The organism is Cytobacillus dafuensis (assembly GCF_007995155.1).
In the GTDB taxonomy this organism is placed as follows: domain Bacteria; phylum Bacillota; class Bacilli; order Bacillales; family Cytobacillaceae; genus Cytobacillus; species Cytobacillus dafuensis.
The window spans coordinates 4,321,722-4,437,064 of sequence record NZ_CP042593.1 but is presented as its reverse complement, the minus strand read 5'-3'; the positions used below and the strand labels follow the sequence as shown (position 1 = coordinate 4,437,064).

Genomic DNA, 115,343 nt, shown 5'->3' with positions numbered 1-115,343 from the left:
TTCACCAATTTAGCGATGTGGGTTCACTGTGCGAATTTATTGAAAAAATACGTGAACATACCGGCAAGCCTGTAGGAATGAAGATTGTGGTTGGAGGGAATGACAGCGTCGAAGAATTAGCCAAATATATGCGCGATACCGGAAAAGGACCTGATTTTATAACGGTTGACGGCGGTGAAGGAGGTACGGGGGCATCCTATCAGGAATTAATAGACACGGTGGGCTTGCCTATTAAATCAGCCCTGCCCATTTTAGTCGCGACTCTACAAAAATATGGGGTCCGTGACCGGGTCAAAATCATTGCCTCTGGAAAGCTGTTCACCCCTGACCGAATAGCCATCGCATTGGCCATGGGAGCTGACCTGGTCAACATTGCGCGTGGATTTATGATCACGGTTGGATGTATCCAAACCCTAAAATGTAATTCAAACGCCTGTCCAGTCGGTGTTGCGACAACAGACCCTAATCTCCAAAAGGCACTTGTCATTGATGAAAAGAAATTTCGGGTAGTGAATTACCTCGTTACCCTAAGACAGGGATTGTTTCGAATTTCAGCAGCGGCGGGCATCGACTCTCCCATTCATTTCCGACCGCAACATATCAGCTACAAAGACGAAAAAGGCGTCGTGACATCACTTGAAAGAATTTTAATAGAAATCCAGGAACAAGTGGATGCTGGGTAAAACTGTCCGTGCCTGTCCTCCCCGAATTTTGAGATGTTGATTCCTGCATCTGGGGTTAAGAGTATCCGCTCTTATCGGTTGGGGGATCATGTTAAGTACCCGATCAGGTAAATAGTCAAAAATCGCTTAAATAGACGGATAGATTCCGCCTATTGGCTCGAAAAACGTGAAAATGGGGGATTTTCTTTGCATAATCGGAAAATCTCCCTTTATTTTACTTTACTTAATTAAGGAAAAGAATTCTTATTTAAAAGGAAGTGAGATGAACGGGTTTTAGGCGATTTAATTTTAGCATTCTTTTTGAAATCCAAGAGAACCTCATTTTGATGCGTTGCGGTGAACCGTACCACAAATGACGCAAATTCTTTGGGGAGAAGAAAAGAATTGAAATGGTCTCTCAAGTTTGACAGGTGATAGGAAACTTCGGGCATAGCGCGGCTAGGCGACCCGGTTCCGCAGTGATCATCAGGAGGCTTTTATCGGGTCACTTCGTTAGGAATTTCGTTACTCGCTCGGCGAGACCTAAGAGAGTACGTCGAAAAGGGTCTCATCGTTAAGTGCCCTACTGAGAATCAGGCCACCCTGAATCCCGCCAATTGTCTCCTCTGATATTACAGCAGCGGTGTTGATGGAGCAATCGGAAATTCCCGATACGGGCGACGCTTGGCTCGATATTCAGACGCTTTTCGGTCGGATGCTCGATTCGTTAACCAAACAGTTTGCTAACGAACCGACATCAGCCAATCGCTTCATTGCAGCGGTGATCGATATCGAACCCATTCGCGAGAGATACGAAAAGAATTTCATTGAACTAAGGTGACATGCTTATGCTGAGATCATTCGGCGTGGCAAAGCACGAGGACAGATCCAGGATGACGCGGACGAGGACATTCTTATCGATCTCGTCAGCGGCGCGTACTTCTATTATCTCACGTTCACGCCGGAGAAGCTTTCGACTGAAGATTGGTTAAAGAAAACGATGAAGATATTGGCTACAGGCGTCAAAACATAAGCACACAAAGGCGGAGTCAGGGCGTGATCCCTGCTCCGCCTTTGTTAGGATAATAGAACCTTCATCAGCTATTTTTCGACCGTGCCCTTGCCTCGATGGTAGCGTGTTGCGTGACCGATTTCATTCTCCCATGCACCATGACCATAACAGCGGCAATCGCACACGACGTAGCTAACGTGCCAATCGCCAACAGACTGCCATCCTCCTCATTGAACCAGAGAAGCAAGCCGAGGTTCATCAGCGCATGATAAGATGCGGCCAATAGAAGCCTCCCACCCCTGGCATCACTGAGAAGTTCCCCGAGAATGATGGAAAGAAAGACCGCGAAGAGTATGAAAAGCAAAGCATAGCCCCAACCTTCTGCGAAAACACCGACATGCCAGATACCCCACAGAATCCCGACAATGACGGAGGCTGGTAAGACACCGATCCGACTCTGAAGCGCCGGTTGCAGGAAGCAACGCCATCCAATCTCTTCTCCGGCCGCCCCAACGAATTGAGCTATAATGATGAGCCAGAACGGGTGCGATAGGGAAGAGGGCGACGTATACGTCACGGAATGTCCGGTAATAGAATACCATAACCAGGCGGCAGCGAACGTGACGATGAGTACAGTACCCGCGACAATTATCTTGTGCGGCTGAAGCCGCCAGAACCGAATGTCGGGTGTGAGAAAGGGTCTTATCACCCGAGGCCATAAAAGCAAAATCGCCAATACGCCTAGCGCAGGACCGAATTGCGTCACTTGAATAACGACGCCAGGTATGCCCAGTATGGGCTGGATCATCCCCAATATTAGTGATGCTATTGAGGTGATGAGGTAATAGAATAGAATGATAACCACTAGTCCGGGCTTCCATCTTGGGTGTGTATGCAAAGTGATTCATCCTCTCCTGTAAGTTGTTGGTAGTTAAAATATACAATTTGTTAAACTCAGCACGCAACGGTCCGCAGCCTGTAATGAACACCCGCCTGCAATCGGAGAAGACCTAGACCGTGTAAAACCTCTATTTTTTGCCTTGCTCTTGGTTTGTTGATACCTGCATTATATAGTCTATATATTTATAATGAGATGATGAAATAAAATATCCCTAGTTAAGTATATTATTTAAGCAATCGGGGGCAATTCTCTAATATGAATTGTGCCTTTTCTTTTGGTATAGGGCCAGATTCTTGAAGAAGAATATCAAAAAAATGCATGGCTATTCTGACTAATGCAGCGAGACCCAAAAAAACTCCGAGTAAGGGATTTTGGTGTCCTTTACTCGGAGTAAAGTTCAGAATGTAGTGTCTTTACTAGTCATTATTTTGCTCATTATGGTCGCGACGATTTACTTCAGGATATTCCTTACATCAAAGTTAAGCAAAGGATCCTCATTTCCTTAATGCCAATATGATCCAATCCGTTGGAGGGTCACACGCTTTTTCTATTTGCACTTATATCAAAGTCTATAGAGTTAATTTAAACAGCTTAGTCCTTAAAATTCACCGCAATTCTTTACTCATGCTATACCAACTGACTCCACCATGCTCAGAGCTTGATACACAGTTGTTTATGTACCCATTGTTTTCATGAAAAAAATTTGGTCAAAACATGCTTTTAAAATATTAAAAAAGAATCATACTTTTATAGAAAAGTTTAATCATCTTCAAGATGAACATGGTAATCAATTTTCCTACATATTACCTACTTTTATCCATTTTAGATTTCTAACCATAGCATCTTTAGACCAATCCGCGGGCATTTCTTGATCTGTAATAACACAATCAATTGATGAGAATGACCCTATATGAAAAAGAGCCTTCTGATTTATTTTGGAAGAATCCGTTACAACATAAACACTTCTTGATCTTTTCATCATAATAGTAGATGCAGTTGCGTCATCAATACCGAAATCACATATTCCATCTTTGCTTATTCCTCCACATGAAATAAACGCTTTATCAAAATAAAAGTGTTCTAATAAATGATTGGTTAATGGTCCACTGATTGAACGTTGCAGTGGATTAGTTGTTCCTCCAAGTACGATTACTTTGCCATCAAATAGTTGGTTTTCTAATCGATTATTTAAGATTTCGGCTGCTGCTAATGAGTTGGTCACAATCGTGATATTTTTTACATTTTTAATTGAACTCGCAATATGTAAGGTTGTTGATCCAACATCTAGTGCAACTGTTTCTCCATCCATAATGAAAGTTGCGGCAGCTTCCCCTATCATTTTTTTTTGATGATGAGAGATGCCGATTTTTTTATTAAAATGAGGTTCTCTAATCAAACCAAAATATTGAATAGCCCCGCCGTGAATTCTGCGTAATTTCTTTTTCTCCTCAAGCGCGCTCAAATCTTTTCGAATCGTTTCTGGTGTTACGTTTAATTTTATTGCTAAATCTACTACATTAATTTTATTTTTTAGCTCAAGTTCTCTAATTATTACTCTATACCTTTCTGTAATTAAATACTTATCCATATAATCTTCCCATGGCCTCCATCATTTTGATTTGTTTTGTTTTCACAAATTATAAGAAATGAAAATAAAAATATGACTAAGAAAAAATTAAGTTTTGTAAATTATTCAAAAATGGAAAGTAAAACAAAATCAAAAAGTATCTCTTTTATCTATCTTATCTACTATAAAGTGAAGTTTCACTCAGTGGGGGTTTTCTTCATCCTTACTACTGAGTGCTTATACATCGCACGAAGGAAAAGCGGTAGCTTTTACGAGGATGTGGGTTAAACAGACGTTGCCACAGGACGTGGCGGTCTTAGTCTTTGTTCCTTTAATCGTGCCATTACGGGTAGTTAACCCTCACTTATCCTCATCGATCCCTCTAAGTCTTTTCGTTAAGGGTTTTACTTCCCGTTAATCTCGATAAATAATCTAAATGTTTTCTTAGAAAGGATTTTTGTGTCGTTTTCTTTGGTTTATTTGTTTTCTGTTTTTTCTTTGTTTTTTTTACTTACCTATCTAGCATGATTAATAATCTATCAATATTTTTATTCTATGATGTAAAGGTAGATTACGGGGATAATGGCGGCAGTTCTTAAATTATGATTGCTTATACTTGAAACTGTATAATGCTTTTCCCCTATTTTTACTCTTTCGATTGCTGGGCTCTATTAATTCTTAAAAATTTGGAGGTAATTTTTATGAGTAATCAGGATCTAAACAAAGGGTTGGACAGAAGGGATTTTATAAAAATAGGAGGAATGAGTACGCTTGCGTTAACACTTGCTTCTACTGGTTTGCCGGGAGATTTGTTGACTACTAAAGCACATGCTGAACAATCAGAAAATGCTAAGCTTCAATTTAACTCAGATGGCAAGTTTAAAGTTGTACAATTTAACGATACTCAAGATGATGAACGAATTGATCGCAGAACAATTGAACTTATGGAGAAAGTTCTTGACTCAGAGAAGCCGGATTTTGTTGTTCTTAACGGTGACAATATTGAATCAGGCATTGATACGGAATTAGAGATGAAACAAGCCCTAAATAATGTAGCTCAACCAATGGAAAAAAGAGGGATTAAATGGGCAGTTACATTTGGAAATCATGATGAAGATTGTTCAGCAAAGACTGGAATGTATGAGAATGACATGCTGAAGTTCTATAGTAAGTACAAATATAATATGAATGAACCTGGAGAAAAGGGCCTTTCTGGAACAGGAAACATGAACCTCTTAATAAGAAATTCAAAAGGCAATAAAGCCGCATTCAATCTATGGCTTCTTGATAGCGGAAGATATGCACCAGCACAAATAGCCGGGCAAGATTTTAAAGGATACCCAACTTGGGACTGGCTCCGTTTCAATCAGGTGAACTGGTACTATGAGCAATCTAAAAAACTTGAGAAGCAATACGGTTATAAAGTTCCTTCACTCGTATTCATTCATATACCTTTATGGGAGCATCGTTTTATGTGGCATGGAGGCGTAGACGTAAGAACACAAGCAAGCCATGAGCTTGCAATGGCAAGGCATGAAATAGTAGGAGAAAGAAATGAAGATGAATGTCCAGGACCGGTTAACAGCGGCTTGTTTTCAGCCATGTTAGATAGAGGAGACGTTAAAGGAGTTTTCTGCGGACATGATCATATAAACACCTATTGTGGCAACTATTATGGAATTTTGCTTGGGTATGCTGGTAACACAGGTTTTGGAACGTACGGTCTTGGTGGTGCGGATAACAACAGACTACGTGGAGCAAGAGTATTCAATTTAGATGAAAATAAAGAAGGTGTTCTTGTTGAAACCCATATGGTTTTCGCTAAGGACTATGGAATTGATTTAACAAACAACGATCAAAGCATGGACCCTTTACCATTAAATGACAGAGAGTGAAGAAAAAAGCGGTAAAAGGATAAATGTAGTTCATCTTGTTCGTCTCAATCGTTTAAAAATATTTTTAATGGAGGCAACAGCATGTTACAAAACATAGGAGTGCCAGGTCTAATATTAATTTTAATTATTGCACTCATTATATTTGGGCCATCTAAGTTACCTGAAATTGGGCGTGCATTTGGTAATACATTAAGAGAATTTAAAAGCTCAGCAAAGGATTTAATGTCAGAGGAAAAAGATAGTGGTCATTCTAAGTAAGCGTATCGAAGATGTAAGTTCAAAGCTTACATCTTCCTCTTATTTCTAAAAGGAAGAAGGAAAAGCCTTATATGAAAAATCAAGAGTTAACGTTTGTGAATCACCTTGGGGAATTAAGGAAGCGATTAATCATTACATTACTTGCTTTTATCGTTTTTTTATTTGGATCATTCATGTTTGTGCAGGAAATTTATGAGTGGCTTATCCGTGATCTTAATCGTGATTTAGCAGTATTAGGACCATCTGAAATTCTATGGGTTTATTTTATGATTTCAGGAGTGAGTGCGTTCGCACTTACCATCCCAATTGCTGCACATCAAACGTGGTTATTTGTAAAACCAGGACTAACGAAAAAAGAACGAAAAATAACATTAGCCTACATTCCTGGATTGTTTACTTTGTTTGTAACAGGGCTTTCATTCGGTTATTTTGTCGTATATCCAATTGTTCTTAACTTTTTATTATCCTTATCTAAAGGCACGTTTGAAACCATGTTTACAGCCGAAAAGTATTTTAAATTTATGATAAACTTAACACTGCCGTTTGGATTATTATTTGAAATACCGCTCATTGCCATGTTCCTTACCTCAATTGGTGTCATTAATCCAATTCTTCTATCTAAAGCTAGAAAAATGTCTTACTTTTTACTAACCCTTTTAGCTATTTTCATAACTCCACCTGATATTATGTCGGATATATTGGTTATCGTACCACTATTCGTTTTATATGAATTTAGTGTAACATTGTCTAAAATCGTATATCGAAAAAAAATCAAAAAACAACAATCAGATAATAATATTATTCCGCTCAAAAAAACATCATAAACAATCAAAAAGACAGCTGGTATTTCAATAATGTCAGCGGTATTTACAACTCATAGCTGCAAGCGAATGCGGGGGATAATTATAAGTCAGTTTTGCCGAAGGGCAAGGCTGGCTTATTTTAATGATTATCAAAAGTCCGTCCAATTCAATTTATATCATAAACATCGTTTGGTATAATCCATTTGAGAATAGTTAACAAGGAGTATGTAAGAATAACCCCAAATTGAATTTTGCTGAAACTAAGATTGTTGTTGAAGATGTTCGGGAGACTTACAAATTATTAAAGTCTAATCCTGAAGTTTAGTGGATTCGTACTCCATTCCCTAATTCATTAGGTGGTCAAAGAGTTCAACACGTCCGAAACATTGTTGTACGATCGATCTTCCATTAAAGGGCGCGATTATTCAATAAGAATAGTCGCTTTTTCACTCTCTCTTTCTATATGATAAATATTCTAAAAATCTCTTGGCCGCTAGTGTAAGTGATTTTTGCTCTCTCATAGCAATACCAATATTTCGAAAAGCAGGAACTTCAAGTTCTTTCGCAATAATTTGGTAAGGAATGCGTTGCAAAATTAGTTCAGGTAATATACTGATTCCTAGTCCGTTTTCCACCATAGACATAATCGCATAGTCATCCCATGTCGTAAAATGAACTTGTGGTGAGATTTGGTACTGCTCAAAAATTTCTGAGATTTCAGCTTTTGCTCCCTTTTCCAATAGCATAAATGGACTATTCAATAACTCGTTGATTGGAAACTTGTCGCAATTAACAAGCGGATGATCTTCAGGAATTACTACCAACAAACGGTCTTGCTCCACAAAGATTGTTTCAATTTCAGCTTTTGTTGGTAGCCGTAAAAATCCAAAGTCGACACGTCCTTCGATAATCCAGTTTTCAATTTCTAGATAATCGCCTAAAAGCAATTCAAAATCAATATTTGGATAGTCTTTCTTAAAGATTTTAATCATATTAGGCAACCAATGGGTTGCCACGCTTGAAAATGTTCCGATACGAATTATTCCGGATTTCATATCGTGTAAGTCCTCAACCTGCATCATTAACATAGCCTGCTCATTACAGACTCGTTTTAACTGGGGCAATAACTTTAAGCCATCAGATGTTAAAGTGATACCGGCACGTCCTCTTTCAAAAAGTAAAACTCCCCATTCCGATTCTAAATCGTTTATCATACGGCTAATGCCAGACTGTGTATAGTTTAATGCCTCAGCAGCTCTTGTAAAACTTCCATATTCAACTGCTTTGACAAAGGCCATATATTTTTGGATATTCATATTGCTCTCTCCTATACATGTGATATTGTCATATATAACATGAGAAACATTCGAATTTGTAATATATATTAATATGCTATGCTACTACTATTGGAAAATCAAGTTGGAAAGGGGAGGGGTACAGAGATGTTTTATATGAGCAATATTATGGGAAAAGCGCCTGACAGTTATAAGGCCCCTCTGCAAAAAATTGGTCAATGAAATATTACCGAAGCTAGATATTTCATTTGAGTGAGTGGAGACGGATGAAGTCATTACAATGGAGGAATGTAGAAATAAATAAAAAATTGGATATGAAAATGCTCAAAGCAGAACAAATCTTCATATATTTCTATCTTTGACAAACTACACGCAAATTTTTATCCAAATATTAATTTAAAGTAAGTAAGGTGATAAAAAATGAAAAATGCCTATCTTAAATATGTCATCGCATTACTCTTATTTGGCTCTAATGGAATTATTGCAAGCTACATTCTATTAAATAGCTACGAAATCGTTTATTTTAGGACGTTAATTGGTAGCCTTTTTCTGATATTTGTATTTGCGCTGTCGAAGCAAAAACTAGGGTTTTGGAAAAATAAATCGCACTTTCTGTATTTAGTGATTTCTGGTGTGGCGATGGGGGCAAGCTGGATATTTTTATTTGAGGCATATGCACAAATCGGTGTAAGTATTGCCACGCTAGCCTACTATTGTGGCCCAGTGATTGTTATGATTCTCTCACCGTTTATCTTTAAGGAAAAGATGACAAGTGCTAAATTTTTCAGTTTTCTTGCAGTCATCATTGGTATGCTCTGTGTAAATGGGAAAGCTATTTTACAGGGACAAATCACTTTAGGACTAGTTTTCGGTATATTAGCAGCAATCATGTATGCTGTTATGGTGATTTTTAATAAAAAGGCTAAAAGTATTATAGGGCTTGAAAATGCTACGGGTCAGTTAGTGATTAGCTTTTTAACAGTTGCCATTTTTATGGGCTTAAAGCAAGGATTCTTCGTTGATCTTGATGGAAATATAATACCCATCCTGATAATAGGCATTGTCAACACTGGTATTGGGTGCTATTTCTATTTTTCTTCCATTGATAGTCTACCCGTTCAGTCTGTGTCCACTCTGGGATATTTGGAACCTCTCTCGGCATTGATTTTTTCAGTTGCCATTTTAGGGGAAAAGTTAGATCTTGTACAAATAGTTGGGGCTGTGTTGATATTAGGTGGTGCAGCATACGGGGAATTGTTTCGGTCAAAAAATAAACTAAAGGAAGAAAAGGGTTAATATTAAGTGGAGTTGCTGTTGAAAATCAAGTTTTTCAAGTAGAAACATCTAAAAAAATGGTTCAAATCAGAGAGAATATACTATGTACCTTTCGGCTAATGTAAAACTTTTATTATTGAGTTGATGAGGATAAAGGACTTTTTCTTCTTCAACAAAACCAGCTAATAGTTGTCTTTCATTTCAGCCAATAATAGCAAGGCATACAAGCTAAAGGCAGCAATCATAAAAATTATCTTAATCTTCAACAAAACCAGCCAATAGTTGTCAACATTTTTCAATAAAAATATAAAAAATATCATGTTATACTAAATTTGTGCATACCAAATAACCGTCCAAACACTATATTTGGAAGGTTCTGGACTACTTGGTTAAATTGTTAAATCAAGCTAAATCTAGGAAAGATGTTTTGTTTTTTAAAAGTGCATAAATCCAATGTAAGAGTTTGTTTGAACAAGCTATCACAGCTACTCTAAAAGGTTTTCCTTCTTCCCGTTTTTTATCATAAAACGCTCGTAATTTCTTATTACGAGGAAGGATCTCATCCGTTGTTTTCTGTTTGCGACAGTCACGAATAGCACATTTAACAGCCATATACAAAGCTTGACGTAGTCTGCTAGAGCCTCTTTTGGTAATTCGATTGTAAGTACCTTTGAATGTGCCAGATTCAAAGACACTTGGATCAAGACCAGCAAATGCGACTAGTTTCTTAGGGTGATTAAACCTTTCAATTTCCCCAATTTCAGAAATAATCGTGGCTGCGATTTTTTCACCGATACCGGGAATTGATCGGATAATCTTAGATTCTTCAATACTTTTTGCTAAAGCATCTATCTCATTTTCAAGCATGGATAGATGTTTTTTGTATTCAAAGAGCATATTAATATACATATCTAAGCTAAGGGCAAGACTAGAGTATAAAGCCTTCTGAAAAGGGTTTTGAGCTGCGGCAGTCATTAGCTTTTCAGCCTGTTTGTTTGCCCATTGTAGTGAACGAGTATTACAGAATTCTTTTATTTTAGTTGTTAATCTTTCAGTATCACCTTTCAAGACATCTTCTGAAGTAGGAAATGCTTGTAATGTTTTTAAAGAAACATCCGAATATAAGTCTCCAAAAACCTTACTATATTCAGGAAAAACTTGATCCAATACTGCCTGAAATTGTAGTTTGGTTTGTACAAACATGCCTGTAATATTATCGTGCTGTCTCGTAAGATGACGTAAGTTCATAAGTTGGATACCGCGCTTTTTATAAGGTTCTAAATCCTCTTTATAATACAGCTCGCAGAGGTGATTGGCATCAATGATATCTGTTTTTACCTTTCGCAAACTAGAACTTTTTGCTTTATAAGAGATTAGTGGATTTACGATAATGATTAAATAGCCTTTTTCCTCAAAATATTGAACAACCGGTGTGTGATAATGACCCGTTGATTCCATTACAAGAGGGGGACGTTCTCCTGAAATATCTTCTATTTCTTTAATAAAATCTAATAAACTAGCTAACCCATCAAGATCATGTTTTACTTTGAAACTTTTCCTGTAGGGCTTCTTTCTTTCCAAGTATGCTTGAATCTGACTTTCACCTTTTGCCACATCCAGACCAACGACTGGATTCATTAAAATTCCTCCTTCAAAAATATAATAGCCGGTAACCCCTAAATCCTCCTCATAGTGTCATAGCTTCGCTTGTTATACGAGATCATTGTCCCAACCAGCCTCAAACATGTTTCTACAAGTAGGGGGCGAACTGTTTTGCGGACGGGGTCTTAGCCCCACGGGCGCGAACGTTCTACCCTGGCTACCGTTATCATATATCGATATAAAAAATGGTCAACCAGAAATATTTTCTGGCTGACCTTATAATACGAGAGGGCGCGTTTATTTAGAAACGCGCCTTTTTCATGTCTCGGGCTTGATTGTGGAAGAAGGCTAATAACTCCTTATATGGTATTAATTTTGTAATATATATTTGTAAAAAGTAAAGTATATGTTACAATTTAAACATAAGCATAGTAGAGGTGAGTTTAGAATTGAAGGATTTTACAGTGAAAAATAAGGTTAAGGTCGCCCGAATTGAGAAAGGCGGTTTAAATCAAGGTGATCTTGCGAAATTGGTTGGAGTAACACGACAGACAATGAATTTAATTGAAGCACAAAAATATAACCCCACAATTCGAGTATGCTTGCTAATTAGTAAGTATTTAGAGCGACCATTAGATGAATTATTTTGGATAGATGACTAATTTATTTAGGAGATGATAAAACGATGCAAGTAAATTTTATGACGATTATTATAGGCGCAATTGCTAGCTTTGCTATTGTAAGTACTCTAACGGGACAAATTCATTGGGGAATAATTGCAGGACTTCTTATTGGAGTTGGCGGTGCTAAATGGATAAGGCTAGAAAAACAAAAAGCTAGTGATGAAATTGAGTACGATGAAAGAGTCAATAACAATATTAAACAAGTTTCATTTCAGACTTTTTCTATTTCTAACTTGTTACTTTTAATTTATTTGTTAATCTCAGACCAAATTCTGAACGAATCCTTGGTTAAGGCGAGCTACCTGATTATTTATATAAGCATCACTTTCCTTATTGCTTTCTATATCATTCCGATAATTGTTAGGAAGAGATAGAAGGAAATTAATATTTATATAGATTCCGAAATGATGAAGTAAATCTTACTGAGGGAGGCATTACCATGAATCAACATTTCATAATCATATCACTCATTCTCTTTATTTTAGCGTATCTTGTAGGAGTTAAAAAGCAAACTTGGCTTTTATCGGGATTTAATCAAAAACGTGTTAAAGATCAAGATAAACTGGCGAAATTGGTAGGTTCATACAATTTTGTAATGGCGATTGTTATTCTAGGAGGTGCTTTTATAGACCATCCAGATACCCAAGTGTTAATTCCAATTTTGATAATTGGTTATGTCATCTTACTTGGCTATGTAAATACAAAAATGGTTGAATAACTTAAATTTGTTCAAAAGTTGAGTTAATAAATTTATCCCGCATTAACGGGCAGTAAGACCCCCACCTCAAGATTGAGAGAGAAGCGAGGAAGATAGGTGGGGGACAACTGCCCGTAAAAGCCCGTAAAATGAACACAGACTAAAAGCGCCACATCGTGTGGCAACGTCTGCGTGACCCACTTCCTGTGGGCCGCAACTAACCATCAGTGGGGGATGAAAAAAACCCCCACTGATGGAAGTTTCACTTTATATATTGCTAGCTTGGTTTTGGAAGAACACATATTTAAGTTTCTTTAAATATATTATTAAAAAAGACCGAAAAGGGGTGAGTTAAAGTGTTAGAACGTTCAATGGAGAATACAAGGGGATTAGAAGAAGGAAAGGGAGTGATTTAAGGAAGAGCTTCATTTTGCATATAGCTCTTCTTACTAAAAATGAAAAGAGGACTATTAAAATGAATAAATATCAAAGTGTAATTAGTGATGGATTTAAGTTGAATTACTGTATAAAAGGGCATGGAAATCCAATATTAGTGGTGGGAAGCAGTGTATATTATCCTCGTTTGTTCTCGGAAAATTTATACGAAAAGTTCCAGTTCATTTTCTTGGATCATAGAGGATTTGTAAAGCCGGCTCGAGCATTACAACCAGAAGACTATACTTTAGATAAAGTATTAGATGATATAGAAGTGGCAAGGCAATCCCTTAATCTTGAGAACTTTATCATACTCGGGCATTCTGGACATGCCTTTATGGCTTTGGAATATGCTAGAAAATACCCTAGACATGTTCAGAAAGTTGTCTTATTAAATTCAGCACCTACAAATAGCGAAGAAAGACAGCGGCAAAGTTTTTCATTTTTTAATGAGACAGCAAGTTCAGAGAGACAGAGGCATTTTGAAAAAGAGATTGTCTTATTAGAAAATGATATTAAGAAAGATCCTGAAAGACGATTTGTTCACATGTGTATTCGTATGGGAGCCCATAGTTTTTACGATTATACATTTAATGCAGCTTATATGTGGGATGGTGTATATACGAATATGCCAATTATTGATTATCTATGGGGAGAAGCATTCGGAGAACTTAATCTGATACAATCATTGGCTAATTTCAATAAACCAGTATTTATTGGCTTAGGGAGATATGATTATTTGGTCGCACCTGTTTCGCTTTGGGATCCTATTGATAACACATATGAGAACGTGAAGAAAGTGATTTTTGAGCATAGTGGACATAATCCTATGTTTGAAGAACCTAATTCTTTTGATAAAAAATTGGCCGAATGGATCAATGAAAGCAAGTAGAGATTTCAAGCAGATTGGTCAGTTTTGATCATACTAAAATTATAAAACTACAGGCTTAGAGATTAAAGCGACAGGCCAAGGTCTACTATAACCTTGGCCTGCTATTTTTGGTCTATCAGATCTATTTTTCAGTTATAAGTTTTTATAGTTGGTGGTACATATTTATTAAATTGATCAAGCAGTCCATTTGGTTCGGCATCTACTATTGCCATCGTACGATATTTATCATGCATGAACTGTTCACTAGTCATATGATTGAATAAAGCAACAAGAGGATCATAATAATGATTGATATTTAAGAGTCCAATAGGTTTTTGATGAAGCCCTATCTGAGCCCAAGTAAAAATCTCAAAGAACTCTTCTAAAGTTCCTGGTCCACCTGGCAAAGCTATAAATCCATCTGCCAAATCTGCCATTTTCGCTTTCCTCTCGTGCATGGAATCCACAACAATTAGCTCTGTTAAGTTCTTGTGGGATATTTCTCTTTCATCTAGGAAACGGGGCATTACCCCAATGACTTGTCCGCCTTCTTCCAAAACGGAATCTGCAACTGCGCCCATAATTCCTACACTTGCCCCGCCATATACAAGCGCAATGTTCCGTTTAGCAAGCTCTCTACCCATTTTTTTCGCAGCCTCTATATAGACATTAGATGCTCCGTTGCTTGAACCACAAAATACAGCTAGCTTTTTCATTGTTGATCACATCCTATTAAGTTATCTTTCTTTTATATCATACAGAACATTGCAAAATTGTTAAACTAAATGTTTTGTATGTTAAACTTCACTGTTGATTCTGCTCCAATCAACAACAAAATAGTATGATTAACAATAAGCTTTAATACAACCAATATAAAAAGCATTGGATTTAACAATTTCCAATGCTTTTTATCATATAGCGAAACGGGATAATGGAATAGAATGATACTATTCTTTCCCTAAATCACATTCTTCTAATGGAATTAACTTTGTTTTGTACTTTATTTTATAGACAAGCCAAACGATTAAGAACAGAGGTAAACCAATATAGGAAACGAATACGCCATTCCAATCAATGGTACCGCCAATGAAAGCGGGAATGTTTTGGCCTAAAATGATGAAAGTACATAGAATCAATGCTAATAATGGACCGATTGGAAACCATTTTGCTCGGTAAGGAAGTGCGTTTAAATCTCCACCTTGGACAACGTACGCTCTACGGAATCGGTAATGGCTTATAGCGATTCCTAACCATGTGACAAAGCCAGCCATACCAGAAGCATTTAGAAGCCAAATATATACGACGCCATCTCCGAAAAAAGTAGTTAAGAATGCAAGGGAGCCAACTAAAGTTGTAACGAGTAAAGCATTAACTGGCACACCTCTTCGATCTAATTTCCCTAAGAATTTCGGTGCTTTTCCATCGCGAGCTAAATCCCAAAGCATACGAGTAGCTGCGTACATACCAGAGTTGCCGGCAGATAATACGGCTGTTAAGATGATTGCATTCATGACAGATGCTGCAAAAGCAAATCCTGCTCGTTCAAATACAAGTGTAAACGGGCTTACGGAAATATCGCTGCTTAATAAGCGTTCATCTGTATAGGGAAGAATCATTCCGATGACGAAAATCGCTAAAATGTAAAATAGCAGGATTCGCCAAAATACGGAGTTGATCGCTTTTGGGATGGTCTTTTCCGGATTTTCACTTTCTCCGGCAGCTACTCCAAGCAATTCAGTCCCTTGGAATGAAAAGCCTGCAGCCATAAAAACACCAAGGATCGCAAAGAACCCGCCGTTAAATGGTGCATCCCCAATGGTGAAGTTTGAAAATCCAATTGCTTCTCCACCCATAATTCCAAAAATCATCAAGGTACCCGTAATGATGAAGATGATGACTGTCACTACTTTAATAAGTGAAAACCAGTATTCGGCTTCTCCAAATCCTCTGACAGACAAGTAATTCAATCCGAACATAATGACAAGAGCAATTCCGCTCCAGATAAACGAAGGGCTATCAGGAAACCAAAACTTCATAATTAATACAACTGCAGCAAGTTCGGCGGCAATCGTAATCGCCCAGTTATACCAGTAATTCCAGCCGATAGCAAAACCAAATGCCGGATCAACGAATTTTGTTGCATACACTTTGAATGAACCCGCTACAGGCATATAGGCTGCCATCTCAGCAAGACTTGTCATTAAGAAGTAAACCATAATCCCGATTGCAGCATAAGCAAGTAAGGCTCCGCCAGGTCCGGCAGTAGCAATAGCTCCACCGCTTGCCAAGAATATGCCTGTACCAATGGATCCCCCGAGAGAAATCATGGTAAGATGGCGTGCTTTAAGCGATCTTTTTAATTGAGTTGAATCAGTTGATGCTGTTGTGCTTGTCAATGTTGTACACTCCTTTTTAATTGGAGGGTTAAATGGCTATAAGAAAAGCGCAAGCGCCTTGCTCACCCCCGACAAGCATAAGACAGGCCGATGAGAAGGTTGTTCTTTAACCTTCTTGGCGGACTGGCTTATGACCTCGAGGTCGACAAAAACGCGACGTCCTGTCGCATTGTCGACACTAGTACGTCCTGTACGTCAGGGGTAGGCGCTGGAGCTAGACATTTCTCTAACTAGAGAAAATTTATACCTTTTCTTAAAACAAAAAAACAGCAGTCGAAAAAGATCGACGGCTGTTTGAATAAGTCCGTTTAATCCTTCCGAAGATAGTTCTCCACGTAAAAATTACGTGACAGTGATGTTCCTATTCGAAAACATCCCCAGCATGGACATTCAATGAAAAATCCAAACTTCGGCAGCTTATCCTTTTAAACAGAGTCAACGATGTCATTGAATCTCGTCTGTTCTACTTTTATAAGCAGCAGCCTCTATCCCATCGGCGAATGGGAATATTGAATTATATCGGAAGTATAATCAATTATTTGTTATTTGGCAATGGTTAAAGATTTCCAATCTCTTATTACACATTAAGAAAGAATAAATTGCCCGCGGAGAAGATGACCCGACGCAGTTTACAATTTTAGGAATTAAGTACGACGGACAGGACAAGGAGGGCTTCGATAGCATTCACATCGCACGAAGGAAAAGCGATAGCTTTTACGAGGATGTCCAAGTCGGGCGAATGCCACAGGACGTGGCAAGTATGAGCGCGATAAGTGCAACTACGCCTCTGTCTTCGCCTTTCCAAGGCTTGCCAATCGGCGAGTTTTCTTTATTTGTTCTTCATTCGTTCCTGTGCCATGCGGACAAGCTCTTTAACCATACTGCCTCCAATTTTGCCGCCGACTTTTCCAGCCTCCTTGGAGGTTAATCTTCCGTTATAGCCTTTTTGAAGGGGGACGCCGACTTCATTCGCTACCTCAAATTTCACATTGTCTGGGTTTTCTTTGTCTATATGATATCCTTCATTAGCCATGACTTGATTTTTAAATTGATCTAGGGCACCTCTCGAATCAGGAACAAGTGGACGGCGTTTTCTTCTTGCCATATTTTTTTAGCCTCCATGAAAATGATATATAGAATTAGTGTGTGAAGAATTAAAAATTTTATCCCGCATTAACGGGCAGTAAGACCCCCACCTCAAGATTGAGAGAGAAGCGAGGAAGATAGGTGGGGGACAACTGCCCGTAAAAGCCCGTAAAATGAACACAGACTAAAAGCGCCACATCGTGTGGCAACGTCTGCGTGACCCCACTTCCTGTGTGCCGCAACTAACCATCAGTGGGGGATCAAAAAACCCCCACTGATGGAAGTTTCACTTTATCCAAGTGGTAATGTGTTAGAAAATACTTGTGCAAGCCATTGTTTACGGATATTCTAGTGTTATGCATTATGGGAAGCAAAATACATGCTAATTTATGAAAAAAGAAGGTGTAATCATTGTTATTAAAATTCTTATCAGCCTTGCTGCTTCCGGGTTTGTTAGTCGTATTTTTTACGAGAGTAGCATATAATCAGGTGATTGGACTTGTTTTGACGGTAGCATTAATTGCAGCTTCTGTTTATAAAGGCTACACAGATTCAATATGGCTCATAGTTGTAGATGCATTTTCATTAACCGTTGGTTTCTGGTATTCGAATCGGATGAAGCAGAATGCCAGACAAAAATCTTAATAAAACCAGATAATTGACTGTCAAAAGGAAAAGAATAGTCCTCAAACGAGGAGAAATAAAAAAGGCGTTTCTTCATGCTAAAGAAGAAACGCCTTTTCATATTTAATTTGGAGTATCATATTAATTTAATTTTTCATTAACCTGTGAAGCCTGAAAGCTTCCTTTCTTAACCGAGCTAAATACATAGCCAATCAATCCGCCGACAATTGCTGGAACGAGCCAGCCAACTCCCACTGAATATAAAGGAAGGATGTTCGTAAATAATTCATTGATTGCCTGAATTTGAATGCCAGCTGCATTTAATCCGTCGAAAATGCTGACAACTGCAGTGAATAGAATACTTCCTTTATAAACACCTGATTTTCCCTTGAAAAGAGGGTGCAGGAAGGTTAAGACTAATAAACAAATAGCTAATGGGTATAATGCTACTAAAACTGGAACCGAAAATGCAATTAATTTTGATAAACCAGCATTTGCAATGACTGTGCTAAATACAGAGAAGATGACAGCCCACTTAGTATAAGAAATGCTTGGTACTATTTTATTGAAATAAGACGCACATGAAGTGATAAGACCGATACTTGTCGTTAAGCAAGCTGCGATAACGATGACAGAAAGTATGACTTTGCCGAAAGATCCGAAATAATGACTAGATACAGCAGCAAGCACTGCGCCGCCATTTTCCAATTGTCCAATTCCCTCAACACTCGTTGCGCCCATATAAGCAAGTGATGTATAAATAATAGCTAGAAGTCCTGCTGCAATGAAACCTACCTTCATAGTAGAAGTCATGATTTGCTTCTTCGTCGCTGCGCCATTTTCCTTCATCGTATTGATAATAATGATGCCAAACACAAAGGCAGCTAGAACATCCATCGTCAAGTAACCCTCTTTGAAGCCTTTAAAAAATGCATTTGACATATAAGCTTCAGTAGGTGCTTGAATTTCTCCAATTGGGTTAACAAATGCTGTTACAATAAGAATTCCGATAAAAATAAGCAATAATGGCGTTAAAATTTTTCCTACAATATCAACAAGCTTAGAAGATTTTAATGAAAAGAATAATGTTACTCCGAAAAAGATAATGGTAAAGATGATCATTGGCATGATACCAGCGTTCTCACCTAGGAATGGTTTAATTCCGATTTCAAAAGAAACTGTACCTGTTCTAGGAATTGCGAATAGTGGTCCAATGGATAAATAAAGAGCACATGTAAAGAAAATTCCGTAAATTGGATGTACGCGACTTGCTAATGATTGTAAATCACTTTTGCCTGAAAAACCTAAAGCTAGAATAGCAAGTAATGGCAAACCAACACCAGTTACGATAAATCCAGCATTAGCAGCCCAAACATTTTCTCCAGCCATTTGCCCGAGCATAACTGGGAAAATTAAGTTACCCGCTCCGAAAAACAAAGCAAATAGCATAAAGCCAACCGCAATAAGAAATGAAAATGACCCTCTTGATGACATAAAAAATACCTCCAATAATTTTAATAAGTGATTAACTGCGATTCTGATAAGAGAGTTCCTATAATGCAGTTAATATTCTAAGTTATCAAAATATTTAAGTTATTCTACTACTAGAATAATCCGAATAAAAAAATATCTTTGTGCAAAAAAATTCATAGGAATTTATTATTCAATTATTTTTGAACCTCCTAAATATAAACCTTTGATGTGCAAAATATAACACAGTAACTATACTTATGCAATATATTTCTGAAAATAAAATTATATAAAAATATTAATATAATCGAGAGAGTTGAAACCCCTGGATTGTGTTTTTATGTAATATATTGTATTTGTATTATTAGTTCAATATAATAAAATCATTATTTAAGTAGTTTTTGTACAAGGGGGTCTTAGCATGCCGATACCTACTAATTACTCTACTCCAACTCGAATGTCAGCAAAAAAACGTGCCTTTTCACAAATACTAGAATGGATTATTGACGGGACATTGCATCCAAAAGAAAAGCTGAATGATGCGGATCTTGCACAAGCTTTAGGTGTCAGCCGTACACCGATTAGAGAAGCTTTGCAGTTACTTAGCTTTCAAGGGTTTGTCGAAATGTATCCGGGAGTGGGGACTCAAGTTACGGAAGTAAACAAAGAGGATATTTCAAAAATTTTACCCCCATTAGGAGTACTGCAGGCTTTAGCTACTGAACTTGCAGCACCTATTATTAGTCAAGAAACCATTCGTAAGCTGCGTGAAATTAACACGATGTTTGCTCGGGCAGTAGAAACGGGTGATTCTTATACTGCCTTGAAGCTAGATGAGGAGTTTCATCAAAATATTGTGAATGTGACTGAGAATTCTTATATTGCCAGTACTGTGTCAACCCTTCAATCACATGTTCGACGCCTATACTTTCATAACTCGATTTTTCTTACTCCACACTCTATTGATGAGCATGAAGCTATTTTAAGGGCATTTGAAGAGAATAATAAAGAAGAAGCAGCCCGCATTGCCAAATCGAATGTGATTAATGCAATTGATATTTACTATGCAAAACAAGGAAAAAACAACGAAGTAGAATAAAGTGAAACTTCCATCAGTGAGGGTTTTTCGACGCACAGGACGTGCTAGTGCCGACGTTGCCACAGGACGTGGCGTTCTTAGTCGGCTTTCATCCCCCACTGATGGTTAGTTGAACCAATCACGCTCAAAACGCCACGTCCTGTGGCTTTCGCCTGACTAGGACATCGTGTCCGTCGTCGGGCCTTTACGGGCAGTTGATCCCCCACTTAGGTTTCTTTGATTCTCTCACAAACTTGAAGTGGGGGTCTTACTGCCCGTTAATCTGCGATAACAAAGAACCTGTCGAAATTAATGCATCGACAGGTTTTTTGTTACTTATATATGAAATTGGGGAGTTAATCAAACGTTTGATTAACATTTATCCGACTCCTAAATTAATCAATCAATCGTTTGATTAACATCTATCCTATCCTTAAATTAATCAATCGTTTGATTAGTATCTATTCGATTCCTAAATCAATCAATCGTTTGATTAACATCTATCCTATCCTTAAATTAATCAATCGTTTGATTAGTATCTATTCGATTCCTAAATCAATCAATCGTTTGATTAACATCTATCCTATCCATAAATTAATCAATCGTTTGATTAGTATCTATTCGATTCCTATCAATCAATCGTTTGATTAACTTTTTTCATTCAAGAAATAATTTTCACTTACTAACAAAAGGAATTAACCTATTTTTTAGGGGAAGTCTGGGTAATTTTAAAAAAAACGAATATTCGTTCGTATATTAGTGGTTTGTTTTCCTGTCTTTGTGGTAGAATGTTTGTATGAGTTTTAGTTAAAAAATGACAAATCAGTATACATCAGGTCCTGATATTGCAAGTAGAGGCTGATTTGTTTTTATAGAGAACGCTTTGTTAAATAATAGTAATGAACTGAGCCATAGAGAAAATTAATCGGGAGGCTTTTTAATGAAGGACCAATTTAAACTAGTCTCAAAGTATTCACCTCAAGGAGATCAGCCGGAAGCCATTCGAAAAATTGTAGAAGGGTTAAACTCAGGCAAGAAGCATCAGACTTTATTAGGAGCGACAGGAACCGGGAAGACGTTCACAATCTCTAACGTCATCAAAGAGGTCAATCGGCCAACACTTGTCATTGCTCATAATAAAACGCTAGCTGGACAGCTATATAGTGAGTTTAAAGATTTTTTTCCTGACAATGCGGTTGAATATTTCGTCAGCTATTACGATTATTATCAACCGGAGGCATATGTACCGCAGACTGATACATTTATTGAAAAAGATGCAAGTATTAATGATGAGATTGATAAGCTTCGGCACTCGGCGACATCCTCATTGTTTGAACGTAAAGATGTTGTCATTATTGCCAGTGTTTCTTGCATTTATGGTTTAGGATCTCCAGAAGAATATCGGGAACTTGTATTATCTATTAGAACAGGGATGGAGATGGAAAGAAATCAGCTTCTTCACAGACTGGTAGATATTCAATATGAGAGAAATGATATTGCCTTTCAGCGCGGTACGTTCAGAGTACGAGGAGATGTTGTTGAAATTATTCCTGCTTCCAAGGATGAGCACTGTATTCGCGTGGAGTTTTTCGGCGATGAAATTGACCGTATTCGTGAAGTGGATGCTTTAACAGGTGAGATTCTAGGAGATCGCGATCATGTGGCTATTTTTCCAAGATCACACTTCGTAACCCGTGAAGAAAAGCTGCGGGTAGCCATTGAAAACATTGAGAAGGAATTGGAAGAGCGGCTTACGGATCTAAGATCGCAGGACAAATTGCTCGAGGCTCAGCGTCTCGAGCAGAGAACCCGCTATGATCTGGAAATGATGAGAGAAATGGGCTTTTGTTCAGGAATCGAGAACTACTCAAGGCATTTGACTTTAAGACCTGGAGGCTCGACTCCATATACGCTGCTGGACTTTTTTCCTGAAGATCTCCTTATTGTCATTGATGAGTCCCATGTTACATTGCCGCAAATCCGAGGAATGTACAATGGCGACCAGGCACGAAAATCTGTACTCGTCGAGCATGGCTTCCGTCTTCCGTCTGCATTAGATAATCGTCCATTAATGTTCAATGAATTCGAAGAGCATATAAATCAAATTGTCTATGTATCTGCAACCCCTGGGCCATACGAAATTGAGCACACCCCTGAAATGATTCAACAAATCATCCGTCCAACAGGTCTGCTTGATCCAACCATTGATGTTCGTCCAATTGAAGGTCAAATTGATGATCTAATTGATGAAATTCAAGAACGAATCAAACGAAATGAACGTGTCCTTGTAACGACCTTGACGAAAAAAATGTCTGAAGACTTGACGGATTATTTAAAGGAAATCGGCATTAAAGTGAATTATTTGCATTCTGAGGTAAAAACTTTGGAGCGGATTGAAATCATTCGTGAGCTGCGTCTTGGAACATACGATGTTCTAGTAGGGATTAACCTATTAAGGGAAGGGCTTGATATTCCAGAGGTTTCACTTGTGACTATACTAGATGCGGATAAGGAAGGTTTTCTGCGTTCTGAGCGTTCGCTTATTCAGACAATTGGTCGTGCTGCCCGTAATGCAAGCGGGCATGTCATTATGTACGCAGATAAAATCACAAATTCAATGGAGTTAGCGATTAGCGAAACGAAACGCCGCCGCTCTATTCAAGAAGAATATAATCAAAAGCACGGCATTACACCACAAACGATTCAAAAGGAAATCAGAGATGTTATCCGTGCTACACATGCAGCGGAAGATCAGACAGAATACAATGCTTCAGCGAAAATGAGCAAGCTAAATAAGAAAGAGCGCGAGAAGCTTATTACAGATATGGAAAAAGAAATGAAGGAAGCAGCCAAAGCACTCAATTTCGAACGTGCAGCTGAGCTTCGTGATTTAATTCTAGAGTTGAAAGCGGAAGGATGACGTAGACATGGCGATGGATAAATTAATAGTAAAAGGCGCCAGAGCACATAATTTGAAAAATATTGATGTCACCATTCCGCGAGATAAGCTAGTTGTGCTGACGGGGCTTTCCGGTTCAGGAAAGTCCTCGCTCGCTTTTGACACAATCTATGCGGAAGGACAGCGCAGATATGTTGAATCTTTATCTGCGTATGCAAGGCAGTTCCTTGGTCAAATGGATAAGCCGGATGTGGATGCGATCGAAGGATTATCACCAGCTATTTCGATCGACCAAAAAACGACGAGTCGGAATCCGCGCTCGACCGTTGGAACTGTAACAGAAATATATGATTATCTAAGATTATTGTACGCGCGAGTTGGGCGACCAACCTGTCCGAATCACAATATTGAAATCTCTTCACAAACGATAGAACAGATGGTGGACCGTATTCTTGAATACCCGGAACGAACAAAGCTTCAAGTCCTCGCACCACTCGTATCTGGAAGAAAAGGAACACATGTAAAAATTTTAGAGGAAGTCAAGAAGCAAGGCTTTGTCCGCGTCCGCATTGATGGGGACATGCATGACCTTGGCGAAGAAATTGAGCTGGAAAAGAATAAAAAGCATTCCATTGAAGTTGTTATAGACCGGATTGTTGTAAAAGATGGCGTTAGCTCGCGTCTCGCCGATTCGATTGAAACGGCTTTGAAGCTTGGAAATGGCAAGGTTCTCATTGATGTAATCGGAGAAGAAGAGCTATTATTTAGCGAAAATCACGCTTGTCCGCATTGCGGTTTTTCTATCGGCGAGCTTGAGCCGCGGATGTTTTCATTTAACAGCCCATTCGGAGCATGTTCCCACTGTGACGGGCTTGGTTCAAAGCTTGAAGTCGATGTAGATTTAGTGATACCTAATCAAGAATTAACATTAAATCAGTATGCCATTGCTCCATGGGAGTCAACGACTTCACAATACTATCCGCAGCTTCTTGGGGCGATCTGTACCCACTATGGAATTGACATGGATATTCCTGTTAAGGATATTCCAGAGAATCTTTTGGATAAAATTCTATATGGCTCGAATGGAGAAAAAATCTTCTTCCATTACGAGAATGATTTCGGACAAGTAAGAGAGACAATGGTAGAATTCGAGGGCGTCATCCGTAATGTGGAGCGCCGCTATAAGGAGACAAGCTCGGACTATATCCGAGAGCAAATGGAGAAGTATATGGCCCAGCAGCCATGTCCGGGGTGTAAAGGCTATCGCTTAAAAGAGGAAACACTTGCTGTTCTCATTTCTGGCCAGCACATTGGAAAGGTGACTGAGCTATCGATAGAAGAAGCCTTCAAATTTTTTGATCAACTAAATTTATCAGAAAAAGAAATGAAAATCGCGAATCTTATTTTCCGTGAGATCAAAGAGCGTTTAGGGTTTTTAGTGAATGTCGGGCTTGATTATTTAACATTAAGCCGTGCAGCAGGAACTCTCTCAGGCGGAGAGGCGCAGCGGATTCGACTCGCTACTCAGATCGGCTCTCGATTAACAGGTGTGCTATATATATTGGATGAGCCCTCAATTGGTCTTCATCAACGGGACAATGATCGCTTAATCGATACAATGAAGAATATGCGTGATATTGGAAATACGCTTATTGTCGTTGAGCATGACGAGGATACGATGTTTGCAGCAGATTACTTAATCGATATTGGTCCGGGTGCGGGAGTCCACGGCGGAGAAATTGTTTCTGCTGGAACTCCACAAGAGGTAATGGATGATCCTAATTCTTTAACAGGCCAGTATTTATCTGGAAAAAAATTCATCCCACTTCCGGTTGAACGCCGTAAAAATGATGGGCGGTTTATCGAAATTAAAGGGGCAAAGGAAAACAATCTGAAAAATGTCAGCGTTAAATTTCCATTAGGAACCTTCACGGCTGTCACAGGTGTTTCCGGCTCTGGGAAAAGTACATTAATAAATGAAATCCTTCATAAAGCCTTAGCGCAAAGGCTGAATAGAGCGAAAACAAAGCCTGGTGAGCATAAAGAAATTAAAGGAATTGAGCATTTGGATAAAGTCATTGATATTGACCAATCACCAATTGGAAGAACTCCTCGTTCAAATCCAGCTACGTATACAGGCGTGTTTGATGATATTCGTGATGTCTTTGCAACGACGAATGAAGCAAAGGTTAGAGGATATAAAAAGGGCCGTTTCAGTTTTAATGTGAAAGGTGGCCGTTGTGAAGCCTGCCGTGGAGATGGAATTATAAAAATTGAAATGCATTTCTTGCCTGACGTCTATGTTCCATGTGAAGTGTGCCATGGAAAGCGCTATAACCGAGAGACACTTGAGGTTAAGTATAAAGGCAAAAATATATCTGAAATTCTAGATATGACTGTAGAAGATGCGGTGGTATTTTTCGAGAACATTCCAAAAATAAGCCGTAAGCTCCAGACCATTGATGATGTCGGCCTTGGCTATGTGAAGCTAGGTCAGCCTGCTACAACGCTTTCCGGTGGTGAAGCCCAACGCGTTAAGCTCGCTTCAGAATTACATCGCCGCTCAACTGGACGCTCGCTTTATATTCTTGATGAGCCGACAACTGGTTTGCACGTAGACGATATTTCAAGATTGCTCATTGTCCTTCAGCGACTCGTTGAAAACGGGGATACCGTTTTAGTGATTGAGCATAACTTGGATGTCATTAAAGCTGCCGACTATATCATTGATCTCGGACCAGAAGGTGGAGATAAAGGTGGAACAATTGTCGCTACTGGAACACCTGAAAAAGTGGCAGAAACCCCTGAATCCTATACTGGAAAATATTTAAAACCAATTTTAGAGCGAGATCGCTTAAGAATGAAAAAGGAAATTGAAGAAAAAGAAGCTACTGTAACGAATGTATAGATATTTTAGTAAGCAGCCCCGTCATTGTTCGGAGCTGCTTTTTCTGTGTGAAAAAGAGAATCCCGATGATAACGCAATGTAATCTAATAGAAATGTTGGTGTAAATCAATTAAGTTATAATCTCGCTAAGGAGAACTATAGCGATTGGTGGAAAACATTTTGAGGAGGGTTAAATTGGAAGCGTATTTGGAAAAATCTTTAGACGAGTGGAGAGAGGATATTTCAAAGGTTCTTGAACAGATTACTCATGAGTATGAAGATGTAATGAGAGAATTGAAGGTTTATAAATATAAGTATGGTATTACTAAGCAAGTGATTCAATCAACTGTGAACGAAGAAATAATCGAAACGATTCGTGAAAATTACCATAAGCCCTTTGAAGAGAAATTTAACGAGCTGAAAGAGTACATAAAAGATCTGGATGAAAAAAGAAAAGTATTTCAAATGTTTGTCAATAAAATTGATGAAGTAAAAAGAAAGGAAGCGCCAAATATTGATTTGGCAGCTGCCTATAGATAAGCTTACCCATTGAAGCCGTCAAAAAAGACGGTTTTTTGTTTTTTATATGAAACCTTTCTATTCCATTTTTCGTAATGATTGGGTAAGGAGCTGATGAAAGTGGAAACGAATAGGGTACTTTCGAGTTTAAGCTATTTAAGTGTATTGTTTGCAGGGATTCTGTTTCCGTTAGTCGTATTCCTTGTAACAGAAGATAAAAAGACGAAGTACCATGCAAAAAAGGCACTCCTTTCACAACTTATTATGCTAGTACCATTTCCTGTTGTCGTTTATTCAGCCATTACTCAGATCGTGATGAACCAAACAGAGGTGCCGATGCTGTTTATAAGCAGCGTCATCATTACCATACTCTTATGCCTTATTGTTGCGGTTTGGAATATCGTGAAGGGGATCAAGATTTTTACAAATGAATCATATTAAGTATGACGAATTCGTAAATGAAGTATTAGGGAATGCATTATTGTAATTAGTAATCAATATAAATTTTATATGGAGGGATTATCATGCAGGGAGAACGTAAACGAATACTTAAAATGGTTGAAGATGGAAAGTTATCAGTGGATGAAGCTCTCTTTTTGTTGGAGGAGCTCGAAAAAACAAGTAAAACAGCCGAGGTTAAGAAGGAAGAGCTTTTTCAGGAGTTATCAACGACAGTAAAATTTGAAGAAGCGAAAAAAGAAGATCCATTCAATTATAAATTTCAATCGGCAAAGGATAAAATTTTTGACTTTGTTGATACTGCATTCAAAAAAATAAAGGATTTAGATTTGGATTTTAATTTTGGTCAGTCTGTGGAGATCACACATATTTTCCAACAAGGGGATGTTTCCTTTAAAGATATCGACATTGACGTAGCAAATGGAAAGGTTGAAGTGATCCCTTGGGGCCAAAAGGATGTCCGCATTGAATGCAAGGCGAAGGTTTACCGCGTGGAAACTCAGGAAGAGGCAAGAAGAAACTTTTTGAATGATGTCAATTTCACAATTGTTGGTGAAAAGATGCGCTTTGGGACAACTCAAAAATGGATGAAGGTTGACTCCGTCATGTATATTCCACAAACAGAATATGATCAAATTAAAATTCGTCTTTTTAATGGGGCTATTGAGAGCAATCATTTACATGTAGAAAGCTATAAAGCAAAAACAGCGAATGGAAAGATTACTTTTCAAGATATTAAAAGTAAGTATACAGAAGCTGAAACGGCTAATGGTCAAATTTCTATTCAAAAGAGTAGTATTGAACATATTGATGCGGAGACGCTTAATGGTGCCATTCATATCGATGGGGACTATCGAAAAGTAGATCTTCAGTCCTTTAATGGTGATATTTTCTGTACGGTTAACGAGGAGAACTGCGATTTTATCGAGGCAAAAGCAGTAACTGGAAAAATCGAATTACAGGTGCCAAATCATGTTGGAGTTAACGGGGAATTAAAGACAAATATCGGAAGTCTAAATGTGAACCTGGATGGGATTCAGATTATTGAGGATAAAAGTGATGTGATCCAAAAGGTTCTTCGCTTTAAATCAGTGAAGGAGTCTAATCATTCCTTAAGGCTGGTTGCAGACACAAAAACAGGGTCCATTCAGATTAATAAATCAAAATCAGTTGAATTATAATTAGAAGCGAATAGTATATAATAATAGTTAATCTTCAAAGTGGGATTCGAGTTAGAAACAAAGGGAAATAGAATCCCGCGTCTAACTTCCCACCTCCGAAAATAGAGGTGCTCTTATCATGAGATGGATCGTTGGAATATTAATAAATGCTATTCTTTTCATAGCAATAGCTGGGTTTTTAGATGAATCATTTTACGTATCGAGTTTCGGAGCAGCGATTGGAGCAAGCGCCATCCTCTCGATCTTAAACATCCTTGTTCGCCCGATACTGATTATTTTAACATTGCCTATCACGTTCCTAACATTGGGGCTATTCCTGTTTGTCGTCAATGCTTTTACATTGCGCATTACCGATGATATTATGGGGAAATCTTTTGAAATTTCAAGCTTTGGAATCACTATTCTAGTGGCGTTCATCATGTCTGTTGCCAATCTTATTATTCAAAAAGCTATTTTTGAACGATCTAAGGAGAAGTAACTGGAGAAGAGGTCAGCACAATTTACGTGCTGACCTCTTCTTATTGATAAGCTATTTTAGAGAATCTTGTTATTAAAGTGTGTTTATTGCTAGGCGTGAAAGGAGGAGAATTTAGTTCTTCAATATACCCGAAGTTTTTCATTTATCGGATACACGGTAATGATGAGATAATCAATGAACCCATAATCCTTCAATATTGGGAAAAACGGTAACAAAGAAGCAATCAATGAGCCCGAAATCTTTCAAATATCGAATACACGGTAACAAAAAGAGGTAATCAATGTCCCCGGTAATTCTCCTTTTTCTGTTTTAGATAATGATTAAGCATTAATCATTATAAACTAAAGCCTATTCATAATAGACATAGGATGAATATCCAAGCTTTTGCAAGGCTTCTGCCAGCTCATCTGCATTTTTCTTATCTTTATAGGCACCGACTTGGACTTTATATAGACTAGTTTTGGCAGGGATTATTGTTGAAGCGGGTGGCATTTTGGAATTAGTTTTTCTCTTTAGCTTATATTGATCAACAAGAGCTTTTACAATGGCTTCAGCACATGTCTTGCGGTACGTGTCCGAGCGTAATAGTTCCGCTTCATTACGGTTTGTCATAAATCCACATTCAACTAATACGGCTGTCATATTCGTTTCGCGAAGGACATGAAAATCAGCTGTTTTAACACCTCGATTATTTAATCCTGTTGAAATAACAAGATTATGCTGGATTTTCTGAGCGAGCTCATAGGCTTCCTTTGGTTTATTGGGGTGTATATAGGTCTCGATACCGTTTGCGTTATTCCAGGTTGACCCGAAGGAATTTGCATGGATGGCCACATAGGAATCGACCTTAAGCTGATTGGCTTTATTCGTTCGTTCCTTAAGGGGAATGTCTCGTTCGTCTGAATGCGCAAAATAAACTATTACATTTTCATAGTTTTCTAGAGACCTCTTGGCATAATCAGTGACTGCTCTATTAAAATCATATTCGCTCAGACCATCAGGAGATCGTTTTCCAGCTGTATGATAACCATGGCCGGCATCAAGCATAATTTTCATACTACCACTCCTTTCAAATGATTAACTTATTACAATCGATTATTAGTAGCTTACTCACCTTTATCATATAAATCGATTTTAATATAGGACATGGTATTTAAACGAAAAATAATCCTAAGTATCCACTCTCAACCTTGTATGTAAAATGTCGTCGGTTTAATTTCGCTGGGCAGGTGATCACTTCGTACATCAAGGCTTGCTCAACGAATCCGTAGACAATTTCATTTTTACACACAAAAAAGAGACAGCTTTATTAGCCATCTCTTTTGCTTTCTATAAAAGTTTTAATGCTTCTTCATCAGCGATAATCGTAACATTTTCATGGCGCTTTAGTGCGGATGCAGGAAATGATTCATCGATTGCACCATTGATAAGTTTATGGATCGCTTCAGCTTTTGCCTCGCCTGAAGCAAGCAGCAAAATTTCCTTACTAGCCATTATGGAAGCGATGCCCATCGTAATCGCGTGAGTCGGTACTTCTTCAATGGTATCGAAAAATCTCGCATTTGCCTGCCTCGTGTTTTCCTCAAGTTCAATGAGGTGTGTGGTGCTGTCGAAAGGTGTTCCTGGCTCATTAAAGCCAATATGACCATTTTCTCCGATGCCAAGTAATTGCAGGTCAATTCCTCCGACTTTTTTCAATAAAGACTCATAGCGTGAGCATTCCTCAAGTAAATCTTTCGCTGTCCCGTTTGGAAGATGGGTTTGTGTTGAAGGAATGTCAATATGGTCAAATAACTGTTCCTTCATAAAATAATGATAGCTATTCAGATTACTAGAATCGATGCCGATGTATTCATCAAGATTAAGCGTTATGATGTTTTTATATGTCGTATTGTTTTGTTTATGATCTTCGATAAGCTTTTTATAAACGCCCTTTGGTGTGCCTCCAGTTGCTAAACCGAGCTTTAACTCAGGATTCGTCTGGATTCGATCCAGCATGAACTGTGCTGCCTTTGTACTCATTTCTTCGTAGTTGGCTGTTCGTATGATTTTCATTATTTCCTCCTCAAAAATCAGCTGTTATTTCTCTATGGCTATGTTAAACTTCCCTGTTGATTTCCGCTGCAGGCACTTAGCGATCGCGGGCGGTCCGGAAGCCTCCTCGTCGCTATCGCTCCTGCGGGGTCTCCCTTTGACTCGCTTTTCCCGCAGGACATTGAATAAGCTTCCTAGAATAATCACCGCACGAAGAAAATGCGTTAGCATTTTCGAGGAGCTCGCGCCTTCCACTCCAATCAACAACAAAATTGCATTTTCAAAACTGAGCTTTAACACAGCCTTCTCTATTAATGATTAAGCTGGCCTTACATACAATGGAATTTTTGTGTAGTTGATTTCTCTTAAACCCATATTTACCAGCTTTGGTCAATATTCACTTTAATTATAGGGTCTTTTATATGATAATGTCTATTTGATTATGTATTATATTTTTTACAATGAGGAACTTTATAATATTTTTCGAACGATTCGGATTCATTCATTTGGTTCTTCGGAAAAAAGTGCTAAAATAAATGGATAAAGTCATAAAAAGGCAGTCCCTCACCCGAAACAAAACGGATAGAGTGATTTATTAAATGCCGTTCCTATTCAAAAACGGAGGTAATCAAATTGGCTAAAGTATGCACGAAAGACATTATAGATAAATTTGATCTTGAGCTGATTAGTGGTGAAGAGGGGATATACCGATCGATTACCACAAGTGATATTTCCAGGCCAGGAATAGAAGTGGCAGGATATTTCGAATTTTACCCGGCAGAGAGAATACAGCTGATAGGAAAAACGGAGCTCACCTTCACAGGAAAATTAAATGAGATTGATCGGCAGGCTCGATTTGATCGCCTTTGTACGGACATTACACCTGGTATTATTATTTCAAGAAGCTTGGAAATCCCAGAGGAATTAATTGAGGCAGCTGAACGAGAAGCAGTACCACTATTAAGAACAAAGTTAAAAACAACGCGTTTTTCAAGTTTGTTAACGAATTATCTTGAGAGCAAACTTGCTCCGACAACGGCTGTTCACGGGGTTCTTGTTGATGTTTATGGGGTCGGAGTGCTCATTACGGGGAAAAGCGGCGTCGGTAAAAGTGAAACTGCTTTAGAACTAGTAAAACGTGGACATAGGTTAGTAGCAGATGATTGTGTGGAGATCAGACAGGAAGATGAAAATACACTTGTTGGCACATCACCGGAACTAATTGAGCATTTATTAGAGATTCGCGGTCTAGGGATCATAAATGTGATGACGTTGTTCGGTGCAGGAGCTGTTCGCAGCTTTAAACGTATTACGATCGTTATGGATTTAGAGCTTTGGGATCAGAACAAGCAATATGATCGCCTTGGGCTTGAAGAGGAAAAGATGAAAATTATCGATATGGAATTGCCGAAGCTAACGATTCCCGTTCGCCCTGGACGGAACTTGGCGGTTATAATCGAAGTAGCAGCCATGAATTTCCGGCTTAAACGAATGGGCGTCAACGCAGCTGAACAATTTTCCAATCGCCTAGCAGACGTTATTGAAGATGGTGAGAGGGCTTAAGTAATTCGAACTAATATTTAGGAATAAAAGGAGCAGTGATTATGGAATCAACGATACAGCCGCTTAATCCGATTGCTTTTTCTATCGGGCCTATTGAAGTCTATTGGTATGGGATTATTATAGGCTTCGGCATCGCTTTAGGATTAATACTTGCTATACGTGAATCAGAAAGAAGGGGATTGTCAAAAGAGATATTCCCAGATTTAATGCTTTGGGCAATTCCGATTGCGATTATTTCAGCAAGAATTTATTATGTCATTTTCCAATGGGACTATTATAGCCAAAATCCTAGTGATATTATCAAAATATGGGAGGGCGGCATTGCTATTCATGGAGCTTTAATCGGGTCCGTCATTACCGCATATATTTTTGCAAAAAAGAGGAATGTTTCTTTCTGGAAGATTGCTGATATTGCAGCACCTAGTATTATTTTAGGTCAAGCAATCGGCCGCTGGGGAAACTTTATGAACCAGGAAGCGCATGGAGGAGAAGTTAGCCGTGCATTCTTGGAAAACTTGCATCTACCTGATTTCATTATTAATCAAATGTATATTAATGGTGCTTATTATCATCCTACTTTTTTATATGAATCCATCTGGGATATCATCGGATTTGTCATCCTTATCCTCTTAAGAAAAGTAAATATGCGTCAAGGCGAGATGTTCCTAACCTATGTGATGTGGTATTCGGTTGGACGCTATTTCGTTGAAGGCTTGAGAACAGACAGTTTAATGCTGACGGAGTATTTAAGAGCCGCACAAACGATTTCGATCATCCTTGTAATCGTTGCAGTTATTTTGCTTGTGGTCAGAAGGATGAAGGGCTATTCGGATGTACGTTATTTAGATAAGAGTGTATAGAAAAGTAGAAAAAGGGAGAACTGACATGCTGGTTGAATCATTCAAAAGGGGAATCATGGTTGGATTAAAAACGACATGGACATTGGGGAAGATTATTTTTCCTGTTACAGTGATTGTTGCTATCCTGCAGCATACACCCGTGCTTCCATGGGTCATAAAGCTAATTACTCCCCTTATGAATGTTATTGGCCTGTCAGGGGATGCAGCCATTCCAATTGTTTTAGGGAATTTCCTGAACTTATATGCTGGAATTGGGGCTATATTAACACTGGATTTAACGGTGAAGGAAGTCTTTATTATTGCCGTCATGCTTTCGTTCTCACATAATATGCTGATTGAATCAAGTGTTGCCCTTAAAGTTGGAGTCAAGCTTTGGATTGTTGTTGCGGTTAGGCTTGGCTTAGCGCTCCTATCCGCATTTGTGATTAATCTTGTTTGGCATGACGGGTCAGAAATAGCGAAATATGGGATCATTCCTGCCAAAGAGGATGAGCTTACTGGCTGGGCGTCTATTTTGTTAGATGCCTTTCAAAAAGCGGGGCTGGGTATATTACAGCTAGCCATGATTGTGATTCCGCTTATGGTCGTTATTCAATTTTTAAAAGATTTAAATTGGCTCGCCGTTTTTTCAAAATGGATGTCACCGATAACGAGAGCGTTAGGGATGAAGGAAAATGCCTCAACGACTCTTGCAGCTGGATTATTATTCGGCCTTGCTTTTGGTGCGGGAGTGATGATTCAAGCAGTTCAAGATGATGGGGTCAGTAAAAAGGATGTTACGCTCGCGTTTATTTTCCTTGTTGCCTGTCATGCTGTTGTGGAGGATACATTGTTATTTGTCCCACTAGGTATTCCGGTTCTGCCATTACTGCTCATTCGATTGAGTGTTGCTATATTATTAACATTAATTATCGCATTTATTTGGAAACGCACTGAAATGAATAAAAGGAAGGAAACAGCTTATGAGCACACAAGTTAATACCGTATTATTTGACTTAGACGGGACGTTAATTGATACGAATGAATTAATTATTTCTTCATTTTTGCATACGTTAGGTAGCTATTATCCAGATAAATACAAGCGAGAGGATGTTCTGCCTTTTATGGGGCCGACCCTAACGGAAACCTTCACATCGATTAATCCGGAAAAAGTGGACGATATGATCGCTATGTACAGGGAATTCAATTTAAGTAATCATGACTTACTTGTAAAAGAATTTCCGACTGTTTTTGAAACCGTTCGTACATTGAAAGAATCGGGCTATAAAATAGCAATTGTATCAACAAAGATTCATAAAAATATTGAAAAAGGTCTTAAGCTCACAAAGCTTGATCAATTTTTTGATGTCGTTATTGCATTAGACCATGTTCAAAATGCTAAGCCTGATCCTGAACCGATTATAAAAGCATTAGATCTGCTAGGTTCAAAGCCAGAAGAGGCGATAATGGTCGGCGATAATTCTCATGATATTCTTGGCGGAAAGAATGCAGGCACGAAAACTGCTGGCGTTGCCTGGAGTGCAAAAGGAAAAGAGCATTTAATGGGCTTCGAGCCAGATTATATTCTTGATACAATGGCTGATCTGCTTGATATTTTAAAGGTAAATAAGGGATGAGGAGAACGGATCGCTATCCAGTCGAAGGTGCCAATTCACTATGGCATGTGTATAAAACGGTTCCTTTTTGGAAGGTTGTAAAAAACTTCGTCGTGATCCAGCTCGCAAGGTATACCCCTTTTTTAGGCATGAAAAACTGGCTATATCGAACTTTTTTACGAATGAAGGTTGGAGATGAGACATCATTTGCTCTGATGGTGATGCTGGATGTGATGTTTCCTGAAAAGATTAGTGTTGGCCGTAATACAGTGATCGGCTATAATACAACGATCCTTGCTCATGAGTATTTAATTAAGGAATATCGATTAGGGAATGTAGAGATTGGCAGTGAAGTCATGATCGGCGCCAACACGACGATTTTGCCTGGCGTATCAATCGGGGATGGTGCGATTGTATCCGCAGGTACTTTAGTGCATAAGGATGTCCCTCCTGGCTCCTTTGTCGGCGGAAATCCAATGCGGGTGATCTACACGAAGGAAGAGATGGCAAAACGCTGGGCGGATGACCCGATATATGGAGAAGAAAAGGCTTAAAGCTCTGTTTGCAATAGCAAGCAGGGCTTTTTATTTTGGCTTTTTTTGGCTAATAGGAAAGTTTAAGTTTATCCCGCATTAACGAGCAGTAAGACCCCCACCTCAAGATTGAGAGAGAAGCGAGGAAGATAGGTGGGGGACAACTGCCCATAAAAGCCCGTAAAATGAACACAGACTAAAAGCGCCACATCGTGTGGCAACGTCTGCGTGACCCACTTCCTGTGGGCCGCAACTAACCATCAGTGGGGGATGAAAGCCGACTAAGAACGCCACGTCCTGTGGCAACGTCGGCACTAGCACGTCCTGTGCGTCGAAAAACCCCCACTGATGGAAGTTTCACTTTATTAACGTACTAAAGTGAAGTGTGTTTTCAATTAATATCTGCTATTAAGATCGCATAAGTAAAACTAAGGCATTCGCCAAAAAAGACTTGGCGAACGCCAAGTTTTTCTAACATTAATCGTGTACATGTCTAACAATAGCTACTTTAACAAACACTATTTAAAGTGTATTAAGCAAATTTTTAGTTATTGACGGATGTTGTCCGTGGAGTTAAAATACAGATAACTTTATTTTACTACCATATTAGCGAACTAAAGCGTTTTGAGGTGAATGAGATGAGTCGCTTATTTATGTTTGAAAAACCCTTAGGGATGAGAGATACATTACCAGAATTATTTGATCGAAAGCGGGTGGTAAGGGCTTCGATTGAAAAGGAGATGGAGCGTTGGGGCTACCGGTTCATTGAGACTCCGACTCTAGAATACTATGAAACGGTTGGTTCCGCTTCGGCAATACTTGACCAGCAGTTATTTAAGCTGCTTGATCAGCAAGGGCATACACTTGTTTTGCGTCCAGATATGACGACTCCCATTGCGCGGATTGCGGCTTCTAGATTGTTAAAAAAGGATATGCCTATTCGCTTAGCTTATGCAGCTAATGTTTTCCGCGCTCAGCAGAAGGAGGGTGGGAGTCCAGCAGAGTTTGAACAGATTGGAGTGGAATGCATCGGCGATTATACCATTAGCGCGGATGCGGAAGTGATTGCATTAATCATCAGCTCCTTACAAGAAGCTGGTTTAGAAGATTTTAAGCTCTCAGTTGGACATATCGGCTTTGCCCATAAATTTTTCCTGAAAATATTAGGAACGGAAGAAAGAGTGGAAGCTTTAACAAGATTTTTATTTGAGAAAAATTATGTAGGATACAGGGAGCATGTAAAAGGGTTGGCCCTTTCTTCTATTGACAAGCAGCGTCTGTTGGATTTTTTAAAGCTAAGGGGAGGAATAGAAATTATAGAATTGGCCGTTAGCCTGCTTGAAAATGAAGAAGGAAAAGAGGATATTCTTCAGCTCCATCAGCTATTTGAAATGATGGGTGATTATGGACTGGAGGAAAAAGTGAAATTCGATTTAACGCTCGTGAGCCATATGAGCTACTATACAGGCATTTTATTCGAGGTATATGCAGGGAAGGTTGGTTTTCCAATTGCGAGTGGAGGCAGGTACGACCAATTGCTTCAAAAATTCGGCAAGCAGGCTGGGGCAACAGGCTTTGCCATCCGGATAGACCGACTTCTTGAGGCGCTTGGGGATGACATAGAGAGCTCAGCTGTTTCCTGTATTTTATTTAGTCCAGAACGAAGGAAGGAAGCCTTTCAACATGCACAGGAACTGAGAAGGTCAGGGAAAAAGGTAGTGCTACAGGATATTAATGGCGTTAAGGATATTGATAATTGTACGAACCAATATGAAGACATCACCTTTTTAGTTGGCAATGCTGGGAGGGAAACCGAGATATGAAAGACGTTTTAACCATAGCGATGCCAAAAGGCAGAATATTCGAAGATGCTGCTGATTTGCTTCGTGAGGCTGGCTTCCAATTGCCGCCAGAGTTCGATGATTCAAGAAAACTAATCATTGATGTTCCTGAAGAAAGCTTCCGGTTTATTTTAGCAAAGCCAATGGATGTTCCTACCTATGTTGAACATGGAGTTGCAGACCTTGGGATCGCAGGCAAGGATGTCATGCTTGAGGAAGAGCGCGTTGTATATGAACTGCTTGATTTAAAAATAAGTGCATGCTACCTCGCTGTGGCAGGTTTACCGAATACAAAAATGAATAACATAGCACCAAAGATTGCAACAAAATATCCGAATGTTGCAGAAGCATATTTCCGTGAACAAGGGGAGCAGGTCGAAATCATTAAGCTGAACGGATCCATCGAGCTTGCACCAATGATTGGTCTTGCTGATCGAATTGTCGATATTGTTTCCACGGGGCGGACATTAAAGGAGAACGGGCTAGTCGAATATGAACGAATTGTTGATATAACATCAAGGCTGATTGTAAATCCAGCCAGCTTTCGATTAAAGGAAGAAAGGGTTAATGAGCTTGTCGAGCGGCTAGTAAAAAAATTGCAGAGCAACGAAGGCCTCTAAGGAGCGTGACGAAATGAAGATTTTAAAAATAAATGAGGAAATTTCCATTAAGAGGTCGGTTGATAATGGGACAGAAGAGCAGCGAGTCGTTGTTAAAAGTATTATTGAGCGCGTTCGTCAGGATGGAGATGAAGCGTTAAAAGCCTTCACAGAAAAATTTGACGGGATTTCTTTAGTTAATATCGCTGTTACGGAGGAAGAAAAAAGGGAAGCTTATAAAGAAATAGATGATGATCTCCTTGCTATTATTCAAGAGGCAGCGTCAAATATTCGCTCCTTTCATGAAAAACAATTGCACCCGTCCTGGATGACAACGGATGAAAATGGGACGATTCTTGGCCAAAAGGTAACCCCGCTTGATTCAGTTGGTTTATATGTGCCAGGCGGAACGGCTGCTTATCCATCTTCTGTGCTGATGAATGTTCTGCCTGCAAAGGTTGCTGGGGTCGAACGCATAGTCATTACTTCCCCTCCTGATAAAAAAACAGGAAAGCTTCCGGCAGCCGTTCTAGTTGCCGCTCAGGAAGCAGGGGCTGAGGAAATTTATAAAGTTGGCGGTGCACAAGCAATCGCAGCATTAGCCTATGGGACGGAAACGATTGCTCCAGTTGATAAAATTACAGGTCCTGGTAATATTTTTGTCGCACTGGCGAAGCGAGAGGTTTTTGGAGATGTGGATATTGATATGATTGCAGGTCCAAGTGAAATTGCGGTTCTTGCTGATGATACGGCAAGACCGGATGAAGTTGCAGCTGATCTATTATCGCAAGCTGAGCATGATATTTTTGCCTGCAGTGTCCTAGTGACTCCATCCGAAGCATTGGCAAAGGCTGTTGCAGCTGAGGTAGAGAAGCAATTATTAACACTTCCTCGTCAAAATATTGCTTCACAATCCATTGAGAACTTTGGTGCTATTTATGTGACGGATACGATGGAGGAAGCGATTGACACGATTAATAGACTAGCTCCTGAACATTTAGAAATTGTAACGGACAATCCGATGGAGCTTTTAGGAAAAATCAGACATGCAGGCGCCATTTTTATTGGCCGCAATAGTCCTGAACCTGTCGGAGACTACTTTGCAGGACCGAACCATGTGCTGCCTACGAATGGAACGGCGCGTTTCTCTAGTCCGCTCAATGTAGAGGACTTTCAAAAGAAATCCAGTATTGTTTTTTACAGTGAGAAGGCATTGAAAGAAAATGGAGAAAAGATTGCAGCATTTGCAAGGCTTGAAGGACTTGAAGCCCATGCGAGAGCGATTGAAATACGATTGAGGAAATAAGTGAATTTCGGAGGGGAGAAAATGGCTAGAGCAACTGAGATCAAAAGGAAAACGAATGAAACGGACATATTTTTAGGTTTCAACATTGATGGGCAAGGGAAGAGCAAGCTTGAAACGGGGGTTCCTTTTTTAACTCATATGCTCGACCTCTTTACGAAACATGGGCAATTCGATTTAACGGTAAATGCAAAGGGTGACATTGAAGTGGATGATCACCATACGACAGAGGATATCGGCATTTGCCTAGGACAAGTATTAAGAGAAGCACTCGGTGATAAAAAAGGGATTAAGCGCTATGGAAATGCATTTGTTCCAATGGATGAGGCACTCGCCCAGGTTGTCATTGATTTAAGCAATCGTCCTCACTTAGAGATGAGAGCAGAGTTTCCGAGCCAAAAGGTCGGAACCTTTGATACAGAGCTTGTACACGAATTCCTATGGAAGCTGGCGCTTGAGGCAAGGATGAATTTGCATGTTATTGTACACTACGGACAAAATACACACCATATAATTGAGGCTATTTTTAAAGCGCTTGGCAGGGCATTAAATGAAGCAACGATGATTGATCCAAATATAAAAGGAGTTCCTTCTACGAAAGGGATGTTGTAAATGATCGGCATTATTGATTACGGAATGGGAAATCTTTTTAGTGTCAGCAAAGCGCTCGAAAGAATGGAAGTTCCTTACTTTATTTCGGAGAACAGTGAAGATCTAATGAAGGCTGATGGACTCATCCTTCCTGGGGTCGGCTCCTTTAAGGACGCGATGGAGCAATTAGATAAATTAGGTTTAACGAGCATGATGAAAGAATATGTTCAGCTCGGGAAGCCGCTTCTGGGGATTTGTTTAGGTATGCAGCTATTGTTTGAAGAGAGTGAGGAGAACGGACTTACGAAGGGATTACAATTACTACCTGGAACGGTAAGAAGATTTTTAGGTGTAAAGGAAGATGGTTCTTCGTATAAGGTTCCGCATATGGGGTGGAATCAACTGAATTTAGTTCAGCCGTCACCGATTCTTCAAGGAATAAAAGAAGATTATGCATACTTTGTTCACTCTTACTATGTTGAAACCTCTCATACAGAGGTTGTCATAGCCAATAGCAGCTACGATATAGCTGTGCCTGCAATTGTTGGGAGTGGAAATATATACGGAATGCAATTCCATCCTGAAAAAAGCAGTGCTCTAGGCATGGAATTATTGCGAAATTTTACTTTGCTTTGTTAACAAGAAAGGATGAGAGTCTCATGAGTTTTACGATTTATCCAGCAATTGATATGAGAGGAGGCAACTGTGTTCGCTTGCTGCAGGGGGACTATAATCAAGAAACGGTATATGGGGACTCTCCTTTTGAGATGGCAAGGAAGTTTGCGGACGAAGGGGCTTGCTGGATTCATATGGTGGATCTGGACGGAGCAAAGGATGGTAAAAGAGTCAATGATGTCTCTGTCATTCAGGCCGCGAAAAATCTGAAGGCGAATATTCAAATCGGCGGCGGCATACGGACAGAAATGGATATAGTTCATTATCTTGAAAATGGTGTATCTCGTGTCATTCTTGGAAGTGTGGCCGTTTCCAATCCGGCTTTTGCCATTGAAATGATTAAGAAATATGGCAGCCAAATGGCCATTGGACTTGATGCAAAGGACGGGTATGTTGCCACTCATGGTTGGCTGAATATATCTGAGGTAAAAGCAGTTGAGCTTGGGAAAAGATTTGCTGATGCTGGGGCTGAAACCTTTATTTTTACAGATATTGCAACAGATGGCATGCTTTCTGGCCCCAATGTAGAGGCTGTCAGGCTGCTCGCAAAGGAAACGGGAAAAAGCATCATAGCATCTGGGGGAGTCAGCAAGCTAGCTGATTTAACTAGTTTAAAAGAATTTTATGAAGATGGGGTTACCGGAGCCATTGTAGGAAAAGCGATTTACGAAGGACGCTTTACAGTTAAGGAAGCATTAGGAGAGGTGAAGGCATCATGCTAACAAAGCGGATTATCCCTTGCCTTGATGTAAAAGAGGGCAGGGTTGTAAAAGGCATACAATTTGTGCAACTGCGTGACGCAGGCGATCCTGTTGAGCTAGCCCGTTTTTATGATGAGCAAGGTGCTGATGAGCTTGTTTTTCTAGATATATCGGCTTCTGTTGAAGGTAGAAAAACAATGGTTGGAGTCGTTCAGTCGGTTGCGTCTGAATTAGCGATTCCGTTTACAGTTGGTGGGGGCATTAACTCATTAGAGGATATGAAAAGGATTTTACGAGCGGGTGCAGATAAGGTATCGCTTAATACGGCCGCTGTGAATGACCCGAATTTGATTACAGAAGGAGCTAAATTTTTCGGTTCACAATGCATCGTCGTGGCCATTGATGCGAAGTATGATGAAGAGCTTGGATCATGGCGTGTTTACACGCATGGTGGCCGCAAACCATCCGAATGGGAAGTCATCGCGTGGGCGAAGGAAGTAGTAAAGCTTGGCGCCGGAGAGATTTTACTAACAAGCATGGATTCAGATGGAGAAAAAAAGGGTTTTGACCTTGCCTTAACAAAAGCCGTCAGCGAGTCGGTATCGATTCCTGTTATCGCGTCGGGTGGAGCAGGGAATGCAGAGCATTTTGCAGAAGCCTTTCTTGATGGAAAAGCGGATGCAGCCTTAGCAGCTTCCATTTTTCACTATAAAGAAACTTCAGTATCAGAGGTAAAAGCTTATATAAAGGAAAAAGGAGTGCCTGTCCGATGAATTTCGAAGAATTGACATTTGATGAAAAAGGCCTCATCCCAGCAATCGTTCAGGATGCGACGACAAGAGAAGTACTGACACTTGCTTACATGAATCGGGAATCCCTTGAAAAATCAATTGAGACAGGTGAGACTTGGTTTTTCAGCCGCTCAAGGCAGGAGCTTTGGCATAAAGGGGCGACGAGCGGGAACACGCAGAAAATTGTGGAGATGAAATTCGACTGTGACAAGGACGCCATCGCTGTACTCGTTAAGCCTGCGGGGCCAGCTTGCCATAAGGGTACAGTGAGCTGTTTTGATGCGAGCCTTTTTCAGTCGGGGGAAGGGGCTGCTAGCCTAGCAGACTACAGCATACTCTTGTCCCTTGAGAAAATTATTAAGGAGCGGGAAGAAGAACGACCAGAAGGGGCATACACGACCTATTTATTTGAAAAAGGTGTGGACAAAATTTTGAAAAAGGTCGGAGAAGAAGCTGCAGAAGTCATCATCGCAGCCAAAAATCGTGACAAAGAAGAGCTTAAATGGGAAGCAGCCGACTTGATTTACCATTTACTCGTTTTGCTTAGAGAGCAAGATCTTCCGTTTAAAGAAGTATTAAGCGTGTTGGATAAAAGACATGAAGGGAACCCGGCTGAATAGAGGCCGGGTTCATAAAAAGTAGCGTTTCATAAATGGATTACTCGCTAAATGGTCCATTCAAAGCAGTTTTTCTAAGAAAAGTGGTCAGATACCTGGGTAAATAGACCATCCGAAGCTACTATTCCAAGAAAAGTGGTCAGATACCTGATTAAATAGACCATCTAAAGCTACTATTCCAAGAAAAATGGTCAGATACCTGAATAAATAGACCATCCAAAGCTATTATTCTAAGAAAAGTGGTCAGATATCTGATTAAATAGACCATCCAAAGCTATTATTCCAAGAAAAGTGGTCAGATACCTGATTAAATAGACCATCTAAAGCTACTATTCCAAGAAAAATGGTCAGATACCTGAATAAATAGACCATCCAAAGCTATTATTCTAAGAAAAGTGGTCAGATACCTGATTAAATAGACCATCTAAAGCTACTATTCTAAGAAAAGTGGTCAGATACCTGTTTAAATAGACCATCTAAAGCTACTATTCTAAGAAAAGTGGTCAGATACCCGATTAAATAGACCATCTAAAGCTACTATTCCAAGAAAAGTGGTCAGATACCTGATTAAATGGACCATCCAAAGCTAGCATTCCAAGAAAAGTGGTCAGATACCTGATTAAATGGACCATCCAAAGCTAGCATTCCAAGAAAAGTGGTCAGATACCTGAGAAAATAGACCATCCCAAGCTACTATTCAAAGAAAATCTGTTATGAAAATAAATTCCGTGGATTAGTAGCTAATTGAGATTTCATAAACAGTAAAAAATGAGTCAAGAGTGTCTTTATTCGCTGATAATAAAGACACTCTTCTTAAAACTTCATCCTCCTCGCCTGCGGCTCTGCCACCTTATCCATCAAACGCTTCAAAAAATCCCAAACCAGTCGCGACTTAATAGGCAGATGCTTATTATAGAAAAAAGAGTATTCACTCTCTTGAACAGCACCGCGATTTCTTTTTATATTGACGGCACAAACGCCGATTAAGAGGCTGCTTTCGTTCTGTCTCCAATTGATACCGACAGAAAAATTTTCAAAAAAATGCTTTTCTCTAAATTTCACCTGCGAAAGCCCTTTTAACCGTGTGATATGAACTCTAGTGCTAATATCCTCCAATCCCTTCTCCAATAGCTTGCTTCTATGATATACTACTTGAGTTAATAAGAAGGTGGAGGATTTCATGGGTAAAGACTCTAAAGCAAGGAAAACGAATGGGAAATTACTAATATTTAACCCTACAGGTGAGTATTATTTTTCAAAAGGATTAAAGGCTTACCACAAAAGGGATCTTTATAAAGCAAGAAAATATTTACAGAGAGCGATTCAACTTGAACCAGATGAATCCATGATTGTCTGCCAATTAGCTGTTGTTCATTCGGAAATGGGTGAATACCAGCAAGCTAACCGTCTTTTGCATCGGATTATTGAAGAGCTTGATGCTGATATGGTGGAATGTCATTATTTTCTCGCCAATAACTATGCACATTTAGGGTTCTTTAAGGATGCCTACCATCATGCCAATTTATATTTGGAATTGGACGAGGATGGGGAGTTTGCTGATGATACTATTGATCTTCTTGAGCTGCTCACAATGGAAGCGGAGGAATTGGATGAGGAGCCTTACGAACAGGATGATCTTATTACAAAACAGGAGCATGCACGGGAGCTTCTTGAGTCGGGTCATTTTCCGAAGGCGGTTGAGATTCTTAATTCTGTCATTGATGAGTATCCTGAATACTGGTCAGCCTATAATAATCTGGCACTTGCGTATTTTTATCTAGGAGAAATTCAAAAAGCAGCAGATATACTTGATAAGGTGTTTGAAGAGAATCCAGGTAATTTACATGCTTTATGCAACAAGCTTGTTTTCGCTTTTTATGAGCGTGATTATAAAGAAGTAAAAGCACTAAAAGAGGTTCTGAAAAAAATCAATCCTTTGTCCATTGAGCATCAGTTTAAACTTGGAGCAACTTTTGCATTAATCGGCGAGTACGATGCTGCTTTTTTATGGCTTCGCAGGCTGCAGAAAAAAGGATTTGATGGAGATGGTGCTTTTTACTATTGGCTCTCCTATGCTGCCTATTTTACAGGCAGAGAAAAAATTGCAAAATCTGCTTGGGAAAAATCTGTTGAACTAAATCCTGAAAAAGAAGGATTTGAGCCTTGGAATGATGAGAAAACGATCCATAACGGACTGGAGAACCATCCTTCATCGATTCTCAAGAAATTAGACAGTGATTATATTGAGGAGCGTCTTTTTGCCCTTTTCTTAACTGCTATGTCAGATGAGAAGGAAGAGATACTTTCTTCAAGAGAAATAAACCAAAACAGGAGATTTTCTCATTTGGAACGAGAGTATTTATCCTGCATACGCAAAGGGAATGGCTGGAAGGCTATGCCGGTACACGATACCGCGGCGCTTCTTTATGAATCTTATCATCCTATTGGAACCGTGGAAGCAGGTTTATTTTTAATGTGGTTTACTGTTTTTGTAGAAATTTCTAATAGTAATCAATCCATTAAAAATCATAAAGCATGGGCTGCTGCTATTGAAACCGTCTGGATTAAGTTAAGAGGGGGAAAAGCTTCCCAGAAGCAAATCGCTGACAAATACGGTATGGCTACTTCAACACTAGCTAAATATATAAAATTAGTGAACAGCTTACTCTCAGATTAACGGGCTGTAAGACCACCTATTTTAAGAAGTTGAAAGAACAAAAACTTTTTACTCGGTGATAAACAGCCCGTAAAATGAACACAGACTAAAAGCGCCACATCGTTTGGCAACGTCTGTGTGACCCACTTCCTGTGGGCCGCAACTAACAATCAGTGGGAGATGGCCACCCCACTGATTGAAGTTTCACTATATTTCATAAGCATATATTTGGACGAAATCCTTTTATTTTTATAGGATGATTGTAGTTGGTCATATTATTAATAATTATTAAATTGGCTTACTACATGTGGCCGTTTACTATAGGAGGATGAAACAACGTGTCTGAAGAAAAAATTTATGATGTCATTATTGCTGGTGCAGGTCCTGCTGGGATGACTGCTGCAGTATATACCTCTAGAGCAGATCTGTCTACCTTAATGATTGAACGCGGTGTCCCTGGCGGTCAAATGGCAAACACAGAAGAAGTTGAAAACTATCCAGGATTTGATCATATTTTAGGTCCTGATTTATCAACAAAGATGTTTGATCATGCGAAAAAGTTTGGTGCTGAATACGCATATGGTGACATAAAGGAAATTATTGATGGGGAAGAGTATAAGACAGTTGTGGCAGGTTCAAAGCAATATAAAGCCCGAGCTGTCATTATTACTACTGGTGCAGAGTACAAGAAGCTAGGTGTCCCTGGTGAGAAGGATTTAGGTGGACGCGGCGTTTCCTATTGTGCAGTGTGTGACGGTGCTTTCTTTAAAGGAAGAGAGCTTGTCGTAATCGGCGGAGGGGATTCAGCTGTTGAAGAAGGAGTTTACTTAACTCGCTTTGCGACGAAGGTGACGATTGTACACCGTCGTGATGAGCTTCGTGCCCAAGCCATCCTGCAAAAACGTGCATTTGATAATGAAAAAATCGATTTCATTTGGAATCATACTGTCAAGCAAATTAATGAAGAAAATGGTAAGGTTGGCAGTGTTACTCTTGTTTCCACTGAAACAGGTGAAGAGCAAGAGTTTAAAACGGATGGTGTATTCGTATATGTCGGCATGGTTCCATTGTCAAAGCCATTCGCAAATCTTGGTATTACAAATGAAAATGGATATATTGAAACAAATGAAAAAATGGAAACCAAGGTTCCAGGTATTTTTGCAGCTGGAGATATTCGTGAGAAAATGCTTCGTCAAATTGTGACAGCAACAGGTGACGGAAGTATCGCAGCTCAAAGTGCTCAACATTATATCGAAGAATTAAAAGAGAAGTTTTAATATTATTCAGCCAAAGTTAAAATTGCTTCTGAATAAAGAATCAATCAGCTTTAATGATAGGTTTTTTAGGAAAATTTACAAAAAGTCATTATGTTTTAATTTTCCTGTAACAGTGGTGAAATAAATTTCGGGTAATATAAAAATAGAAATTGACCCCCTTTTAAAGATATAATCCTTTGTTAAGCACAGATCCTTCTGTGCTCTTTTTTTTGCACGTTAATAAAGTATAAATTGACAGCACAGAAGATGATTCGACGCAGTTGGCAATTTTAGGAATTAAGTACGACGGACAGGATGTCCTAGTCGGGCGAATGCCACAGGACGTGGCATGTATGAGCGCGATAAGTGCAACTACCCCTCTGTCTTCGCCTTTCCAAGGCTAAGCCAATCGGCGAGTTTTCTTTATGTTTTTTTATTCCATATCTTAAACATACCCATTTCATTGTTACTGATTGACAAAAATAGTATAATGAACTCAATAAAAAGCCAGAACGGTAAATAATGGGGTGAATTAAAGATGCAGCGAGTCACCAACTGTGTGTTAATAAAGAGTGATCAAGTTTTGCTTTTACAAAAGCCTCGACGCGGCTGGTGGGTAGCCCCAGGTGGAAAGATGGAGCCGGGAGAATCGGTTAGGGACTCCTGCATACGAGAGTTCAGAGAGGAAACGGGCATTTATTTGCGCAATCCGAATATTAAGGGGATTTTTACCTTTATTATGAAAGAAGGCGATCGGGTTGTGTCGGAATGGATGATGTTTACCTTTTTGGCAACGGAAGCTGATGGATTGAATTTAGATGAATCAGAGGAAGGGAAAATCCTTTGGCATCCCTTTGAGGAAATCAAAAATCTGCCAATGGCAGCTGGAGATTATCATATTTTAGAATATATGATACATGGAAAAGGGATCATTTACGGGACTTTCACCTACACACCGAATTTTGAGTTAATTAGTTACCGATTAGATCCAAGCTAATTCTAGATACTGTCAGGGGGAGAAATCATGAGCACGGGTGCTGTTAATGAAACTCAAATCGTTATTATTACAGGGATGTCTGGTGCAGGTAAAACGGTTGCGATCCAAAGCTTTGAGGATCTTGGGTTTTTCTGTGTAGATAATCTGCCGCCAACATTATTGCCTAAATTCCTAGAACTCATGAAGGATTCTGGGAATAAAATGAATAAGGTAGCGTTAGTCATGGATTTACGGGGCCGTGAATTTTTTGATCACTTGTTTAAAGCGCTTGATGATCTTTCGGAAACTTCATGGGTGACCCCGCAAATTCTTTTTTTAGATGCAGAAGATTCGACTTTAGTGCGTAGATATAAAGAAACAAGAAGATTTCACCCGTTAGCGCCCTCTGGTCTTCCTCTGGAAGGAATTAAGCTTGAACGAGACCTATTAGAGGAGCTAAAAGGAAGGGCACAGATTATTTATAATACAACACAATTAAAGCCTAGAGAACTGCGTGAAAAGATTCTTACGGAATTTTCCATTAATAAAACAACCATGTTTACTGTTAATGTCATGTCCTTCGGGTTTAAACATGGAATCCCGATTGATGCTGATCTAGTCTTTGATGTGAGATTTCTGCCTAACCCTCACTATATTGAACATATGCGTCCGAAAACGGGGCTTGATGAAGAAGTATACAACTATGTTCACAAATGGACGGAAACGAGCAAATTCCTTGAGAAGGTAACTGAACTGTTAAGCTTCATGCTTCCACACTACAAAAGAGAAGGCAAAGCCCAGCTTGTGATTGCGATAGGGTGTACAGGTGGCCAGCATCGTTCAGTTGCCTTAACAGAATATCTTGGTAATTATTTCAAGGAAGATTACCATACACGAATTACACATCGTGATATCCAAGGGAGAAGGGAAATAAGAAAATGAAGACGAACAGACAGCCTAGAGTCGTCATCATCGGTGGAGGTACAGGATTACCTGTTTTATTACGGGGATTAAAGCAATATCCTATTGATATTACTGCAATTGTGACAGTAGCCGATGACGGAGGCAGTTCCGGAAGATTAAGAAACGATTTGCATGTTCCTCCTCCTGGTGATATTCGCAATGTACTGGCAGCCCTTTCTGATGTAGAGCCTTTGATTGAGGAGATGTTTCAGCATCGTTTTTCAACATCGACTGAATTGTCGGGTCACTCGCTCGGTAATTTAATTCTAGCCGCAATGACCTCTATTACAGGGAATTTTGTTCATGCCATCCAGGAAATGAGTAAGGTTTTAAATGTAAGAGGGAAGGTATTGCCAGCAGCTAATCAAAGTGTTATTTTGCATGCAGAGATGGAAGATGGCACAATCGTATCGGGAGAATCGAAAATTCCATATTCTGGAAAAAAGATTAAAAAAGTATTTTTAACACCAAAGCAAATAAAACCTCTCCCTGAAACCATTACCGCGATTAGGAAAGCAGATCTCATTATTATTGGACCAGGCAGTCTTTATACGAGTATTTTGCCAAATCTTCTCGTACCAAAACTCGGTTCAGAGGTTTGCCGTGCAAAGGCAAAAAAAGTATATATTTGTAATTTAATGACGCAAGCTGGGGAAACGTATAATTATACAGCAAGCGATCATATAAAAGCGATCTATGATCATATGAGCTGTGCCTTTATTAACACGATTCTCGTCAATAATGAAGATATTCCTAAACTAGTGCAAGAACGGTATAGTGAAGAAATGGCAATGCCGGTTATTTTTGATATTGATCGACTTCATGAATTAGGTCTGGAAGTCATTCCGGGTAAAATTGTTGATTATGATGGCGGAAAGATTCGTCACGATACAAAAGAAGTCGCAGAAATGTTATACTCTTTCCTAATGAATGAAATAAATATGCAGAATAAATATTAAAGTAAGGTATAGAACATTGAGTGGCTCGTCTTATGCTTGCCGCCGATAAGCCATTCCGTCCAGAAGGTTAAAAAGCAACCTTCTAGCCGGCGCCTTACGCTTTTCAATTGTCTAGCTTCAGCGCCTACCCCCTCGAGGTCACAAGCCAATCCTTCCAGAAAGGTAAAGAACACCTTTCCGAAAGGCTCGTCTTGTGCTTGTCGGGGGTGATCAAGGCGCCTACGCTTTTCTACTAGGAGGTGAAGGAATTATGTCTTTCGCTTCAGAAACGAAAAAGGAATTAACGAATCTGGAAGTTAAGGATTGCTGCGGAAAAGCGGAGTTGTCTGCGCTTATTCGAATGAACGGATCGCTATCTTTCTCCAACAGAAAGCTAATTGTCGATATACAGACTGAAAATGCAGCTATCGCAAGAAGAATCTATATTCTTATAAAGAAGAACTATCAAGCACAGGTAGAGCTCCTTGTCAGAAAGAAGATGAGACTAAAGAAGAATAATGTTTATATTGTCAGATTGTCGGAGAAGGCAAGTGAGATTCTAGATGATTTGAAGATATTAAGCGATGGCTTTGTTTTTACACATAATATTTCTGAAGCCTTGATTAAAAAGAAATGTTGTAAGCGTTCTTATTTACGTGGTGCTTTTCTAGCTGGAGGATCGGTTAATAATCCAGAAACATCATCCTATCATCTTGAAATTTTTTCACTATATAAGGAGCATAACGACTCTTTAAGTGAATTAATGAATACTTTTGGCCTGAATAGTAAAACACTTGAAAGGAAAAAAGGGTTTATTACATACTTAAAAGAAGCTGAAAAGATTACAGAATTTTTAGGTGTGGTAGGAGCGCATAATGCACTTTTAAAATTTGAAGATATTCGAATTGTTCGTGATATGCGAAATTCGGTAAATCGACTCGTAAATTGTGAAACAGCGAACTTAAACAAAACAATTGGTGCTGCCCTTCGTCAAGTAGAAAATATTCGATTTATTGATGAAACAGTCGGCCTTCATATATTGCCAGATAAACTGAAGGAAATTGCTGAACTGCGAGTTGCCTATCAGGATGTTACATTAAAGGAACTTGGTGAAATGGTTTCTGGAGGTACAATAAGTAAGTCAGGGATTAATCACCGCTTAAGAAAAATAGATGAGATTGCAGATAAACTGAGAGCAGGAGAATCGTTATGAAAAATAATCAGATTCTATTAGGGGAGGAAAGCGAGCAATGGTAGAGAAAAAGGTTGAAGTGAAACTGAAAACAGGATTACAGGCAAGACCCGCGGCATTATTTGTTCAAGAAGCAAACAGATTTTCATCAGATGTTTTTCTTGAGAAGGATGGAAAGAAAGTCAATGCGAAAAGCATCATGGGTTTAATGAGCCTTGCTGTTAGCTCAGGTTCAGTCGTGACTTTGATTGTAGATGGCAAAGATGAAGTCGATGCAATTGAAGAATTAGCTGAATTTATTCAGCAGGAAAATTAGTAAAAAACAACTCGCATGATTAGGCATGCGAGTTTGTTTTTTATTAGCTTATTTCTTTTTTTCTTCTGCTGTATTGCGTGAAATAATTTTGTCTACTAAACCGTATTCTAATGCCTTTTCAGCAGTCATGAAGTTGTCACGGTCTGTATCTCTTGCGATGACTTCTAATGGCTGGCCTGTGCGCTCTGATAGAATAGTGTTTAGTTTGTCGCGAAGGAATAGGATACGCTTAGCAGCAATTTCAATTTCAGTTGCCTGACCTTGTGCACCGCCTAATGGCTGGTGGATCATAACTTCACTGTTTGGTAAAACGAAACGCTTGCCTTTTTCACCAGCTGCAAGCAGGAAAGCTCCCATAGAAGCAGCCATTCCTGTACAAATCGTTGATACATCTGCTTTAATATACTGCATTGTGTCATAAATCGCCATTCCAGCAGTAATACTTCCGCCTGGGCTGTTAATGTATAAGGTAATATCTTTCTCAGGGTTTTCTGCTTCCAAGAATAATAATTGTGCAACAATGGAGTTTGCTACATTATCATCAATGGCACTTCCAAGCATGATAATACGATCTTTTAAAAGACGAGAGTAAATATCGTATGCACGTTCTCCACGGTTTGTTTGTTCAATAACTGTAGGGATTAGGTTCATCTTCTAAAATCCTCCTTTAAAAATGAGATAAACATACAAAGATGTAAGTAAACGATTTTTTGCTGTATGTAGTATTATGATACACTGATGGTCAATAAAGGTCAAACAAATCGCTTGGATAGATTAGCTAATTTGTTCGACACACTTTTCTTATTCCTCCGTTCCCATCATTCCCGTTGCTTCAGTTTTTAAACAAAAGTTTTCTTGCAAAGTTCAAAAAATTAACCTATAATTAATAATCGTAACACTATAGAAAGCATGATTTTTTTAAAGAGAATGCTCAAAAAACATTTCTTCATATGCCCTCGTGGTGCAACGGATAGCACGTGAGATTCCGGTTCTTAAGATGTGGGTTCGATTCCTGCCGAGGGCGCTACTTATACTTGATACTATTGCGTTTTTAAAACGTGATAGTATTTTTTTATTCATTTCAGATAGCCTGACGGTTCATGAGACCACTAAAGCAAATAAAACGCCGAGAAGCGGTCTCATGGAGGGTTCATAAGACCACCGAAGCCAAAAAATCGCCAAGAAGAGGTCTCATGGAGGGTTCATAAGACAACTAAAGCCAAAAAATCGCTAAGAAGAGGTCTCATGGAGGGTTCATAAGACCACCAAAGCCAAAAAATCGCATAGAAGCGGTCTCGTAGGGGTTTCATGAGACCACCAAAGCAAAGATATCTCCAAAAAGTGGTCTCATAAGACCGCCTTTCTTTTTACAAAAGAAGAAATGCTCAATCAAATTAAAAAAATAATAAAATTAAAGAATATATTGTCCATTAATAACCAAAGGCACTCTCACTTTCCTTAATGCCAATATCTTTCCATTCAACATTGCTCCGCCTTATTGTAAAATGGAGTGAAGGGGGGATGTATGATGAATTTACAGGCTGGGTTATGGCAGCAGCAGACATTAAAGTTAACGATGACTCAGGAGCTGACTCAGGCAATAGCCTTGCTGCAATATAATGCGCAGGAGCTTTCTGCATTCCTTGAAAATAAAGCTTTAGAAAATCCCTTATTGCAAATTGAATCCAATCATGTTCAGGCAATGGACCCCCGCTTTGATCGTACAAAACCAGCGAAAAAAAAGATTGAAAAAGATAAACAAAATTGGATCGAACAAATCGGCAGGAATGAACTATATCTAGAAGAGCACTTAAAGGCTCAGCTTGATTTTAATCTTCTTAATGCTGAAGGAGAAAAGGTATTCAACTATCTTGTTGATTGTTTGGATGAAAACGGTTACTTGCGAGTAGAGCTGGAGGAAATCGCTCTTCGCTTTCATATTTCGGAAGAGGAAGTCTTTCAAACTCTTAAGCTATTACAGGGATTGGAGCCAGCTGGAATTGGTGCCCGTAATTTGCATGAATGCATTCTTCTGCAGCTAAAGAGGCTAGAGAAGAGAAATCCCTTAGCGGAAGAAATAATAGAGAATCATTTCAGTGCTTTCGCGGAGAAGAAGTGGAAAGACATTACCAAAATTCTTGGGATTAAAATGACGGATATTCAAGAGGTTTTTGACTATGTTCAAACATTAAATCCAAGACCTGCCTCCTCTTTTCAGCACGAAAAATCGGCCTATATCATTCCAGATGTTGTCATTGATTGGGATGGGAATTCTTTTTTTGTCAGTGTTTTTGATGAAGCTTTACCGAAGATAAGCTTTAATAATGAATACTACAAACAATTTTCCTCCAATAAAGATAAACAGGTTAAACGCTTTTTACAGGACAACCAACAAGATTATTATTGGATTATGAGAAGCATAGAGCAGAGAAAAGAAACATTATCCAAGGTTTCTTTGAAAATTGTTGAAAAGCAGCAGGAATTTTTCATCAAGGGACCTTCCTATATAAGTCCGATGACTATGAAGGAAATTGCTGATGAGCTGGAAATTCATGAATCAACGGTGAGCAGGGCTGTTCGGGAAAAATATGCTCAAACCCCTTTTGGCACTTTTGAATTGAGATCCTTCTTTTCAAGCACGATTAAAACCACTTCTGACGAGAATACTTCATCAAAGCAAGTCAAGACGATCATAAGCAAAATGATTGAAGGAGAAAATAAGCAAAGACCTTTATCAGATCAAGAGATTGTACAATTGTTAAAAGAAAAGGAAGGGATGGTTGTTTCAAGGAGAACGATTGCGAAGTATCGTGATCAGCTTGGCATCCCATCATCTTCAAAAAGAAAAAGATACGATTGAAAAGGAGAATAACGGTGAATCAAAGTACCCTTGTGCTCTATACGCGGAACCGCTGTCCTTTATGTGATAAAGCCAAAAACATACTATTGGAATTACAAGAAGAGTGGGATTTTCTTTATACTGAAGCAGATATTGATCAAAGTGATGAACTGACTGAAAAATATGGACTTATGATTCCCGTTGTCGAAATTGATGGTGTAGAAGTCCAATATGGCCAGATAGATAAGCAATCTATTATAGAAGTGTTTTCAGAAAAAAGAAAAAGTTAAAAGTTGAACTTCCAGATCACTCCTGTTAAAATGAAATTGAGGCAAGGGTGATTTTTTTTATCCTAAGTGGGACATTATATGACTATGAGGGACAAAAAATGTCCACATCTATTTAAAGGAGCAAGAAAATGCACTCACTCATCGATATTCAAAAAAGATTATTGCCTGAATTGCTAGTTGTTATGCAAAAGCGCTATCAAATTCTTCAATATATCGGCTTAATGGAGCCGGTAGGGAGAAGGAGTCTTGCAGTAAGTCTAAACCTGACGGAAAGGGTCTTAAGAGGAGAAGTCGAGTTTCTGAAAAGCCAGAATCTAATCGTGATTTCAAGCCAAGGAATGAGCCTTACTTCTGATGGAAAGGAGCTGCTGGATAAACTTGAGCATATGATGCGGGAATTAACAGGATTGAATGAATTAGAAACTAAACTGCAAAGAAAGCTAGGGATTCAGAAAATTATTGTTGTCTCAGGTGACAGCGAGGAGTCTCCATGGGTAAAAAGTGAATTAGGAAGAGCTGCCGCTGAATTCATGAGATCAACTTTAAATAGAGGAAATATTATTGCTGTAACTGGTGGATCGACAATGGCGGCTGTGGCAAATATGCTGTCCCTTGAATTTGCGGATTATGAATTGCAGTTTGTTCCTGCTAGAGGCGGAATTGGCGAGGATGTGAAAAATCAAGCAAACACCATTTGTGCAACCATGGCAGATCGTACAGGTTCAAAGCATAGAGTTCTTTATGTGCCTGATCAAGTTAGCGATGAAATGTACAGATCTATTATAAAAGAGCCTGAAATTAACGAGGTTCTTCGTTTAATTAAATCTGCAAGCATGGTTTTACATGGAATTGGGGACGCTATGACAATGGCAAAACGTCGTAAAACAAGCGATCAAGAGATTGCTTTGATCCAAAATGGCAGAGCAGAAGGAGAAGCGTTTGGGTATTATTTTAATGAAGCTGGAGAGGTCGTCTATAAAGTACAAACCATCGGATTACAGCTTCAGGACTTATCTAATATCCCGAATATTATTTCCGTTGCTGGAGGAAAATCAAAAGCAAAGGCTATTGCTGCTTATATGAATCAAGCGCCAAAATCGACCGTTCTTGTAACAGATGAGGGAGCAGCAACTGAATTGCTTAAGGACTAATATCTATAAGGAATTTTATTAATAATAAATTCAAATTATTGGCTGTATTAAAGCTTAATGTTGATAATGCTATTTTGTTGTTGATTGGAGCGGAAGGCACGAGACTCCTGCGGGAGAAGCGAGTCAAAGGGAGACCCCGCAGGAGCGATAGCGACGAGGAGGCTTCCGGACCGCCCGCGGAAAGCGAGTGCCTGCAGCGGAAATCAACAGAGAAATATAACATAACCAAATAATTAGGAGGAAAAAATAATGACTGTTAAAGTTGGTATAAATGGATTTGGAAGAATTGGACGTGTAGTTTTCCGTGCAGCATTAAACAACCCGAATATCGAAATTGTTGCCGTGAATGATTTAACAGATGCAAACATGCTTGCACATCTTTTAAAATATGATTCTGTTCACGGGACATTAAAGGAAGAAATAGTAGTAGATGGTGAATACTTAGTAGTTGGCGGCCATAAAGTAAAAGTACTTGCTGAACGTGATCCTGCTCAGCTGGGCTGGGGAGATCTAGGGGTGGACGTAGTTGTTGAATCAACAGGCCGCTTTACAAAACGTGAGGATGCAGCGAAGCATTTAGAAGCTGGCGCGAAAAAAGTAATCATCTCTGCACCAGCATCAAATGAAGATATTACGATCGTAATGGGTGTAAACCATGAAAAATATGACGCAGCCAATCATCATGTCATCTCAAACGCATCATGTACAACAAACTGTTTAGCGCCATTTGCTAAAGTTTTGAATGATAAGTTCGGAATTAAGCGTGGAATGATGACAACCATCCATTCCTATACAAATGATCAACAAATTCTTGATTTACCGCATAAGGATTACCGCCGTGCTCGTGCAGCTGCTGAGAATATTATTCCAACAACAACTGGAGCGGCAAAGGCAGTTTCCCTTGTGCTGCCTGAGCTAAAGGGAAAATTAAATGGAGGAGCGGTTCGAGTTCCAACTCCAAATGTTTCTTTAGTAGATTTAGTTGTTGAACTTGAAAAAAATGTAACAGTTGATGACATAAATGGAGCATTGAAAGAAGCGGCAGAGGGCGAATTAAAAGGCATTCTAAGCTATAGTGAATTGCCGCTCGTCTCTGGAGATTATAATGGAAGCACAAGCTCATCAACTATTGACGCTCTTTCCACAATGGTCATGGAAGGCAATTTGGCAAAAGTAATCTCCTGGTATGACAATGAAACAGGCTATTCTTACCGAGTTGTTGACCTTGTCGAGTATATTGCTCAAAAAGGAATTTAAGGGGAAATTGGATTTATCGATAGAAATGGAAACTTCCATTAAATTAATTGGCTAGTAAGTACTTAAACCTATTGGAAATTAGAACAATAAACGACTATAATGATAAAGGGTAAAAGGGGAGCGGGAATTCATCCCCTCTTCTTTTTGCACGTTAAGATAGTATAAATTGTCAGCGCAGAAGATGATTCGACGCAGTTGCCAATTTTAGGTATTAAGTACGACGGACAGGATGTCCTAGTCGGGCGAATGCCACAGGACGTGGCATATATGAGCGCGATAAGTGCAACTACGCCTCTGTCTTCGCCTTTCCAAGGCTCGCCAATCGACGAGTTTTCTTTAGCTAAAATAGCCAGCTAAGTGAATGTGAAGTTTCAATAAAGTCTCTATTAAAGAGACCCGCATAAGAAAAACTGAGCATTCACCGGAAGGGCTTGGAGAACGCCAAGTTTTTCTTATAAAAGACAGTTTTTGAAAGCAATGAAGCTGGTTGTTTTAACGTATTTACTTATAAGAGCTGTCAGATTAGTGCCAGTTACTAGCCAAAAATCAGGAGGGCCATTTCTATGAACAAAAAGAGTGTGAAAGATGTAGAGTTAAAAGGGAAACGAGTTTTTTGCCGTGTAGACTTTAATGTGCCGATGGAGGATGGAAAAGTAACGGATGAAACTCGAATTCGTGCAGCAATTCCTACTATTACATATTTAATGGACCAAGGAGCTAAAGTTATTTTAGCGAGTCATTTAGGTCGTCCGAAGGGTAAGGTTGTTGAGGAATTACGTCTTACACCAGTTGCAGGGCGTTTATCCGAGCTTCTTGGCAAGGATGTAAAAAAAGCGGATGAAGCGTATGGCGATACAGTTAAAGCCATGATCGAGGAAATGGAGCAAGGAGAAGTGCTTCTTCTAGAAAATGTTCGCTTCTATCCTGGTGAGGAAAAAAATGATCCAGAATTAGCAAAAGCTTTTGCTGAATTAGCGGATATCTATGTGAATGATGCTTTCGGTGCAGCACACCGTGCACATGCTTCAACAGAAGGGATTGCGCACCATATCCCTGCTGTATCAGGACTATTAATGGAAAAGGAATTGGACGTACTAGGGAAAGCCCTTTCAAATCCAGAGCGCCCATTCACAGCGATCATTGGCGGAGCGAAAGTAAAGGATAAAATCGGCGTTATTGAAAATCTTCTTGAAAAAGTAGATAACTTAATTATTGGCGGCGGTTTAGCTTATACATTTGTGAAAGCGAAAGGCTATGAAATTGGGAACTCTCTTTTAGAAGAGGATAAAATTGAATTAGCGAAATCCTTTATGGAAAAAGCTGAAGAAAAGGGCGTTAAATTTTACATGCCTGTCGATGCGGTTGTTGCTGAGGAATTTTCACAGCAAGCGAATTCTAAAACAGTTTCCATCGATGAGATTCCAGCTGGATGGATGGCTCTTGATATCGGTCCGAAAACGGCTGAGATTTATAGCGATGTTATTCAAAACTCTAAGCTTGTCATTTGGAATGGACCTATGGGTGTGTTTGAATGGCAAAAGTTTGCTGGTGGAACGAGAGCAGTGGCGGAAAGCTTAGCAGAAGCAAATGATACATATTCTGTCATTGGCGGGGGAGACTCTGCAGCGGCTGTTGAAAAATTCCATTTAGCAGATCGTATGAGTCATATTTCTACTGGCGGCGGTGCGTCATTAGAGTTTATGGAAGGAAAGGCCTTACCTGGTGTTGTTGCTTTAAATGATAAATAAGAAGCTTGAAAGGTTACAAAAATTTTAGCATAAAGGATGTGCCAGCATGCGTAAACCAATTATTGCAGGAAACTGGAAAATGCATAAAACACTACCGGAGGCTAAAGCATTTCTAGAAGAAATCAATGGCAATATACCGGATCAAGAAAAAGTAGAAACAGTGGTATGTGCTCCGGCTCTATTTTTGGAATCCTTAGTAGGCTATGGTGTTGGAATTGGTGCTCAAAATATGCACTATGAGGAAAGCGGTGCTTTTACAGGGGAAATTAGCCCAGTGTCTCTTGAGGATATCGGTGTAAAATATGTTATTCTTGGCCATTCAGAACGCCGTGAAATGTTTAATGAAACAGATGAGGCCGTGAATAAAAAGACACTAGCTGCTTTCAAGTTCAACCTAAAACCAATTGTATGTGTTGGTGAAACGCTTGAACAACGCGAGAATGGCGAAACGAATGCTTTCGTAGGCTCACAGGTTGAAAATGGATTAAAAGGCTTGTCAGAAGAACAAGTCAAAAAGACAGTCATTGCTTATGAGCCAATTTGGGCAATTGGAACAGGTAAATCTTCAACGGCTGAAGATGCGAATGAAGTTTGTGCTTATATTCGACAAGTCGTTGAAAAGCAATTTTCAAAAGAGGCTGCAGACGCAATTCGCATTCAATATGGCGGCAGTGTGAAGCCTGCGAATATTAAAGAATATATGGCACAGCCTGATATTGATGGTGCGTTAGTGGGCGGAGCTAGCCTAGAGGCGCAATCATTCCTGCAATTATTGGAGGCAGGGAAGAATGAGTAAAGCACCTGTAGCCTTAATCATCTTAGATGGCTTTGGTCTAAGAGATGAGCAAAAAGGAAATGCCGTTACTCAAGCAAAGAAGCCTAACTATGATCGTTATTGGAACTCCTATCCCCATGCCACATTAACCGCATGCGGGGAAGCAGTCGGACTCCCAGAGGGACAAATGGGAAACTCGGAGGTCGGGCATTTAAATATCGGGGCTGGACGTATCGTCTACCAAAGCTTAACAAGAGTGAACGTGGCGATTCGAGAAGGAAAATTCGAAAAAAATGAGACCTTCCTAAAAGCCATGGATCATGTAAAAAAGAATGGCACAAGCTTACATATTATGGGCTTGCTATCTGATGGCGGTGTTCATAGTCATATTAATCATCTGTATGCCCTTCTACATTTGGCTGCAGAAGAGGGTGTCGAAAAAGTCTATGTTCACGGTTTCCTAGATGGGCGTGATGTCGGCCCGAAGACAGCAGAAGGCTATATAAAAGCTGCTGAGGAAAAAATGAAGGAATACGGTGTCGGGAAATTTGCCACGATCTCAGGCCGCTATTATTCCATGGATCGCGACAAGCGCTGGGAGCGTGTTGAAAAATCTTATCGTTCTATGGTGTACGGAGAAGGTCCAACTTATTCCAATGCGATCGATTTGGTTGAGGATAATTATAGCCATGGTATTTTTGATGAGTTCGTCATTCCTTCAGTTATTACACAGGAAAATGGAGAGCCTGTTGCGACCATTCAAGATAATGATGCGGTTATATTTTATAATTTTCGTCCGGACCGGGCCATCCAAATTTCTAACACTTTTACAAATAAAGATTTCCGCTCCTTTGACAGAGGTCCTAAGCATCCAGAGAATCTTTTCTTTGTCTGCTTAACCCATTTCAGTGAAACGGTTGATGGCTATGTAGCATTTGAACCATCGAATTTGGATAATACTTTAGGAGAGGTATTATCACAAAATGGATTGAAGCAGCTGAGGATTGCTGAAACTGAAAAGTATCCTCATGTGACGTTCTTTATGAGCGGAGGACGCGAAGCAGAATTTCCAGGTGAGGAACGGATTTTGATAAATTCTCCGAAGGTTGCTACTTATGATCTAAAACCGGAAATGAGTGCTTATGAAGTGACTGAGGCATTGTTGAAAGAAATAGAAGCAGATAAATTTGATGCGATTATCTTAAACTTTGCTAATCCTGATATGGTTGGTCATTCCGGTATGCTTGAGCCAACCATTAAGGCAGTGGAAACGGTTGATGAATGTCTAGGGAAAATTGTTGATTTAATTATCGAAAAGGGCGGAAAAGCCATCATTACGGCTGATCATGGAAATGCGGATGAAGTGGTGACGCTTGAAGGAAATCCAATGACAGCTCATACAACAAATCCAGTGCCAGTCATCCTCACACAAACTGGTATTGACCTTCGTCATGATGGAATCCTTGGGGATCTCGCCCCAACCGTGCTTGATTTACTTGGCGTAGAAAAGCCAGCAGAAATGACTGGAAAGACGTTAATTAGTAAGTAACAGCATCAACCTTAATTTTGTCGATATAAATTTCATAATAAAACCAATTTTAAAGGAGAGAATTGATATGCCATTTATTCAACATGTATATGCTCGTGAAGTATTAGATTCCCGTGGTAATCCAACAGTTGAGGTAGAAGTTTTAACAGAATCTGGTTTCTTTGGCCGTGCGATGGTTCCATCTGGAGCTTCAACTGGTGAGTACGAAGCAGTTGAGCTTCGGGATGGAGACAAATCCCGCTACCTTGGTAAAGGGGTTCAAAAAGCAGTTGATAATGTGAATGATATTATTGCAGAAGCGATTGTTGGCATGGACGTAACGGACCAAGTTGGAATTGACCGTACTATGATCGAATTAGATGGCACTGAAAACAAAGGAAAGCTAGGTGCTAACGCGATTCTTGGTGTATCTATGGCTGCTGCACATGCGGCTGCAGAGTCTGTTGGTCTTCCATTATACCGTTACCTTGGCGGCTTTAATGCGAAGCAGCTTCCAACTCCGATGATGAACATTATTAACGGTGGATCACATGCTGATAACAATGTGGACTTCCAAGAGTTCATGATTATGCCGGTTGGAGCTCCTACTTTTAAAGAAGCAATCCGCATGGGTGCAGAAGTATTCCATTCCTTGAAAAAGGTTTTATCAGGTAAAGGTTTAAATACAGCTGTTGGGGATGAAGGTGGATTTGCTCCAAACCTTGGATCTAACCGTGAAGCATTAGAAGTTATTATTGAAGCTATTCAAAATGCAGGCTATGAGCCAGGAAAAGATATCTATCTTGCAATGGACGTTGCTTCATCTGAATTCTATAATAAAGAAACTGGCAAATACGACCTTGCAGGTGAAGGACGCACTGGCTTAACTTCAGAAGATATGGTGAACTTCTACGAAGAGCTTGTGAACGGATTCCCGATTATCTCAATCGAAGACGGCTTAGACGAAAATGATTGGGAAGGCCATAAGCTATTAACTGAACGCATTGGCGGTAAAGTACAGCTTGTTGGGGATGACCTATTCGTAACAAATACGAAAAAGCTTGCTCAAGGCATCGAGCAAGGCGTAGGCAACTCTATCCTTATTAAAGTAAACCAAATCGGTACATTAACTGAAACATTTGAAGCAATCGAAATGGCTAAGCGTGCAGGCTACACAGCTGTTGTTTCTCACCGTTCCGGCGAAACAGAAGATGCAACCATCGCAGATATCGCTGTTGCCACAAACGCTGGCCAAATCAAAACTGGATCTATGTCCCGTACTGACCGTATCGCGAAGTACAACCAACTTCTTCGCATCGAAGACGAGCTTGGTGAATTAGCGGTTTATGATGGATTGAAGAGTTTTTATAATTTGAGTAAGTAATATATTGGGTGACTGCCTTCACGGCAGTCACCCTTTTTAATGGAAGTGACCGATATATTTAAAAAGTGACCGATATATTGTTGAAACTGACCGATATAATGGAAAACTGACCGATATATTAGCGAAAGTGACCGATATTCCCATTTAAGAGGGAACTTAAATGGTAAATGCGACCTTTATTTGAACCAGAATGGGGTAAATTCATTGAAAATAGTAATTTTTTTGCTATATCTGCTGAAGAAAGGCAAAGGAATTCACGAAATTGCTGATTTGTAATCGAAGAATCGATCAAAAGGGAATAATCTAGTAAAGCTTGATGATGAGCTGTTTTATCTTTTTCTTTACAGCTGGAACAAAACCAAGTTCCGTATATACGTTTCATTGGGGAAGCATTACATTTTGGGCACTGTACCCCTGTCATTAAGTATGCTCTAGGGATTTTAAATAGATTCAAAACATTTGTCTGTTCAGGAGTATGGTTTTTTACTAATGTTTTGGCTAGCTTTGCTATTTCTTTTTGCGTTAATATCTCTTCGGTAAATGACTTTTTTATTTTCCCAATTCGATCTATTAACTCATGAGCATGTAAGACGGTTTTAAAGGCTTGATAATTTTGCGAATCTGTTTTTATAACGGTTGAAGGATTGCTAATAACAATTAAATATTCAATAGGAATAGATATGTTTTTATCCAGTAACCATTTTCGCAACTCTCTTTTCTGACGTTCAGCTTGAGTAATTGGATCTAGGAATCCTTCTTCATTGTCATTAATAAAGCGGATTAGCTGTTTGAATTTGGAATCAAAGTAGAGTGTGCCGCCAATATTTTTGGATTCAAGGATGAGAGCAAATGAGGAGGAAATCATTAATGTATCTAACTGGAAGTATTCTTGCCCATTTTGTAAGCGTAGGTTTCTGAAAATGGTATATTCTTTATTGGGGAGTTTGTTGACGTAGTAATCAGTTGCTACTTCGCCGAGGTAGCCTTTTCTTCTTTTACTAAGATCTTTCTCAATCAGTGGCCGTGTATCAAAATTTTGAGGGAGACGCCTTAATGATGATTCAGTTGCTAAAATTCTGAGAGGGATGGATCTTTCCTTTGCAATCAAAGTATTCACTCCTTTATTTTAGTTCAAAGATAGATTCAATTTTATTCGGAATAATCCTCTTTTTAGTTAAAAAAATGTTAAGAGAACTCCTTTCAGTGGTTGATTCTTTAATAGAATCATGTAATTTATTGAAAGTGTTTACGGTTAGGTTTTTTCTTATCGAAGAGTGGTTCGAAGTCAATTTACCCAGTTGAGGAAATCCTTCCATTTAGAAGGCTTTTTTATTTACAAAAAAATAAATGTTGAAATTTTCAAATAAATCAATATAATAAAAACTGAGAGGTGATTCAGGTGTCAGAAAAAATCCTAACAGAGGAAAAAAATTTAACGCAAAAAGGCCAGGAAACAAGAGAGAAGTTATTATGGGCGGCAGAAGAGGTTTTTGGGCAGAAGGGATATTATGAGGCTTCCATCGTGAATATTGCTCAAGAAGCGAAGGTTGCTCAAGGGACATTTTATAATTATTTTCCTTCCAAAAAGGATATTTTTGACGAGCTCATTCGCTTGTATAGCCGTGAATTACGTTCCGCTATCAAAGAGGAAATGGGTCAGGCTGCTACTTATGAGGATGCACAGCGAAAAGGGTACCAAGCATTTTTTAATTGGGTAAGAAATCATCGGAATTTGTACAGCATTGTTCAGCAAGCAGTTGTCGTTGATCAAGAATTATATCGATGGTATTACGCAAAGCTTGCGAATGGATTTTTAAAAAGCTTGTCATCAGGTATGGCTGCAGGCGAATTTAAAGAGCTTGACCAAGAAACGGTTGCCTACTGCCTCATGTCCATTGGCCAGTTTTTAGGAATGCGCTGGGTTTATTGGGAAAAGCAAGATGTGCCTGAAGAGGCATTTGATGCTGCAATGACATTAATTTTTGAAGGGCTGAAAAAACAATAGAGAGGATGAGAATACATGCAGGGCATTGCTTATTGGATAGAAAAAAGAGCGCAAATAAATCCGGATCGCATTGCCGTCATCTCAGAGAATGAGCAAATTTCCTACAAAGAAATGGATCAGCGGGTAAGGTCTGTTGCTTCTTTTCTAGAACAAAAGCTAGGAATGACAAAGGGAGATCGTATTGCGATATTGTCGCAAAATAGCTTAGAGTATATAGTCTTGCTCTTTGCGATAGCCAAAATGGAGTGTATCGCTGTCCCTCTTAACCTTCGATTAACTGCAAACGAGCTAATATTTCAATTAAACGATAGTGAAACAAAGGTTTTATTTGCCGAAGAACCATTTCTTCAAATGGCAAAATCATTACAGGAGCAAACAAAGATAGAGGATGTTGTTCCAATAGAGTCCATATCTCATCTTGAATGTCCCTTAAACTATTCTTTTTCTAGCATAAATGAAAGCGCTCCCTTTATTATTTGCTACACATCAGGGACGACTGGAAAGCCAAAAGGCGCTGTTCTAACACAAAATAATATGTTTTGGAATGCGATTAACAATATGCTGACAATCGACTTAACTTCAAAAGATCGGTCGATTGTATTACTTCCTCTCTTTCATATTGGAGGCATTGGGCTTTTCGCTTTCCCTTCTTTATTTACAGGAGGAACCATTATTATTCCAGGTAAGTTTGAACCAATTAAAGTTCTTTCTATGATAGAAGAACATCGGGCAACCATCGTCATGGGGGTACCTGCCATACATAGTGCCTTATTAGCTTGCCCGTCTTTTGATACGACAAATCTTCAATCTGTACGATGGTTTTATAATGGCGGTGCCCCTTGTCCACACGAACTTATTCAAGCCTTTACAGATAAAGGATTTTTATTTGGTCAAGGATTCGGCATGACCGAAACATCTCCTACCGTCTTCTTGCTCTCAGAGGAAGATGCCAAAAGGAAGAAGGGCTCGATTGGTAAACCAGCTATGTATTGTGATATCAAGTTGGTCAATTCACAAGGGTGTGAAGTGGGGAATGGCGAGGTTGGTGAATTAGTCGTACGTGGGCCAAATGTTATGAAAGAGTATTGGAATCGACCAATCGCTACGAATGAAACTATTAAAGATGGCTGGCTTTATTCAGGAGATTTAGCCAAAACGGATGAAGAAGGTTTTGTATATATCGTTGGCAGAAAGAAGGAAATGATCATTTCTGGTGGAGAAAATATATATCCGCTTGAGGTCGAGCAGGTGATTAGTCGGCTTTCAGAGGTTGTGGAAGTTGCGGTGATTGGTGTTCTAGATCCTAAATGGGGAGAAGTGCCTGTCGCCTTCGTAGTGAAAAATAAAGATAGCCAGTTGTCCCAAAATGATATATTGGAGCATTGCAGACAATTTTTAGCAAAGTATAAAATCCCAAAGGAAGTAGAATTTTTAGAGGAATTGCCTAAAAATGCAACGGGAAAAATTCAAAAAAATCGCCTAGTACGAACTAGAAATGAGGTGTAGGAATGACATCATATGCAATTGGTCAGCATGCTTCATGCAGCAAAACGATCACAGAAACTGATTTTGTTTTATTTGCAGGCTTAAGCGGTGATTTTAATCCCATTCATATTGATCATGAATATGCGAAAAAAACAAGATTTAATCAACGTATTGCCCATGGATTATTAACATCAAGCTTATTATCACAGCTTTTAGGTGTGCATTTACCTGGAAAGGGCTCTGTGTACATGGAACAAACCATTCGTTTTACAGCTCCGGTTTTTATTGGAGATACGATTACTGCATCGGCTACCGTTCAGGAATATTTAGAAGAAAAGAGGATCCTCAAGCTGCTGACGGAATGTCATAATCAAAAGGATGAGCTTGTCTTGACTGGAGCGGCTACAATGAAGGTTCCTAAGGAGGGTGGAATGATATGACGAATATTGGGATTGAAGCAACGAATGTTTATTTTCCAAAAGGGATCGAAACAGCAGCGGTCTTAGCAGAAAAAACAGGCATTCCTGAAAATATCATTATTGAGAAATTTGGTTTATTTCAAAAGTATGTAGCAGATGATACCATGCATGCCTCAGATTTAGCGATTGCTGCAGCTAGACCAATTTTATCTAAGGTAGATCCATTATCCATTGATGTCGTAATCTATTTCGGCAGTCCGTATAAAGACTATCAAGTGTGGTCATGTGCTCCGAAAATACAGCATGAGCTAGGTACAAAAAACGCCTACGCTTTTGAAATAATGAATGTAAGTTCATGCTTTCCAATCGCATTAAAAGTTGCTAAAGATATGCTTAAATCGGATGAGACGATTGAAAATATATTACTTGTTGGCGGGTGTAAAGAATCACAAATAATCGATTATGATAATCCACGCTCACGATTTATGTTTAACTTTGCGGATGGAGGAGCTGCCGCCTTAGTGAAGCGCGGTGCCATAATGAGTGGTATTTTAGAAAGTGCTATCATAACCGATGGATCGTTTTACGAGGATGTCAGAGTACCTGCAGGAGGATCTAAGCATTTTGCTAGTTATGAAACAGTTGAAAAGCGCCAGCATTATATTGATGTGCCAGATCCTTTAAGCATGAAAGAACGCTTGGATCCCGTATCCATCCCTAACTTCGAGCAAGTCATACGAAAGTCACTACAAAAAAGCGGTCTTACTCCCCAAGATATTAAACTTCTGCTGCCACTGCATACAAAACGTTCGATGTTTCTAGACTTATTACACTCCTTGAATTTACCCGAAGAAAAAGCGATATATCTAGATCACTATGGGCATTTGTCTGCACTTGATCCTTGCATCGGCCTGCATATTGCTTCCGAACAAGGAAGGCTAAAGCCCGGTGATATTGCCGTAGCTGTCAGCGCGGGAACTGGCTATACATGGGCCGCTACCGTAATTGAATGGAAAGGTTAATCAAAAATTTGGTTCATTCCTGTTAATCGCTTACCAATCTATTGTACAACTCATGAAAATATGATAAATTAAAAATATTATTGTTGTTCGTTTTCAGGAGGTGGACTTCATGCTTCATACAGTATTAATCGTATTATTAGCTATCGTATCTGTTGGATTGATTCTTGTAGTACTTCTCCAATCTGGTAAAAGTGCTGGTCTATCTGGTGCCATTTCTGGGGGAGCTGAGCAGCTTTTTGGAAAGCAGAAAGCGCGCGGTCTTGATTTAATTCTTCACCGTATTACGATCGTTCTTTCAGTACTTTTCTTCATCTTAACGATCGCAGTTTCTTATTTTGCTTTGTAAAATGCCTGGCCTTTAGAGGGTCAGGTTTTTTTAATGAGTAAAGAAAATATAACTTTTCGAGTTAGAGAAATGTCTAGCTCCAGCGCCTACCCCCGACGTACAGGACGTACTAGTGTCAACAATGCGACAGGACGTCGCGTTTTTGTTGACCTCGAGGTCACAAGCCAATCCTCCCAGAAAGGTAAAGAACACCTTTCCGTGAGGCTCGTCTTGTGCTTGTCGGGGTGTGCGAGGCGCTTCCGCTTTTCGTTTTTATGCTTTTCATTGGATTGTTCACGAACGGTTTGCTAAAAATATAGATATATATTATTAATCAAACGATTGATTAAGATAAATTTTTACATAAAGGGAGTACTATATAGATGAAAATTGTTGCACCAAAGCCGTTTACTTTTGGAGATGGAAAAAGAGCTGTATTGCTGCTGCATGGATTTACGGGAAATACAGCTGATGTGAGAATGCTGGGACGATTTCTTGAAGGAAAAGGCTATACATGCCACGCGCCTTTATATAAAGGGCATGGTGTACCACCGGAGGAGCTTGTTCACACGGGACCTGAGGACTGGTGGAAGAATGTAATGGATGGATATGAATTTTTGAAAAATAAAGGACATAAAGAAATTGCAGTTGCGGGTCTTTCCTTAGGCGGCGTATTTTCCTTGAAATTAGGATACACTGTACCTATAAAGGGGATTACTTCAATGTGTGCACCTATGTATATTAAAAGCGAAGAAGTGATGTATGAGGGAATTTTGCAATATGCACGTGATTATAAGAAGCTCGAAGGGAAAAGTGAAGAAGAAATCGAAAAAGAAATGATAGAATTCCGCAAGACGCCAATGAATACATTAAAGGCTCTTCAAGGTCTGATTGCAGATGTGCGTAATCATGTAGATATGATTTATTCCCCGACCTTTGTCGTTCAGGCTCGTCACGATCATATGATTAATACGGATAGTGCCAATATTATTTATAACGAAGTAGAATCGGATTTAAAGGATTTAAAATGGTACGAAGAATCTGGCCATGTCATTACACTTGATAAGGAGAGGGACCAGGTTTACGAAGATGTTTATCAATTTTTAGAGAAGCTTGATTGGGAAGTGTAATTTTATAACCTTCGAAAGGGAGGGAGATCGTTAATGGAAAATAATATTCAACAAATTATGGATAAGCTCCTCAATCATATGAAGGATGAGGCATACAAGCCCCTGACTGTACAGGAAATCGAGGCTGCATTCGGAATTGTGGATTCATCCGACTTTAAGGATTTTGTTAAAGCATTGGTTTTGATGGAGGAAAAAGGTCTTGTCGTGCGGACAAGAAGCAATCGTTACGGATTGCCGGAAAAAATGAATTTAATCCGAGGAAAGTTATCAGGGCATGCAAAGGGATTTGCTTTTGTTATACCAGAAGAGCCAGGTATGGATGATATTTTTATTCCACCGAATGAAACAAATAACGCCATGCACGGAGATATCGTTCTTGCTCGTGTCAGCTCAGAAACCTCAGGTCAAAGAAGAGAAGGCACGATTGTCCGTATACTCGAGCGCGGCATCCAACAGATTGTTGGGACATACACGGAGAGCAAGCATTTTGGCTTTGTCTTGCCAGATGATAAAAAATTCGCTAGCGATATTTTTATTCCGAAAAATGCTTCCCTAGGTGCTGTTGAAGGACATAAGGTAGTTGTGAAGCTGACAACTTATCCGGAAGGAAGGAAAAGTGCTGAAGGGGAAGTTATTCAAATCCTTGGTCATAAAAATGATCCGGGTGTGGACATCCTTTCGATTATTCATAAGCATAGTCTGCCAATGGCTTTTCCAGATGAAGTGCTTGATCAGGCAAATAACACGCCTGAAACGATTGCAGAAAAGGATTTGGAAAACCGCCGTGATTTAAGAAATGAAACAATTGTCACGATTGATGGCGCGGACGCGAAAGATTTGGATGATGCGGTTACCGTTACAAAATTAGAAAACGGAAATTACAAGCTTGGTGTACATATTGCTGATGTTACACATTACGTTACGGAAGATTCATCGATTGATCGGGAAGCTTCTGACAGGGGAACGAGTGTCTATTTGGTTGACAGGGTGATTCCAATGATCCCTCACCGCCTGTCAAATGGAATTTGTTCATTAAATCCAAAAGTAGACAGGCTGACATTATCCTGTGAAATGGAGATTACCTCTACTGGAGAGGTCGTTTCTCATGAAATCTTCCAAAGTGTTATTAAGACGACTGAGCGGATGACGTATTCAGATGTGAATAAAATTTTAGAGGATCAAGATGAGGAGCTCTTGAAACGGTATGAGCCGCTTGTACCGATGTTTCAATTAATGGGAGAACTTGCTCTAATTTTACGAGAAAAGCGGATGAAACGCGGCGCGATTGATTTTGATTTTAAAGAAGCAAAAGTTATTGTGGATGAAGAGGGAAAACCAAGTGATGTCGTTCTTCGCGAGCGCTCTACTGCTGAAAGACTCATTGAAGAATTTATGCTTGCAGCTAATGAAACGGTTGCAGAGCATTTTCATTGGCTGGATGTTCCCTTCATCTATCGAATCCATGAAGATCCGAAGGAAGATAAGCTGAGAAGGTTTTTCGAATTTATTATTAACTTCGGTTATATCGTTAGAGGAACAGCTAATTCCGTGCATCCTCGTGCATTGCAGGAAATTATTGAAGAGGTGCAGGGCAAGCCTGAAGAAATGGTCGTTTCAACAGTAATGCTGCGTTCAATGCAGCAGGCGAAATATTATCCAGAAAGTCTTGGCCACTTCGGACTCTCAACGGAATTCTATACGCATTTTACTTCGCCGATTCGTCGCTATCCAGACTTAATTGTCCATCGATTAATCCGAACTTACTTAATCGAAGGGAAGGTTGATCCTGCAACACGCGAAAAATGGAATGCCCTTCTTCCTGATATTGCTGAGCACTCCTCCAATATGGAGAGAAGAGCGGTTGATGCAGAGCGGGAAACGGATGAGCTGAAAAAAGCGGAATATATGGAAGACAAAATTGGGCAAGAATACGATGGAATTATTAGCTCTGTTACGAACTTTGGGATGTTTGTCGAGCTGCCGAATACGATTGAAGGCTTGATCCATGTTAGCTATATGACGGATGATTACTACCGTTATGATGAACGTCATTTAGCGATGATTGGGGAGCGTACAGGCAATGTCTTCCGAATCGGTGACGAAATTACGGTTAGGGTCGTAAAAGTAAATAAAGATGAGCGCTCGATTGATTTTGAAATTGTCGGTATGAAGGGAACACCTCGCAGACGGGAATCAAGAGAATTGCCGAAGATTATTCGCACAGGCAGCAGTGAGCGCAAGCCTCGAAAAGGAAAGTCTGAACAGGGTCAAGGGAATAAAAAGAATGGCAACAGTTCAGGAAAAAGCCCGAGAAAGAAAAAGAAATTTTTTGAAAACGCACCAAAAGCCAAGCGAAAAAATAAAAAGCGGTAGCTGAAATTTTCGGGAGCCTTTGTGGTCAAAGGCTCTCTTTTCAATCTGATGTGTTCTACCGAAGTGTGGAATCAGACCATATTTCGAGGAAAACTAAGTGGGTGAGAGGTCAAATAAGTGAGGAATCAGACCATGATTCCAGAAAACCAAGAGGTGAGAGGTCAGATTAGTGAGGAATCAGACCATGATTCCAGAAAACCAGGTGGGAGAGGTCAGATTAGTGATGAATTAGACCACATATCCGGAAAACCGGGTGGTGGGAGGTCAGATTAGCGTGGAATCAGACACATTTTCAGAAAACCAAGAAGTAAGTGGTCAGATTAGTGAGGAATCAGACCGCACATCCAGAAAATCAGGTTGTGAGAGGTCAGATTAGTGAGGAATCAGACCACATATCCAGAAAATCAGGTTGTGAGAGGTCAGATTAGCGTGGAATCAGACCATGATTCCAGAAAACCAAGTAGTGAGAGGTCAGATTAGTAGGGAATCAGACCACATTTCCAGAAACCCAAGAGAGAAATGGTCAGATTAACTAGAAATAGACCGTGTTTGATGAAAAACTAATGAGAAGTGGTCTAATTAACGAGGATTTAGAACTCTTCATTATAAAATTAGTTTTCTGTGAAATAGCAGAGATCATTTTTCTTGGCACTGCCTTAAGATTGAGAGTATGATGGCATTTTGCTAAAATAAAGCCAAGCTTCTTAATAGGAGGTTACTAATAATTCATTTTGCGATTTGGTACCAAAAGGTTTTTTCGCTAATAGAAAAGTTAATGTATTAATGTGATGTACATCTTCAATCTAATATCTATAATTATAGGTAAGTAAAACTACGGCATTCGCCGAGTTTTTTGAATTGCGGTAATGAGGCAAGGGGGAGTTACAATGCCAAAGGGTATGGGAAAAATGGTTGCCCAAAATAAAAAGGCTTATCATGATTATTCAATAGAAGAAACGTATGAAGCAGGGATTGTTCTTCAAGGAACAGAAATTAAATCGATTCGAGCAGGAAAAGTAAACCTAAAGGATTCTTATGCAAGAATTGAAAAAGGGGAAGTTTTTTTAATCGGAATGCATGTTAGCCCTTATGAGCAGGGAAATCGATATAACCATGATCCGTTGCGCACGAGAAAGCTGCTTCTTCATAATAAAGAAATTAGCAAGCTGATCGGTGAAACGAAGGAAATTGGATATTCGATCGTACCACTAAAGCTTTATTTGAAAAATGGCTATGCAAAAGTTCTTATCGGTCTTGCAAAAGGGAAGAAGAAATACGACAAGCGTGAGGATTTAAAGAAGAAGGAAGCAAAGCGTGAAGTAGAGCGTGCTTTCCGCGATAGACAGAAGATGTAATTACAAAAACTTACAATTGAAATTGTTGTTCGATATGTTATAATAATAACTGTCACAAGGCAGTGACACATAAACTTTAGCTCTGCTATACTTGAGCATTCCGCTAGTTGTCAGCGTGCAGAATAAGATTCGACGCAGACCTATTACAATGGGGACGCTACGGATTCGACAGGGATAGTTCGAGCTTAGGTCGCGAGTCGAGGGGATCGGCCTCGTTAAAACGTCAAAGCCTATAACTGGCAAACAACAAAACAACTTCGCTTTAGCTGCTTAATAGCGCTTAGCGGTTCCTCCCTCCATTGCCCATGTGGTAGGGTAAGGGACTCACTCTAAGTGGGCTACGCCGGATTCCACCGTCTGAGGATGAAGGAAGAGAACAACCAGACTAGCTAACCGGACGCCTGTCGATAGGCAAAAGGATCAGCGAAGCGCGAATATGTCGACTACACTCGTAGAAGCTTAAGTGCCGATATTTCTGGACGAGGGTTCGACTCCCTCCGTCTCCACCAAATACATATTTGGTGGTTTTTTATTTGTTGTGACTTGAAGCATAATTTTGCCGGATTGGCAGAGATATGCTTCAATAAACTTTAGGCAAAATTATGCTTCAGTAAATTCATAAAGACGATAGAAGAGGGTGTCCCAAAAGCCTAGCTTTTGGACACCCTCCATTTCTTCTCTAGTTTTATAATGTCCTTTTTTCCAATCAAATTAAATTTAAGGTAAAAATAGGTTCATTCAAATTACAAATTAAATACTTGCAATATGCAAGTTATAAGTGTATATTTTTTATAAGTAATAGAAATTGGTATTAGTTAGGGGAATTTGATGACTATAATCAGGGAGGCACTAGCAAAGGATATCGGTTCTATACTAAGTATTTATAATGAAGGTATCGAAGACAGAATAGCTACTTTAGAAACGGAAACAAAGGATTTATCATATATGCAAGAGTGGTTTGACAACCATAAAGGTCGCTTTAAAGTAATTGTAGCTGAGCAAGAAGGGAACATTATCGGTTGGTCATCGCTAAACCAATATAATAATAGATGTGCCTATGCAGGAGTAGCAGATTTGTCTGTCTATGTTGCTAGAGAGTACAGGGGAAAAGGCATTGGAAAATTACTACTTACAGCAGTTGAGGATTGTGCAAAAGAAAATGATTTTCATAAAATAGTGATCTTTACATTCCCATTTAACCAGCTGGGGCAAAATTTGTATCATAAAAAAGGGTATCGAGAAGTTGGTATATTTAAAAACCAAGGAATACTTGATGGGAAATATGTAGATGTAATGGCCATGGAAAAGTTAATTGTTTGATCAATAGTTGCAAATTACAATTAGTTATTATAAAAAGTAGGAAATAATTAATTAAATAAGAGCGATTTATATAATCTAGATAAATTTTATAAAAGGATGGGTTTATTATGAGTGAAGTGCAAAACGATCAAATTCGTAATAATGTCCGTGAAAATTATAAAGAAATTGCATTAAGAGTAGTAAGTAATGATAATTGCTGTGCACCGAGTTGCTGCACACCAGATGAAAATCAAAACATTTCTATTGAAGAGATTTCTAAAAAAATGGGCTATACGACAGAAGAATTAAAAAATATTCCAAACGGAGCAAACATGGGACTAGGTTGTGGAAATCCTCAAGCAATTGCAGATTTAAAAGAAGGAGAAACAGTTCTTGACCTTGGTAGTGGTGGAGGCTTTGACTGTTTTCTGGCGTCACCAAAAGTAGGGGATAAAGGTAGGGTAATTGGTGTTGATATGACACCAGAAATGATTACAAAAGCTAGGAATAATGCTGAGAAAAATCAATTTAAAAATGTAGAATTTCGTTTAGGAGAAGTAGAGAATTTACCAGTTGCAGACTCCTTCGTTGATGTTATTATTTCAAATTGTGTCATAAATTTATCACCGAACAAAAGAAGAGTTTTTAATGAAGCTTATCGTGTATTAAAAGAAGGTGGCCGATTGGCAATTTCTGATGTTGTTATGACAACTGAATTACCAAAAGAACTACAAGCTGATATTCAATTGTATTCAGGATGCATCTCAGGAGCATCCACCATTGATTATCTTGCTGATTTAATGAAACAAGCTGGCTTTAAGAATATATCTATTATTCCAAAAGATGAATCAAAAGAATTCATTAAAGAGTGGGCACCAGAACATAAATTGGAAGAGTATATTGTTTCTGCAACAATAACAGCAGTAAAGTAAGTAAGATTCGAAAATCAGTTAAAATTTTACCCTGAGACGAGTGGGAATGGGATAAATTACCTGAATTCCCCGTGTTTCTTTTCAGTACAATTTGTATTTACAAATAATTGATGTTTAAGTATAAAAGAGGTGAAGAGTAGTGGAAAATCTCCGTGAAATGTTTCAGATTATGACACGACGATTTGGCTTGTTAGATAAAAATTGTTGCAGCGTTGGTGGCTTTGATATTTCACTCATCCACAGCCATATTCTTTATGAGATCGACAATCAGCATAATCCGTCCATGCAGCAAGTAGCAGAATCATTAGGAACTGATATTACCACGTTCAGTCGACAAGTCCAAGCATTAGTTAAAATGAATTTGGTAGAAAAGACTCCACTCCCAGAAGATAAAAGGGTCTATATACTATCACTTACAACTGAAGGGAAATTTGTCGCAAAAACGATTGATCAACAAATGAATACTTACTTGAATGATGTTTTTTCTCATATGAATGAGTTTGAGAAAGAGACAGTGATTCGGTCCATTAAGTTATTAAATGAGGCAATGGCAAAAACGAGTAATTGTTGCACCATTCCATTGAGGTGAAAACCTCATAACAAATACTTGCAATTTGCAAATAAATTTTGAAGGAGGGATCAAATGAATGAAATATGGCATGCTATTGTAATTGGTGGAGGCCAGGCTGGCCTTGCTTCGGGGTATCATTTACAAAAGAATGGATTGCAATTTTTGATTTTAGAATCTCAAGAACGGGCTGCTGGCTCATGGCCAAAGTATTCCCTATGTCGTTGCACACCTATTTTTTCATAAACTCGCCCATAATTAAATGATAAAAAAAGGGAACCGAATCGTCTTTAGAGATCCGGGTCCTTTTTTTTAATTTCAGCAGTCAAAATTTGTTGTAAAATTATCCATATTTGTGCGTGTATAACTAATAAGCAACACTAGCGCACCCGTCGAATTTATACACTACGTATATTTATTCACCGCCCCTTGCTGCAGCGAGGTCATTCTTTATGCAGAGTGAATATGGATGTATAGATTAATTGTTCGGGTGATAGGCATCAAATGGAAAAATGCTAGGAATGACGTGGTAGCTACTAATGTCGAGAAATTATTCGATTAGTGCGCACAGGTACACACAAAAAAATAAACAGAAAAAACGAAATATTTTATTTATTTTTAAAAATGTGTGCTAAAATAACTTTATAATTGTATACAATTATTTTAAAGGCGGTGAACCAGTTGAATGAAAGAGCAAAAGCCAGTCGAGTCTCTACGAAAGATATTGCACATATAGCGTTGAGAGAAATGATCATCAAAGGTGAACTGGAACCGGGTCAACCAATTGCGGAGGAAGAGTTAGCCAAAGAGCTACAGATCAGTCGAACCCCTCTTAGAGAAGCTCTTCAGATCTTGGAACTGGAAGGATTGGTCAATCGCAGTTTAAACGGCCGAATGAATGTGGCGCCGATTTCGATCCAAGAAGTGAAAGAAATATTTGTTATCCGTAGCAACTTGGAAGGGATTGTCGTTGAAGATGCCATTGATAATATCACGCAAAAGGACATTGACCACTTAACCCATCTCATCAAATTACTCAAAATGGCGATAAGCCTGGAAGATTATGAGACAATCGATCGATTTGGTAAGCAATTCCACGAATACATTTACACGGTGAGTGGCAACAAGATGGCGGTCAAGTTCTTGTATCAGATCAACAGCATGATCAACCGGTACAGGCGATTGGCACACAAAAGTATTGGCGATACAAAACAATCCATAAAAGAACATAAGATGATCCTTCATTACATCATCCAAAAAGACAAGATCAACGCAGTAGAAGAAATGAAGAAACATATTTTAGGTTCGTTGAATCAAGCCATCAAGACGGTCGAAAAATACGAACATACCTAATTCTAACAAGAGAAAGGTACAGATTGAAACAGATTGCGAACCATATGAGAGGAGGAAGAGTTCATGACATATGCAGTAATGGGCGGTGGAAATACAGGGCAGGCCATTGCAGGATATCTGAAATTGAACGGAGAAAGCGTGAAATTGTATACCCGTGATCCACAGAAAGCTGAAAGAATTTCTACACAAGGGTTGGAAGTGAAAGGGATCTATTCGGGGTACGTCGATTTAGAGGCATCGACCACCATAGATCAGGTGATTGCAGAGGCCCAGTTTATCATTGTATCGACGACGGCTATAGGGCATGAGACGATTGTCAATCAAATTAAACCGTTCTTGCAACCCAATCAAACCATCATCTTTTTTCCAGGCTACTGGGGTGCACTAGAATGTGAACGAATTCTGGGTACTGATTTGATTACAGAAAAGAACATTACAGTGGCCGAAACGAGTGCCATGCCTTTTGTCAGTTTGGCCGATCAAGCCGGTTCTGTTGCGATCACTAAAATTAAATACAACGTACTAATTAGTACGTTGCGTAAAGAGAACCAGATTGCTCCATCGTTTATGGAAAGGTTTCCGCAATTGATTCCGGGAGAAAGTGTATTTGAGACTTCCTTAAATAATTCTAATGTGGTGATTCATCCTCCGATCACCCTGTTTAACGCGGCAAGGATTGACGCATCCGAGAGATTTCATTTCTATCCTGACGGAGCATCTCCCTATTCCTGTAACTACGTAGAAAAGATGGATAAAGAACGACTGGAAATAGCAAGTCGTCTACATGTCGATCTTCAAAGTATTTTGAGTATCTTGAATGAATTTTATGATTCCGATTATCCCACGTTATATGAAGCTTTGCCTGGCTTGTTCCCTACTGGATTAGGTCCTACGACACTCGATTATAGGTATCTGACAGAAGACATTCCTTTTGGACTTGTTCCAATTTCAGAATTAGGGAAAATCTTAGGGTTGGCAACACCGTATACCGATTCCATCATCAGCACGGCATCTTTACTTATGAACAGCGACTATAGGCAAATAGGGATTCGCTTTCAGGGGTTGACCGAGGAGAATCTACGGCGGATGTCCGTGGTATAGCACATATAGGATTTGAAATAAAGCACTTGGGGAGGTAGAGATTATCTTACACGTTAAAAACTTGCATGTTTCATACAACCAAAAAGAAGTGTTGAAAGGTATTAATCTATCGGTCGAAAAAGGCGAGGTTGTATCGTTTATTGGTCCGAGTGGAACAGGGAAAACCACCTTATTAAAATGCATCAATTACTTAGAAAAACCCCAACAGGGCGAAATTCAAATCGGGGATCTGCATCTCAATTATCAAAGTTTATCCAAGCAAGACATCCTAAAGCTTCGCAGGAAAACCGCCATGGTGTTCCAGATGTTCAACATTTTCAAACATAAGACGGTCATCCAAAATGTAATGGATGCTCAAATAGCCGTTCAGAAAAAGTCCAAAAACGAAGCGTATGCCATGAGTTTGAAACAATTAGAAAAGGTAGGTCTTAAAGATAAAATAAATGAATATCCCTCTCGCTTATCGGGAGGACAATTACAAAGGGTCGGCATTGCACGTGGCTTGGCGCTTGAACCTGAGTTGATTTTGTTTGATGAACCTACTTCAGCTCTTGATCCCGAATTAGTAGAGGAGGTATTGAAAGTAATAGAAGATGTAGCAAAGTCCGGCATGACAACGCTTCTTGTCACCCATGAAATGGACTTCGCCAAGCGGATTTCCGACAAAGTGGTCTTTATGGAAAATGGTCACATTGTGGAAGTGGGAACGCCTGAACAAATCTTCGAGAAATCAGTGAATGTGAGAACAAGGCAGTTTTTGAAAAAGATCTATGCAGAGCAAGACCAACAAAAATTAAACATTAAGGGTGGTTGATGAGAATGAAGAAAAAGTCAATTTTAGTAGCAGCTTCTGTACTGGCTTTATCTCTCCTTACTGCATGCAATTCCACTGTCAACAAGTCACAAGCTGAGAGCACTGGGGATTCAGGCGTAAGAACAATCAAAGTGGCGACTGGCCACACGTCAAAACCATTGAGCTGGGTCGATGAGAACGGCGAAGTGACGGGGTATGAGCCTGAGCTGATAAAAGAACTGGATAAAGTGCTTGAAGACTATGAATTTGAATTGTTCGGTGTGGAAGATTCAGCGGGTGAAACAGGACTAGCTACTGGAAAGTACGACATGTTGGCAGGTGGTCTAGGGTTCACGGAGGAACGTGCAGAGCAATATATCATTCCTTCAGAATCGAGTGGTCGTGCCCTGATCAAGATTTACGTGGCAGAAGATAGTGGAATTGAGAGCATTCAAGATTTGGTAGGGAAGAAAATTTCTCCTCTATCCCCAGCGGGTGCCACATATAAAACCGTTAAGGATTGGGAAGAAGAAAATCCTGAATTTAAGCTAGAGTATGATTTGGCTGATGTGGGAATTCCAATCGCAGATCGACTAAAAGAAGTGGCGACTGGAAAATATGATGCGTTGTTCTATCCATCGAGTTACGGACAAATCGAAATCATTGAAGATCAAAATCTACCTGTTGTGGGATTGGCCCCAGTCAAAATTATTCCTACGTTCTTTATGATTCACAAATCAGAGGAAAATGAGGAACTGAAACAAGCCATCGATGAAGGTCTAAAGGAATTGGCAGAAGCAGGCGTGCTTTCTGAGTTGTCTACTGAATTCTACGCAGAAGATGTGTTTCAATACGATTGAGGCTTTTACATGAACGTCTTGGTTCGAGTCAGATAAGGTCATAGTGAATATCTCCGGATCGACTAGAGCACATCCATATTCTCTCGTTTGGTTGAATCCCTTGAGAATATGGATGTAGACTAAAGCCGAAAAACATAGACATGACACCGTCATGTTCAGAAGAGATATTCATTAGAGAAGGGAGAAATGACGATGGAAACAGGTATGCAAGAATTACTAATGGGGTTTCTTAAAACGCTTCCGATCAATATTATCATTATCATCTTGTCGGCTGCGCTTGGGTTACTCTTTGCTGTGCTATTAACGTTTGTGCGACTAAATAGAATTCCCGTCATTAGTCAATTAGCCGATTTGTATGTATCATTTGCGCGAAGTGTTCCTGGACTGATTTTACTATTTATAGCGTACTTTGGAATTCCAAAAGTGTTACCTCTCATCGGTTTGGGCACATATGATATAAGCCCGATGCATGCTGCTATTATTTCCATGGGATTTTATCATTCTGGTTATATTTCTGAAGTGTTTCGACCCGCTTATCTCGCCGTTGAAAAAAGTCAACATGAAGCTGCAGATAGCTTGGGGTACACACCAATGCAAAAGTTTTTCCGAATTATTCTGCCCCAAATGGTCCCTGTTGCTCTCCCAGGATACGGCAATGCCTTGGTTTACTTGATTCATGATACGTCGCTGATCTTTGCCATTGGCATCGTGGATATTATGGGAACCGCAGAATTGTCTATCTCACGATCTTATGGTATTAATCAAATCCTAATTTACTTTATCATTGCCTTGATGTTTTCGGCTATGTGCTTCACAACGGACGGATTGGTTAGAAAACTGGAGAAGAGAGTGGCCATTCGATAAAGGTTTAACCACAATAAGCAGGGGGGATTAACATGTTTGATTTAGAGGCTTCATACGAAATGTTTTTAGGGATATTGGGTGTACTTCCTGAAACCTTACTCATAGCGATTACTATACTTGTATTATCCACCCTTCTAGGAGTGGTGTTGGCTCTGATACAACAATATAAAATCCCTGTGCTGGTTCAACTTACAAAATTATTTAAACTGTTTTTACGAGGGACACCTATGGTGGTGTTTTTATACTTGATGTATTATGCACTCCCTGCCATTGGACAGTTCATCGTTACACTTCTAGGTATCGATTATAATATGAACAATATGTCGCCTCTGGTTATTTTAATTGTCACAGTTAGCCTCACATTGTCTACCTTTCAATCTGAGATCATCCGAGGCTCATTTTTAGCGGTAGATCCGGGGCAAATTGAGGCGGCGCAATCCTTGGGCTATAGTTTTTCTCAAACGTTTACAAGAATTGTTGCCCCGCAAGCTTTTGTCCATGCCATCCCTGATTTCGCAAACTCTTTCACAGTGGCCATCAAAGCCACTTCACTCGGGTTTTTAATCACCGTGATTGATATCTTTGCACAAGCCAAAATCATGGCAGCCCAGAACTTTCGCTTTGTCGAGGCGTTCATGATGGTGGCACTCATTTACTGGGGAATCGGTATTTTAATCACCAAGTTCGCCGACCGCTATGAGAATGATGTGCGAATCAAATGAGCTCATGCCATCACACAAGCCCTATCCATACATACACATCCGTCCTTGCAGCCGCATGGGCGTTTTTGTATCCTCTTTAAGCAGCAGTTACTCTTAATCTTGATTGATTTCCTACAGATTCTACACTCGTGACTACACCGTATACCAACTAAATATAACAAAGGTATAGACCACATAGACGACGAAAATCGAAGCGAAAGAGAGGAATGCGGGTTTCTTTGGTTTAGGTGAAACCACAGTAAAGATGATAGATACGAGTACTCCGGCAAGTAGAGTAAGAGCGTGAAAGACAAGCAGTTCTAGGAGAGACGGCGCTTTAGACATGAACTTAATGGTGCCTGTCACCCATCGCACTAGGAGAGGTTGATGGACGACCTCCAATCTCTTACAGTGAACCTTTAATAGAGGGTGAAATGGTTAAACTCACAATTGAATGTACAAAGTGCTGAGACGATTGAGATTGATGAACAGAAAACCATTAATAAAGTAATTAAGGAAATCAACCATTCAAGAAGAGAAGGTACACAAGAAATGGAGTTCGAAATTGGACATCGATAGAAAAGGAAATAGGTAAACAAGGTGTAATGAAACCAGATGATATATTTTATATCAGCCTCCTACGTAATGATTTGAAAGTAACTGTTAAGGGAATACCAATCCGCACTGGTTTGGCTTTAGGAGGTTGGGTGGCATTTAAACAAATGGGTAACCAAACTTATCGGATATTTTTATATGGGTAGTAATGATTATTAGCGCAGCTTTAATAAATGCTGTATGTTTCTATGTGTTTAATATATTGCTTTTTAAAAAATATAGACAAAGCTGATTTAACCCTTTAAATAATTCTATTGTTTTCAAGAATTATTGAACGGGTGCGTAAGTGGGATAACAAAAGACATAACATATTAGTCATATATAATATGTTATGTCTTTTATTTAAACGTAAATAAAAAGACCCAAACTAATGAAAGTTTGAGTCAAAAAAACTACAACATTTGCTTTTGTGAAAACTTAATCTTTTTAATTTGTTAAAATAATTATAGTAGATAAGAGGTGTAAAAATGAAGAGATAACTTTATTTATGAAGAAATAGGAACCTTTAATGCTGAAAAGGCTACTAAACGACTTATAGAATTAGCACTGAAGATTAAGAAAGATGATAATAAGAAGTAGCCTCATTTGCTGTACATATATTAATTGAACTAGTCCTTGGATGGCTATTTATTTTTCTAAGCCATTTTCAATATCAAAACAAAATGGGAAATAAATTTCGTTGTATCAAAACTCAGCTATCTATCACAGATTAATAACCATATGTAGAAAAAACATATAAGGATGGTACTTATGGTGAGGAGAACAAAATATAAAACATGGATTCGAATGAAAAAACTGACTCTATTTTTTTTAAGCTCATTGCTTCTTCTTTTGGTAGTATTGTTCCCTATTAATATATATTTCCGTGTCTTGGCAGGAATTTTAGCATTTCCCTTTTTATACATTACATTCGTGCTTTCTTATTCTATTTATCAATTCAGTTCAGTCGGAGGAAATTATCAGTCTAAAATACATGACTTGATTGTTTCTAAAGTGAACTGTAACGGAAAAGGAACAGTATTGGATATAGGAGCAGGCAGTGGTTCCCTTATTATCAAATTAGCCAAGTCTTTTTCTGAGACTTGTTTGACTGGAATAGATTATTGGGATGAAAATTGGGAATACTCGAAAGCTCTATGCCAACAGAATGCCGAAATAGAAAGAGTTTTTGATAGAATTGATTTTCTTAAAGCAAGTGCTTCAGAACTTCCTTTTAAGGATGGTCAATTCGATATAATTGTAAGCTGCCTGACATTCCATGAAGTAAGAGATGAAGAAAATAAAACCGATGTTATTAAAGAAGCATTAAGAGTATTGAAACCAGGCGGACAATTTGTCTTTTTGGATTTGTTTATGGATGAAAATTTGTTCAATGGCGAAAAAGAACTCTTGAATGATTTAAAAGAACAGGGCTTATCTAAACTGAATAGCTGTGAACTTTCTCAAGAAATGAAATTGCCAAAGGTTTTATTAGGAAAGAAAGTATTAGGAAACGCAATGATATTGAGCGGGAAGAAATAAGAATTATTAGGAATTACTCTATTTTTACCAAATTAAGAAGTCTCAAGTTTATCTTTAGAAATAGGAATAGGTTTGAGATTTTTTATCTGGGAATTTTAAACGTAAATGGAGAACAAGAAAGTTTGTGAAAAAATGAACTTAAACTAGCGAGGGCGTTTGTGTTTAATAAGACATGTTCTTATGATATTCCACAAAACCAGCCAATAGTTGTCAACATTTTTCAATAAAAATATAAAAAATATCATGTTATACTAAATTTGTGCATACCAAATAACCGTCCAAACACTATATTTGGAAGGTTCTGGACTACTTGGTTAAATTGTTAAATCAAGCTAAATCTAGGAAAGATGTTTTGTTTTTTAAAAGTGCATAAATCCAATGTAAGAGTTTGTTTGAACAAGCTATCACAGCTACTCTAAAAGGTTTTCCTTCTTCCCGTTTTTTATCATAAAACGCTCGTAATTTCTTATTACGAGGAAGGATCTCATCCGTTGTTTTCTGTTTGCGACAGTCACGAATAGCACATTTAACAGCCATATACAAAGCTTGACGTAGTCTGCTAGAGCCTCTTTTGGTAATTCGATTGTAAGTACCTTTGAATGTGCCAGATTCAAAGACACTTGGATCAAGACCAGCAAATGCGACTAGTTTCTTAGGGTGATTAAACCTTTCAATTTCCCCAATTTCAGAAATAATCGTGGCTGCGATTTTTTCACCGATACCGGGAATTGATCGGATAATCTTAGATTCTTCAATACTTTTTGCTAAAGCATCTATCTCATTTTCAAGCATGGATAGATGTTTTTTGTATTCAAAGAGCATATTAATATACATATCTAAGCTAAGGGCAAGACTAGAGTATAAAGCCTTCTGAAAAGGGTTTTGAGCTGCGGCAGTCATTAGCTTTTCAGCCTGTTTGTTTGCCCATTGTAGTGAACGAGTATTACAGAATTCTTTTATTTTAGTTGTTAATCTTTCAGTATCACCTTTCAAGACATCTTCTGAAGTAGGAAATGCTTGTAATGTTTTTAAAGAAACATCCGAATATAAGTCTCCAAAAACCTTACTATATTCAGGAAAAACTTGATCCAATACTGCCTGAAATTGTAGTTTGGTTTGTACAAACATGCCTGTAATATTATCGTGCTGTCTCGTAAGATGACGTAAGTTCATAAGTTGGATACCGCGCTTTTTATAAGGTTCTAAATCCTCTTTATAATACAGCTCGCAGAGGTGATTGGCATCAATGATATCTGTTTTTACCTTTCGCAAACTAGAACTTTTTGCTTTATAAGAGATTAGTGGATTTACGATAATGATTAAATAGCCTTTTTCCTCAAAATATTGAACAACCGGTGTGTGATAATGACCCGTTGATTCCATTACAAGAGGGGGACGTTCTCCTGAAATATCTTCTATTTCTTTAATAAAATCTAATAAACTAGCTAACCCATCAAGATCATGTTTTACTTTGAAACTTTTCCTGTAGGGCTTCTTTCTTTCCAAGTATGCTTGAATCTGACTTTCACCTTTTGCCACATCCAGACCAACGACTGGATTCATTAAAATTCCTCCTTCAAAAATATAATAGCCGGTAACCCCTAAATCCTCCTCATAGTGTCATAGCTTCGCTTGTTATACGAGATCATTGTCCCAACCAGCCTCAAACATGTTTCTACAAGTAGGGGGCGAACTGTTTTGCGGACGGGGTCTTAGCCCCACGGGCGCGAACGTTCTACCCTGGCTACCGTTATCATATATCGATATAAAAAATGGTCAACCAGAAATATTTTCTGGCTGACCTTATAATACGATCGGGCGCGATTGCGAAATATAGAGCAGTCGCTTTTTTACTAACGGGCAGAATACTTTAAGAACGAACAGGGAGCAGACAAAAACCTTGCTCCCTCTTTATACTAGTTTTACATTAACTAACAACCTTCAGCTTTATAATGGTGCAAGGGTGGTGGAATTAACCATCCTTTTTCTTTATTTAATCGTAGAACTTTAGCTCCAAGTGCTGCCTTTTGAACATGAAACTGACCGAACATCATAGCAATGTCTTCTCGAATGCATTGCCCCATAATTGTACTACATGCTACTAATCCTGCTGCAATGCCCGCCGAAAGCATTGCAGCTATTTCAGGGTCTGCAAAACGTGCTCCAGCTGGAATGTCATCTAAGCAAGCTTTAGGTCGATCAGGAGGTGTTGGAGGTAATCCAATACCATTTGCTTTTAATAAAGTTTCAATCTGTTTGATTTCTTGTTGTCCACCCTGAATAGCTTCCTCAAGTAACTTTTTCAAATCTTCATCACCTGCATGGTTTAGGTGAGTTTGATAACCTGCAATTGCCCCTTTAGCCATTAATAAAAACGACCATGTGCTAAATACTTCCCCATAGTGCATGGGTTCATCTGTTGGATTTCCACTTAAAATTCCCATTGTAATCCTCCTAATGAAATTCATAATTAGTGCCACCTTTCTTAAAAGCACATACCTTTATATTTCTCAATCAATTGATATTAATTCATTATTTTGTTTGTAAGTTTTTTAAAAGTCGTAAGGTCACCAAACAAAGTCGTTATGTAATTAACTGGGTTCAAGAGTAAAACAAGGTTGTACTGTTATGTTTAGCTGTTTTGCTTATTTAAGTGACGGATGTGATTGTTCAAGAAAAGCAGTCGCATCTTGTGCTAACGGGGCAGGTTTGTTTAACAAGTACGGGTTTAAACAAAAATAAAAACAGCCGATATCTTAAATCGTCTGTTTTATAAATTGAATTAATTATTGGTAAAGGTAAATGTTTCTTTTAAAGGTCTACCTTCATTATTTTCAGTCCAGATAATTTCAACCTCTATTTCTGTGGCTTTTTCAGCTACAAGAAAGTTGCGATGTTTATAAGAACTGCCCATATTCATATTTTTTGCTAAACCAACAGCCCGTTCATATAATTTTTCGTTGCATTCCATTTCTGGAGGGCAACTGTGTAGAGCGTATTTCCTTATGGAACTTAGGTTCATTTCTATATAAGTTAATATATAAAGAATCTACATTTGTTCCAATCTTATCAATCTTTACTGAGTATGTGTGAAATTGACCTTTAACTGGCTTGGCTAAATCCTTTCCCTTTTCAGCTTCTCCAATTTGAACAGACCACTGGTTAGATTTTTGAACTATTGGCAACTTCTCAAATGTTATAGCTTCTACTTTTAGCACCGTTGAGATAAAAAATAACAATATAAAACTACAAGCTCCAAGAACTAACTTTTTAATCATGATACACCCCTTGTAAAAAATTAGGTTTATTTTGCCCCAAACTAAATTAGTTATCCATTACTTAAGATCTTGTTGAACTAAAGGGGGCTTTTGTTCAATAAGACTTTATTATAATCTTCAACAATCGGGCGCAATTCTGCAGCAAGAATTACGCTCTTTATTTATTTTAAGGGCCATTATATTGAATAACTTATTGTGGAGATTATGGAAATTTGAGATGATTATTATTAAGTTAAAGGGCAGTTTAGCGTGGCCACCGACCAACTAAGTGGTTGCTTACTCTCAATTATTAGAAGGAAAGTTTTATCCTTTCGCGAATTCATTATACATGCCGAAATTACGAAATTTGCAAAAAAATTGCGGTAGAGCATTGGAAAGAGCATTTTAATTTTCTATAACTCCATAGAGAGGTGATTACGCATGAATCAAAGACCGTCAGAAGAAGAATATGCCGGGGGCTTCGGAGAGTATATCCGGTTGGTGCCGGAAGGCAACATCATCGACATTCTGCTCGCCCAGGAAAAGCAAATGACCGAGCTGCTGGCATCGTTGACCGAAAGCCATGGCGCGTACCGGTATGCGGAAGGAAAATGGACGCTGAAAGAAGTCGTGGGCCACATCGCAGACGGAGAACGCGTCATGACCTACCGCCTGCTCCGGTTCGCAAGAGGGGACCAGACGCCTCTGTCCGGTTTCGACCAGGAATTGTTTATGCCTCCTTTCGGAAGCTGGACAACCGCGCAATTGGCCGAAGACTACCGGGCCGTACGGCAATCGACGATCACACTGCTGCGCGGGTTACCGGCGGAGGCGTGGTCCCGCAAAGGCACAGCCAACAACGCAAGCATTACGGCGCGCGCCCTCGCGTACGGCATCGCAGGACACGAGATTCATCACATGGGGGTCATCCGAAATCGGTATTTGAGTTAGTTGTCCGGAAGATCGGGACGGAAGCTGCGCGGAAAACGTGGCTTTCGTTCTTTCTTTATGGCAGCCTTCCCGCCCCGTTCATAGACTGGTATGAAAAGAGGACAAGACGGGTTGAAAAAAGCAGCAGCGATTTGTTGCAGACTGGATTTTGTCTATAAATGAAAAGCAAATAATAATCTCAAACAAGAAAAAATCAAGGCCTCTTCGTTAAGCTAACGAAGAACGAGAGCTCAATACATCATACGAATGACAAACAAGGATTGGTGGTTATTCCGCAAAAGGGCGCTTTAATTGAATACGGATCACAGAAATGATCAATCTTTTATTCAAAACAGGCTTCTTCTTTTTGACCATTTATCAGGTTATTAGTATCAATTTGATTAAACATTTTCTAAAGCAACAGTAATAGCATATTTTTTAGAAATGCGGTAATGAACTATTAGTTTATTATCGTTTTTTTGTTAACAAAAAATTTACACAAAATGTTTGCAATCGATATATAAGCGAATTATTATATGTTTATACTCAGATGAATATAGGAGGTGCATTTATGCAAGTATCAACTGTTGAAATAGAAAAAGCCGCAACAGTAATAAAATTGTTGGGCGATAAAACACGCCTAACCATGGTAAAAATTTTAGATTCTCATGATTGTTGTGTTTGTGAATTTGTTGAAATATTTAAAATTAGCCAGCCTGCAATTAGTCAACATTTACGAAAATTAAAAGACTTAGGAATCGTGAAAGAAACAAGAAGAGGACAATGGATTATTTATTCATTGAATAAAGATAGCGAGTATTATCTATTGGTTGAAAATATACTTCAGTATCTTCCAAGTCAAGATTATAAGTTACAAGAACTTGAAGAACAGGGATTAAGAATCTCGTGTGAGTAATAGGAGGTTTATGCAGTGACATCCGTAATTTTAGCATCATTGATTTTCTTAATAACACTTATTTTAGTCATCTGGCAACCAAAAGGTTTATCCATTGGTTGGTCTGCCTGTGGGGGAGCTATCCTAGCATTAATCGTTGGGGTTGTCGATTTTAAAGATGTAATAGACGTGACATCCATTGTTTGGAACGCAACATTAACGTTTATCGCCATTATCATTATTTCCTTAATACTTGATGAAATTGGTTTTTTTGAGTGGTCAGCACTTCATATGGCAAGAGCTGCAAAAGGAAACGGAGTACGAATGTTTATCTATGTGGCGGTCCTTGGAGCATTAGTGGCAGCCTTTTTTGCGAATGATGGTGCCGCACTCATTTTGACCCCAATCGTATTAGCGATGGTTCGAAATATAAAGTTTAATGAAAAAATGGTTTTTCCATTCATCATCGTAAGTGGATTTATTGCGGATACTACATCTCTTCCGTTAGTCGTAAGTAACTTAGTAAACATAGTGTCGGCAGACTTCTTTGGAATTGGATTTGCAGAGTTTGCTTCAAGGATGATTATCCCAAACTTCTTTTCGTTAGCTGCTAGCATATTGGTTTTATATTTATATTTCCGTAAAAGCATTCCAAAACAATATGATCTTTCTCAATTGAAAAAGCCAGTGGAAGCTATTCGGGATAAAAAAATGTTTCGATTATCTTGGATTGTGATAGGGATCCTATTTATTGGCTATTTTTCTAGTGAATTTACTGGTATTCCAGTATCGATAATCGCTAGTATCGTCGCAATCTTTTTCCTTATCGTGGCTAGAAGAAGTCATGCTGTTAACACCCGTACTGTTATAAAAGGTGCACCTTGGGCAATCGTATTTTTCTCAATTGGAATGTATGTTGTTGTTTATGGCTTAAGAAATGTTGGGATGACTAACATTTTAGCCGAACTTATTCAAGTAATAGCCGACCAGGGGTTATTCGCAGCTACAGTTGGAATGGGATTTATCGCAGCTATTCTTTCATCTATTATGAATAATATGCCAACAGTCATGATTGATGCATTGGCCATTACAGATACAAATACAAGTGGAGTAATAAGAGAAGCACTTATTTATGCAAATGTTATTGGGTCTGATTTAGGTCCTAAGATCACGCCAATAGGTTCTCTAGCAACTTTATTATGGCTGCATGTCTTATCACAAAAAGGAGTTAAAATTTCATGGGGAACCTATTTTAAAACGGGAATTGTTTTAACCATTCCAACACTGTTTATTACATTAGTTGGTTTATATATATGGTTGATAATCATTCACTAATTAATGAAGGAGAAATATATGATGTCTAAAAAAACAATATATTTTTTATGTACTGGGAACTCTTGTAGAAGTCAAATGGCAGAAGGCTGGGCAAAGAAATATCTAGGCGATGAGTGGAACGTGTACAGTGCAGGAATTGAAGCACATGGATTAAACCCAAATGCTGTTAAAGCTATGAAAGAAGCAGGAGTGGATATCTCTAATCAAACATCAGATATTATTGATCCTGAGATCTTAAATAATGCTGACTTAGTTGTAACATTATGCGGAGATGCTGCTGATAAATGTCCAATGACACCTCCTCATGTTAAACGTGAACACTGGGGCTTCGATGACCCAGCAAAAGCAGAAGGTACAGAAGAGGAAAAATGGGCTTTTTTCCAACGTGTCCGTGATGAAGTTGGAGAAAGAATCAAGCGTTTTGCTGAAATAGGAAAATAAACAATTAAATAACCAAGAGATATCTCTTGGTTTTCTTTTAACATAAATATAAGCATATGCTTATTTGATATTATAGGAGGATTTAATATGAAAAAAGTTGAAATTTTTGATCCTGCAATGTGTTGTTCTACAGGTGTTTGCGGTCCCAGTGTAGATCCAGAATTAAGTAGAGTGGCATCAGCTATTTATTCATTAGAGAAAAAAGGCTTTGATATCAAACGATACCAACTAACAAATGATCCTGGTAAATTTGCTGAAAATATTGAAGTAAATAATGTTTTACATGAAAAAGGACCTGATGCCTTACCAATAATATTAGTAGACAATCAGGTTGTAAGGGTGGGGAGCTATCCTTCAAATGAGGAATTTGCAGAATGGTTTAATGTAACACCAGATGAACTAACAGAAAAGCCAAAAGTTCGGGTTTCTATTGATATAAACTCACTGAAATAAGAAAGAAGGGGAAATCATGTTTCAAGCTTTCCATCCAAAGAATATAGTTAATACGCCCTTTCTATTTTTAACTGGAAAAGGGGGAGTAGGAAAAACCTCAACGGCTTGTGCAACAGCTGTGGCACTAGCTGATAGTGGGAAAAAGGTGTTGCTGATTAGCACAGATCCAGCCTCCAATTTGCAAGACGTATTTGGTTTAGTGTTAACAAACTTACCACAAGCAGTTCCGAAAGTTGAAAATTTATTTGCAAGTAATTTAGATCCGGAGGCTGCAGCAAGAGCTTATCGTGAGAAAGTTGTCGGCCCAAATCGTGGAAAACTTCCTGAATCGATTGTGGCTACAATAGAAGAACAATTATCAGGTGCTTGTACAGTTGAGATTGCAGCATTTGATGAATTTACAAATTTGCTTACAAATGCTGAAATCGTTAAACAGTATGATCATATTATTTTGATACGGCCCCAACTGGCCACACATTAAGACTTTTACAGCTTCCAACAGCTTGGAATGGTTTTTTAGATGAGAGTACACATGGTGCTTCATGTTTAGGTCCTTTATCAGGATTAGCTGATAAAAAAAATCTTTATTCAAAATCAGTAGAAGTTTTGTCTGATCCTAGCATGACCACTTTACTACTAGTAACAAGGCCCGATGTTTCGTCCCTTATTGAAGCTGACCGTGCATCAAAGGAATTGAAAGAAATCGGTATAAAAAACCAAATACTTATCGTCAATGGGCTTCTTCAGACACATCTTAAAGAGGATGAAGCATCATCTGCCTTATATCATCGACAAAGGAATGCATTAAAGCAGATTCCAGAAAATTTAAAGCAGAATGTAATTTATTCTTTGCCGTTTGTATCTTATTCCCTAACAGGGGTGAAAAATTTAAGATATTTATTCAAGCCAAACTTCATCCCCTCAATGGAGTTGCCTTTTGAAAATGAATTTGAATATCTTCCGAGATTGAATGGAGTAATTAATGATATCTCATCTAATAATACAAGACTGATCTTTACGATGGGGAAGGGTGGTGTAGGGAAAACAACGGTTGCTTCCGCGATCGCAGTTGGTTTAGTTGAGAAAGGGCATCGGGTGCACTTAACAACAACTGACCCTGCTGCACACCTTAGTTACCAATTCCAAAGTGATCGACTAAATCAAAACTTAACGATCAGCAGCATTAGCCCAAAAGAAGAAGTTGAAAAATATAAAGCTGATGTTTTAGCTAAAGCAAGTAAAGACTTAGACGAAGAGGGGCTTGCTTATTTAGAGGAAGATCTTAATTCTCCCTGTACAGAGGAAATAGCAATTTTCCGAGCATTTGCTGAAGTAGTAGCCAAATCTGAAAATGAAATTGTCGTTATTGACACAGCACCGACAGGACATACCTTACTGTTGTTAGATGCTGCTCAGTCTTATAGTAAAGAAATTGCCAGATCAACAGGAGAAGTTCCTAAGAGTGTATTAAAGTTACTTCCTCGAATTCGAAATCCTAAAGAAACAGCTGTTGTGATTGTCACACTTGCTGAAGCAACACCTGTGTTAGAAGCATCACGATTACAAGATGATCTCAGAAGAGCAAATATTGATCCTCAATGGTGGGTTATTAATCAAAGTTTGTATGCTACCGATACAAAAGATCCTTTATTAAGAGGGAAAGCCGCAGCAGAAAAAGAATGGATTCAGGAAGTGAATGAAAAACTAGCAGAAAAATGCGCGATAATTTCTTGGCAACATGAAGAAAAGATTGGGTACGAAAAGCTAAAAGACTACATTAATTAATGGGTAGATGAATGATTTTATGTACTGGGACGGTTGAGATAGGAACACTCTTAGCTTTAAGGAAAGCTAGCAACATTGAAGAAGCAGAAGAAATAGCTAAAACAGTACGACCAAAAATTAATGTAAAACCAGAGATGAAGGAAACTTTGAAAAGAATATTTCCAAATGCATAGAAAGACTAGGAGGAGAAATAAATGAAAATTACAGACGGAGCTAAACAATTATTGGAAAATATATTAAGTCAAAATGATGCAGAAGGGATTCGCCTAAACTCAGTAGCTGGTTGCTGTGGACCGCAATTTACGATTTCCTTAGAACAGCCACAACAATCTGACAAGATTGAGATGGTAAACGGAATTAAGGTGGCAGTTGATGAACAGATTACTGCTACCGAGGAATTAATTTTAGACAAAGAAGAAACCCAAGAAGGGGCAGGATTAGTCTTAATAGGTGCAGGTAATTGTTGTTAGTCAACATAAGAAAAAACAGTAGGAGAAAATTGAATTATTTTCTCCTACTGTTTTTTTATGGACTTTAAATACGCTCTTGAAAGAAATAAATAACTCAGAGTGTAACTCTTTAACTAAAGTGGCAGAGAAAATTGGTTGTGACCGTAAGTTACTATATATAAAATTCCCCCATGAATCTAAAAGAATAGTTGAAAACAAAAGGAGTTATACCTCATAGAGGGGTCCCTGCAGAACCAAAAGAATCAAATATTAATTCAACTGATAACAACTAGCCACTATTCCTCCACTTGTCGAATGTTTGTACTTAAATTACTCATATGGTTTATTTCTACGGAGCTGTATTTATCTTTATGTACACGAATATTAATGTATTGGGAATGGGAAGGTTTCGTGAAAATCTAGGGTTAGGAGGGAATAACTTGGATGTAATTGGAAAAAGTGTCATTCGTAAAGACTCGTGGGATAAAGTGACAGGCCGGGCGAAATACACTGCTGATTACCAATCAGTCGGGATGCTTTCTTGTACAAAGGTCATCAGTCCATATGGGCACGCTAGGATCACTGCGATTGACACGACAGAAGCGCTAAAAATACCAGGTGTTAGGGCGATTATCGCAGGAGAATATTTTCCACTCACAGGTGAGGCCATCCGCGATCGCCCGCCGATTGCTGTTGATAAGGTCCGTTATCACGGAGAACCAGTTGCACTAGTTGTCGCTGATACTCCAGCACAGGCTAAGAGAGCAGCTTACCTGGTTAAGGTCAACTATGAATTATTGCCAGTAGTAAATTCACCTACACAGGCGTTCCAAAAGAATGCTCCCCTCGTCCATGAAAAGTTAGGTGAATACAAAAAGGAGGAGGATTCACACCCGGTTCCGGGAACAAACATTGCAAACCTTATTAAAATTCGCAAGGGCAATATGGAAAAAGGATGGTCTGACAGTGAGGTAACAGTAGAAGCGAGTTATTCCTTTGCACCTTCGGACCATGCCGCAATGGAAACAAGATGTTCAACGTGTGAGATTTTACCAGATGGAACAATCAATATAACGACCTCGTCTCAGGCACCTTTTATGGTCAAAACACTTTTAGCTGATTACTTTGGTGAGGATATAGGGAAAATTGTTGTTCACACGCCGTTTGTTGGAGGAGCCTACGGTGGAAAGGCACCCGTTCAGCTTGAGATACTTGCCTACTTAGCATCGAAGGCTGTTGACGGCCGACCCGTAAAGGTTTTCAATACCCGTGAGGAGGATATTATTACATCTCCATGTCACATTGGTTTGGATGCAACAGTTAAAATTGGAGCCGACCGTAACGGGAAAATTAAGGTTATGGAAATCCTTTATTTGTGGGATGGGGGTGCCTATTCCGATAAAGCCATTGATGTAACGAGATCAGGGGCAGTCGACTGCACTGGTCCCTATAATGTTGAGAATGTCTGGTGTGATTCATACTGTATGTATACCAATCATCCGTATGCATCCCCATATAGAGGATTTTCTCATTCCGAGCTTTCTTTTGTGATTGAAAGAACATTGGACTTACTATCACAAAAACTGCAAATGGATCCGCTTGAACTCCGTTATATAAATGCCATTAGGCCAGGAAATACAACACCGACAAGGGTTCTTTTAAATAAAAGCAATTTAGGAGACTTACCACAGTGTATTGAGAAAGTAAGACACTTAATCAAGTGGGACGAAGGGGCGATTAAAGAGATAGATGAACGTTTTGTTAGAGTAAAAGGCGTAAGCTGCAGCTGGAAAACGTCAACGATTGATGCCAACGCTCCCTCGGGCGTTATTTTAACATTTAATCGGGATGGAAGTATCAATTTAATGTCAGGGATTATCGAAATTGGAACTGGGACTAAGACTGTGTTAGCTCAAATTCTCGCCGAGAGACTTAAAATGGATATCGATAAAATTCATGTTCGAATGGAAGTAGATACCCAGACAATGCCAGAACATTGGAAAACCGTTGCCAGCAGGGGAACATTTATGGCAGGTAGGGCTACCTTAAATGCCGCAGACGATGTGATTAACCAATTAAAAGAAGTGGCTTCATGTGTGTTAAGAGCACCAAAGGAAGATCTTGAAGTGGCAAATAGTCGAGTATTTTTGAGGGATGATCCATCCATTGGGCTTCATTTTAAAGATATTGGTTATGGTTATAAGTATCCAAATGGTAACGCTATTGGCGGTCAAATCATTGGCAGAGGAAATTATATATTACGTCATATAACGTATTTGGATCCTGAAACCGGAGCTGGGAAGCCTGGTCCGGAGTGGTCTGTTGCGGCATATGGAGTAGAGGTAGAATTCGATCGTATAGATTATACTTATCGACTTGTTAATGCTGCGACGGTAGTGGATGCTGGCAGGGTGATGAATGAAAAAGCAGCATTAGGTCAGGTTATGGGGGCAATGAGTATGGGGCTTGCATTCGCTGGGAGAGAAACATTTTATTTTGATCATTTAGGGAGGGTTTTGAACCCGCAGCTTCGGACGTATCGCCCGCTCCGCTATGGAGAGAATCCTAATTATTTGGTTGATTTTGTTGAAAATCCACAGATTGATGCACCATACGGAGCCCGTGGAATAGGAGAACTAGGGTTAATGGGAATGCCTGGGGCCCTCGGGAATGCATTGTCTGTGGCCGCTGGTGTTTCGCTTCATAATCTTCCCTTAATTCCAGAATTGATTTGGAAAGCAAAGGTGAGGCAATAATGTATATCCGGTGGAAAGAAGTAGAGTACCATTTGAAGGGCGAAGGGCGTCATTTGTAATGCCGTTATTTTCCTTATACTGACAATGAGCTGATAAACATTATGTCCTTCAGCACGATAAAGGTGATAAGAAAACTGGGCTTCAACAAAAATTGAATGAACAAGAAACGCCGTAGCCATGCGGCTTTTTTTTTGTTTACATAATACATTCGGGAGGTGTTCTGGAAACAATGCATACATATGAAGGAATAGGGATTTCTTCATCACTATTTAAGAGAGTGAATAACGATTCATAGTAATTTATGAACAATTACACTTAAAGTAAAGGGGGCTTATCTTGAATAAGGTTAATCTCAATGATCTTCAATAATCGGGCGCGTATATTTAGGAACGCGTCTTTTTTATTTATCGGTCCATTTAGTTGAACAAGGAGTTAGAGGCTTTCAAATAGAATAGATAATAAACTCTAAGAGACTTTTTGCTACACATTTTAGATCATTTTAGATTTAAAGTGGATTCTTATGGATTACAAAATTATTTTTTTCTTTTGATGAGTCTTCCCCTCTGCTGAAGATGAGTAAAATAAAAATAAATCAGAATGGTGTGAAAGAAGATGATATTTGAAAATATAGATGTAAAAAAGAGAAAACGAAAAATATTTGTTTATTCTATCTTTTTTTTTATAGGTATAATATTCTTGACCATTTTATTGTGGTATCAAGGTATCATTATTCCTAATGCTTCCAGTGCAAAACATTATCCTGTGAAAGGTGTAGATGTTTCATCTTATCAAGGTGAAATAGAATGGGCACAAATTCAGGAACAAGACTTAAAATTTGCCTTTATTAAAGCCACAGAGGGGAGCACTTTTGTCGATAAATATTTTGAAAAGAATTGGAAAAGTGCAGAAAATACTACCCTACGGATTGGAGCCTACCACTTTTTTAGCTATGATAGTGAGGGCAAATCTCAAGCTCAGAATTTTATTAAAACAGTGCCAATTAGTGAACAAGCATTACCACCAGTAATTGATGTTGAGTTTTATGGTGATAAAGGAAAAAATCCTCCTTATCGTAGTCAAGTAGAAAAAGAGCTTCATACATTGGTGAAAATGCTTGAAGAACATTATGGAAAACGTGTAATTCTTTACACTACGCGAAAGGCTTATGATCTGTATATAAAAAATAGTTTTGAACAATGCGACATATGGATAAGGGATGTTTTTACCAAACCCTCGTTACCAGATAAACGAAAGTGGACATTTTGGCAGTACACAGACCGAGAACAATTATATGGATATAATGGAGAAGAAAAGTACATAGATGTAAATGTTTTTTATGGTAGTGAAAAGGAATTTATAGAGTACGGAAATTAAAATTATTTTATTATATGGGTTATTCCATAATAGGGCTAGATTGTTGAATAAAAAGTTATATTGTATAGTGAAAATTGTGAAGAAATTCACTAAAACGTTTTACAATAATTCTCGAATTACACTTTACATATACTCACTTTTATGTTAGTTTACTCAATAATAAATTTGACAAAAGGAGGTGCAAGCGATGTTAACTATTTTTAGAATTTTGTTTGGAAAAAATGCAAAAATTGGTAATTTCTTAGCAGACAAAGGGAGTAGTCTGTCCTTTTTTATGCTATACAACCATATAAAAAACAGTTATCGGAGCTTTGCACCTATGACAAAATACAAATGAATGACTTTATTTATTTGTGCATATTTTGATATTAATGTCTAGCACCGATAATTTTATAGGTGCTTTTTGTGTTTTTTTTAACTTAAAGGATAGATAAACTCCCTTCTATTTACTCACAAAAAATTTGAGAGTCTTATGGAAGGTGAGAAACATGCAATTAAGACAAATTAATAAATATAGAAGAATAAAAGAATTCTTAAGGGAACATAATTACCCTAATTTTAGAATGAAACAAATATTGAATGCCATTTTTAAAGAAAGAATAAATAAATTCAACGAAATTAATGTACTTCCAAAATCGTTAAGAGAAATTTTAGTTAAGGAATTTGGAGATTCTATTTTAGATGTTGTTCCTTTAAAGGAACAACATTCTGAGCAAGTCACTAAAGTATTATTTGAAATTTCAGGAAATGAAAAAATAGAAACGGTAAATATGAAATATAAAGCTGGGTGGGAATCATTTTGTATATCTTCTCAGTGTGGATGTAATTTTGGGTGTAAATTTTGTGCAACAGGTGACATTGGATTAAAAAGAAATTTGACTTCAGATGAAATAACTGACCAAATCCTCCATTTTTACTTACAAGGTCATTCAATTGATAGTATTTCTTTTATGGGGATGGGAGAGGCGTTATCCAATGTACAGGTTTTTGATGCCTTAGATGTACTTACTGATCCTACGATGTTTGCTTTAAGCCCTCGTAGGTTATCTATTTCAACTATTGGTATTATACCAAGTATAAAAAAAATGACTCTGAATTATCCACAAGTCAATTTGACGTTTTCGTTACATTCTCCTTTTAATGAACAACGAAGTAAATTGATGCCGATTAATGATAGGTATCCATTATTAGATGTAATGGAGACATTAGATGAGCATATACGAATAACATCAAGAAAAGTATATATTGCTTATATTATGTTACCTGGTGTGAATGATTCTATTGACCATGCTAAAGAAGTAGTAAGTCTATTAAAAGGTCGATATAAAGAAGGACGTTTATATCATGTAAATTTAATCAGATATAACCCAACCGTCAGTTCTCCTTTAAGGTTCGGTGATGTTGATGAAGGTCATGTTGTTAATTTTTACAAAAAATTAAAGTCATCAGGTATTAATGTGACCATTAGAAGTCAATTTGGAATTGATATAGATGCTGCTTGTGGTCAATTGTATGGGAATTATCAAAAGAGCAACAAGCAGTAATTTGAGGTGAAAATGATGCTGAATTGTATTCCATAAAAAAAATTGTTAAAATAAAAATACAAATATGAGAGGACTGATGGATGGACAATGATTAACTAATCTATATTTTAATTTGAAATGAATAACTTCAAACTACAAAATATAGGATTAGTCTATCCATTTTTATAAATCGGTTTACACTTTATTTGTCATGATTCTAATGACAAAAAAGAACTTATTTACTATTAGTGAAAGACTAATCCTTCCAATTACAAATGGGAGGATTTTTTATTCTCTCAAAGGTAAGATTGATTTTTTTTAATCTGTAACTTTAATCTAATAAATAAAGGAGAGAGAGAAATGAGCAATTCAGACACTATTGTTACGCATGTAATACTCCGTATAAGTCGTTAATATCCATCAAACTTATACGGAGTAATTTAGAATAGATGGATGTACCGACTTTGTATAAAAAGTAAAAAGTATTGATATACAAAGGAGGAATTATCATGTCAATGATACAAGTTCAAGACTTAACTTTTTCTTATCCAGGTAGCTTTGACAATATTTTTGAAGGTGTTAACTTTCAATTAGATACGGATTGGAAACTTGGATTTATCGGTAGAAATGGACGAGGTAAAACAACCTTCTTCAATTTATTATTAGGGAATTATGAGTATAGTGGGAAAATCATTTCTTCGGTAGAATTTAATTATTTCCCTTATCCAGTTTCGGATAAAAACAAGTATACGCATGAAATCTTAGAAGAAATTTGTCCCCAAGCAGAAGATTGGGAATTTCTTCGTGAAATATCCTATCTAAATGTTGATGCTGAGGTTATGTATCGACCATTTAAAACATTATCAAATGGAGAACAAACAAAGGTGTTGCTTGCTGCACTTTTTTTGACTGAGGGTCAATTTCTATTAATTGATGAGCCAACCAATCATCTAGACACTGATGCACGTAAGATTGTCTCTGATTATCTAAGGACGAAAAAAGGCTTTATTTTAATTTCACATGACAGGATCTTTTTAGATGGATGCGTTGACCATATCTTATCTATAAATAGGGCAAATATTGAAGTTCAAAGTGGTAACTATTCTTCTTGGAAGTTAAATTTTGATAGACAGCAGGAACACGAAGAGGCAACAAATCAGCGTCTACAAAAAGACATAGGCAGATTAAAACAATCTTCAAAGCGTTCAGCAGGTTGGTCTAATCAAGTGGAGGCTTCCAAAAATGGGACAACGAATTCGGGTTCTAAGTTGGATAAGGGTTTTGTAGGACATAAAGCGGCAAAGATGATGAAGAGAGCAAAGAACCTTGAATCAAGGCAACAAAAAGCTATTGAGGAAAAGTCAAAACTGCTAAAAAATGTTGAAAAAACTGAGTCATTAAAATTAGAATCATTGGAATTTCAGTCAAATGAATTGATTGTTTTGGCTGATGTGTCTGTTAAGTACGATGACCAAATAGTGAATAAGCCAATAAGCTTTAAAGTTGAACAAGGTGACCGAATTGTACTTGATGGCAAGAATGGAAGCGGAAAAAGTAGTATCCTAAAACTAATTCTAGGAAATCCAATACAACATACAGGCTCAATGAATTTAGGTTCTGGCCTCATTATTTCCTATGTCCAACAAGATACTTCTCATTTGAAGGGACTGTTATCGGACTTTATTGAAGAGCATGAGATTAATGAAACGTTATTTAAATCCATCCTACGTAAGATGGATTTTGACCGAATTCAATTTGAGAAAGATATATCTCATTATTCTGGTGGACAAAAGAAAAAGCTGCTTATAGCCAAAAGTTTATGTGAAAAAGCTCATTTATATATTTGGGATGAACCGTTAAATTTTATAGATATTTATTCGCGCATACAGATTGAAGAGCTTATTCAAAGATTTAATCCCACAATGGTTATTGTTGAGCATGATCAGGCATTTCAACAAACAGTTGCAACAAAAACTATATCTATATAGTTAAATATGAAGAATTGAATATATAATCAATAAATCAGAATATTAAACTATAGGGCGCGTTTATTAAGGAACGCGTCTTTTTTATGTATCGGGCCATATTCTGGAATAACACATCTTAGAACAGTGAATAGTTTTTTTTATTATTCTTATAAACCTATTTTTTAATTAATAATTCATTAAAATAGAAAATGTATTCATTTATAGTGCTACACTGTATTTAAATAAAATTGAAGGTTATTTTAACTTTAAGTGGTCTGTTTCATAAAAAAATGGAGACATTTATATGTCATATTTAGTTTATTTGAACAACTTAGTGATGAAACCGAATGTATTAATTTAAGCGATATGAAGTATTTTATTTAATCTATCGGTTACTTAAGCAGAAGATGGAGTTACCGTGATTTGATCAAGTTAAGTATCTAAAAGTTGTTTTTTAATTTAAAATGCAGAAATGTAGTGTCAACTCTACGTCTTATTTATAGGAGTACAGATATCAATGAATACACGGGAAATCAAGGTCCAAAAACAAGGATGGATTCCTAAAAAGGAACGAATATGGATAATCGTGACGATAATTTTCGCTGTTTCGATAATGCTTTGGGAACTTAAGGGACTATTTCACCTTTCATTAACCACTCTGCACAGCAGGCAGTTCGAACATACATTTAAAGGTTATGGGTCCAATGCAAGAATTGCCTTATTTTTTGTACTTGCTTATTATGTGCTTCTTCGTGTTATTAGGCTTCATATGTTGAAAGGTCAAGGCAAGGTAAAAAAGTGGTTGTCCACTTTGCTTCGTTTTGCCCGTAGATGGCATACTCCAGTAGCGATTATCGCCATCGCTTTTATTATGTTGCATACTGTAGCTGTCTTTATGTACGGTTTCAAATTTGATTTTAATAATATAAGCGGATTGCTTTCCTTGCTAGTCCTGCTTCCAGTTCCTATATCAGGACTATTTCGATATCAGAGGATGGACCGGAAGTGGCATTTGCGGTCTGGGGTTGCTTTTGCAATTCTATTTTTAATTCATTCTTTTTTATAACTGAATATGCTATAAACCGTAATTGAGTTTTAAAAATAGTTTATATTCAAGTGAAGTGACGCAAATGTAATAATGGGGGAAATAATAAAGTGGCCGTTTCGTGATTTTTTAATACGTGCTTCTTTGGTAACTCTTTTTTGGGATAACAAGATTGTGAATAATTATACTTAAACAAATGGGGGGAGTTAGTGAAACAAAAATTAATAATTTTAGGGTAAGAGCATGTTTTGGTTATTCCATTAAAGAGCATTATCCTTGGACAAGCGGAATGTTCATTCAAGAATAAAAGAATCCATTATGATTATTCTTCAAAATGGATTCTTTTTATTTATCCCGCATTAACGGGCAGTAAGACTCCTACCTCAAAATTCAGCGAAAGCAAAGAAGTTAGGTGGGAGATCAACTGTCCGTAAAAGCCCATAAAATGAACACAGACTAAAAGCGCCACATCGTGTGGCAACGTCTGTGTGACCCACTTCCTGTGGGCCGCAACTAATAATCAGTGGGGGATGAATAAAACCCCCACTGATTAAAGTTTCACTTTATCGAAAAATATGAGCTCGCACGATACTTTTAATTAAATTTTATTTCAATGCAACAATAGTAGTATTTGTGAAAGTATACGGTTATTAAAACATGGTGGAAATTAATAAATTTTATACAAAAAACGTCATTTTAATCTTATGATTGACATTTTTTATCATCTATCAATTTTTCATTTCAATCTCAATTCTCATTGCTAAGTCAGGTGATACTTTATTGAAATACTCCATAACTTTCTTTCTAATATCATCAGATATAACTTTCAAATCACTAGCTAAATTTTCGGCAAGATGTTCTTTTTCTATTTGGGTTAACCTTGTATAGAATTCACCAGCCTGCCCAAAATCGTCTTGCTTTGTTATAGAAGTTCTTTCTAGTTTGCCTTCAACATATCTTCCATCACCACTTGTAATTTGATTCGCTGGTGTCCAATTTTGCTGTTGGTTAACCGGTAATTTACGAAATTCAGCTCCAATTCTTCTTCTTTGAGAATCACTATAAATATTGGCACGGCCCTGCAGTATTTTATCATCAGATAATTCTGCGCCGTCTAGTAAATTAGAAGTGGAGAAGGCGACTTTTTCTATTTGTTCCATATAATTATCAGGATTTTTATTTAATACCATTTTGCCTACTGGTATTAGGGGGTACTCTTTTTCATCCCATACTTTTGTATCGTCTAAAGGATCATAAGAAAGATTTGCTTCATCCTTTGGGTCCATGAGCTGGACATATAAGCCATATTCCACCGGTTTACCACCCGCAATCGCATCGTATAAATCTTTACCAGCGTAATCAGGATTTTCAGCTGCTAGTCTATTTGCTTCTTCGCTACCAATGTATTGTACACCTTCAAATGGGTACCAATGGTATTTAACATACTTTCTAATACCTTGAGCACTTCTCCAAACATATGTATTTACACTATGACCTGGAATGTGGCGATAACTTTTTACCGTACCAGCATCAGAGTATAAACGTACAACAAAATGAATCGATTCAGGCACTCTTGCTACAAAGCTCCAAGAACTATTAGGATCAATTAAATTATTTTTTGGCGATGGTGAGAATGCTTTAATAAATTCCGGAAATCGTATCGCATCACGAATAGAAAAGATAGGAATGTGATTACATAAAAGATCAAAAACGCCATCTTCTGTATAAAACTTTGTAGAAAAACCACGTACATTTCTAGATGTATCAGGTGTTCCTTTCGTACCGATAGCTAACGAAAAGCGAACCATAACAGGAACTCTCAGATTAGAATTTTGTAAAAAGCTCAGTTTTGTATGTTCGGACATCGAATATATCGTTTGAAAATAACCAAATGCACCAGATCCTTTTACATGAACAGGTCTTTCTAAAATCTTTTCATGAATAAATTCTTGTAAGGTTTCGTGTAGTACACCATCTTGTTCCAGTACAGGTCCCCTAGAGCCGATCGTTTGGGAATGAAGTTTAGCCAGCTCATCATCAGTCCAATTGGAGAGGTCTCGATTCTCATAATGGCTTTCCTCTAATAAAGTTTGCCTCTGTTTATGATGTTTTTCACTCATTATTATTGCCTCCAAAATTTAATTTCCATCAATTGTTACTAAATATGATTTTTAAGACTCGAATATGTATCTTCTTCTTTTATTTTCAGCATTCTTTAGAAATATAGTTTCTTAAAGTTAGTAGCATTTTTCAGGGAATGGCAATATAAAGTGAAATTGAACCGATATGTGAATAGACCGCTAGTTAACGAAAATTCCTATGCAGTGGACCTTTACTGGAGAGGTTAAAAGTGAAATTGACTACCTTATGCTGAAGATATTAATGGAACGATTACTCAAGTTAGAATGCCAGAAAAATAGGAGCAAGGAAATGTCTGAAGGGGCAAAACACTGTATTAATATAAGGGTTTCTTTTGACTGTATTGTTCAATTAAAGTGCCATTTAATGGAGGTTGGAACCCAATTTATAGTGATAATATTTTATGAATTGGAAAAAATACTGATAGGAAAGGAGGGCTTGCGAATGTTTCTGAAAAAGTGTTTAACAGGATTGGTAGTTTTGCTTGCGCTGATGGTGGTTGTGAACACTTCAGGCTCACTCGGCGTATTTGCCGAATCCGGTGCTGTAACTCAGCCTATGGATACGGTGAAATCGATTGAGGTCGTAATGAACGATAATTACTTTAATCCAAAAGTCATTACAATTCCGAATGGAACAACCACAACGTTGATATTGAAAAACAAAGGTACGAAAGAACACACCTTCACCGTGGAAAAGCTCGGAATTGATGCTGAAGTCCAGCCGGGAAAAGAAAAAACCATTACCGTGACACCGAAAAATCCAGGTACATATGAACTGATATGTCGGTACCATTTCCAGGAAGGAATGGTTGGAAAAGTAATAGTCAAATAACAAGCAGGGCCTTGCTTTTTAATAGGCAACAATAGTAACTTGCTTATTAATAATGTTATTAAACAAACGGTCGTGCATTTTTTAAAAATGCACGATTTAGTCTTCCGAAATCATCTCGATAAATAGTCCAACAAATTGGGGTTCCAATTGCTTATCCGTATAATCTCATAATTCCTCAATGGCTTCAGCGTATTTTGGTCTTTCGGTAGTAATGCATCGAAGGTATTAAGTCGAATTGAATAGTTTTGAATCAAGGAATAATTTCAAAAACAGTACCTTGATTAAAATCAGTCACTTTCATAGAGCCATAAACCCCTAAAAATAGTCTAGTTTGATCCAGATTCGTTCCCAAACTAACATAATAAGCCGACCCGGACCCAAAATTATAATCAGTTTGAATAACACTAAAATCATTTAGTTTACAATCTGTTCTTATCCTAGTATAAGCTAAAACCCCTCTAGTAGGAGATTGAACTTCTTCCTTTCGTGCTAGATCGGTAAACACAACACTTCCTGTTAAAGCGGGGATTCTATTCCCCATAAAGGCTTGCACTCCTGTAAGGGCAGTTCCTCCAAATTTATCTGGCCTTTGATCTTTATGAAAATAACTAGTTACAGGCTGAAGACGCCTTACTGATAATTTTACTGCTTCATTATAATAAGCAATTATTTTCTCATCCAAAGTCGGATTTGCAGAGCAACCCTGTATAATCGGAGTAGGGAAAATACCTTCCCACCCTCGCCAGCCAAAGTTAATAAATCCTTCTTGGTCAGCTTCAGATTTCATTGAAAAAGCTTGAACAAGCAGGGTAACTGGTATTGGTTTATATTGACCGAATGAAAAAATTGACTCTACCAAATCCTGTCCGACATTTCCCACATATTTGATATATTGATTATAAAACCTTTGAAATGAAATGCCCGGTATATTCCGAACCCCTTTGGCAATCACCGTAAGTGTTTCCTGAATAGGTACGGGAAGTTCATTAAAGCGTGTGACTACGGGTGGATTCTGGATAAATGTATTCTTAACTACATCAATTTCTATTATTTTTCCGGCGATTTCCATATCATTCTGGCTTAAATTGAATGGATCATAGCCTGCTCCACCATCTCCGGTGGTTAAAACAAGTTTTCCTGTTTCAGGTGAAAAATTTAAGTTATTGACACCATTATGATTAAAAAATGGTCTTCTTAAGTTTAGTAATGTCCGTCGTTTTTGAGGTTGACCATTCGATGGTAAAATCCATTCTTCCACAGTATCAATATGATCATATTGAGTTTCTCTATTTATCCACCTTAGATTTAAAGTTTTTGGATCACACGGGTTAGGTGAAAAAGATTCAGAAAGAGCACCTGGACCTTGTGTTCCAGCTACTGAATAATGAAGATAAAACAGCCTGTTATAATAAAAATCGGGATGAAACGCTAGCCCTAACAATCCTCGTTCATCATATCCAGCACCAGAAACACCCGGTTCAGAAGTGCCTAATTTTATGATTCGCGGGCGAATATCTAAAAAAGTCCGTACAACTTCGTCTCTTATGTAAAAAATCTCTCCTACCTGGGTAGCAATAAATAATGTTTCTTTTGAGTCACCCGGAAGTATCGCAGTTTTTAAAACAGTCGGCAAATTCACCTTACTTACAATGGGCCGTAAACGAACCTTTACTTTTATCAACAAACTTTACACTCCTTCTTAGTTTTCTTTTATCCCGCATTAACGGGCAGTAAGGCCCCCACCTCAAGTTTGAGAGAGAAGCGAGGAAGATAGGTGGAGGACAATTGCTCGTAAAAGCCCGTAAAATGAACACAGACTAAAAGCGCCACATCGTGTGGCAACGTCTGCGTGACCCACTTCCTGTGGGCCGCAACTAACCATCAGTGGGGGATGAAGGCCGACTAAGAACACCACGTCCTGTGGCAACGTCGGCACTAGCACGTCCTGTGCGTCGAAAAACCCCCACTGATGGAAGTTTCACTTTATAAGAATATGATTAGAACTGTTTTATTAATACCAAATTAGGGTCTCGGTTTACTAAGTCATTAAGCTATAATCTGGTAGAATTTGTGTAAATTAGTGCAAACTTAAGTTTTGAAACAAAGTAAAGGGTATAATGGTTAAAAAAAGACAAAGGGAGGAATGAATCTTAAATGAAAATAAAAGGATTAATCATTACTTTGTTAACGGCAGTTATACTAACTGCTTGCGGAAGCACAGATAAAGATGAAGCAAAGCTTGTAAAAGAATCAGATGACATTAAGGCTTTGGTGAATGATTATAGTATAGGGAATATAAAGGCAGAAAATGCCTCCATTACATCGCAACAACTCATTGTGACTGAAAATGATGGAAATAAAACTTCGTATGATTTACCTAAAGATGAGTTTTTTGTTTCGATTGCACCTTACATGAATGAAACCCATCCATGAACGAATCATAGCTTGACAGGTTGTCAAGGTGAACTTGCAAATAAAGAATTTAACTTATTTATTGAAGACGCGGATGGCAATGTTATCCAGGATGAAATGGTTACCTCTCCATCTAATGGATTTATTGATTTGTGGTTACCTCGGGATAAAACTTTCCAGATCAAAATTGAGCACGATGGAAAAATAGCAGAGTCAAAGCTATCTACATTTGAAGGTGATCCAACCTGTATCACAACGATGAAGTTGATGCAGTAAAATAAATGATGAAAGGGGACAAGTCCTCTTTCATCATTTTTTGTCAAAGGCTGTATTCGTAAAGTTTGTTGTTTTTAATGCAATTTTTATTTAACTATCTGAGTTGATTGGAGCGGAGGGCACTTGACTCCTCGAAAATGCATTCGCATTTCCTTCGTGCGGTGTTAATTTCAAGGAAGCTTATTCAATGTCCTGCGGGAATGGAGGGAAGCGTGAGACCCCACAGGCGCAAGCGCCGAGGAGGCTCACGTCTCTCCCCGCGATCGCTGCGTGACCACAGCGGAAATCAACGGGCAAAATTTGAAGGCAAAAGCAACAATATATGCGAAAAGAGCCTTTTCAAAAGTATCGTTTGATGTTGGAAATTTAAAGACAATACCATCGAAAGTCGGAGGTAAAATGGAGTAGTAGAGTATTTCTATACTATAAATTCCATTATTAGGTTTGTAAAAAAACGTAAGGAAAAAGATCGAATTTTGTTAACACAATCTTCATTAAGCTATAAATATATGTACATACTAGTTAAACATTCCTTTTCTAGAATATATTTGAATACATATTTTAGATAGGAGATGGAGAAAATGAGCAAAAAATTATTAATAAGTACAGGGGTGGCCTTTTCGTTGTTATTCAGCCCATTCAGTCAGGCGTTTGCTGAAGAACCAACAGTAGGCGAAAGAAAACAAGTAGATAATGTAGCACACCGTGGTGCAACAGCTTATGCACCTGAAAATACGATTGCTGGTTTTGATCTAGCAGTTGAGATGAAAGCCGATTATATTGAAATCGATGTTCAAAGAAGTAAAGATGGTGAATTAGTAGTGATCCATGATACAACAGTGGATCGTACAACAGATGGAACGGGAAAAGTAGGGGATTTAACAATTGAACAGCTTAGAAGTCTTGATGCAGGTAGTTGGAAAGGGGAACAATTTGCAGGAGAACGAATCCCAACATTTGAAGAGATTCTTGATCGTTACCATGGAAAAGTTGGAATTTTAATAGAATTAAAGGCTCCAGAGCTTTACCCTGGTATTGAAGAACAAGTGGCAGAAGCTTTAAAAGACCGAAATCTCGATAAACCGCAAAATGAAAAAATCATTATCCAATCTTTTAACTTTGAATCAATGAAAAAAATGGATCAGATTCTTCCAAAAGTTCCAATCGGTGTATTAACTTCTAACCGTGCACATACAACACCGGAAGCTTTACAAGAATTTTCAACCTATGCGGATTGGTTTAACCCAAGCTATGGAATTGTGACAGAAGAATTAGTAAATCAAGTTCACTCTCTTGGCATGCAAATTGGATCGTGGACAGTGCGTAGTCAAGAAGCAGCAGACTTTCTGTTTGAAATGAAAGTGGACGCAATCATTTCTGATTATCCGGATTATGTAGATCCTAGAAATTAAACTAATATTCTTAGAAAAGGGGTAGTTGCTACTCCTTTTTTTGTTTGGATTATAGCTACCATTTTTATCGCAGATTAACGGGCTGTAAGATCCCCACTTCAAGAAGTTGAGTCAAGAATAAATTTCTAAGTGGGGGATCAACAGCCTGTAAAAGCCCATAAAATGAACACAGACTAAAAGCGCCACATCGTGTGGCAACGTCTGCGTGACCCACTTCCTGTGGGCCGCAACTAACAATCAGTGGGGGATGAAGGCCGACTAAGAACGCCACGTCCTGTGCGTCGAAAAACCCCCACTGATTGAAGTTTCACTTTATAATGAGTGAGTATTGGTATGAATATCCTTATGGTACAACTTCATTGTTTGTTCCCTTCCCATTCTTAATCTTCTTATATAGGTCAAATTTCCTTATTCATCATATTTCCATATAGTTCATTTATCATTTTTTTGCGCTGCACTTGTCTATTCTGCATTTATTTACCTTAAATTAATAATAGATTAATATATTTCTATTATTTTATAGATATCGTTGAATTTTAAACAAAATCCCCGAAATTTGACGAAATAAATTTATGATGGAGACGCAAAATGAGAAAAAATTGGAAAAAAAGGATATCGCTCTTTACCCTATCCTTTGTTTTGGCAAGTAGTATCATCTCACCAAGCTTTACATCAGCCCTTGGCAATTTCGATTTAAGCTCTGTTGTTGTACAAACACCCATCAACGAGTATCAAGCTGATCTAGCACCTGGTGTAAAAGAGAAGCACTACAGTTTTGAAGGAAAAGACGGAAATAAGATTGAGAGTTTCGTAGTAGAAGTTGATGCAGATAATCCGACTGTATCTATAGAAGCAGGGACACCTAATGATGGAGAAGCATTTGGTCTTCAGCCTGTAAGACAGCAAGCAAATGCAGCCAATGGGGATAACCATAAAGTCGTGGCAGCGGTGAATGCAGATTTCTATAATATGGCCACAGGTGAACCTATTGGCGTTGTTTACAAAGATGGACAAGCTGTAAAAGCTCAAAATGGACAAGGCTGGAATTTCTTTGGCATAAAGAAAACCGGGGAGGCAGTCATTGGCAACAATACAGAATATGAAGGAATGAAGGACCAATTACAGGAAGCTCTTGGAGGAAATGCAATTCTAGTAAAAGATGGCCGAATTTATCAGACTCCTCAAACAGGAGCAGACAAAGAGCCGCGAACAGCTGTAGGAATTAAAGAAGATGGCGATGTATTTTTTGTTGTAATTGACGGAAGACAAGAGCCTTATTCAAGTGGAATCTCCATGCCAGATTTAGCGCAATTGATGATCGATTTAGGAGCAGTAAGTGCTTTAAACCTAGACGGTGGAGGCTCATCTACTTTTACAACTCGTGAACTAGGCGGCGACAATCTTGAGGTAGATAATAAGCCATCCGACCGTATGGAAAGAAGTGTAGCGAACTCTTGGCTGATTGTTTCTAAAGAGCCATCCGATCATCTTTTCCAATCGGCTCATATTGAACCATATGATCAATCCTTTACCCCTGGCTCAACCATTCAATTCAGTGCTAAGGGAAGAGACCAGTCTATGGCATCTGCTCCTCTGCCTGCATCTGGTTTAACTTGGGAACTAGCCGATTCTTCATATGGTACAATCGATGAAAATGGAAAATTTATTTCAAACGGAAAAACTGGTCAATTTCATGTTTTATTGAAACATGAAGGTAAAGAAGTTGGAAAAAGTATGATTGAAATCGCAAAGCCTGATGAGATGTACTTCACCTCATCTGAATTAACAGTGGCTAGAAATAGTGAAACCTCGTTAAACCTGGTAGCAAAATTTCAAAAGAGATTTGTAGACTGGAGTTTACGAGATATTGAATTTGAAATTCCAGAAGGTATGGGAACAATTGATGAATCTGGAATCCTGCACACCGGAGATCAAACGGTTTCAGGGACAATCACAGCTCGCTTAAAGGACTCAAATCTTACAGCTCAAATGAATGTTTCAGTTGGAAAGCTTCCTGAAGTCTTATTTGACTTTGAAAAAGAGCTTGGCGGATGGAAGACATCGACTGCAAATCGCGGTGAAAAAGGGACGCTGAGTTTAGCTAAATATCCTGAACCAGTAAGATTTGGTGATCAGTCATTAAAAATGGATTTCGATTTTACAAATGCACAAACAGGGACAACACTTGGTGTATATGCAGGCTCTGGTACAAATACAGAGATTAATGGGGATCCATCAAGTATAGGAATGTGGGTTTATGGAACTCCAGAAGCTCAAGGCTATTGGCTGAGAATGTTAATAGTAGATGGAAATGGTAAAAGTCAGACACTTAACCTTACTCAAGAAAAACCAGGTATTGACTGGACTGGATGGAAATACATTGAAGCGGAAATTCCTGAATCGTTTACAGGTCCATTCAAATTATCTGGGACCCAAGCGATACGATTGATGTCTACAAAATCTGGAATTACCGGACCTATGACAAAAGGCTCCATTTATTTTGATAATATCCGGGCAGTTTATGGAGAAAAAGTGGATGATCTATATCCCCCAGTTATTGAATCCATTAACGCAGACGGAAAAGAATTTACGAAAAATGCAGTCAATCTGACCGCAAAGGTTCATGAATATGAAGAGGATCCTTTTAAAACAGGAATTGATTGGGATAAGATTAGTATTTTCGTAGATGGGAAAGATTATTCCAAATCGGAAGGTCATTTTTCTTACGATATGGATGGATCTATCTCATTAAGCGGTTTCAAATGGGCAGACGGAACACATAAGATCACCCTTATGGTTCCTGATAAATTTGGAAATCAGGCGATTAAAACTGGCTATTTTACTGTCAATACAGGTTCAGCAAAGATTGAAATCGCTAAAAAACAAGAGCAAGCATTCCTCGGGGATGTATTTGAACTTGCAGTAAAAGCAAAGAATCCATCTGAAATCACAGGCTCTACAATAAAAATGCACATTGATAAAAACTATCCAGTGGAAGATATCAAGTTTTCTAATGGATTTAACACTAGTACTTCCAGCTATGAAGCGGAAACAGGTATCCTTACATTGAATCTTGTGAATAACGGTGAAACAGCAGAAATTTCAGATGCTGCAACCATTCAGATCAGAATTCCTGAATCGATGAAAGAAGACAGTAAGTTAACCTATGAAATAATGGAAGCTAACTTAACCTACAGGGATCCTAAAGAAGAAAACTTTGTCACCACTTATTCAATGGAACCAACTAGCGTGGCAGTTGAAAGTGCTTACGACATTATTCCACAGCCTATATTAATCGGGAAGCCAGTTGTCATAACTGCAAAAAATATCCATAACGAATTAGTAAGTGATATGGAAATCTACGCAATTATTGAAGGCAGCGCAGAACCTGTTTTTCTAGGAAAAACGGACAAAGATGGTACCCTTCGTGTAGATTCAATCACTAATGATGTAAAGAAAATCGCTTTATATGGAGTTAAAGATGGGAAGTATTCATTTAAAGTGAACACGCAAACTTATCCATCTCTTACAACTGCAACAGAGATAAAAAATGTAATTTCAACTCCTACAGGTGACCCTTATAAATCAAAAGGATTCACATGGATGTCTAGCCCTTTAGGAAAGGAAAATTCATCCTTCATTCAATTTGCAAGAAAAAAAGACTACGACAAGAAAGGTGAGCCATCACTTAAAACAGTTGCTGGTTCTTCAAGTAACCAGGTATTTTCTGGTGAGCAGGATATTACGAAAAATGGAATTGTCAGAGTGAATGAAGTGACATTAAAGGGTTTAAACCAAGATACGACATATGTTTATCGTGTTGGTGACGGAGTGAACTGGTCACAAATGCAAGAGTTCACAACACTAAAAAGGAAGAATAGCTTTGAGTTTGCTATTTTAGGAGATACTCAATCACCTTCTGATTTAAGTCACTTTCAAAAAATACTAGGAGATTTAGATAAAAAAGATTTAGCGTTTATGATTCATGTTGGTGATTTTATTGATGAATCCGCTAAATTCAAGCAATGGGATGATACACTAGGAGTTATGGACCAATACGCAAATATTCGTTCAACAGATCTTGTCGCGACTTTAGGAAACCATGAGTACATGGGAGATACGGATGGGCATTTAGCTAAAGCCATTTTTAACTCTCCTGAAAATGGACCAGATGTAGACAAAGGCGGTACGTATTCTGTTGATTACAATAATATTCACATTAGCGTTTTAGGATATACAAGTGATAGTGAGATTCTAAATAAGCAGCTTGAGTGGCTTAAACAAGATGTTAAAAATTCGGACAAGCCATGGAAAATACTTGTTACCCACAAGCCCCCTTATTACACAAATCCGTTTGGCGGCAATGAGGATATGAAAGAAAAATTACCGCCAGTTGTAGATGAATTAGGGATTGACATTGTTTTCTCTGGTCATGATCATGCCTATGGAAGAACGAAGAAACTGAAGGCTGGCAAAGAGGATCCAAACGGAGCTGTTTATGTTCTCACTGGTACGACTGGAAATAAACACTATGATGCAGTTGCAGATGATAAATTTGAATTTGTAAACATGGAAAACATTGCCGTTTCAATAACTGCAAAGGTTGACAAAGATCAAATCACCTTTACAACAACTACTTCAGACGGTGATACAATTGATCAATTTACTGTTGTAAATGAAAATTATGAAGATGACGAAGAGTAATATATAGTGCATTTGTGCCCGGCACCATCTAGAACAGTGGGTGGTGCTTTGCACTTTTTGTGGTATTCCCTCCGAAAAATCCCGTACCGGGGCAAGTTTTAACGGCATGTCCTTTACTATTATCCAATACTCTTTACTCCGTTTTTTTATCCTACCAAGAAGCAATTGATGAAAATAACAAAAAAGGCTGACCCTAAAAAGTCGTAAAAATCGACCTATTGGGTCAGCCTCTTCTAGAATTATAGTTTAATGTTACCCCTTAGCAATTACCATTAGCTGATACTTCTATGTTTTGTTTGGATAGCTGATTTTTATGCAACCATTCATAAATGATCGGAATAATAATTAAGCTGTTGATGGTTGAAGTTATCATTCCGCCAATTACCACGATACCGAGCGTTTGAGAAATGACCGTATCCGCATTATGTGAAAATGCAAGTGGTAATAAAGTAAGAATTGTTGCTGCTGCTGTCATTAAAATCGGTCTAATCCTTGAAAGACTACCACTTAAAACTGCCTCTTTAATTGGCATTCCTTCTTTTCGATTTCTTTCAATTTTGTCAATTAACACAATACCGTTTGTTACTACAATACCAGTTAGCATCAGAACACCAATTAATGCTGCTAAATTCCACTCACCATGGAATAGAATTAATGCTATAACAACACCACTTAAAGCCAGTGGAATGCTTAAAAGTACTGATAATGGTGCTCTCCATCCTTTGAAGATAGAAGAAGTAATGAGTAATACTAAAAGTATAGAAAATGCAACGGCAATGGACATTTCGAAAATCATTTGTTTAACTTGTTCTGAGATTCCTCCCAATGAATACGTTACACCTTTTGGAAGTTTCGTGTTACTTAGGGCTTGATTCACCTGATTTGAAACTTTACTAATATCGTTTGATGTAATCTGTGCTGTGACAAGGGAGTATGGTTGACCATCTCTTTCGCTAATAGTTGAAGGAGATTGATCTTTTGCAATCTTAGCTATTTGATCAAAACGAACTATTTCACCATTATTTCCACTAAACGTTTCAGCAGCTAGAGATGAAAAAACATCATCAGCAGTAGCATTTAACGTAATCGTAGAATTTGTTCCTGTTGCAATTTGATCTAAAAATTGATCTACAGGAAGTGCTTTATGATCAACCGTAATGGTTGCATCTTTAGATTGGGACATGTAACGATTAATGACCGATTGAATATCAGCAACTTGTACACCTTTTTCTTGAATTGCTTTTTGGTCAAAAGAAACTTTGTACTTTGGTGAACCGTTCGTTAAATCCACTTTTCCATCTACACTTAGGTTCGCAATTTTTGATAAATTTGTTCTAGCTTGTTGAGCTACTTGATCCAAAGTTGCTTGGTCTGAACCTGTAAATAGAATCCGCATTTGTGAATCATCACCAGAAATGTTCTGGCTTGTTACGGTATAAATTACATTTTTAGATAATGTCGGAAGCTGTTTTTGTAATTGATTAATGACAGAATCAGCATCCTTGTCGTTCTTTAGCACAACAGAAAGGTTCGCAACATTTGGATAGGTGATAAAACCTCCACCTTGGTCAAAAACATCATCACTTTGTGGTGTCATCGTCGAACCAAAATTGGCTGAATACGCATCTACTTTTGGATTTTCTTTTAATGCTTTTTCGATTTTTTGGACTTCAGAATCTACTTGAACTAATGTGCTGCCTTTAGGCAACTCTGCTTTAATGGCAATTTGTCCAATTTTTCCACTAGGTAATAAACTTACTGGAAGAAAGGCAGAATAGATTCCAGCACCTAGAAAGACTAAGATCGAAACAATAATCATCGCTTTTTTATGTTTAAATGCAGATTGCAATACTGGTTTCATTGTCGAATCTAGTTTGACCGTATGTTTTGTAGAAATTCCACCTTTCCATCCCATAAAAGCAAGAGCAGGGATGACAAGCATAGCTACAAAGAAAGATATAATGAGTGCAATTACAACGGACCACGCAAATCCACTGTACGTAGCACTGATTACGCCACCAACAAAGGCGATTGGAATATAAACAGCTATTGTTGTTAACGTAGAGCCTAATATCGCAGGAATCATTTCAATAACGGATGATGCAAGAATAGATAGCAGAGATTTATCCTTCGATTCTTCTCGTTTTCGATACATGTTGTCTAAGATAACAATGGAATCATCGACAATACGTCCCATAGCTACAATCAAACCAGAAACTGTTAAAATGTTTAACGTGATACCCATTGACTTTAAGATAGCTGTTGTAGCTAACAATGAAATTGGCAATGATATAGCAATTAATAATGTTGATCTTACATTTCGGAAAAAGAAGAACACACATATCATAGAAAATAAGCAGCCAAGTAATCCTTCTCGAACTAATCCGAGGAGTGAGCTGTTTAATTCTTTTTCTCGGTCAAGTAAAACTTGGAACGAAACATCTTTTGGATTTACCGTCTCCAAGTGAAGGTGTGAAACACGTTCCTTTACTTGATCGGCAACATCTGTAATATTAGCTGATGGTGATTTGATGACATTTAAAGTAACACTTGGTGCTCCATTTGTTCTGGAGACTGTTTTAACGTCATTTAAGGAATGCGTTATGGTACCAAAAGCTGATACAGGAATC

Annotated in this window: 103 protein-coding genes, 1 tRNA gene, 1 other RNA gene, 4 pseudogenes and 1 riboswitch (2 of these 110 cut by a window edge); of the genes and pseudogenes, 89 read left to right on the top strand and 20 right to left on the bottom strand. The window is 38.4% G+C overall.

Features of this window, described 5'->3' with window-relative positions; genetic code table 11:
- From FSZ17_RS21165 to FSZ17_RS24165, 3 genes are all read left to right on the top strand, one after another.
- A protein-coding gene (locus FSZ17_RS21165; protein ID WP_057773153.1) for an FMN-binding glutamate synthase family protein crosses the window boundary here: on the top strand, window positions 1–683 show its end. It extends 919 nt beyond the left edge of the window; only the last 683 of its 1,602 coding nucleotides appear in the window; the start codon falls outside the window, past its left edge; its stop codon occupies window positions 681–683.
- A gap of 628 nt (window positions 684–1,311) precedes the next feature.
- Window positions 1,312–1,503, top strand: a complete 192-nt coding sequence (locus tag FSZ17_RS21160; protein WP_057773154.1) for a hypothetical protein — start codon at window positions 1,312–1,314, stop codon at window positions 1,501–1,503.
- Window positions 1,504–1,518: 15 nt separating this feature from the next.
- Window positions 1,519–1,695, top strand: coding sequence for a TetR-like C-terminal domain-containing protein (locus FSZ17_RS24165; protein ID WP_146846681.1), 177 nt, complete (start codon window positions 1,519–1,521; stop codon window positions 1,693–1,695).
- 64 nt (window positions 1,696–1,759) lie between these two features.
- Here FSZ17_RS24165 and FSZ17_RS21150 read toward each other — a convergent pair whose 3' ends face one another.
- Both FSZ17_RS21150 and FSZ17_RS21145 read right to left on the bottom strand, forming a co-directional pair.
- Entirely contained in the window at window positions 1,760–2,539 is a 780-nt protein-coding gene (locus tag FSZ17_RS21150) for a CPBP family intramembrane glutamic endopeptidase (protein ID WP_146846555.1), read from the bottom strand.
- Window positions 2,540–3,371: 832 nt separating this feature from the next.
- Window positions 3,372–4,163: a DeoR/GlpR family DNA-binding transcription regulator gene (locus FSZ17_RS21145; protein WP_057773158.1), complete on the bottom strand. Its 792-nt coding sequence runs from the start codon at window positions 4,161–4,163 to the stop codon at window positions 3,372–3,374.
- Window positions 4,164–4,843: 680 nt separating this feature from the next.
- Between FSZ17_RS21145 and FSZ17_RS21140 the strand changes: the two genes are divergently transcribed.
- From FSZ17_RS21140 to FSZ17_RS24160, 4 genes and pseudogenes are all read left to right on the top strand, one after another.
- On the top strand, window positions 4,844–6,037 hold the full coding sequence (locus FSZ17_RS21140) for a metallophosphoesterase family protein (RefSeq protein ID WP_057773160.1): 1,194 nt from the start codon (window positions 4,844–4,846) through the stop codon (window positions 6,035–6,037).
- Between the two features lie 81 nt (window positions 6,038–6,118).
- A complete protein-coding gene (locus FSZ17_RS21135) occupies window positions 6,119–6,295 on the top strand; it encodes a twin-arginine translocase TatA/TatE family subunit (protein WP_082625281.1) in 177 nt (58 codons plus the stop codon).
- Between the two features lie 71 nt (window positions 6,296–6,366).
- On the top strand, window positions 6,367–7,119 hold the full coding sequence (gene tatC / locus FSZ17_RS21130; protein WP_057773162.1) for a twin-arginine translocase subunit TatC: 753 nt from the start codon (window positions 6,367–6,369) through the stop codon (window positions 7,117–7,119).
- 202 nt (window positions 7,120–7,321) lie between these two features.
- A pseudogene (locus FSZ17_RS24160) lies at window positions 7,322–7,420 on the top strand (VOC family protein); the annotation flags it as partial.
- A gap of 124 nt (window positions 7,421–7,544) precedes the next feature.
- Here the strand turns inward: FSZ17_RS24160 and FSZ17_RS21125 are convergent.
- Entirely contained in the window at window positions 7,545–8,414 is an 870-nt protein-coding gene (locus tag FSZ17_RS21125) for a LysR family transcriptional regulator (protein ID WP_057773164.1), read from the bottom strand.
- A 399-nt stretch (window positions 8,415–8,813) separates the two neighbouring features.
- Between FSZ17_RS21125 and FSZ17_RS21120 the strand changes: the two genes are divergently transcribed.
- A complete protein-coding gene (locus tag FSZ17_RS21120; protein WP_057773166.1) occupies window positions 8,814–9,689 on the top strand; it encodes a DMT family transporter in 876 nt (291 codons plus the stop codon).
- A 381-nt stretch (window positions 9,690–10,070) separates the two neighbouring features.
- Here FSZ17_RS21120 and FSZ17_RS21115 read toward each other — a convergent pair whose 3' ends face one another.
- Entirely contained in the window at window positions 10,071–11,306 is a 1,236-nt protein-coding gene (locus tag FSZ17_RS21115; RefSeq protein WP_057776996.1) for an IS110 family RNA-guided transposase, read from the bottom strand.
- 413 nt (window positions 11,307–11,719) lie between these two features.
- Between FSZ17_RS21115 and FSZ17_RS21110 the strand changes: the two genes are divergently transcribed.
- The 4 genes from FSZ17_RS21110 (at window position 11,720) to FSZ17_RS21095 (ending at window position 13,977) form a co-directional block, all read left to right on the top strand.
- Complete coding sequence (locus FSZ17_RS21110; RefSeq protein WP_057776328.1) at window positions 11,720–11,932, top strand: helix-turn-helix transcriptional regulator; 213 nt, start codon at window positions 11,720–11,722, stop codon at window positions 11,930–11,932.
- Between the two features lie 23 nt (window positions 11,933–11,955).
- Window positions 11,956–12,327 (top strand): hypothetical protein, encoded by a 372-nt coding sequence (locus FSZ17_RS21105; RefSeq protein WP_057776329.1) that lies wholly within the window; start codon window positions 11,956–11,958, stop codon window positions 12,325–12,327.
- Between the two features lie 65 nt (window positions 12,328–12,392).
- Window positions 12,393–12,671 carry a DUF3784 domain-containing protein gene (locus tag FSZ17_RS21100; protein WP_057776330.1) on the top strand — a complete coding sequence of 93 codons (279 nt, stop codon included), beginning with the start codon at window positions 12,393–12,395 and terminating at the stop codon, window positions 12,669–12,671.
- Window positions 12,672–13,125: 454 nt separating this feature from the next.
- The gene (locus FSZ17_RS21095; RefSeq protein WP_057776331.1) at window positions 13,126–13,977 is read left to right on the top strand and encodes an alpha/beta hydrolase; all 852 of its coding nucleotides are present in this window, start codon (window positions 13,126–13,128) and stop codon (window positions 13,975–13,977) included.
- Window positions 13,978–14,105: 128 nt separating this feature from the next.
- On the opposite strand, the gene FSZ17_RS21090 is transcribed toward FSZ17_RS21095, so the two are convergent.
- The 3 genes from FSZ17_RS21090 to FSZ17_RS21080 all read right to left on the bottom strand — a co-directional run bounded on the left by FSZ17_RS21090 (window position 14,106) and on the right by FSZ17_RS21080 (window position 17,457).
- Window positions 14,106–14,672 carry an LOG family protein gene (locus FSZ17_RS21090; RefSeq protein WP_057776332.1) on the bottom strand — a complete coding sequence of 189 codons (567 nt, stop codon included), beginning with the start codon at window positions 14,670–14,672 and terminating at the stop codon, window positions 14,106–14,108.
- Between the two features lie 231 nt (window positions 14,673–14,903).
- Window positions 14,904–16,373 (bottom strand): amino acid permease, encoded by a 1,470-nt coding sequence (locus FSZ17_RS21085; protein ID WP_057776333.1) that lies wholly within the window; start codon window positions 16,371–16,373, stop codon window positions 14,904–14,906.
- Between the two features lie 295 nt (window positions 16,374–16,668).
- Window positions 16,669–16,848, bottom strand: a riboswitch (Lysine riboswitch).
- A gap of 333 nt (window positions 16,849–17,181) precedes the next feature.
- Complete coding sequence (locus tag FSZ17_RS21080) at window positions 17,182–17,457, bottom strand: alpha/beta-type small acid-soluble spore protein (protein ID WP_057776334.1); 276 nt, start codon at window positions 17,455–17,457, stop codon at window positions 17,182–17,184.
- A gap of 392 nt (window positions 17,458–17,849) precedes the next feature.
- Between FSZ17_RS21080 and FSZ17_RS21075 the strand changes: the two genes are divergently transcribed.
- Window positions 17,850–18,083, top strand: coding sequence for a CsbA family protein (locus FSZ17_RS21075; RefSeq protein ID WP_057776335.1), 234 nt, complete (start codon window positions 17,850–17,852; stop codon window positions 18,081–18,083).
- Between the two features lie 120 nt (window positions 18,084–18,203).
- Here the strand turns inward: FSZ17_RS21075 and brnQ are convergent, their stop codons facing one another.
- Window positions 18,204–19,556 (bottom strand): branched-chain amino acid transport system II carrier protein, encoded by a 1,353-nt coding sequence (gene brnQ, locus FSZ17_RS21070; protein WP_057776336.1) that lies wholly within the window; start codon window positions 19,554–19,556, stop codon window positions 18,204–18,206.
- A gap of 397 nt (window positions 19,557–19,953) precedes the next feature.
- Here brnQ and FSZ17_RS21065 point away from each other — a divergent pair, with 397 nt between their 5' ends.
- From FSZ17_RS21065 to FSZ17_RS21035, 7 genes are all read left to right on the top strand, one after another.
- The gene (locus FSZ17_RS21065) at window positions 19,954–20,631 is read left to right on the top strand and encodes a GntR family transcriptional regulator (RefSeq protein ID WP_057776337.1); all 678 of its coding nucleotides are present in this window, start codon (window positions 19,954–19,956) and stop codon (window positions 20,629–20,631) included.
- Between the two features lie 919 nt (window positions 20,632–21,550).
- The gene (gene uvrB / locus FSZ17_RS21060; RefSeq protein WP_057776338.1) at window positions 21,551–23,530 is read left to right on the top strand and encodes an excinuclease ABC subunit UvrB; all 1,980 of its coding nucleotides are present in this window, start codon (window positions 21,551–21,553) and stop codon (window positions 23,528–23,530) included.
- 7 nt (window positions 23,531–23,537) lie between these two features.
- Window positions 23,538–26,417: an excinuclease ABC subunit UvrA gene (gene uvrA, locus FSZ17_RS21055; protein ID WP_057776339.1), complete on the top strand. Its 2,880-nt coding sequence runs from the start codon at window positions 23,538–23,540 to the stop codon at window positions 26,415–26,417.
- A 174-nt stretch (window positions 26,418–26,591) separates the two neighbouring features.
- The gene (locus tag FSZ17_RS21050) at window positions 26,592–26,936 is read left to right on the top strand and encodes a hypothetical protein (RefSeq protein ID WP_057776340.1); all 345 of its coding nucleotides are present in this window, start codon (window positions 26,592–26,594) and stop codon (window positions 26,934–26,936) included.
- A 99-nt stretch (window positions 26,937–27,035) separates the two neighbouring features.
- Entirely contained in the window at window positions 27,036–27,356 is a 321-nt protein-coding gene (locus FSZ17_RS21045) for a magnetosome magnetite crystal formation protein family (RefSeq protein WP_057776341.1), read from the top strand.
- A gap of 83 nt (window positions 27,357–27,439) precedes the next feature.
- The gene (locus tag FSZ17_RS21040; protein ID WP_057776342.1) at window positions 27,440–28,555 is read left to right on the top strand and encodes a DUF4097 family beta strand repeat-containing protein; all 1,116 of its coding nucleotides are present in this window, start codon (window positions 27,440–27,442) and stop codon (window positions 28,553–28,555) included.
- Between the two features lie 118 nt (window positions 28,556–28,673).
- Window positions 28,674–29,033, top strand: a complete 360-nt coding sequence (locus FSZ17_RS21035) for a phage holin family protein (protein WP_057776343.1) — start codon at window positions 28,674–28,676, stop codon at window positions 29,031–29,033.
- Between the two features lie 348 nt (window positions 29,034–29,381).
- Here FSZ17_RS21035 and FSZ17_RS21030 read toward each other — a convergent pair whose 3' ends face one another.
- Together FSZ17_RS21030 and nagB are read right to left on the bottom strand one after the other, a co-directional pair.
- Window positions 29,382–30,089: an N-acetylmuramoyl-L-alanine amidase gene (locus tag FSZ17_RS21030; RefSeq protein ID WP_057776344.1), complete on the bottom strand. Its 708-nt coding sequence runs from the start codon at window positions 30,087–30,089 to the stop codon at window positions 29,382–29,384.
- 273 nt (window positions 30,090–30,362) lie between these two features.
- Window positions 30,363–31,088, bottom strand: a complete 726-nt coding sequence (gene nagB / locus FSZ17_RS21025; RefSeq protein WP_057776345.1) for a glucosamine-6-phosphate deaminase — start codon at window positions 31,086–31,088, stop codon at window positions 30,363–30,365.
- Between the two features lie 612 nt (window positions 31,089–31,700).
- On the opposite strand from nagB, the gene hprK reads away from it, so the two are divergent.
- From hprK to hisIE, 13 genes are all read left to right on the top strand, one after another.
- Window positions 31,701–32,630, top strand: a complete 930-nt coding sequence (hprK, locus tag FSZ17_RS21015; protein ID WP_057776346.1) for an HPr(Ser) kinase/phosphatase — start codon at window positions 31,701–31,703, stop codon at window positions 32,628–32,630.
- Window positions 32,631–32,671: 41 nt separating this feature from the next.
- Complete coding sequence (lgt, locus tag FSZ17_RS21010; RefSeq protein ID WP_057776347.1) at window positions 32,672–33,490, top strand: prolipoprotein diacylglyceryl transferase; 819 nt, start codon at window positions 32,672–32,674, stop codon at window positions 33,488–33,490.
- Between the two features lie 25 nt (window positions 33,491–33,515).
- Entirely contained in the window at window positions 33,516–34,469 is a 954-nt protein-coding gene (locus FSZ17_RS21005; RefSeq protein WP_057776348.1) for a nucleoside recognition domain-containing protein, read from the top strand.
- Window positions 34,453–35,106: a pyrophosphatase PpaX gene (gene ppaX, locus FSZ17_RS21000; RefSeq protein WP_057776349.1), complete on the top strand. Its 654-nt coding sequence runs from the start codon at window positions 34,453–34,455 to the stop codon at window positions 35,104–35,106. The genes FSZ17_RS21005 and ppaX overlap by 17 nt, the downstream gene beginning before the upstream one ends.
- On the top strand, window positions 35,103–35,639 hold the full coding sequence (locus FSZ17_RS20995) for an acyltransferase (RefSeq protein WP_057776350.1): 537 nt from the start codon (window positions 35,103–35,105) through the stop codon (window positions 35,637–35,639). Before ppaX ends, FSZ17_RS20995 begins: the two co-directional genes overlap by 4 nt.
- Before the next feature lie 617 nt (window positions 35,640–36,256).
- Entirely contained in the window at window positions 36,257–37,441 is a 1,185-nt protein-coding gene (locus FSZ17_RS20990; protein ID WP_057776351.1) for an ATP phosphoribosyltransferase regulatory subunit, read from the top strand.
- Entirely contained in the window at window positions 37,438–38,079 is a 642-nt protein-coding gene (hisG, locus tag FSZ17_RS20985; RefSeq protein ID WP_057776352.1) for an ATP phosphoribosyltransferase, read from the top strand. Before FSZ17_RS20990 ends, hisG begins: the two co-directional genes overlap by 4 nt.
- Window positions 38,080–38,092: 13 nt before the next feature.
- The gene (gene hisD / locus FSZ17_RS20980) at window positions 38,093–39,364 is read left to right on the top strand and encodes a histidinol dehydrogenase (protein WP_057776353.1); all 1,272 of its coding nucleotides are present in this window, start codon (window positions 38,093–38,095) and stop codon (window positions 39,362–39,364) included.
- A gap of 21 nt (window positions 39,365–39,385) precedes the next feature.
- Window positions 39,386–39,973, top strand: coding sequence for an imidazoleglycerol-phosphate dehydratase HisB (hisB, locus tag FSZ17_RS20975; protein WP_057776354.1), 588 nt, complete (start codon window positions 39,386–39,388; stop codon window positions 39,971–39,973).
- Complete coding sequence (hisH, locus tag FSZ17_RS20970) at window positions 39,974–40,591, top strand: imidazole glycerol phosphate synthase subunit HisH (RefSeq protein WP_057776355.1); 618 nt, start codon at window positions 39,974–39,976, stop codon at window positions 40,589–40,591.
- 20 nt (window positions 40,592–40,611) lie between these two features.
- The gene (gene hisA / locus FSZ17_RS20965) at window positions 40,612–41,349 is read left to right on the top strand and encodes a 1-(5-phosphoribosyl)-5-[(5-phosphoribosylamino)methylideneamino]imidazole-4-carboxamide isomerase (protein WP_057776356.1); all 738 of its coding nucleotides are present in this window, start codon (window positions 40,612–40,614) and stop codon (window positions 41,347–41,349) included.
- The gene (gene hisF, locus FSZ17_RS20960) at window positions 41,343–42,101 is read left to right on the top strand and encodes an imidazole glycerol phosphate synthase subunit HisF (RefSeq protein ID WP_057776357.1); all 759 of its coding nucleotides are present in this window, start codon (window positions 41,343–41,345) and stop codon (window positions 42,099–42,101) included. The genes hisA and hisF overlap by 7 nt, the downstream gene beginning before the upstream one ends.
- Window positions 42,098–42,739, top strand: a complete 642-nt coding sequence (hisIE, locus tag FSZ17_RS20955; RefSeq protein WP_057776358.1) for a bifunctional phosphoribosyl-AMP cyclohydrolase/phosphoribosyl-ATP diphosphatase HisIE — start codon at window positions 42,098–42,100, stop codon at window positions 42,737–42,739. The genes hisF and hisIE overlap by 4 nt, the downstream gene beginning before the upstream one ends.
- Window positions 42,740–43,549: 810 nt before the next feature.
- Here hisIE and FSZ17_RS20950 read toward each other — a convergent pair.
- Window positions 43,550–43,852, bottom strand: coding sequence for a hypothetical protein (locus tag FSZ17_RS20950; protein WP_146846551.1), 303 nt, complete (start codon window positions 43,850–43,852; stop codon window positions 43,550–43,552).
- Between the two features lie 64 nt (window positions 43,853–43,916).
- Here FSZ17_RS20950 and FSZ17_RS20945 point away from each other — a divergent pair, with 64 nt between their 5' ends.
- The 7 genes from FSZ17_RS20945 (at window position 43,917) to FSZ17_RS20915 (ending at window position 51,033) form a co-directional block, all read left to right on the top strand.
- The gene (locus FSZ17_RS20945; protein ID WP_057776360.1) at window positions 43,917–45,413 is read left to right on the top strand and encodes a tetratricopeptide repeat protein; all 1,497 of its coding nucleotides are present in this window, start codon (window positions 43,917–43,919) and stop codon (window positions 45,411–45,413) included.
- Window positions 45,414–45,730: 317 nt separating this feature from the next.
- Complete coding sequence (trxB, locus tag FSZ17_RS20940; RefSeq protein ID WP_057776361.1) at window positions 45,731–46,669, top strand: thioredoxin-disulfide reductase; 939 nt, start codon at window positions 45,731–45,733, stop codon at window positions 46,667–46,669.
- 517 nt (window positions 46,670–47,186) lie between these two features.
- Complete coding sequence (locus FSZ17_RS20935; RefSeq protein WP_057776362.1) at window positions 47,187–47,645, top strand: 8-oxo-dGTP diphosphatase; 459 nt, start codon at window positions 47,187–47,189, stop codon at window positions 47,643–47,645.
- 27 nt (window positions 47,646–47,672) lie between these two features.
- Window positions 47,673–48,566 carry an RNase adapter RapZ gene (gene rapZ / locus FSZ17_RS20930; protein WP_057776363.1) on the top strand — a complete coding sequence of 298 codons (894 nt, stop codon included), beginning with the start codon at window positions 47,673–47,675 and terminating at the stop codon, window positions 48,564–48,566.
- On the top strand, window positions 48,563–49,546 hold the full coding sequence (locus tag FSZ17_RS20925; protein ID WP_057776364.1) for a gluconeogenesis factor YvcK family protein: 984 nt from the start codon (window positions 48,563–48,565) through the stop codon (window positions 49,544–49,546). The genes rapZ and FSZ17_RS20925 overlap by 4 nt, the downstream gene beginning before the upstream one ends.
- 250 nt (window positions 49,547–49,796) lie before the next feature.
- Window positions 49,797–50,738, top strand: a complete 942-nt coding sequence (gene whiA / locus FSZ17_RS20920; RefSeq protein ID WP_057776365.1) for a DNA-binding protein WhiA — start codon at window positions 49,797–49,799, stop codon at window positions 50,736–50,738.
- Window positions 50,739–50,775: 37 nt separating this feature from the next.
- On the top strand, window positions 50,776–51,033 hold the full coding sequence (locus tag FSZ17_RS20915; protein ID WP_057776366.1) for an HPr family phosphocarrier protein: 258 nt from the start codon (window positions 50,776–50,778) through the stop codon (window positions 51,031–51,033).
- Window positions 51,034–51,081: 48 nt separating this feature from the next.
- Here the strand turns inward: FSZ17_RS20915 and clpP are convergent, their stop codons facing one another.
- The gene (gene clpP / locus FSZ17_RS20910) at window positions 51,082–51,684 is read right to left on the bottom strand and encodes an ATP-dependent Clp endopeptidase proteolytic subunit ClpP (protein WP_057776367.1); all 603 of its coding nucleotides are present in this window, start codon (window positions 51,682–51,684) and stop codon (window positions 51,082–51,084) included.
- 301 nt (window positions 51,685–51,985) lie between these two features.
- On the opposite strand from clpP, the gene FSZ17_RS20905 reads away from it, so the two are divergent.
- The 9 genes from FSZ17_RS20905 (at window position 51,986) to eno (ending at window position 62,005) form a co-directional block, all read left to right on the top strand.
- Window positions 51,986–52,057: transfer RNA gene (locus tag FSZ17_RS20905), tRNA-Arg, on the top strand.
- 504 nt (window positions 52,058–52,561) lie between these two features.
- Window positions 52,562–53,893 carry an RNA polymerase factor sigma-54 gene (gene rpoN, locus FSZ17_RS20900; RefSeq protein ID WP_057776368.1) on the top strand — a complete coding sequence of 444 codons (1,332 nt, stop codon included), beginning with the start codon at window positions 52,562–52,564 and terminating at the stop codon, window positions 53,891–53,893.
- A 14-nt stretch (window positions 53,894–53,907) separates the two neighbouring features.
- Entirely contained in the window at window positions 53,908–54,162 is a 255-nt protein-coding gene (locus FSZ17_RS20895) for a glutaredoxin family protein (RefSeq protein ID WP_057776369.1), read from the top strand.
- Between the two features lie 128 nt (window positions 54,163–54,290).
- Window positions 54,291–55,313: a sugar-binding transcriptional regulator gene (locus FSZ17_RS20890; RefSeq protein ID WP_057776370.1), complete on the top strand. Its 1,023-nt coding sequence runs from the start codon at window positions 54,291–54,293 to the stop codon at window positions 55,311–55,313.
- 249 nt (window positions 55,314–55,562) lie between these two features.
- A complete protein-coding gene (gene gap, locus FSZ17_RS20880) occupies window positions 55,563–56,570 on the top strand; it encodes a type I glyceraldehyde-3-phosphate dehydrogenase (protein ID WP_057776371.1) in 1,008 nt (335 codons plus the stop codon).
- 563 nt (window positions 56,571–57,133) lie between these two features.
- Window positions 57,134–58,318, top strand: a complete 1,185-nt coding sequence (locus tag FSZ17_RS20875) for a phosphoglycerate kinase (RefSeq protein ID WP_057776372.1) — start codon at window positions 57,134–57,136, stop codon at window positions 58,316–58,318.
- Window positions 58,319–58,364: 46 nt separating this feature from the next.
- On the top strand, window positions 58,365–59,114 hold the full coding sequence (tpiA, locus tag FSZ17_RS20870; protein ID WP_057776373.1) for a triose-phosphate isomerase: 750 nt from the start codon (window positions 58,365–58,367) through the stop codon (window positions 59,112–59,114).
- Complete coding sequence (gene gpmI, locus FSZ17_RS20865) at window positions 59,107–60,642, top strand: 2,3-bisphosphoglycerate-independent phosphoglycerate mutase (RefSeq protein ID WP_057776374.1); 1,536 nt, start codon at window positions 59,107–59,109, stop codon at window positions 60,640–60,642. The genes tpiA and gpmI overlap by 8 nt, the downstream gene beginning before the upstream one ends.
- Before the next feature lie 67 nt (window positions 60,643–60,709).
- Window positions 60,710–62,005: a phosphopyruvate hydratase gene (eno, locus tag FSZ17_RS20860; RefSeq protein WP_057776375.1), complete on the top strand. Its 1,296-nt coding sequence runs from the start codon at window positions 60,710–60,712 to the stop codon at window positions 62,003–62,005.
- A gap of 118 nt (window positions 62,006–62,123) precedes the next feature.
- On the opposite strand, the gene FSZ17_RS20855 is transcribed toward eno, so the two are convergent.
- Window positions 62,124–63,113, bottom strand: a complete 990-nt coding sequence (locus FSZ17_RS20855) for a nuclease-related domain-containing protein (protein WP_057776376.1) — start codon at window positions 63,111–63,113, stop codon at window positions 62,124–62,126.
- Window positions 63,114–63,404: 291 nt separating this feature from the next.
- On the opposite strand from FSZ17_RS20855, the gene FSZ17_RS20850 reads away from it, so the two are divergent.
- The 23 genes and pseudogenes from FSZ17_RS20850 to FSZ17_RS20750 all read left to right on the top strand — a co-directional run bounded on the left by FSZ17_RS20850 (window position 63,405) and on the right by FSZ17_RS20750 (window position 82,726).
- A complete protein-coding gene (locus FSZ17_RS20850; protein ID WP_057776377.1) occupies window positions 63,405–64,010 on the top strand; it encodes a TetR/AcrR family transcriptional regulator in 606 nt (201 codons plus the stop codon).
- Between the two features lie 15 nt (window positions 64,011–64,025).
- Window positions 64,026–65,516, top strand: coding sequence for an o-succinylbenzoate--CoA ligase (locus tag FSZ17_RS20845; RefSeq protein ID WP_057776378.1), 1,491 nt, complete (start codon window positions 64,026–64,028; stop codon window positions 65,514–65,516).
- 2 nt (window positions 65,517–65,518) lie between these two features.
- A complete protein-coding gene (locus FSZ17_RS20840; RefSeq protein WP_057776379.1) occupies window positions 65,519–65,935 on the top strand; it encodes a MaoC family dehydratase in 417 nt (138 codons plus the stop codon).
- Window positions 65,932–66,936, top strand: coding sequence for a 3-oxoacyl-ACP synthase (locus FSZ17_RS20835; protein ID WP_057776380.1), 1,005 nt, complete (start codon window positions 65,932–65,934; stop codon window positions 66,934–66,936). The genes FSZ17_RS20840 and FSZ17_RS20835 overlap by 4 nt, the downstream gene beginning before the upstream one ends.
- 109 nt (window positions 66,937–67,045) lie before the next feature.
- On the top strand, window positions 67,046–67,282 hold the full coding sequence (secG, locus tag FSZ17_RS20830) for a preprotein translocase subunit SecG (protein WP_057776381.1): 237 nt from the start codon (window positions 67,046–67,048) through the stop codon (window positions 67,280–67,282).
- A gap of 362 nt (window positions 67,283–67,644) precedes the next feature.
- Window positions 67,645–68,391, top strand: a complete 747-nt coding sequence (locus FSZ17_RS20825; protein ID WP_057776382.1) for an alpha/beta hydrolase — start codon at window positions 67,645–67,647, stop codon at window positions 68,389–68,391.
- A 33-nt stretch (window positions 68,392–68,424) separates the two neighbouring features.
- Complete coding sequence (gene rnr / locus FSZ17_RS20820) at window positions 68,425–70,764, top strand: ribonuclease R (protein WP_057776383.1); 2,340 nt, start codon at window positions 68,425–68,427, stop codon at window positions 70,762–70,764.
- Window positions 70,765–70,881: 117 nt separating this feature from the next.
- Window positions 70,882–71,037: a hypothetical protein gene (locus tag FSZ17_RS23565; protein WP_156416282.1), complete on the top strand. Its 156-nt coding sequence runs from the start codon at window positions 70,882–70,884 to the stop codon at window positions 71,035–71,037.
- Between the two features lie 614 nt (window positions 71,038–71,651).
- Window positions 71,652–72,119 (top strand): SsrA-binding protein SmpB, encoded by a 468-nt coding sequence (smpB, locus tag FSZ17_RS20815; protein ID WP_057776384.1) that lies wholly within the window; start codon window positions 71,652–71,654, stop codon window positions 72,117–72,119.
- Between the two features lie 150 nt (window positions 72,120–72,269).
- Window positions 72,270–72,628, top strand: a transfer-messenger RNA (tmRNA) gene (gene ssrA / locus FSZ17_RS20810).
- A 319-nt stretch (window positions 72,629–72,947) separates the two neighbouring features.
- A complete protein-coding gene (locus FSZ17_RS20805; RefSeq protein ID WP_057776385.1) occupies window positions 72,948–73,439 on the top strand; it encodes an arsinothricin resistance N-acetyltransferase ArsN1 family A in 492 nt (163 codons plus the stop codon).
- Window positions 73,440–73,546: 107 nt separating this feature from the next.
- Entirely contained in the window at window positions 73,547–74,350 is an 804-nt protein-coding gene (locus FSZ17_RS20800) for an arsenite methyltransferase (protein WP_057776386.1), read from the top strand.
- Between the two features lie 139 nt (window positions 74,351–74,489).
- Window positions 74,490–74,939, top strand: a complete 450-nt coding sequence (locus FSZ17_RS20795; protein ID WP_057776387.1) for a MarR family winged helix-turn-helix transcriptional regulator — start codon at window positions 74,490–74,492, stop codon at window positions 74,937–74,939.
- Between the two features lie 54 nt (window positions 74,940–74,993).
- A pseudogene (locus FSZ17_RS20790) lies at window positions 74,994–75,131 on the top strand (NAD(P)-binding protein); the annotation flags it as partial.
- Between the two features lie 468 nt (window positions 75,132–75,599).
- Window positions 75,600–76,271, top strand: coding sequence for a GntR family transcriptional regulator (locus FSZ17_RS20785; RefSeq protein WP_057776388.1), 672 nt, complete (start codon window positions 75,600–75,602; stop codon window positions 76,269–76,271).
- 63 nt (window positions 76,272–76,334) lie between these two features.
- Window positions 76,335–77,372, top strand: coding sequence for an NAD/NADP octopine/nopaline dehydrogenase family protein (locus FSZ17_RS20780; protein ID WP_057776389.1), 1,038 nt, complete (start codon window positions 76,335–76,337; stop codon window positions 77,370–77,372).
- Window positions 77,373–77,415: 43 nt separating this feature from the next.
- Window positions 77,416–78,186: an amino acid ABC transporter ATP-binding protein gene (locus FSZ17_RS20775; RefSeq protein WP_057776390.1), complete on the top strand. Its 771-nt coding sequence runs from the start codon at window positions 77,416–77,418 to the stop codon at window positions 78,184–78,186.
- Window positions 78,186–79,025, top strand: a complete 840-nt coding sequence (locus tag FSZ17_RS20770; protein WP_082625429.1) for a transporter substrate-binding domain-containing protein — start codon at window positions 78,186–78,188, stop codon at window positions 79,023–79,025. Before FSZ17_RS20775 ends, FSZ17_RS20770 begins: the two co-directional genes overlap by 1 nt.
- Before the next feature lie 192 nt (window positions 79,026–79,217).
- The gene (locus FSZ17_RS20765; protein WP_228460249.1) at window positions 79,218–79,889 is read left to right on the top strand and encodes an amino acid ABC transporter permease; all 672 of its coding nucleotides are present in this window, start codon (window positions 79,218–79,220) and stop codon (window positions 79,887–79,889) included.
- 32 nt (window positions 79,890–79,921) lie between these two features.
- A complete protein-coding gene (locus FSZ17_RS20760; RefSeq protein WP_057776392.1) occupies window positions 79,922–80,611 on the top strand; it encodes an amino acid ABC transporter permease in 690 nt (229 codons plus the stop codon).
- 408 nt (window positions 80,612–81,019) lie between these two features.
- Window positions 81,020–81,169 carry a hypothetical protein gene (locus tag FSZ17_RS23560; RefSeq protein WP_156416283.1) on the top strand — a complete coding sequence of 50 codons (150 nt, stop codon included), beginning with the start codon at window positions 81,020–81,022 and terminating at the stop codon, window positions 81,167–81,169.
- A gap of 26 nt (window positions 81,170–81,195) precedes the next feature.
- The gene (locus tag FSZ17_RS24155; protein ID WP_082625431.1) at window positions 81,196–81,351 is read left to right on the top strand and encodes a DUF1259 domain-containing protein; all 156 of its coding nucleotides are present in this window, start codon (window positions 81,196–81,198) and stop codon (window positions 81,349–81,351) included.
- 604 nt (window positions 81,352–81,955) lie between these two features.
- Window positions 81,956–82,726, top strand: coding sequence for a class I SAM-dependent methyltransferase (locus FSZ17_RS20750; RefSeq protein WP_057776393.1), 771 nt, complete (start codon window positions 81,956–81,958; stop codon window positions 82,724–82,726).
- A 327-nt stretch (window positions 82,727–83,053) separates the two neighbouring features.
- Here FSZ17_RS20750 and FSZ17_RS20745 read toward each other — a convergent pair whose 3' ends face one another.
- The 4 genes from FSZ17_RS20745 to FSZ17_RS23825 form a co-directional block, all read right to left on the bottom strand.
- Complete coding sequence (locus FSZ17_RS20745) at window positions 83,054–84,289, bottom strand: IS110 family RNA-guided transposase (RefSeq protein WP_057776996.1); 1,236 nt, start codon at window positions 84,287–84,289, stop codon at window positions 83,054–83,056.
- A gap of 368 nt (window positions 84,290–84,657) precedes the next feature.
- Window positions 84,658–85,170, bottom strand: a complete 513-nt coding sequence (locus tag FSZ17_RS20740) for a DUF3231 family protein (protein WP_057773910.1) — start codon at window positions 85,168–85,170, stop codon at window positions 84,658–84,660.
- 338 nt (window positions 85,171–85,508) lie between these two features.
- Window positions 85,509–85,697: a hypothetical protein gene (locus FSZ17_RS23830; RefSeq protein WP_228460248.1), complete on the bottom strand. Its 189-nt coding sequence runs from the start codon at window positions 85,695–85,697 to the stop codon at window positions 85,509–85,511.
- A complete protein-coding gene (locus FSZ17_RS23825) occupies window positions 85,672–86,004 on the bottom strand; it encodes a hypothetical protein (protein ID WP_228460247.1) in 333 nt (110 codons plus the stop codon). Before FSZ17_RS23825 ends, FSZ17_RS23830 begins: the two co-directional genes overlap by 26 nt.
- Window positions 86,005–86,424: 420 nt before the next feature.
- Here FSZ17_RS23825 and FSZ17_RS20730 point away from each other — a divergent pair, with 420 nt between their 5' ends.
- The 13 genes and pseudogenes from FSZ17_RS20730 to FSZ17_RS20670 all read left to right on the top strand — a co-directional run bounded on the left by FSZ17_RS20730 (window position 86,425) and on the right by FSZ17_RS20670 (window position 100,957).
- Window positions 86,425–86,934 (top strand): DinB family protein, encoded by a 510-nt coding sequence (locus FSZ17_RS20730; protein WP_057773908.1) that lies wholly within the window; start codon window positions 86,425–86,427, stop codon window positions 86,932–86,934.
- 550 nt (window positions 86,935–87,484) lie between these two features.
- Window positions 87,485–87,829, top strand: a complete 345-nt coding sequence (locus FSZ17_RS20725; protein ID WP_057773906.1) for an ArsR/SmtB family transcription factor — start codon at window positions 87,485–87,487, stop codon at window positions 87,827–87,829.
- 15 nt (window positions 87,830–87,844) lie between these two features.
- Window positions 87,845–89,143 (top strand): arsenic transporter, encoded by a 1,299-nt coding sequence (locus tag FSZ17_RS20720; RefSeq protein ID WP_057773903.1) that lies wholly within the window; start codon window positions 87,845–87,847, stop codon window positions 89,141–89,143.
- A 21-nt stretch (window positions 89,144–89,164) separates the two neighbouring features.
- The gene (arsC, locus tag FSZ17_RS20715; RefSeq protein WP_057773901.1) at window positions 89,165–89,584 is read left to right on the top strand and encodes an arsenate reductase (thioredoxin); all 420 of its coding nucleotides are present in this window, start codon (window positions 89,165–89,167) and stop codon (window positions 89,582–89,584) included.
- Window positions 89,585–89,671: 87 nt separating this feature from the next.
- Entirely contained in the window at window positions 89,672–90,037 is a 366-nt protein-coding gene (gene arsD / locus FSZ17_RS20710) for an arsenite efflux transporter metallochaperone ArsD (protein ID WP_057773899.1), read from the top strand.
- A gap of 16 nt (window positions 90,038–90,053) precedes the next feature.
- Window positions 90,054–91,822: pseudogene (gene arsA / locus FSZ17_RS20705) on the top strand (arsenical pump-driving ATPase).
- 23 nt (window positions 91,823–91,845) lie between these two features.
- Window positions 91,846–91,995, top strand: a pseudogene (locus FSZ17_RS20700) (protein-tyrosine phosphatase family protein); the annotation flags it as partial.
- A 21-nt stretch (window positions 91,996–92,016) separates the two neighbouring features.
- Window positions 92,017–92,292 carry a hypothetical protein gene (locus FSZ17_RS20695; protein ID WP_057773897.1) on the top strand — a complete coding sequence of 92 codons (276 nt, stop codon included), beginning with the start codon at window positions 92,017–92,019 and terminating at the stop codon, window positions 92,290–92,292.
- A 419-nt stretch (window positions 92,293–92,711) separates the two neighbouring features.
- Complete coding sequence (locus FSZ17_RS20690) at window positions 92,712–95,027, top strand: xanthine dehydrogenase family protein molybdopterin-binding subunit (protein ID WP_228460246.1); 2,316 nt, start codon at window positions 92,712–92,714, stop codon at window positions 95,025–95,027.
- 612 nt (window positions 95,028–95,639) lie between these two features.
- Entirely contained in the window at window positions 95,640–96,401 is a 762-nt protein-coding gene (locus tag FSZ17_RS20685) for a glycoside hydrolase family 25 protein (protein ID WP_057773895.1), read from the top strand.
- A 488-nt stretch (window positions 96,402–96,889) separates the two neighbouring features.
- Complete coding sequence (locus FSZ17_RS20680; protein WP_057773893.1) at window positions 96,890–97,945, top strand: Cfr family 23S rRNA (adenine(2503)-C(8))-methyltransferase; 1,056 nt, start codon at window positions 96,890–96,892, stop codon at window positions 97,943–97,945.
- A gap of 488 nt (window positions 97,946–98,433) precedes the next feature.
- Window positions 98,434–99,912, top strand: coding sequence for an Lsa family ABC-F type ribosomal protection protein (locus tag FSZ17_RS20675; RefSeq protein WP_057773891.1), 1,479 nt, complete (start codon window positions 98,434–98,436; stop codon window positions 99,910–99,912).
- 496 nt (window positions 99,913–100,408) lie between these two features.
- On the top strand, window positions 100,409–100,957 hold the full coding sequence (locus FSZ17_RS20670) for a hypothetical protein (protein WP_057773886.1): 549 nt from the start codon (window positions 100,409–100,411) through the stop codon (window positions 100,955–100,957).
- Window positions 100,958–101,664: 707 nt separating this feature from the next.
- Here FSZ17_RS20670 and FSZ17_RS20660 read toward each other — a convergent pair.
- Entirely contained in the window at window positions 101,665–103,056 is a 1,392-nt protein-coding gene (locus FSZ17_RS20660; protein ID WP_057773884.1) for a catalase, read from the bottom strand.
- Between the two features lie 463 nt (window positions 103,057–103,519).
- On the opposite strand from FSZ17_RS20660, the gene FSZ17_RS20655 reads away from it, so the two are divergent.
- Window positions 103,520–103,909, top strand: a complete 390-nt coding sequence (locus tag FSZ17_RS20655; protein WP_057773968.1) for a cupredoxin domain-containing protein — start codon at window positions 103,520–103,522, stop codon at window positions 103,907–103,909.
- Window positions 103,910–104,159: 250 nt separating this feature from the next.
- On the opposite strand, the gene FSZ17_RS20650 is transcribed toward FSZ17_RS20655, so the two are convergent.
- Window positions 104,160–105,590: a PQQ-dependent sugar dehydrogenase gene (locus tag FSZ17_RS20650; RefSeq protein ID WP_057773965.1), complete on the bottom strand. Its 1,431-nt coding sequence runs from the start codon at window positions 105,588–105,590 to the stop codon at window positions 104,160–104,162.
- Window positions 105,591–106,063: 473 nt separating this feature from the next.
- Here FSZ17_RS20650 and FSZ17_RS23555 point away from each other — a divergent pair, with 473 nt between their 5' ends.
- The 3 genes from FSZ17_RS23555 (at window position 106,064) to FSZ17_RS20630 (ending at window position 112,713) form a co-directional block, all read left to right on the top strand.
- Window positions 106,064–106,597 carry a CueP family metal-binding protein gene (locus FSZ17_RS23555; protein WP_185150649.1) on the top strand — a complete coding sequence of 178 codons (534 nt, stop codon included), beginning with the start codon at window positions 106,064–106,066 and terminating at the stop codon, window positions 106,595–106,597.
- 581 nt (window positions 106,598–107,178) lie between these two features.
- Window positions 107,179–108,009 carry a glycerophosphodiester phosphodiesterase gene (locus tag FSZ17_RS20635; protein WP_057773878.1) on the top strand — a complete coding sequence of 277 codons (831 nt, stop codon included), beginning with the start codon at window positions 107,179–107,181 and terminating at the stop codon, window positions 108,007–108,009.
- Between the two features lie 588 nt (window positions 108,010–108,597).
- Entirely contained in the window at window positions 108,598–112,713 is a 4,116-nt protein-coding gene (locus tag FSZ17_RS20630; protein ID WP_057773877.1) for a phosphodiester glycosidase family protein, read from the top strand.
- 259 nt (window positions 112,714–112,972) lie between these two features.
- On the opposite strand, the gene FSZ17_RS20625 is transcribed toward FSZ17_RS20630, so the two are convergent.
- Window positions 112,973–115,343 carry the 3' portion of an efflux RND transporter permease subunit gene (locus FSZ17_RS20625; RefSeq protein ID WP_057773876.1) on the bottom strand. Its footprint extends 755 nt past the window's final position, so 2,371 of the gene's 3,126 nt are visible here — the last part of the coding sequence; its start codon lies beyond the right edge, outside the window; it ends in the stop codon at window positions 112,973–112,975.

Bases quoted from the DNA above. Each gene is read 5' to 3' on its own strand.
- FSZ17_RS20730 (WP_057773908.1), top strand. From the start codon at position 86,425: ATGAATCAAAGACCGTCAGAAGAAGAATATGCCGGGGGCTTCGGAGAG.
- brnQ (WP_057776336.1), bottom strand. From the start codon at position 19,556: ATGTCATCAAGAGGGTCATTTTCATTTCTTATTGCGGTTGGCTTTATG.
- rpoN (WP_057776368.1), top strand. From the start codon at position 52,562: ATGAATTTACAGGCTGGGTTATGGCAGCAGCAGACATTAAAGTTAACG.
- FSZ17_RS21005 (WP_057776348.1), top strand. From the start codon at position 33,516: ATGCTGGTTGAATCATTCAAAAGGGGAATCATGGTTGGATTAAAAACG.
- hisIE (WP_057776358.1), top strand. From the start codon at position 42,098: ATGAATTTCGAAGAATTGACATTTGATGAAAAAGGCCTCATCCCAGCA.
- FSZ17_RS20695 (WP_057773897.1), top strand. From the start codon at position 92,017: ATGAAAATTACAGACGGAGCTAAACAATTATTGGAAAATATATTAAGT.
- FSZ17_RS21135 (WP_082625281.1), top strand. From the start codon at position 6,119: ATGTTACAAAACATAGGAGTGCCAGGTCTAATATTAATTTTAATTATT.
- FSZ17_RS20835 (WP_057776380.1), top strand. From the start codon at position 65,932: ATGACGAATATTGGGATTGAAGCAACGAATGTTTATTTTCCAAAAGGG.
- nagB (WP_057776345.1), bottom strand. From the start codon at position 31,088: ATGAAAATCATACGAACAGCCAACTACGAAGAAATGAGTACAAAGGCA.
- hisD (WP_057776353.1), top strand. From the start codon at position 38,093: ATGAAGATTTTAAAAATAAATGAGGAAATTTCCATTAAGAGGTCGGTT.
- FSZ17_RS21035 (WP_057776343.1), top strand. From the start codon at position 28,674: ATGAGATGGATCGTTGGAATATTAATAAATGCTATTCTTTTCATAGCA.
- FSZ17_RS20725 (WP_057773906.1), top strand. From the start codon at position 87,485: ATGCAAGTATCAACTGTTGAAATAGAAAAAGCCGCAACAGTAATAAAA.
- rnr (WP_057776383.1), top strand. From the start codon at position 68,425: ATGGAAAATAATATTCAACAAATTATGGATAAGCTCCTCAATCATATG.
- FSZ17_RS20745 (WP_057776996.1), bottom strand. From the start codon at position 84,289: ATGAATCCAGTCGTTGGTCTGGATGTGGCAAAAGGTGAAAGTCAGATT.
- whiA (WP_057776365.1), top strand. From the start codon at position 49,797: ATGTCTTTCGCTTCAGAAACGAAAAAGGAATTAACGAATCTGGAAGTT.
- eno (WP_057776375.1), top strand. From the start codon at position 60,710: ATGCCATTTATTCAACATGTATATGCTCGTGAAGTATTAGATTCCCGT.
- FSZ17_RS20805 (WP_057776385.1), top strand. From the start codon at position 72,948: ATGACTATAATCAGGGAGGCACTAGCAAAGGATATCGGTTCTATACTA.
- FSZ17_RS20680 (WP_057773893.1), top strand. From the start codon at position 96,890: ATGCAATTAAGACAAATTAATAAATATAGAAGAATAAAAGAATTCTTA.
- hisG (WP_057776352.1), top strand. From the start codon at position 37,438: ATGAAAGACGTTTTAACCATAGCGATGCCAAAAGGCAGAATATTCGAA.
- FSZ17_RS21065 (WP_057776337.1), top strand. From the start codon at position 19,954: ATGCCGATACCTACTAATTACTCTACTCCAACTCGAATGTCAGCAAAA.
- FSZ17_RS20765 (WP_228460249.1), top strand. From the start codon at position 79,218: ATGGAAACAGGTATGCAAGAATTACTAATGGGGTTTCTTAAAACGCTT.
- FSZ17_RS20740 (WP_057773910.1), bottom strand. From the start codon at position 85,170: ATGGGAATTTTAAGTGGAAATCCAACAGATGAACCCATGCACTATGGG.
- gap (WP_057776371.1), top strand. From the start codon at position 55,563: ATGACTGTTAAAGTTGGTATAAATGGATTTGGAAGAATTGGACGTGTA.
- FSZ17_RS20925 (WP_057776364.1), top strand. From the start codon at position 48,563: ATGAAGACGAACAGACAGCCTAGAGTCGTCATCATCGGTGGAGGTACA.
- FSZ17_RS21090 (WP_057776332.1), bottom strand. From the start codon at position 14,672: ATGAAAAAGCTAGCTGTATTTTGTGGTTCAAGCAACGGAGCATCTAAT.
- FSZ17_RS20780 (WP_057776389.1), top strand. From the start codon at position 76,335: ATGACATATGCAGTAATGGGCGGTGGAAATACAGGGCAGGCCATTGCA.
- rapZ (WP_057776363.1), top strand. From the start codon at position 47,673: ATGAGCACGGGTGCTGTTAATGAAACTCAAATCGTTATTATTACAGGG.
- FSZ17_RS21030 (WP_057776344.1), bottom strand. From the start codon at position 30,089: ATGAAAATTATGCTTGATGCCGGCCATGGTTATCATACAGCTGGAAAA.
- FSZ17_RS21120 (WP_057773166.1), top strand. From the start codon at position 8,814: ATGAAAAATGCCTATCTTAAATATGTCATCGCATTACTCTTATTTGGC.
- hisH (WP_057776355.1), top strand. From the start codon at position 39,974: ATGATCGGCATTATTGATTACGGAATGGGAAATCTTTTTAGTGTCAGC.
- FSZ17_RS21160 (WP_057773154.1), top strand. From the start codon at position 1,312: ATGGAGCAATCGGAAATTCCCGATACGGGCGACGCTTGGCTCGATATT.
- FSZ17_RS23830 (WP_228460248.1), bottom strand. From the start codon at position 85,697: ATGGAATGCAACGAAAAATTATATGAACGGGCTGTTGGTTTAGCAAAA.
- FSZ17_RS20935 (WP_057776362.1), top strand. From the start codon at position 47,187: ATGCAGCGAGTCACCAACTGTGTGTTAATAAAGAGTGATCAAGTTTTG.
- clpP (WP_057776367.1), bottom strand. From the start codon at position 51,684: ATGAACCTAATCCCTACAGTTATTGAACAAACAAACCGTGGAGAACGT.
- FSZ17_RS20845 (WP_057776378.1), top strand. From the start codon at position 64,026: ATGCAGGGCATTGCTTATTGGATAGAAAAAAGAGCGCAAATAAATCCG.
- FSZ17_RS20990 (WP_057776351.1), top strand. From the start codon at position 36,257: ATGAGTCGCTTATTTATGTTTGAAAAACCCTTAGGGATGAGAGATACA.
- FSZ17_RS20890 (WP_057776370.1), top strand. From the start codon at position 54,291: ATGCACTCACTCATCGATATTCAAAAAAGATTATTGCCTGAATTGCTA.
- FSZ17_RS20685 (WP_057773895.1), top strand. From the start codon at position 95,640: ATGATATTTGAAAATATAGATGTAAAAAAGAGAAAACGAAAAATATTT.
- FSZ17_RS20875 (WP_057776372.1), top strand. From the start codon at position 57,134: ATGAACAAAAAGAGTGTGAAAGATGTAGAGTTAAAAGGGAAACGAGTT.
- gpmI (WP_057776374.1), top strand. From the start codon at position 59,107: ATGAGTAAAGCACCTGTAGCCTTAATCATCTTAGATGGCTTTGGTCTA.
- FSZ17_RS21140 (WP_057773160.1), top strand. From the start codon at position 4,844: ATGAGTAATCAGGATCTAAACAAAGGGTTGGACAGAAGGGATTTTATA.
- FSZ17_RS21125 (WP_057773164.1), bottom strand. From the start codon at position 8,414: ATGAATATCCAAAAATATATGGCCTTTGTCAAAGCAGTTGAATATGGA.
- FSZ17_RS21115 (WP_057776996.1), bottom strand. From the start codon at position 11,306: ATGAATCCAGTCGTTGGTCTGGATGTGGCAAAAGGTGAAAGTCAGATT.
- FSZ17_RS21100 (WP_057776330.1), top strand. From the start codon at position 12,393: ATGAATCAACATTTCATAATCATATCACTCATTCTCTTTATTTTAGCG.
- FSZ17_RS20750 (WP_057776393.1), top strand. From the start codon at position 81,956: ATGGTGAGGAGAACAAAATATAAAACATGGATTCGAATGAAAAAACTG.
- FSZ17_RS20675 (WP_057773891.1), top strand. From the start codon at position 98,434: ATGTCAATGATACAAGTTCAAGACTTAACTTTTTCTTATCCAGGTAGC.
- FSZ17_RS20995 (WP_057776350.1), top strand. From the start codon at position 35,103: ATGAGGAGAACGGATCGCTATCCAGTCGAAGGTGCCAATTCACTATGG.
- hisA (WP_057776356.1), top strand. From the start codon at position 40,612: ATGAGTTTTACGATTTATCCAGCAATTGATATGAGAGGAGGCAACTGT.
- arsD (WP_057773899.1), top strand. From the start codon at position 89,672: ATGAAAAAAGTTGAAATTTTTGATCCTGCAATGTGTTGTTCTACAGGT.
- FSZ17_RS20760 (WP_057776392.1), top strand. From the start codon at position 79,922: ATGTTTGATTTAGAGGCTTCATACGAAATGTTTTTAGGGATATTGGGT.
- arsC (WP_057773901.1), top strand. From the start codon at position 89,165: ATGTCTAAAAAAACAATATATTTTTTATGTACTGGGAACTCTTGTAGA.
- FSZ17_RS21095 (WP_057776331.1), top strand. From the start codon at position 13,126: ATGAATAAATATCAAAGTGTAATTAGTGATGGATTTAAGTTGAATTAC.
- lgt (WP_057776347.1), top strand. From the start codon at position 32,672: ATGGAATCAACGATACAGCCGCTTAATCCGATTGCTTTTTCTATCGGG.
- smpB (WP_057776384.1), top strand. From the start codon at position 71,652: ATGCCAAAGGGTATGGGAAAAATGGTTGCCCAAAATAAAAAGGCTTAT.
- FSZ17_RS20915 (WP_057776366.1), top strand. From the start codon at position 50,776: ATGGTAGAGAAAAAGGTTGAAGTGAAACTGAAAACAGGATTACAGGCA.
- FSZ17_RS20655 (WP_057773968.1), top strand. From the start codon at position 103,520: ATGTTTCTGAAAAAGTGTTTAACAGGATTGGTAGTTTTGCTTGCGCTG.
- FSZ17_RS20840 (WP_057776379.1), top strand. From the start codon at position 65,519: ATGACATCATATGCAATTGGTCAGCATGCTTCATGCAGCAAAACGATC.
- FSZ17_RS21105 (WP_057776329.1), top strand. From the start codon at position 11,956: ATGCAAGTAAATTTTATGACGATTATTATAGGCGCAATTGCTAGCTTT.
- FSZ17_RS20825 (WP_057776382.1), top strand. From the start codon at position 67,645: ATGAAAATTGTTGCACCAAAGCCGTTTACTTTTGGAGATGGAAAAAGA.
- FSZ17_RS21080 (WP_057776334.1), bottom strand. From the start codon at position 17,457: ATGGCAAGAAGAAAACGCCGTCCACTTGTTCCTGATTCGAGAGGTGCC.
- tpiA (WP_057776373.1), top strand. From the start codon at position 58,365: ATGCGTAAACCAATTATTGCAGGAAACTGGAAAATGCATAAAACACTA.
- FSZ17_RS20800 (WP_057776386.1), top strand. From the start codon at position 73,547: ATGAGTGAAGTGCAAAACGATCAAATTCGTAATAATGTCCGTGAAAAT.
- FSZ17_RS20670 (WP_057773886.1), top strand. From the start codon at position 100,409: ATGAATACACGGGAAATCAAGGTCCAAAAACAAGGATGGATTCCTAAA.
- FSZ17_RS23825 (WP_228460247.1), bottom strand. From the start codon at position 86,004: ATGATTAAAAAGTTAGTTCTTGGAGCTTGTAGTTTTATATTGTTATTT.
- FSZ17_RS21040 (WP_057776342.1), top strand. From the start codon at position 27,440: ATGCAGGGAGAACGTAAACGAATACTTAAAATGGTTGAAGATGGAAAG.
- uvrA (WP_057776339.1), top strand. From the start codon at position 23,538: ATGGCGATGGATAAATTAATAGTAAAAGGCGCCAGAGCACATAATTTG.
- ppaX (WP_057776349.1), top strand. From the start codon at position 34,453: ATGAGCACACAAGTTAATACCGTATTATTTGACTTAGACGGGACGTTA.
- secG (WP_057776381.1), top strand. From the start codon at position 67,046: ATGCTTCATACAGTATTAATCGTATTATTAGCTATCGTATCTGTTGGA.
- FSZ17_RS20945 (WP_057776360.1), top strand. From the start codon at position 43,917: ATGGGTAAAGACTCTAAAGCAAGGAAAACGAATGGGAAATTACTAATA.
- FSZ17_RS20635 (WP_057773878.1), top strand. From the start codon at position 107,179: ATGAGCAAAAAATTATTAATAAGTACAGGGGTGGCCTTTTCGTTGTTA.
- FSZ17_RS20630 (WP_057773877.1), top strand. From the start codon at position 108,598: ATGAGAAAAAATTGGAAAAAAAGGATATCGCTCTTTACCCTATCCTTT.
- FSZ17_RS21145 (WP_057773158.1), bottom strand. From the start codon at position 4,163: ATGGATAAGTATTTAATTACAGAAAGGTATAGAGTAATAATTAGAGAA.
- hisB (WP_057776354.1), top strand. From the start codon at position 39,386: ATGGCTAGAGCAACTGAGATCAAAAGGAAAACGAATGAAACGGACATA.
- tatC (WP_057773162.1), top strand. From the start codon at position 6,367: ATGAAAAATCAAGAGTTAACGTTTGTGAATCACCTTGGGGAATTAAGG.
- FSZ17_RS20770 (WP_082625429.1), top strand. From the start codon at position 78,186: ATGAGAATGAAGAAAAAGTCAATTTTAGTAGCAGCTTCTGTACTGGCT.
- uvrB (WP_057776338.1), top strand. From the start codon at position 21,551: ATGAAGGACCAATTTAAACTAGTCTCAAAGTATTCACCTCAAGGAGAT.
- FSZ17_RS24155 (WP_082625431.1), top strand. From the start codon at position 81,196: ATGAAACCAGATGATATATTTTATATCAGCCTCCTACGTAATGATTTG.
- hisF (WP_057776357.1), top strand. From the start codon at position 41,343: ATGCTAACAAAGCGGATTATCCCTTGCCTTGATGTAAAAGAGGGCAGG.
- FSZ17_RS20660 (WP_057773884.1), bottom strand. From the start codon at position 103,056: ATGAGTGAAAAACATCATAAACAGAGGCAAACTTTATTAGAGGAAAGC.